The 114,432-nt window shown below is 47.1% G+C and carries 118 protein-coding genes and 3 tRNA genes (2 of these 121 cut by a window edge); 86 read left to right on the top strand and 35 right to left on the bottom strand.

Going from position 1 to position 114,432, the window contains the following annotated elements; genetic code table 11:
• Positions 1-165, bottom strand: partial view of a hypothetical protein gene (locus tag MHM89_RS10510; protein WP_022943747.1) — the 5' end (the start) only. The gene continues 177 nt to the left of window position 1, outside the view; the window shows 165 of its 342 coding nt (coding positions 1-165); its start codon is at positions 163-165; the stop codon falls past the left edge of the window.
• A 187-nt stretch (positions 166-352) separates the two neighbouring features.
• On the opposite strand from MHM89_RS10510, the gene ccoG reads away from it, so the two are divergent.
• Genes ccoG through MHM89_RS10530 form a run of 4 tightly spaced genes read left to right on the top strand, consistent with a single transcriptional unit; the run spans position 353 to position 4,071 of the window.
• On the top strand, positions 353-1,786 hold the full coding sequence (gene ccoG, locus MHM89_RS10515; RefSeq protein WP_239408752.1) for a cytochrome c oxidase accessory protein CcoG: 1,434 nt from the start codon (positions 353-355) through the stop codon (positions 1,784-1,786).
• A 1-nt stretch (position 1,787) separates the two neighbouring features.
• Complete coding sequence (locus tag MHM89_RS10520; protein ID WP_239408753.1) at positions 1,788-2,765, top strand: serine/threonine protein kinase; 978 nt, start codon at positions 1,788-1,790, stop codon at positions 2,763-2,765.
• Between the two features lie 40 nt (positions 2,766-2,805).
• A complete protein-coding gene (locus MHM89_RS10525; RefSeq protein ID WP_026110942.1) occupies positions 2,806-3,426 on the top strand; it encodes a thiol:disulfide interchange protein DsbA/DsbL in 621 nt (206 codons plus the stop codon).
• Between the two features lie 12 nt (positions 3,427-3,438).
• The gene (locus tag MHM89_RS10530; protein ID WP_239408754.1) at positions 3,439-4,071 is read left to right on the top strand and encodes a thiol:disulfide interchange protein DsbA/DsbL; all 633 of its coding nucleotides are present in this window, start codon (positions 3,439-3,441) and stop codon (positions 4,069-4,071) included.
• 65 nt (positions 4,072-4,136) lie between these two features.
• Here the strand turns inward: MHM89_RS10530 and trmA are convergent, their stop codons facing one another.
• Positions 4,137-5,234: a tRNA (uridine(54)-C5)-methyltransferase TrmA gene (trmA, locus tag MHM89_RS10535; RefSeq protein WP_239408755.1), complete on the bottom strand. Its 1,098-nt coding sequence runs from the start codon at positions 5,232-5,234 to the stop codon at positions 4,137-4,139.
• Positions 5,235-5,429: 195 nt separating this feature from the next.
• Between trmA and MHM89_RS10540 the strand changes: the two genes are divergently transcribed.
• The 5 genes from MHM89_RS10540 to MHM89_RS10560 all read left to right on the top strand — a co-directional run bounded on the left by MHM89_RS10540 (position 5,430) and on the right by MHM89_RS10560 (position 12,982).
• Positions 5,430-6,581 carry a DUF5610 domain-containing protein gene (locus MHM89_RS10540; protein ID WP_239408756.1) on the top strand — a complete coding sequence of 384 codons (1,152 nt, stop codon included), beginning with the start codon at positions 5,430-5,432 and terminating at the stop codon, positions 6,579-6,581.
• A 371-nt stretch (positions 6,582-6,952) separates the two neighbouring features.
• A complete protein-coding gene (locus tag MHM89_RS10545) occupies positions 6,953-8,014 on the top strand; it encodes an OmpA family protein (protein ID WP_045979110.1) in 1,062 nt (353 codons plus the stop codon).
• A gap of 257 nt (positions 8,015-8,271) precedes the next feature.
• On the top strand, positions 8,272-10,869 hold the full coding sequence (acnB, locus tag MHM89_RS10550) for a bifunctional aconitate hydratase 2/2-methylisocitrate dehydratase (protein WP_022945501.1): 2,598 nt from the start codon (positions 8,272-8,274) through the stop codon (positions 10,867-10,869).
• A gap of 229 nt (positions 10,870-11,098) precedes the next feature.
• Positions 11,099-11,731, top strand: a complete 633-nt coding sequence (locus tag MHM89_RS10555) for a 2OG-Fe dioxygenase family protein (RefSeq protein WP_022945502.1) — start codon at positions 11,099-11,101, stop codon at positions 11,729-11,731.
• A gap of 9 nt (positions 11,732-11,740) precedes the next feature.
• A complete protein-coding gene (locus MHM89_RS10560) occupies positions 11,741-12,982 on the top strand; it encodes a cysteine desulfurase-like protein (RefSeq protein WP_239408757.1) in 1,242 nt (413 codons plus the stop codon).
• Positions 12,983-13,022: 40 nt separating this feature from the next.
• On the opposite strand, the gene MHM89_RS10565 is transcribed toward MHM89_RS10560, so the two are convergent.
• Complete coding sequence (locus tag MHM89_RS10565) at positions 13,023-13,727, bottom strand: 2OG-Fe(II) oxygenase (RefSeq protein WP_022945504.1); 705 nt, start codon at positions 13,725-13,727, stop codon at positions 13,023-13,025.
• 27 nt (positions 13,728-13,754) lie between these two features.
• On the opposite strand from MHM89_RS10565, the gene MHM89_RS10570 reads away from it, so the two are divergent.
• Positions 13,755-14,147: a thioesterase family protein gene (locus tag MHM89_RS10570; protein ID WP_022945505.1), complete on the top strand. Its 393-nt coding sequence runs from the start codon at positions 13,755-13,757 to the stop codon at positions 14,145-14,147.
• Between the two features lie 137 nt (positions 14,148-14,284).
• Here the strand turns inward: MHM89_RS10570 and MHM89_RS10575 are convergent, their stop codons facing one another.
• From MHM89_RS10575 to MHM89_RS10585, 3 genes are read right to left on the bottom strand one after another with little or no spacing between them, the layout of a single operon-like run.
• Positions 14,285-14,512, bottom strand: a complete 228-nt coding sequence (locus MHM89_RS10575; protein WP_151173531.1) for a hypothetical protein — start codon at positions 14,510-14,512, stop codon at positions 14,285-14,287.
• Positions 14,509-14,778, bottom strand: a complete 270-nt coding sequence (locus tag MHM89_RS10580) for a hypothetical protein (protein WP_235419472.1) — start codon at positions 14,776-14,778, stop codon at positions 14,509-14,511. Before MHM89_RS10580 ends, MHM89_RS10575 begins: the two co-directional genes overlap by 4 nt.
• Positions 14,779-14,789: 11 nt before the next feature.
• Positions 14,790-15,017 carry a hypothetical protein gene (locus MHM89_RS10585; protein WP_022945508.1) on the bottom strand — a complete coding sequence of 76 codons (228 nt, stop codon included), beginning with the start codon at positions 15,015-15,017 and terminating at the stop codon, positions 14,790-14,792.
• A 266-nt stretch (positions 15,018-15,283) separates the two neighbouring features.
• On the opposite strand from MHM89_RS10585, the gene MHM89_RS10590 reads away from it, so the two are divergent.
• On the top strand, positions 15,284-17,419 hold the full coding sequence (locus tag MHM89_RS10590; RefSeq protein ID WP_239408758.1) for a winged helix-turn-helix domain-containing protein: 2,136 nt from the start codon (positions 15,284-15,286) through the stop codon (positions 17,417-17,419).
• 45 nt (positions 17,420-17,464) lie between these two features.
• Here the strand turns inward: MHM89_RS10590 and uvrA are convergent, their stop codons facing one another.
• Positions 17,465-20,287 carry an excinuclease ABC subunit UvrA gene (gene uvrA, locus MHM89_RS10595; RefSeq protein WP_151173528.1) on the bottom strand — a complete coding sequence of 941 codons (2,823 nt, stop codon included), beginning with the start codon at positions 20,285-20,287 and terminating at the stop codon, positions 17,465-17,467.
• A gap of 242 nt (positions 20,288-20,529) precedes the next feature.
• Here uvrA and MHM89_RS10600 point away from each other — a divergent pair, with 242 nt between their 5' ends.
• The 3 genes from MHM89_RS10600 (at position 20,530) to MHM89_RS10610 (ending at position 24,358) form a co-directional block, all read left to right on the top strand.
• The gene (locus MHM89_RS10600) at positions 20,530-21,897 is read left to right on the top strand and encodes an MFS transporter (RefSeq protein ID WP_239408759.1); all 1,368 of its coding nucleotides are present in this window, start codon (positions 20,530-20,532) and stop codon (positions 21,895-21,897) included.
• A 19-nt stretch (positions 21,898-21,916) separates the two neighbouring features.
• Complete coding sequence (ssb, locus tag MHM89_RS10605; protein ID WP_239408760.1) at positions 21,917-22,609, top strand: single-stranded DNA-binding protein; 693 nt, start codon at positions 21,917-21,919, stop codon at positions 22,607-22,609.
• Between the two features lie 153 nt (positions 22,610-22,762).
• Positions 22,763-24,358 carry an EAL domain-containing protein gene (locus MHM89_RS10610; RefSeq protein ID WP_239408761.1) on the top strand — a complete coding sequence of 532 codons (1,596 nt, stop codon included), beginning with the start codon at positions 22,763-22,765 and terminating at the stop codon, positions 24,356-24,358.
• On the opposite strand, the gene MHM89_RS10615 is transcribed toward MHM89_RS10610, so the two are convergent.
• Positions 24,345-25,253 (bottom strand): pyridoxal-phosphate dependent enzyme, encoded by a 909-nt coding sequence (locus MHM89_RS10615; protein WP_239408762.1) that lies wholly within the window; start codon positions 25,251-25,253, stop codon positions 24,345-24,347. The two genes, MHM89_RS10610 and MHM89_RS10615, sit on opposite strands and share 14 nt — an antisense overlap.
• A 91-nt stretch (positions 25,254-25,344) precedes the next feature.
• Between MHM89_RS10615 and MHM89_RS10620 the strand changes: the two genes are divergently transcribed.
• From MHM89_RS10620 to tldD, 26 genes are all read left to right on the top strand, one after another.
• Positions 25,345-26,280 carry a hypothetical protein gene (locus MHM89_RS10620; RefSeq protein ID WP_022945515.1) on the top strand — a complete coding sequence of 312 codons (936 nt, stop codon included), beginning with the start codon at positions 25,345-25,347 and terminating at the stop codon, positions 26,278-26,280.
• Entirely contained in the window at positions 26,277-26,870 is a 594-nt protein-coding gene (locus MHM89_RS10625; RefSeq protein WP_239408763.1) for a PilN domain-containing protein, read from the top strand. The genes MHM89_RS10620 and MHM89_RS10625 overlap by 4 nt, the downstream gene beginning before the upstream one ends.
• Complete coding sequence (locus MHM89_RS10630) at positions 26,867-27,523, top strand: agglutinin biogenesis protein MshJ (RefSeq protein WP_239408764.1); 657 nt, start codon at positions 26,867-26,869, stop codon at positions 27,521-27,523. The genes MHM89_RS10625 and MHM89_RS10630 overlap by 4 nt, the downstream gene beginning before the upstream one ends.
• Positions 27,501-27,818, top strand: a complete 318-nt coding sequence (locus MHM89_RS10635) for a hypothetical protein (protein WP_239408765.1) — start codon at positions 27,501-27,503, stop codon at positions 27,816-27,818. Before MHM89_RS10630 ends, MHM89_RS10635 begins: the two co-directional genes overlap by 23 nt.
• Complete coding sequence (mshL, locus tag MHM89_RS10640) at positions 27,802-29,493, top strand: pilus (MSHA type) biogenesis protein MshL (RefSeq protein WP_239408766.1); 1,692 nt, start codon at positions 27,802-27,804, stop codon at positions 29,491-29,493. The genes MHM89_RS10635 and mshL overlap by 17 nt, the downstream gene beginning before the upstream one ends.
• On the top strand, positions 29,493-30,395 hold the full coding sequence (locus MHM89_RS10645; protein ID WP_239408767.1) for an AAA family ATPase: 903 nt from the start codon (positions 29,493-29,495) through the stop codon (positions 30,393-30,395). The genes mshL and MHM89_RS10645 overlap by 1 nt, the downstream gene beginning before the upstream one ends.
• Positions 30,392-31,612 carry a hypothetical protein gene (locus MHM89_RS10650; protein WP_239408768.1) on the top strand — a complete coding sequence of 407 codons (1,221 nt, stop codon included), beginning with the start codon at positions 30,392-30,394 and terminating at the stop codon, positions 31,610-31,612. The genes MHM89_RS10645 and MHM89_RS10650 overlap by 4 nt, the downstream gene beginning before the upstream one ends.
• Positions 31,612-33,324, top strand: coding sequence for an ATPase, T2SS/T4P/T4SS family (locus MHM89_RS10655; protein WP_328283339.1), 1,713 nt, complete (start codon positions 31,612-31,614; stop codon positions 33,322-33,324). The genes MHM89_RS10650 and MHM89_RS10655 overlap by 1 nt, the downstream gene beginning before the upstream one ends.
• A complete protein-coding gene (locus tag MHM89_RS10660; RefSeq protein WP_239408769.1) occupies positions 33,324-34,550 on the top strand; it encodes a type II secretion system F family protein in 1,227 nt (408 codons plus the stop codon). Before MHM89_RS10655 ends, MHM89_RS10660 begins: the two co-directional genes overlap by 1 nt.
• Position 34,551: 1 nt before the next feature.
• Positions 34,552-35,040, top strand: a complete 489-nt coding sequence (locus MHM89_RS10665) for a hypothetical protein (protein WP_138508089.1) — start codon at positions 34,552-34,554, stop codon at positions 35,038-35,040.
• Between the two features lie 77 nt (positions 35,041-35,117).
• Positions 35,118-35,696, top strand: a complete 579-nt coding sequence (locus MHM89_RS10670) for a prepilin-type N-terminal cleavage/methylation domain-containing protein (RefSeq protein ID WP_239408770.1) — start codon at positions 35,118-35,120, stop codon at positions 35,694-35,696.
• A gap of 21 nt (positions 35,697-35,717) precedes the next feature.
• Positions 35,718-36,263 carry a prepilin-type N-terminal cleavage/methylation domain-containing protein gene (locus tag MHM89_RS18840; protein ID WP_275441815.1) on the top strand — a complete coding sequence of 182 codons (546 nt, stop codon included), beginning with the start codon at positions 35,718-35,720 and terminating at the stop codon, positions 36,261-36,263.
• Between the two features lie 3 nt (positions 36,264-36,266).
• Positions 36,267-36,725: a type II secretion system protein gene (locus tag MHM89_RS10680; RefSeq protein ID WP_239408771.1), complete on the top strand. Its 459-nt coding sequence runs from the start codon at positions 36,267-36,269 to the stop codon at positions 36,723-36,725.
• Entirely contained in the window at positions 36,715-37,275 is a 561-nt protein-coding gene (locus tag MHM89_RS10685) for a prepilin-type N-terminal cleavage/methylation domain-containing protein (protein WP_239408772.1), read from the top strand. The genes MHM89_RS10680 and MHM89_RS10685 overlap by 11 nt, the downstream gene beginning before the upstream one ends.
• The gene (locus MHM89_RS10690; protein WP_152441281.1) at positions 37,275-37,976 is read left to right on the top strand and encodes a type II secretion system protein; all 702 of its coding nucleotides are present in this window, start codon (positions 37,275-37,277) and stop codon (positions 37,974-37,976) included. Before MHM89_RS10685 ends, MHM89_RS10690 begins: the two co-directional genes overlap by 1 nt.
• A gap of 34 nt (positions 37,977-38,010) precedes the next feature.
• Positions 38,011-38,451: a hypothetical protein gene (locus tag MHM89_RS10695; RefSeq protein WP_138508084.1), complete on the top strand. Its 441-nt coding sequence runs from the start codon at positions 38,011-38,013 to the stop codon at positions 38,449-38,451.
• Between the two features lie 68 nt (positions 38,452-38,519).
• Entirely contained in the window at positions 38,520-42,098 is a 3,579-nt protein-coding gene (locus MHM89_RS10700; RefSeq protein WP_239408773.1) for an H-type lectin domain-containing protein, read from the top strand.
• Positions 42,099-42,207: 109 nt separating this feature from the next.
• Positions 42,208-43,425 carry a PEGA domain-containing protein gene (locus MHM89_RS10705; RefSeq protein WP_239408774.1) on the top strand — a complete coding sequence of 406 codons (1,218 nt, stop codon included), beginning with the start codon at positions 42,208-42,210 and terminating at the stop codon, positions 43,423-43,425.
• 148 nt (positions 43,426-43,573) lie between these two features.
• Positions 43,574-44,617 carry a rod shape-determining protein gene (locus MHM89_RS10710; protein WP_022945533.1) on the top strand — a complete coding sequence of 348 codons (1,044 nt, stop codon included), beginning with the start codon at positions 43,574-43,576 and terminating at the stop codon, positions 44,615-44,617.
• On the top strand, positions 44,617-45,462 hold the full coding sequence (gene mreC, locus MHM89_RS10715; protein ID WP_022945534.1) for a rod shape-determining protein MreC: 846 nt from the start codon (positions 44,617-44,619) through the stop codon (positions 45,460-45,462). Before MHM89_RS10710 ends, mreC begins: the two co-directional genes overlap by 1 nt.
• Positions 45,455-45,934 carry a rod shape-determining protein MreD gene (gene mreD, locus MHM89_RS10720; protein ID WP_022945535.1) on the top strand — a complete coding sequence of 160 codons (480 nt, stop codon included), beginning with the start codon at positions 45,455-45,457 and terminating at the stop codon, positions 45,932-45,934. Before mreC ends, mreD begins: the two co-directional genes overlap by 8 nt.
• A gap of 2 nt (positions 45,935-45,936) precedes the next feature.
• Positions 45,937-46,494 (top strand): Maf family protein, encoded by a 558-nt coding sequence (locus MHM89_RS10725; protein WP_045979151.1) that lies wholly within the window; start codon positions 45,937-45,939, stop codon positions 46,492-46,494.
• A 2-nt stretch (positions 46,495-46,496) separates the two neighbouring features.
• Positions 46,497-47,969: a ribonuclease G gene (gene rng, locus MHM89_RS10730; protein WP_022945537.1), complete on the top strand. Its 1,473-nt coding sequence runs from the start codon at positions 46,497-46,499 to the stop codon at positions 47,967-47,969.
• Positions 47,970-47,998: 29 nt separating this feature from the next.
• The gene (locus MHM89_RS10735; RefSeq protein ID WP_239408775.1) at positions 47,999-51,808 is read left to right on the top strand and encodes a YhdP family protein; all 3,810 of its coding nucleotides are present in this window, start codon (positions 47,999-48,001) and stop codon (positions 51,806-51,808) included.
• Positions 51,805-52,635, top strand: coding sequence for a carbon-nitrogen hydrolase family protein (locus MHM89_RS10740; RefSeq protein WP_239408776.1), 831 nt, complete (start codon positions 51,805-51,807; stop codon positions 52,633-52,635). The genes MHM89_RS10735 and MHM89_RS10740 overlap by 4 nt, the downstream gene beginning before the upstream one ends.
• Positions 52,632-54,071, top strand: a complete 1,440-nt coding sequence (gene tldD / locus MHM89_RS10745; RefSeq protein ID WP_239408777.1) for a metalloprotease TldD — start codon at positions 52,632-52,634, stop codon at positions 54,069-54,071. Before MHM89_RS10740 ends, tldD begins: the two co-directional genes overlap by 4 nt.
• 69 nt (positions 54,072-54,140) lie before the next feature.
• On the opposite strand, the gene yjgA is transcribed toward tldD, so the two are convergent.
• On the bottom strand, positions 54,141-54,653 hold the full coding sequence (yjgA, locus tag MHM89_RS10750) for a ribosome biogenesis factor YjgA (RefSeq protein WP_022945541.1): 513 nt from the start codon (positions 54,651-54,653) through the stop codon (positions 54,141-54,143).
• Positions 54,654-54,753: 100 nt separating this feature from the next.
• On the opposite strand from yjgA, the gene pmbA reads away from it, so the two are divergent.
• The 4 genes from pmbA (at position 54,754) to MHM89_RS10770 (ending at position 57,681) form a co-directional block, all read left to right on the top strand.
• Complete coding sequence (pmbA, locus tag MHM89_RS10755; RefSeq protein ID WP_239408778.1) at positions 54,754-56,103, top strand: metalloprotease PmbA; 1,350 nt, start codon at positions 54,754-54,756, stop codon at positions 56,101-56,103.
• 133 nt (positions 56,104-56,236) lie between these two features.
• Positions 56,237-56,653, top strand: coding sequence for a VOC family protein (locus MHM89_RS10760; RefSeq protein ID WP_022945543.1), 417 nt, complete (start codon positions 56,237-56,239; stop codon positions 56,651-56,653).
• Between the two features lie 224 nt (positions 56,654-56,877).
• Complete coding sequence (locus MHM89_RS10765; protein ID WP_045979157.1) at positions 56,878-57,441, top strand: BON domain-containing protein; 564 nt, start codon at positions 56,878-56,880, stop codon at positions 57,439-57,441.
• A gap of 81 nt (positions 57,442-57,522) precedes the next feature.
• Positions 57,523-57,681 (top strand): YqaE/Pmp3 family membrane protein, encoded by a 159-nt coding sequence (locus tag MHM89_RS10770; protein WP_022945545.1) that lies wholly within the window; start codon positions 57,523-57,525, stop codon positions 57,679-57,681.
• On the opposite strand, the gene mgtE is transcribed toward MHM89_RS10770, so the two are convergent.
• From mgtE to MHM89_RS10830, 12 genes are all read right to left on the bottom strand, one after another.
• Complete coding sequence (gene mgtE / locus MHM89_RS10775) at positions 57,678-59,036, bottom strand: magnesium transporter (protein ID WP_022945546.1); 1,359 nt, start codon at positions 59,034-59,036, stop codon at positions 57,678-57,680. The two genes, MHM89_RS10770 and mgtE, sit on opposite strands and share 4 nt — an antisense overlap.
• Positions 59,037-59,152: 116 nt before the next feature.
• Positions 59,153-59,425, bottom strand: coding sequence for an HPr family phosphocarrier protein (locus MHM89_RS10780; RefSeq protein ID WP_239408779.1), 273 nt, complete (start codon positions 59,423-59,425; stop codon positions 59,153-59,155).
• Complete coding sequence (gene rapZ / locus MHM89_RS10785; RefSeq protein WP_022945548.1) at positions 59,425-60,270, bottom strand: RNase adapter RapZ; 846 nt, start codon at positions 60,268-60,270, stop codon at positions 59,425-59,427. Before rapZ ends, MHM89_RS10780 begins: the two co-directional genes overlap by 1 nt.
• A 66-nt stretch (positions 60,271-60,336) precedes the next feature.
• The gene (gene ptsN / locus MHM89_RS10790; protein WP_022945549.1) at positions 60,337-60,783 is read right to left on the bottom strand and encodes a PTS IIA-like nitrogen regulatory protein PtsN; all 447 of its coding nucleotides are present in this window, start codon (positions 60,781-60,783) and stop codon (positions 60,337-60,339) included.
• 1 nt (position 60,784) lies between these two features.
• Entirely contained in the window at positions 60,785-61,072 is a 288-nt protein-coding gene (hpf, locus tag MHM89_RS10795; protein WP_022945550.1) for a ribosome hibernation promoting factor, read from the bottom strand.
• A gap of 25 nt (positions 61,073-61,097) precedes the next feature.
• Complete coding sequence (locus tag MHM89_RS10800) at positions 61,098-62,594, bottom strand: RNA polymerase factor sigma-54 (protein WP_022945551.1); 1,497 nt, start codon at positions 62,592-62,594, stop codon at positions 61,098-61,100.
• A gap of 24 nt (positions 62,595-62,618) precedes the next feature.
• Entirely contained in the window at positions 62,619-63,344 is a 726-nt protein-coding gene (gene lptB, locus MHM89_RS10805; protein WP_022945552.1) for an LPS export ABC transporter ATP-binding protein, read from the bottom strand.
• Entirely contained in the window at positions 63,344-63,868 is a 525-nt protein-coding gene (gene lptA, locus MHM89_RS10810; protein WP_022945553.1) for a lipopolysaccharide transport periplasmic protein LptA, read from the bottom strand. Before lptA ends, lptB begins: the two co-directional genes overlap by 1 nt.
• Complete coding sequence (lptC, locus tag MHM89_RS10815; RefSeq protein WP_022945554.1) at positions 63,858-64,412, bottom strand: LPS export ABC transporter periplasmic protein LptC; 555 nt, start codon at positions 64,410-64,412, stop codon at positions 63,858-63,860. Before lptC ends, lptA begins: the two co-directional genes overlap by 11 nt.
• A complete protein-coding gene (gene kdsC, locus MHM89_RS10820; RefSeq protein WP_239408780.1) occupies positions 64,409-64,960 on the bottom strand; it encodes a 3-deoxy-manno-octulosonate-8-phosphatase KdsC in 552 nt (183 codons plus the stop codon). The genes lptC and kdsC overlap by 4 nt, the downstream gene beginning before the upstream one ends.
• Positions 64,960-65,928: a KpsF/GutQ family sugar-phosphate isomerase gene (locus MHM89_RS10825; RefSeq protein WP_022945556.1), complete on the bottom strand. Its 969-nt coding sequence runs from the start codon at positions 65,926-65,928 to the stop codon at positions 64,960-64,962. Before MHM89_RS10825 ends, kdsC begins: the two co-directional genes overlap by 1 nt.
• A gap of 9 nt (positions 65,929-65,937) precedes the next feature.
• Complete coding sequence (locus MHM89_RS10830) at positions 65,938-66,909, bottom strand: calcium/sodium antiporter (RefSeq protein WP_045979160.1); 972 nt, start codon at positions 66,907-66,909, stop codon at positions 65,938-65,940.
• A 204-nt stretch (positions 66,910-67,113) separates the two neighbouring features.
• Between MHM89_RS10830 and MHM89_RS10835 the strand changes: the two genes are divergently transcribed.
• From MHM89_RS10835 to murA, 7 genes are read left to right on the top strand one after another with little or no spacing between them, the layout of a single operon-like run.
• Positions 67,114-67,908, top strand: coding sequence for an ATP-binding cassette domain-containing protein (locus MHM89_RS10835; protein ID WP_081604435.1), 795 nt, complete (start codon positions 67,114-67,116; stop codon positions 67,906-67,908).
• An 8-nt stretch (positions 67,909-67,916) separates the two neighbouring features.
• Complete coding sequence (gene mlaE, locus MHM89_RS10840; RefSeq protein ID WP_239408955.1) at positions 67,917-68,696, top strand: lipid asymmetry maintenance ABC transporter permease subunit MlaE; 780 nt, start codon at positions 67,917-67,919, stop codon at positions 68,694-68,696.
• A gap of 12 nt (positions 68,697-68,708) precedes the next feature.
• Positions 68,709-69,263: an outer membrane lipid asymmetry maintenance protein MlaD gene (gene mlaD, locus MHM89_RS10845; RefSeq protein ID WP_022945560.1), complete on the top strand. Its 555-nt coding sequence runs from the start codon at positions 68,709-68,711 to the stop codon at positions 69,261-69,263.
• Positions 69,264-69,268: 5 nt separating this feature from the next.
• The gene (locus MHM89_RS10850; RefSeq protein ID WP_026111195.1) at positions 69,269-69,946 is read left to right on the top strand and encodes an ABC transporter substrate-binding protein; all 678 of its coding nucleotides are present in this window, start codon (positions 69,269-69,271) and stop codon (positions 69,944-69,946) included.
• Positions 69,939-70,229, top strand: coding sequence for an STAS domain-containing protein (locus MHM89_RS10855; RefSeq protein ID WP_022945562.1), 291 nt, complete (start codon positions 69,939-69,941; stop codon positions 70,227-70,229). Before MHM89_RS10850 ends, MHM89_RS10855 begins: the two co-directional genes overlap by 8 nt.
• A gap of 5 nt (positions 70,230-70,234) precedes the next feature.
• Positions 70,235-70,492: a BolA family protein gene (locus tag MHM89_RS10860; RefSeq protein WP_026111196.1), complete on the top strand. Its 258-nt coding sequence runs from the start codon at positions 70,235-70,237 to the stop codon at positions 70,490-70,492.
• 12 nt (positions 70,493-70,504) lie between these two features.
• Positions 70,505-71,764, top strand: a complete 1,260-nt coding sequence (gene murA, locus MHM89_RS10865; RefSeq protein ID WP_022945564.1) for a UDP-N-acetylglucosamine 1-carboxyvinyltransferase — start codon at positions 70,505-70,507, stop codon at positions 71,762-71,764.
• 74 nt (positions 71,765-71,838) lie between these two features.
• On the opposite strand, the gene MHM89_RS10870 is transcribed toward murA, so the two are convergent.
• The 3 genes from MHM89_RS10870 to MHM89_RS10880 all read right to left on the bottom strand — a co-directional run bounded on the left by MHM89_RS10870 (position 71,839) and on the right by MHM89_RS10880 (position 74,949).
• A complete protein-coding gene (locus MHM89_RS10870; protein ID WP_022945565.1) occupies positions 71,839-72,921 on the bottom strand; it encodes a trypsin-like peptidase domain-containing protein in 1,083 nt (360 codons plus the stop codon).
• A 104-nt stretch (positions 72,922-73,025) separates the two neighbouring features.
• Positions 73,026-74,378, bottom strand: coding sequence for a DegQ family serine endoprotease (locus MHM89_RS10875; RefSeq protein WP_022945566.1), 1,353 nt, complete (start codon positions 74,376-74,378; stop codon positions 73,026-73,028).
• 121 nt (positions 74,379-74,499) lie between these two features.
• The gene (locus MHM89_RS10880; protein WP_045979162.1) at positions 74,500-74,949 is read right to left on the bottom strand and encodes a YhcB family protein; all 450 of its coding nucleotides are present in this window, start codon (positions 74,947-74,949) and stop codon (positions 74,500-74,502) included.
• A 101-nt stretch (positions 74,950-75,050) separates the two neighbouring features.
• On the opposite strand from MHM89_RS10880, the gene zapE reads away from it, so the two are divergent.
• From zapE to MHM89_RS10940, 12 genes are all read left to right on the top strand, one after another.
• Positions 75,051-76,139 carry a cell division protein ZapE gene (gene zapE, locus MHM89_RS10885; RefSeq protein WP_239408781.1) on the top strand — a complete coding sequence of 363 codons (1,089 nt, stop codon included), beginning with the start codon at positions 75,051-75,053 and terminating at the stop codon, positions 76,137-76,139.
• Between the two features lie 230 nt (positions 76,140-76,369).
• The gene (gene rplM, locus MHM89_RS10890; RefSeq protein WP_022945569.1) at positions 76,370-76,798 is read left to right on the top strand and encodes a 50S ribosomal protein L13; all 429 of its coding nucleotides are present in this window, start codon (positions 76,370-76,372) and stop codon (positions 76,796-76,798) included.
• An 11-nt stretch (positions 76,799-76,809) separates the two neighbouring features.
• Positions 76,810-77,199, top strand: coding sequence for a 30S ribosomal protein S9 (rpsI, locus tag MHM89_RS10895; protein WP_022945570.1), 390 nt, complete (start codon positions 76,810-76,812; stop codon positions 77,197-77,199).
• A gap of 467 nt (positions 77,200-77,666) precedes the next feature.
• Positions 77,667-78,263, top strand: coding sequence for a ubiquinol-cytochrome c reductase iron-sulfur subunit (petA, locus tag MHM89_RS10900; protein ID WP_022945572.1), 597 nt, complete (start codon positions 77,667-77,669; stop codon positions 78,261-78,263).
• On the top strand, positions 78,263-79,528 hold the full coding sequence (locus tag MHM89_RS10905; RefSeq protein ID WP_045979164.1) for a cytochrome b N-terminal domain-containing protein: 1,266 nt from the start codon (positions 78,263-78,265) through the stop codon (positions 79,526-79,528). Before petA ends, MHM89_RS10905 begins: the two co-directional genes overlap by 1 nt.
• Positions 79,525-80,262 carry a cytochrome c1 gene (locus MHM89_RS10910; RefSeq protein ID WP_239408782.1) on the top strand — a complete coding sequence of 246 codons (738 nt, stop codon included), beginning with the start codon at positions 79,525-79,527 and terminating at the stop codon, positions 80,260-80,262. The genes MHM89_RS10905 and MHM89_RS10910 overlap by 4 nt, the downstream gene beginning before the upstream one ends.
• Positions 80,263-80,389: 127 nt before the next feature.
• On the top strand, positions 80,390-81,016 hold the full coding sequence (sspA, locus tag MHM89_RS10915; RefSeq protein ID WP_022945575.1) for a stringent starvation protein SspA: 627 nt from the start codon (positions 80,390-80,392) through the stop codon (positions 81,014-81,016).
• Positions 81,016-81,504, top strand: a complete 489-nt coding sequence (locus tag MHM89_RS10920) for a ClpXP protease specificity-enhancing factor (RefSeq protein WP_022945576.1) — start codon at positions 81,016-81,018, stop codon at positions 81,502-81,504. Before sspA ends, MHM89_RS10920 begins: the two co-directional genes overlap by 1 nt.
• 219 nt (positions 81,505-81,723) lie before the next feature.
• Positions 81,724-82,242, top strand: a complete 519-nt coding sequence (aroK, locus tag MHM89_RS10925) for a shikimate kinase AroK (RefSeq protein ID WP_022945577.1) — start codon at positions 81,724-81,726, stop codon at positions 82,240-82,242.
• Between the two features lie 21 nt (positions 82,243-82,263).
• Positions 82,264-83,334: a 3-dehydroquinate synthase gene (aroB, locus tag MHM89_RS10930; protein ID WP_130147173.1), complete on the top strand. Its 1,071-nt coding sequence runs from the start codon at positions 82,264-82,266 to the stop codon at positions 83,332-83,334.
• Complete coding sequence (locus tag MHM89_RS10935; protein WP_239408783.1) at positions 83,334-84,635, top strand: AAA family ATPase; 1,302 nt, start codon at positions 83,334-83,336, stop codon at positions 84,633-84,635. Before aroB ends, MHM89_RS10935 begins: the two co-directional genes overlap by 1 nt.
• A 69-nt stretch (positions 84,636-84,704) precedes the next feature.
• Positions 84,705-85,583 carry a Dam family site-specific DNA-(adenine-N6)-methyltransferase gene (locus MHM89_RS10940; RefSeq protein ID WP_022945580.1) on the top strand — a complete coding sequence of 293 codons (879 nt, stop codon included), beginning with the start codon at positions 84,705-84,707 and terminating at the stop codon, positions 85,581-85,583.
• Here MHM89_RS10940 and MHM89_RS10945 read toward each other — a convergent pair.
• Both MHM89_RS10945 and MHM89_RS10950 read right to left on the bottom strand, forming a co-directional pair.
• Positions 85,539-85,718, bottom strand: a complete 180-nt coding sequence (locus tag MHM89_RS10945) for a DUF2970 domain-containing protein (RefSeq protein ID WP_022945581.1) — start codon at positions 85,716-85,718, stop codon at positions 85,539-85,541. The two genes, MHM89_RS10940 and MHM89_RS10945, sit on opposite strands and share 45 nt — an antisense overlap.
• 15 nt (positions 85,719-85,733) lie before the next feature.
• Positions 85,734-86,039 carry a hypothetical protein gene (locus tag MHM89_RS10950; RefSeq protein ID WP_026111197.1) on the bottom strand — a complete coding sequence of 102 codons (306 nt, stop codon included), beginning with the start codon at positions 86,037-86,039 and terminating at the stop codon, positions 85,734-85,736.
• 253 nt (positions 86,040-86,292) lie between these two features.
• On the opposite strand from MHM89_RS10950, the gene rpe reads away from it, so the two are divergent.
• The 11 genes from rpe (at position 86,293) to speD (ending at position 96,581) form a co-directional block, all read left to right on the top strand.
• Entirely contained in the window at positions 86,293-86,967 is a 675-nt protein-coding gene (rpe, locus tag MHM89_RS10955; RefSeq protein WP_022945583.1) for a ribulose-phosphate 3-epimerase, read from the top strand.
• On the top strand, positions 86,964-87,623 hold the full coding sequence (locus MHM89_RS10960) for an HAD-IA family hydrolase (protein WP_151173504.1): 660 nt from the start codon (positions 86,964-86,966) through the stop codon (positions 87,621-87,623). Before rpe ends, MHM89_RS10960 begins: the two co-directional genes overlap by 4 nt.
• A 19-nt stretch (positions 87,624-87,642) precedes the next feature.
• Complete coding sequence (trpS, locus tag MHM89_RS10965; protein WP_022945585.1) at positions 87,643-88,647, top strand: tryptophan--tRNA ligase; 1,005 nt, start codon at positions 87,643-87,645, stop codon at positions 88,645-88,647.
• Positions 88,648-88,714: 67 nt separating this feature from the next.
• Positions 88,715-89,296 (top strand): aminodeoxychorismate/anthranilate synthase component II, encoded by a 582-nt coding sequence (locus MHM89_RS10970; protein WP_239408784.1) that lies wholly within the window; start codon positions 88,715-88,717, stop codon positions 89,294-89,296.
• Between the two features lie 62 nt (positions 89,297-89,358).
• The gene (locus tag MHM89_RS10975; RefSeq protein ID WP_022945587.1) at positions 89,359-90,516 is read left to right on the top strand and encodes an HDOD domain-containing protein; all 1,158 of its coding nucleotides are present in this window, start codon (positions 89,359-89,361) and stop codon (positions 90,514-90,516) included.
• Between the two features lie 329 nt (positions 90,517-90,845).
• Positions 90,846-92,045 carry an aspartate aminotransferase family protein gene (locus MHM89_RS10980; protein WP_045979171.1) on the top strand — a complete coding sequence of 400 codons (1,200 nt, stop codon included), beginning with the start codon at positions 90,846-90,848 and terminating at the stop codon, positions 92,043-92,045.
• 118 nt (positions 92,046-92,163) lie between these two features.
• The gene (gene astA, locus MHM89_RS10985; RefSeq protein WP_022945589.1) at positions 92,164-93,180 is read left to right on the top strand and encodes an arginine N-succinyltransferase; all 1,017 of its coding nucleotides are present in this window, start codon (positions 92,164-92,166) and stop codon (positions 93,178-93,180) included.
• Positions 93,181-93,190: 10 nt separating this feature from the next.
• Positions 93,191-94,660: a succinylglutamate-semialdehyde dehydrogenase gene (astD, locus tag MHM89_RS10990; RefSeq protein ID WP_045979172.1), complete on the top strand. Its 1,470-nt coding sequence runs from the start codon at positions 93,191-93,193 to the stop codon at positions 94,658-94,660.
• A gap of 158 nt (positions 94,661-94,818) precedes the next feature.
• Positions 94,819-95,169 (top strand): DUF3802 family protein, encoded by a 351-nt coding sequence (locus tag MHM89_RS10995; protein ID WP_022945591.1) that lies wholly within the window; start codon positions 94,819-94,821, stop codon positions 95,167-95,169.
• A gap of 101 nt (positions 95,170-95,270) precedes the next feature.
• A complete protein-coding gene (locus MHM89_RS11000; RefSeq protein WP_022945592.1) occupies positions 95,271-95,678 on the top strand; it encodes an OsmC family protein in 408 nt (135 codons plus the stop codon).
• Positions 95,679-95,774: 96 nt separating this feature from the next.
• Positions 95,775-96,581, top strand: a complete 807-nt coding sequence (speD, locus tag MHM89_RS11005; protein WP_022945593.1) for an adenosylmethionine decarboxylase — start codon at positions 95,775-95,777, stop codon at positions 96,579-96,581.
• Positions 96,582-96,588: 7 nt separating this feature from the next.
• On the opposite strand, the gene MHM89_RS11010 is transcribed toward speD, so the two are convergent.
• Complete coding sequence (locus MHM89_RS11010; protein ID WP_022945594.1) at positions 96,589-97,488, bottom strand: phosphoribulokinase; 900 nt, start codon at positions 97,486-97,488, stop codon at positions 96,589-96,591.
• A gap of 126 nt (positions 97,489-97,614) precedes the next feature.
• Here MHM89_RS11010 and MHM89_RS11015 point away from each other — a divergent pair, with 126 nt between their 5' ends.
• Positions 97,615-98,499 carry a hypothetical protein gene (locus MHM89_RS11015; RefSeq protein WP_239408785.1) on the top strand — a complete coding sequence of 295 codons (885 nt, stop codon included), beginning with the start codon at positions 97,615-97,617 and terminating at the stop codon, positions 98,497-98,499.
• Here MHM89_RS11015 and MHM89_RS11020 read toward each other — a convergent pair.
• From MHM89_RS11020 to MHM89_RS11040, 5 genes are all read right to left on the bottom strand, one after another.
• Positions 98,496-99,170, bottom strand: a complete 675-nt coding sequence (locus tag MHM89_RS11020) for a hypothetical protein (RefSeq protein ID WP_026111199.1) — start codon at positions 99,168-99,170, stop codon at positions 98,496-98,498. The two genes, MHM89_RS11015 and MHM89_RS11020, sit on opposite strands and share 4 nt — an antisense overlap.
• Before the next feature lie 3 nt (positions 99,171-99,173).
• Positions 99,174-99,530 carry a DUF2750 domain-containing protein gene (locus MHM89_RS11025; RefSeq protein WP_239408786.1) on the bottom strand — a complete coding sequence of 119 codons (357 nt, stop codon included), beginning with the start codon at positions 99,528-99,530 and terminating at the stop codon, positions 99,174-99,176.
• Positions 99,530-100,111, bottom strand: a complete 582-nt coding sequence (locus MHM89_RS11030) for a glutathione S-transferase family protein (protein ID WP_239408787.1) — start codon at positions 100,109-100,111, stop codon at positions 99,530-99,532. The genes MHM89_RS11025 and MHM89_RS11030 overlap by 1 nt, the downstream gene beginning before the upstream one ends.
• A gap of 88 nt (positions 100,112-100,199) precedes the next feature.
• The gene (locus MHM89_RS11035) at positions 100,200-100,481 is read right to left on the bottom strand and encodes a peptidylprolyl isomerase (protein WP_022945599.1); all 282 of its coding nucleotides are present in this window, start codon (positions 100,479-100,481) and stop codon (positions 100,200-100,202) included.
• 105 nt (positions 100,482-100,586) lie between these two features.
• Complete coding sequence (locus MHM89_RS11040) at positions 100,587-101,126, bottom strand: glutathione peroxidase (RefSeq protein WP_130147203.1); 540 nt, start codon at positions 101,124-101,126, stop codon at positions 100,587-100,589.
• A 78-nt stretch (positions 101,127-101,204) separates the two neighbouring features.
• Here MHM89_RS11040 and MHM89_RS11045 point away from each other — a divergent pair, with 78 nt between their 5' ends.
• On the top strand, positions 101,205-101,693 hold the full coding sequence (locus MHM89_RS11045; protein WP_239408788.1) for a GNAT family N-acetyltransferase: 489 nt from the start codon (positions 101,205-101,207) through the stop codon (positions 101,691-101,693).
• On the opposite strand, the gene asd is transcribed toward MHM89_RS11045, so the two are convergent.
• Together asd and rsgA are read right to left on the bottom strand one after the other, a co-directional pair.
• On the bottom strand, positions 101,682-102,548 hold the full coding sequence (asd, locus tag MHM89_RS11050; protein WP_045979179.1) for an archaetidylserine decarboxylase: 867 nt from the start codon (positions 102,546-102,548) through the stop codon (positions 101,682-101,684). The genes MHM89_RS11045 and asd overlap by 12 nt on opposite strands.
• A 74-nt stretch (positions 102,549-102,622) precedes the next feature.
• Positions 102,623-103,681: a small ribosomal subunit biogenesis GTPase RsgA gene (gene rsgA / locus MHM89_RS11055; protein ID WP_239408789.1), complete on the bottom strand. Its 1,059-nt coding sequence runs from the start codon at positions 103,679-103,681 to the stop codon at positions 102,623-102,625.
• Between the two features lie 144 nt (positions 103,682-103,825).
• Between rsgA and orn the strand changes: the two genes are divergently transcribed.
• The 7 genes from orn (at position 103,826) to MHM89_RS11090 (ending at position 110,438) form a co-directional block, all read left to right on the top strand.
• Positions 103,826-104,371 carry an oligoribonuclease gene (orn, locus tag MHM89_RS11060; protein ID WP_022945604.1) on the top strand — a complete coding sequence of 182 codons (546 nt, stop codon included), beginning with the start codon at positions 103,826-103,828 and terminating at the stop codon, positions 104,369-104,371.
• 131 nt (positions 104,372-104,502) lie between these two features.
• Positions 104,503-104,578 (top strand) — tRNA-Gly (locus tag MHM89_RS11065).
• A gap of 68 nt (positions 104,579-104,646) precedes the next feature.
• Positions 104,647-104,722: transfer RNA gene (locus MHM89_RS11070), tRNA-Gly, on the top strand.
• A gap of 68 nt (positions 104,723-104,790) precedes the next feature.
• A tRNA-Gly gene (locus MHM89_RS11075) sits at positions 104,791-104,866 on the top strand.
• Between the two features lie 220 nt (positions 104,867-105,086).
• Positions 105,087-107,198: a methyl-accepting chemotaxis protein gene (locus tag MHM89_RS11080; RefSeq protein ID WP_022945605.1), complete on the top strand. Its 2,112-nt coding sequence runs from the start codon at positions 105,087-105,089 to the stop codon at positions 107,196-107,198.
• A 101-nt stretch (positions 107,199-107,299) separates the two neighbouring features.
• Positions 107,300-109,285 carry an ATP-binding protein gene (locus MHM89_RS11085; protein WP_239408790.1) on the top strand — a complete coding sequence of 662 codons (1,986 nt, stop codon included), beginning with the start codon at positions 107,300-107,302 and terminating at the stop codon, positions 109,283-109,285.
• A gap of 28 nt (positions 109,286-109,313) precedes the next feature.
• Positions 109,314-110,438, top strand: a complete 1,125-nt coding sequence (locus MHM89_RS11090) for a response regulator (RefSeq protein ID WP_022945607.1) — start codon at positions 109,314-109,316, stop codon at positions 110,436-110,438.
• 26 nt (positions 110,439-110,464) lie between these two features.
• Here the strand turns inward: MHM89_RS11090 and queG are convergent, their stop codons facing one another.
• A complete protein-coding gene (gene queG / locus MHM89_RS11095; RefSeq protein WP_239408791.1) occupies positions 110,465-111,634 on the bottom strand; it encodes a tRNA epoxyqueuosine(34) reductase QueG in 1,170 nt (389 codons plus the stop codon).
• A gap of 11 nt (positions 111,635-111,645) precedes the next feature.
• Here queG and MHM89_RS11100 point away from each other — a divergent pair, with 11 nt between their 5' ends.
• The 3 genes in view from MHM89_RS11100 to MHM89_RS11110 are tightly spaced (at most 6 nt apart) and all read left to right on the top strand, a layout consistent with a single transcriptional unit that may run on beyond the window.
• Complete coding sequence (locus MHM89_RS11100; protein WP_239408792.1) at positions 111,646-113,133, top strand: NAD(P)H-hydrate dehydratase; 1,488 nt, start codon at positions 111,646-111,648, stop codon at positions 113,131-113,133.
• A 6-nt stretch (positions 113,134-113,139) separates the two neighbouring features.
• A complete protein-coding gene (gene tsaE / locus MHM89_RS11105) occupies positions 113,140-113,610 on the top strand; it encodes a tRNA (adenosine(37)-N6)-threonylcarbamoyltransferase complex ATPase subunit type 1 TsaE (protein WP_239408793.1) in 471 nt (156 codons plus the stop codon).
• Positions 113,603-114,432, top strand: the 5' portion of a protein-coding gene (locus MHM89_RS11110; protein WP_239408794.1) for an N-acetylmuramoyl-L-alanine amidase. 511 nt of this gene lie beyond the right edge of the window; the window shows 830 of its 1,341 coding nt (coding positions 1-830); its start codon is at positions 113,603-113,605; its stop codon lies off the right edge, out of view. The genes tsaE and MHM89_RS11110 overlap by 8 nt, the downstream gene beginning before the upstream one ends.

Here is a 114,432-nt window from a genome sequence, read left to right on the forward strand (position 1 = left end):
TTGCTCTAGGGCTCGTTTGGCTTTGACTTCTTTGTTTACTTTACTGGCCGCGCTCAAATCGGACATGGTCTGATTAAACAGCTTGTCGCGGGGGCCTTTTACTATCGGGTGGTCTATGGTGAAAAAAGCCAACACCAAAAAAATAATAACCAATAACTTCTTCATAACTAAACCTTGATCTAGGTAACTGCGAGCGCAGCCCTAGTTTAGTAAACTCTGTGTTTTAAAAGCAAGCAAAAGCCATGATATATGCCTGCAAAGGCATCATTTTTGTCGCTAAATTGATATACTTGCACTCTAAGCAGTTAAACTAACTGTCCCCTTCCTAAAAACGTGGCGTTGAGGAAAGACAATGGATAAAGAGCAGCGGATCAAGGTAAAAAATATCCCTACTGACGTGAAGATAGAAAAGCCCAGTGCGGCGCAAAGCGATCGATTTAATCCCCGTAACCGCATTTACGTTCGCGCTGTAACAGGCCTCCATCAATTGTTACGTCAACGTATTGGTCTGGTAGGAATGTTGGTCTTTATGTTACTTCCTTGGATTAATTACAATGGCCAGCAAGCAGTGTTGTTCGATTTAATGAACCAGCACTTCACCATTTTTGGGCTGACGTTTTTACCGCAAGACCTCACCATTCTCGCGTTTATTTTTATGATTGCTGCCTTTGCGCTGTTTTTGGTGACTACCTTTTACGGCCGAGTATGGTGTGGTTATACCTGCCCGCAAACCGTGTGGACGTTTATTTTTATTTGGTTCGAAGAGAAGATAGAGGGCACTGCAAACCAGCGTAAAAAGTTGGATCAACGCCCCATGGACTTTGATAAGTTTTGGCGTAAAACAGCCAAGCATGGTAGCTGGCTTCTTTTTTCTCTCTATACCGCTATTACCTTCGTTGGCTACTTCACTCCGATTCGTGAGTTGTTGCCCGACTTTTTTACCTTTTCAGCCGGTGGTTATGCGGTATTAAGTATTGCTGTCTTTACGCTATGCACCTACGGTAATGCTGGGTGGATGCGCGAAATCATGTGTTTGCATATTTGTCCTTACTCACGTTTCCAATCAGCCATGTTTGATAAAGATACCTTCACAGTCAGTTACGATGCTAAGCGCGGTGAGAAACGTGGTCCACGTGGGCGCAAACAAGATCCAAAGGAACTGGGTTTGGGCGATTGCATCGACTGTAACTTGTGTGTGCAAGTGTGCCCGACCGGCATCGATATTCGTAACGGCCTACAGTATGAGTGTATAAACTGTGGCGCCTGTATTGATGCCTGCGATGGCGTGATGGATAAAATGAATTATCCACGCGGGCTCATCTCCTACACCACCGAGCGCAATCTTGAAGCGTCGGCAGAGAAAACTAAACCCGTTCGTGGCAAGCTGATTGGCTATTCAGTCATTCTATTTATTCTTATTGGTGCGCTGGCGGCCAATATTATGATGCGCGTGCCGATGGACTTAGACATTATCCGCGATCGTAATCAGCTGTATCGGGTCAATATGGAAGGCTTGGTAGAGAACACCTATACCTTAAAGATTCTTAATAAAGCCCAGCAGGAACAGCGCTTTAGAGTCGAAGTACAGGGGCTGGAGCATTATCAAGTGATTGGTGAGCAGGAGTTCACCGTGCAGCCGGGGCGCTCCCACAATGCACCGTTGTCGGTGATCATTGACCCTTATGACTTACGTAAGCCAATGACCGAATTTGAGTTTGTGCTTTATCCAGTGGATAGCCCTGACACTCAGCTTAAGCAATCCAGCAACTTCTTTAAAGGGCGCTAATGTGAGCGAGTTTAGTTTTGCATCTTTGACACCTGACACCATTTTAGATGCCCTTGATTCGGTTGAGGTGTATGCCGAGTCGGGGTTATTAGCACTCAACAGCTATGAGAATCGGGTGTATCAATTTTTGGCAGAGGATAAGCGCCGCTATGTTGTAAAGTTCTATCGCCCAGAGCGTTGGAGCGATGCACAAATTTTGGAAGAGCACCGCTTCACCCAAGAATTAATGGATGCAGAGGTGCCAGTAGTGGCACCTCTGACAATCAACGGCAAAACCCTGTTTAAGCATCAAGGTTATCGTTTTACCCTGTTCCCAAGTGTGGGGGGTCGGCAGTTTGAAATGGACAATCTGGATCAGTTGGAGCAACTCGGGCGTTTAATCGGGCGGATGCATCAAACAGCTAAAGCGTCTGCTTTTGAGCAGCGACCAACGCTTGGGTGCGACGAGTATTTGCATCAAGCTAAGGTTCATTTGCAGCAAAGTAACTTGGTGAGCAAAGCCATGTCGCTGCCATTTTATACTGTACTGCAACAGGTTATTGATAAAACGGTACAACTTTATGATTGTTCGCAGAGTATTCGCTTGCATGGTGACTGTCACGCTGGCAACATTCTATGGTCTGCGGACAACACCCTGACATTCGTTGACCTTGATGACAGCCGACAAGGCCCTGCGATTCAAGATTTATGGATGATGCTCAGTGGTGACAGGCAAAATCAGTTATTGCAGCTTGATACCTTGGTTCTGGCATATGAAGAGTTTGCCGACTTCGACCATTCTCAGTTGCGATTGATTGAGCCATTGCGAGCCATGCGCATGGTGCATTATATGGGCTGGATAGCAAAACGTTGGTCAGATCCGGCGTTTGAACGGAACTTTTCTTGGTTTGCTGAAGACAAATACTGGGAACAGCAAACTCTGGCTTTAAAAGAGCAGTTGGCGGCGTTAGATGAGCCACCATTAAAACTTTTACCTTAAGCACCTGCTTTTGATGTTTAATGTATACATTGAGATGACTATGATAAAAACTTTAAAATATTCACTACTACTACTTTGCCTACCTGTTGCCGCTTGGGCAGCTGACTTTAAAGCGGGCGAGCACTATCAAGTACTTGAAGCTGAAGCGTCTGAAGCTGATAAAGTAACCGAATTTTTCTCTTTCTACTGCCCTCATTGCTTCAAGCTTGAGCCCATTGTTGGGGCGCTTGAAGAGTCACTGCCTGAAGGCGTGCCTTTAGTTAAGAGCCATGTAAACTTCTTACGTATTGATAAAGATGCGCAAAACCGCCTAACTCGGGCTTACCTCGTTGCCAAAGAAGAAGGTAAAGATGCCGAAGTAGCGCAGGCGATTTTCGATAGCATTCACCGTCAACGCGAGCCATTACAAACGCAAGAGTCTGTGGAAGCATTGCTCGCAGAGCAAGGCATTGATGCCCAACGTTTCGCTATGCTTGCTGCGAGCGAGCCTGTTGTAAATGGCGAGAAAGAAGCCGTGGATGACCAAACAACTTACTCAAAGCTAGGTGCTTTGACCGGTGTGCCAACACTCATCGTTAACGATAAGTACAAAGTGCATGTGCATAAAGTGGCATCGCAACAAGAGCTAAACGAGCTCGTAAACTATTTATTAGAAAAATAATCGGAGTACTCGATGAAGAAGTTCATTGCTTTAGCCATGATGGCATTGGCGCTGCCCATCAGTTCGATTGCGGCACAGTTTGAAGAAGGCACGCACTATGAAGTGGTTTCGGACAGAGCTAGCCGTAAGCCGGAAGTGAAAGAGTTTTTCTCTTTCTATTGCCCCGCATGTAACGCCTATGAAGGCTTGCTTATGGATGTAAAACCTAAGCTCAGCAAAGATGTTGATTTTAAGAAAAGCCACGTTAACTTCATGGGCGGCCGCAGCACCGAGAATCAAGATATGCTGTCACAAGCACTCGCGACTGCTGAAGTGCTGCCGCAAAAAGATAAGCTGATTGCAGCCATCTTCAGTCATATCCACACTAAGCGCGCTAAGTTTAACGAAGTCGCTGATGTGAAAGATATTTTTGTTGCCAACGGCGTAGATGGCGACAAGTTTGACAAGCTATTTAAAGGCTTTGCTATTCGCACCAAAGCCTCGAAGATGCAGCGCGATCAAGAATACTTTAAAGAAAAAGGGGCCCTACGCGGTGTTCCTACCTTTATTGTTAATGGTAAATATCGCCTACTATTAGGTCGTGAGTCAGGTGTTACCGACCCCGAAGATATTGCCGCACTGATTAACTTTCTTGCGAAAAAATAAGTTAAGAAAGGCACAAAAAAACCGCATTTAATGATGCGGTTTTTTTATTCTGCAAATAGTGTCAGCTACTTGCGAGTGAGAAACACACCGGATTCAATATGATGGGTGTAAGGGAACTGATCAAAAATCGCGAATCGCGTTACCTTATGAGTACTTGCTAGCCTATCTAAGTCGCGCTCTAATGTGTCTGGGTTACAGGAGATGTAGATAATATTGTCATACTCACTCACCAACTTACAGGTTAACTCATCCATACCAGCACGCGGCGGATCAACCAAGATGGTCTGGCAGTTATACTCTTGTAAGTCGATGTCTTTTAAGCGGCTAAAGCTACGTTCTTGACGCATAGCTTGGGTAAACTCCTCGCTACTCATACGAATAATATCGAGGTTAGTCACCTTATTAGCAGCGATATTGTACTGTGCCGATTTAACCGATGACTTCGAAATTTCTGTGGCCAATACGCGATTGAAAGACCCTGCTAAGGCGACTGAGAAGTTACCATTACCGCAATAAAGCTCGAGCAAATCATTATTCAAAGGGGCGCACACATCTTGAGCCCAGCCCAGCATTAGCTCGTTCACCTTGGCATTGGGTTGGGTAAAGCTGTTTTCTACTTGCTGATAAACGTACTGCAGGCCATTTACCTGCAAGCGCTCGATAACATAGTCATTTCCTAACACTTCTTTTTGTTTGCGAGCACGGCCAATGAGCTCAACATTAAAGCGTTGTTGTAATCTTGCTTGTAATTCCTTGGCACCAGCTAGCCATTGCTCGTTGAGTGGCTTGTGGTAAAGCAGGCTCACCAACGCCTCACCGCTTAGCGTCGTGAGGTAATCGATTTGAAACAGTTTACGGCGCATCAACTCATCATCTTTGAGCTCGTTGATAAGCGCGCTCATAAGGTCATTGATTAGCGGCGCACCCGGGTCAAACTGATCAACGCGGATCTTCTCTTTGCTTACAGGGTCAAACATAATGTGGTAGAGCTCGTCCTGATCATGCCATACTCTAAACTCAGCGCGTTGACGGTAATGCTTCGGCGGCGAAGCAAACACTTCAAGCTGTTGCACACCAAAGCGCGAAAACTGTGTCGTGATTCGTTGTTGTTTTTCTGTTAGCTGCGCGTCATAGGTGCTGGTATCGATATCAATTACTGGCATGCAAACCTCTCGTTATTAAGTGCGCCGCTATTGTAGGCAGTTGCCACGGTTTGTCCAGTATCGGCCATTACAAAGTGCACAAAATTTCTACAGTTTCTGTGCGTGCTGCCGATAACAGCGGTAGTAGTATATTAATTGACTCATGAATGTGTGCTGCCAAGGCTTGGCAACCACTGCAGAGGAGGGCCTTAGCTCATGAAAATTAGCGATTTAAATCATATCTTTAACCAAAGCAATCGTTCTGGTTTAAAAAATAAAGGTGATGCGCCGGCACAGCCCGCGATTAACTCTCCGAGGTTTGATAGTTACTCATCGGGTTATGGCCAAGTGGGTGCCAAGGTATTGAATGACAAATTGGCGCAAGCGTTAGGTCTCGAACAGCCAAAACAGCAAAGCAAGCCGTTATTTGACTTCGAAGAGGTAGTGAAAAATGTGCTGCAGTTTGTCACTGGTGCGGTGAAAAAAGCGAAAGCCGATGGCGCCAATGACGACAAGTTACAAGAAATGCTGGCGCAAGCGCGCGAAGGCGTGCAAACCGGTATTGATGATGCCTACGGTGAGCTTGAAGATGCTGGGCTACTCAACGACGAAATTAAAACCGGCATTGAGCAGTCACAAAAAGGTATTGAAGAAGGGCTCAATGAGTTTGAGCAATCGCTTTTTGGCGAGCAAAGTATTGGTAATGGCGTAGCGGTAAGCCAAGCCCAGTATATGCAGCTACAAAATAATGCCGAGTATCGTTTTACTACCGCTGAAGGCGATGAAGTGGTCGTTAGTTTAGCGCAAAACTACCAAGCTGGTGCGGCAGCCAGTTTATTTGCCCCCGGCGAAAAGCAAGGGTCTGGCTATGCATCTGAACAGTTTGAGAAGCAGGAATTAAACTTCACGTTATCGGTTAATGGCGAATTAAATGAAGACGAGCAGCAAGCTGTAAATGATTTCATGGCACTACTGCAAGGCGTAAGTGAAGACTTCTTTAGCGGCCAATATGATGAGGCGTTCAATAAAGCCAGTGAGTTGCAGCTAGATAACCCAGAGCTAGTCGCCTTCTCTATGGATCTGACACAAACTAAAACTCGTGCTGCAATAAGAGAGTATGAGCGCACGGCTCCAGGTAAGGAAGTTGCCAAAGAGCTGCAACCTTTCAATGAGTCGCTGAAAGAGGCATACAAGCAGGCCGGTGACTTAGGGCTGCAAAATGAGCTATCGGGGTTGATGCTTTGGCTCAATCAAGATAAAGAGCAAGAGAAAGTGCAGGAGTTTATTGACTACAGCAAAGCGATGTTCTCGCAGCTGGAGCAGCTGTTAAAAGACTCACCATCGACCCCCAGCGACGACAGCGAGTAATAGACAAAAAGCACCATTCGGTGCTTTTTTAATGCCTTGGTTACATTCAGTTCATAGTACTTTAATATGATGCTCAGCAGCTATTCAGCAAACCTGTGTTTAAATTTGAAGTACAAGGTGGGGCTAAGCTTTTGTTTTTGCTTCACTGCGGTCTACACTTTGGGTGTGGAAATGAACTGTTGGCTTGGACCACGACGTAAACCACATTGATTAATGTGGCTACGATAAGAGCAAGAAATGCCAGCTAATAAAGTCAATAACAATCGAACGAGCTCAGATTTATGAAGCAGTATTAGCCGCTTTTTCAATCTGGTGTGTGATGCACAAATGCTAAGCGCGTGCTCGATAATCGTTAACATGGGATGGATACAATGAAAATCAAATCACTCTCTGCAGCTATTGTACTGGCTTTCGCAACTCAAGGCGTTATGGCTGACGAACAAACAAACCCGCAAGAAGGCCTCCATATTGGTGTTTTTGGGGATTATTTCTGGGCCGATTGGGATCGCATCGATGGTGCGCCTGTAGGCACTGAAATTGGCGAATCTTTTGGCTCAGGTGTTGAAGTGGGTTATCGCTTTAACGAATATTGGACTGCACGCCTAGAGTTCGCTGCACTCGAGCTTGATATTGAAAATACCGACAATCATAAAACCGGCGAGCGTTATGGTGCGGACGTACTATACCACTTTAACGATACCGTTTATGGTGTGTTGGGTGCTAAGAAGTTTGATGTTTATAACGACTTCAATGCGGCAAATCTAGGTGTAGGTTTTCGCCATCACCTAACTTATAACTGGGCTGCCTATGGTGAAGCAAATTACTACGAAGGCTTGAACCAAAATCACTCAGACTTCGGCCTTAAACTAGGTCTTAGCTATCACTTTGGCGATAAGCCGCAGCCGAAAAAAGTAGAGCCGGCGCCAGAGCCTGTTGTTGCTCCAGTAGTGAAAGAAGAGCCGAAAGACAGCGATAAAGACGGTGTTATTGACGCGCGAGATAATTGCGCAAATACACCTATGACCGATGCGGTGGATGAGAACGGCTGTACTCGTTACATGGAAAAAGGCGATAAAGTGAGCTTGTTAGTGCGCTTCCCACATGATAACTCAGACGTAAACCAGCGTTACTTTGATGATATTCAAGAAGTGGCTGACTTTATGAAAGAGTACCCAAAAACCACAGTGCTATTGGAAGGTCACGCCTCTGCAGTGGGTGATGCCGCTTACAACAAAACGCTCTCTAAAAAGCGTGCCGATCATGTAGCGAACCAGCTTATCGACGACGGCATTGCCGAGTCGCGCATCAATACGGTGGGCTTCGGTGAAGAGCGCTTGTTAAACGATGCAAACACTGCACAAGCACATGCGCAAAACCGTCGCGTTGAAGCACATATCTCTGTAACTGAACGCGTAAAAGTAAATCGCAACTAAGTATTATCTGATGAAAAAGCCCAGCGCGATGCTGGGCTTTTTTGTTGCAAATAATTATTACTCAACATTCACCACTTTATATCTTCTCTCAATTGATATTCATCAAATTTATAGTGACTATTTCCTTACTGGGCAATGGCAGCAATTTTCTTCTATCTTTAAAGCCTTTATAATTGTATTCGTGTCAAAATTTTATAAATAGCACGTAAGCGCTTTGGCGATACGCGCTGTTTTCACGTCACCAAGAGGGCAAAATTGTGCTTCAAGAATATCGTAAACATGTTGAAGAGCGTGCAGCCCAAGGTATTGTGCCTGCACCACTAGATGCTCAGCAAACAGCTGACTTAATCGAACTTATTAAGAACCCACCAGCCGGTGAAGAAGAATTCATTTTAGACTTACTTGTAAACCGTGTACCACCTGGTGTGGATGACGCGGCTTACGTAAAAGCAGGTTTCCTTGCTGCAGTTGCTAAAGGCGAAACGCAAACGCCACTTATTGATAAAGAAAAAGCAGCAGAGCTACTAGGTACTATGCTTGGCGGTTACAATATTGCGCCAATGGTAGACCTTCTTGATGACGACGCTTTAGCACCGATTGCCGTAAAGGGCTTGTCACACACTTTACTTATGTTCGACGCGTTTTATGACGTGGAAGAAAAAGCTAAAGCAGGTAATAAGTACGCGCAGCAAGTTATCGAATCATGGGCAAATGCTGAGTGGTTTGAGAAAAAGCCAGCAGTACCAGAGAAAATCTCTGTTACCGTGTTCAAGGTAACCGGTGAGACTAACACCGATGACCTTTCTCCAGCCCCTGATGCGTGGTCACGTCCTGATATTCCATTGCATGCTTTGGCAATGCTGAAAAATGAGCGTGATGGCATTAACCCTGATAAAAACGGTGAAGTAGGTCCTATTTCACAGCTAGAAGAGCTAAAAACAAAAGGCTTACCACTTGCCTATGTAGGTGATGTTGTAGGTACTGGTTCTTCACGTAAATCAGCGACTAACTCAGTACTTTGGTTTATGGGTGAAGACATTCCTCACGTACCGAATAAGCGTGTTGGTGGTGTTTGTCTTGGCGGTAAAATTGCCCCTATTTTCTTCAACACCATGGAAGATTCGGGCGCGCTACCAATCGAGTTAAATGTTGATGACATGAATATGGGCGATCAAATTGATATCTACCCATATGAAGGTGTGGTGAAGCGCCACGGTACCGATGACGTGATCAGCACTTTCGAACTTAAATCTGACGTGATTCTTGACGAAGTGCGTGCTGGCGGTCGTATCCCACTGATTGTGGGTCGTGGCCTTACCGATAAAGCGCGTGCCTCATTGGGTATGGAACCGGAAGATATTTTCCGTAAGCCGAAGATCATCACCGACTCAGGTAAGGGCTTTACCCTAGCGCAGAAGATGGTTGGTCGCGCTTGTAACATGCCAGGTGTTCGCCCAGGGCAATACTGCGAGCCGAAGATGACTACCGTGGGTTCACAAGACACCACCGGTCCAATGACGCGTGATGAGCTTAAAGACTTAGCTTGCCTTGGTTTCTCTGCTGATTTAACCATGCAGTCTTTCTGCCACACTTCTGCCTACCCGAAACCAATCGATGTGAAAACGCACCACACGCTGCCTGATTTCATCATGAACCGTGGCGGTGTATCACTGCGCCCAGGCGATGGTGTTATTCACTCTTGGCTTAACCGTATGCTACTTCCAGATACAGTCGGTACGGGTGGTGACTCACACACTCGTTTCCCTCTAGGTATTTCATTCCCAGCGGGTTCTGGTGCGGTTGCGTTTGCAGCGGCGACTGGGGTTATGCCACTGGATATGCCTGAGTCTGTATTGGTGCGCTTTAAAGGTGAAATGCAGCCAGGTATCACGCTACGTGACCTTGTCCATGCTATTCCTTATTACGGCATCAAAGAGGGTCTGCTTACCGTTGAGAAGAAAGGTAAGATCAACGAATTCTCTGGCCGCATTCTTGAAATTGAAGGTGTTGAGCACCTTACTGTTGAGCAAGCATTCGAGCTCTCTGATGCATCAGCGGAGCGTAGTGCCGCTGGTTGTACCGTGAAGCTTAGCCGTGAATCAATCGCTGAATACCTAGAATCAAACATTGTCATGTTGAAGTGGATGATCTCTGAAGGTTACGGCGATGTACGTACTATTGAGCGTCGTATTAAAGCGATGGAAGAGTGGCTTGCCAACCCAGAGCTAATGGAAGCGGACAAAGACGCAGACTATAAGCACGTGATTGAAATTGATCTTGCAGAGATCAAAGAGCCAATCCTGTGTGCGCCAAACGATCCAGATGATGCACGTTTACTTTCTGACGTAACCGGTGAGAAAATCGACGAAGTATTCATCGGTTCATGTATGACTAACATCGGTCACTTCCGTGCCGCTGGTAAGCTTCTTGATAACTACGGCGGTCGTTTGCCAACTCAACTTTGGGTTGCGCCACCAACGAAGATGGACCGTGACCAGCTAACAGATGAAGGTTACTACGGTATCTTTGGCCGTGTCGGCGCTCGTATTGAAACACCAGGGTGTTCACTGTGTATGGGTAACCAAGCTCGTGTTGCTGATAAAGCGACTGTGGTGTCTACTTCAACGCGTAACTTCCCGAACCGTTTAGGTACTGGTGCTAATGTATTCTTGGCTTCTGCTGAACTTGCAGCGGTAGCGGCGATTTTGGGTAAACTACCTACGCCTCAGGAATACCAAGAGTATGCCGAGAAGATCAATGCGACAGCGGCTGATACGTATCGCTACTTGAACTTCCATAAAATGCCTCAGTACACCAAAAAAGCGGATGAGGTCATCATCCAGCAAGCGGTGTAATGCAGCGTTAAATAAAAAAGCCCACGCAAGTGGGCTTTTTTATGCTCAAAACAAAGTTGATTAGGTGTTTATTTTTTCACTGCATAAAAATATTAGATTATTTACCTATTATATTCATATGTATGCATTTTTGATGCAAAAACACATAAACTAACTGGGTAAATAAAATCAAACCACCACCGAAAATAGCTTAAGATCCCCGCAAATTTGCATAAAAGGCAGGATCTTTATGACAACGTTAAATAATCAGAACCTTCTCCAGCTTCGTTTTATCGACCAAGCTCATATCGACGCAGTAAAGCCTTCGTTTGATAATCTTCCCGACAACCCGTATGCCGATGGTGCATTTCGTAAGCGTCGCTACTCAGTGGTTAAAATGCAGCAAGGCGAGCTTACGCTACAGCCGACTAAAGCCTTTGTTCAGGATGACTCCATCAATAACTTCCAAGGCAATATTGAGCGTACCTACGAGAATCTAGAACAGTCGCTGTTGGCCAGTGCAGGCATGAAGCGCATTGTGGAAGAGTTTCGCACCATGACCGGCATCAGTGATGACCGTGATATTGAAATTCACCAGTTCCGCATGCTGGCAATTGAAAGTGACACGCCGCCGGCACCTGAAGGTGTGCATCAAGATGGCTTTGACCATGTCTGTGTATGTGGCGTATCGCACGAAAACCTAGAAGGCGGAGAGCTGCTGGTGTATGAGCATAAAGAAGCGAAACCGTGTTTTAAAATGGAGATCAAAGACGGCATGTTTGCGCTAATTGATGACCGCCAAGTTTGGCACAACGCCACGCCGATGAATAAAATTGATGATAGCAAGCCAGGTTACTTGGATTGCTTCGTGCTGACAGCTTAAGGGACAGCCATGAACTTAACCGAATTACGCCAGCAGTTTCCGGCGTTAATGCAGCAGGTGGATGGTCAATCTCCGATCTTTTTTGATGGTCCAGGTGGGGCGCAGGTTCCGCAGTCTGTTTTAGACGCGATGAGCAGTTACCTTGGCCACTACAATGCTAATTTGGGCGGCGCGTTTTTCTCCAGTGACAAAACCGTGGCGGTGATGAGCGCAGCGCGTCAAGCAGTGGCTGATTTACTTAATAGCCCAAGCCCTGAGCAAATTGTCTTTGGCGCCAACATGACCAGCCTGACATTCAGTTTCAGCCGCGCTTTGTCTAGAGACTGGCAAGCGAGCGATGAGATCATTGTCACCAATGCCGACCATTATTCAAATGTATCATCTTGGGTGCAGGCCGCTGAAGACAAGGGGGCGCGAGTGCATGCACTACGCGTCAACGAGCAGGACTGCACCTTGGATATGGCTCATTTCGAGCAGCTTCTTAATGACAATACTAAGCTGGTGGCAGTGACCTATGCTTCCAATACCACAGGCTCTATCAATGATATTAAGCGCATTATTGAGCTTGCTCACCAGCACGGTGCGTTAGTCTATGTGGATGCCGTGCACTACGCACCACATGAGCTTATCGATGTACAAGCCTTAGACTGTGACTTCCTTGCTTGCTCAGCTTATAAGTTCTTTGGTCCGCACGTGGGCATCGTTTACGGTAAGCGCGCTCATTTAGAGCACTTTACTCCTTACAAGGTCGCGCCGGCGAAAGATGTGGTTCCGGGGCGCTGGGAAACGGGCACACAAAGCTTCGAGGGGTTGGCCGGAGTCACCGCCGCAATAGAATATATCGCCAGTTTAAGCGGTCTTGATGCCAGCAGGCCACGTCGTCAGCGTTTGCAAGTCGCCTTTGCCAATAGCAAAGAGCATGAAATGGCGCTCAGTCGCCACTTCTTAACGCGTTTGGCGGAGTTTCCACAGATCACTCTGTATGGCATTAGCGATGTTGAACGAGTGCAACAGCGTACACCCACCTTTGCACTGACCATTGCCGGCTTCGAACCGCGCCAAATTTCGGAGTTTTTAGGCCAGCACCACCTCTGTGTATGGGATGGTAACTTTTATGCGCAAGGCCTGTGTGAGCAGCTCGGCGTGATGGATAAAGGCGGAGTCGTGCGTATCGGTTGCATGCACTATAACAGCATCGCCGAAATAGACCGCTTATTCGAGCTCTTGGCAACGCTCATTAACAACGCGTAATGATGTAGGTTAAAAGGCGGCGTAGCAGCCGCCTTTTTTGTTAGCTACTAGGCTGTCCGTAAATTTGCTCGGCACGGTTAAACAGCACCCAGGAAGTGAGAATGTATTTGTCATTGGATATTGGCTTATTGCCTCGGTGGGTGTGGGTGAAGTAACCCGGAGCAACCACCATGGTGCCACGTTTGGGTGCTATCTTACGGTTCTGATAATAAAACTCGGTTTCTCCCCCTTCGCTGACATCATTGAGATAAAACATAAACAGCAATACCCGATGCAGCGCTTCGTTGTGGCCTTGTTGGGGATATACTTCGCTGTGCCAATAGGGGTAACCGCCCTTATTCACTTCATACTTTTGCGCTTGGATATTCCCCAAACGAAACAATTGCTGTAGTAAGGTGCCCATCTGCGGCTTTGCCACTTCATCAAAGTTTTCCACCGTAACATCAACTGGCTGTCCGGTTTTGGGGTGATAAACTTTAAGGCCAAAGGCACCAATCATCATAAAAAAGTGTTCTTGCACGTAGTCCATCACGTGTCGCGCTGTTACCTGCTGGATATGTTGTAGCGCTTGAGCATACTCGGGGTGGGCATTGAGGTATAAATCGCGGCTATCTTTTTTCGCTAAATCAATACCGCCAGAGGTGCGCCCTGGCTGGGTATGCGGGCTTTGCTCAAAAAGGTCGATAAACTGACTACAAAACTCGTCACTAAGCGCGTTATCATAAACGCCAATAAAGTCTGACATGACTCAACCTTACCTTTTGGAATTATTATGCTTATTGAGAAGGTTCAGCCCCGTTTTAGCGAAACTGATGTCCTTGGACACATTAACAATACCGTACTCCCTGTATGGTTTGAAGCCGCCCGTACCCCTATTTTTAAAATCTTTACCCCCGATCTCAATCCCCACCAATGGCGGTTAATCGTCGCTAAAGTGGAAGTGACTTTTATGGGAGAGCTATTTTACGGCCAAGAGGTCGAGGTTAAGACCATGATAGAGCGTATCGGGTCAAGCTCCTTCGTCATTAAACAACAAGCTTGGCAGCATGGTGAATGTTGCGCCGAGGGAAAAACGGTGATGGTGCGCTACAATTTCAGTGATAAGACCTCTCAGCCCCTGAGCGATGATGAGCGCACTGCGCTCAGTGAGTATCTATCAGACTAACTACGCAGGCCGACATAAAGGGCCGCAGAGGCGGCGGCTGATACGATGGCAATGGCCTCTTGATGGTTTTAGTTAGCGTGCCATTGCTTATGCTTCAGCGCTCGCCCCTGCGGTCGCCCCTGCAGTCGTTCCAATATTTAGTCGATGGATTGTGGTTGCTGCTGAGGGGTGGTCGCGACCACGTAATTATAAGCATTGGCACTGTCCTGCTCGTGCCACCATGACAATTGCAACTGCTTACTATGGCGCTGTACCAGCGCGCTGCTCTCTCGCAATTGTTGCCAGTCAATGCTGCTCAATTGTGCCAACGCCAAAGTGCCAAAGAGCAACAGGTAAGGAAGTGCTTGCTTGGTTGTTTTGGTCATCTTTCTTTTTGCTCCAATTGCTGCTCAATACGTGCTCTCAGCGCGCGTTCTAATGCTTTGTCATTAACCTCAATCACTAAGCCCTGCTCTAAGCGGCGCTGCATCTTGCGCTCAAGTGTAGCCAGCGAGCGCTGCTGTTGTGTATGCGCTGGGTTTTCAGTCACCGCCGTTGCTGTATTAAGGCTCATAAGTACTTGAGCTCCGCCGGCATGCGCCGAGCTCAACGTCAGCGCTAATAGGGGGACGGATAAACTGCTGGCTCTCATCACCGTGCTCCTTAGTTGCCTTGCTGCTCGATAATGCGTTTGGCGACATCTTGGTTAATACGGCCAATAGACTCATGTAACTGCATATCAAGTTGTTGTTCTAATTTATTGTTTAATTGCGTCAAACTGGTACTTGGCAGAGTCGCTTTGGGCTGTGTATTAACTTGCGGTTCGCCAGCCTGTGTTGCTGTCGCGAGAAGAGTGCTTATTAGTAATACTGCTTGTAGTGGCTTGTTCATAATTTAATCCTCGTTATGGGTGTTGTTTGCAAAGCCGCTTGGCTGTGCCGTTTTGTTGTTATCCATATTAGGTCGAGGTTTTCGCCGCGTCGCTTATCTACATCTTACGGATTTTTCATAACTTCACATTATTTAAAATAAATATTTTAAATCATAAAGATAACCTCAAATATTATATTTAAATATAACCTTTTATAAGGTTTTGATTCACTTTTTGTTCACCTGTGTTAGCATTGCGTTGGCTTTAATCAAGGGACTTTTTTCGAGTGCAGTACAGAGTTGGACCATGGACATTACTTGAGCAGCGAGGAGTGTTGCTTAGCGGGGATATTGAGCGAGAATTAGACCCGCTGCTGATTAAGTTGATCACTTTTTTTCTCCAACGGCCGCAGCAGATTGTTACCCGTGAACAATTAATTGAGCATGTTTGGCAGCAAGGCTATGTTGATAATAATGCCATAAATCGCGCCATTTCTGAGTTGCGGAAAAAGTTAAAACACCCTGACGATCCAGCCATTTTTATAAAAACCCACTACCGCCAAGGCTATAGTTTGGTCCGTGAAGTGGCGACATTGGATAACGCTGCCAGTGCAGCTGCGCCACAAACTGCGGCGCCAGAGCTGCTTGCGCACACTCAAGTTAACACCCACGAGGACAAGCAGCCGATAACACCTACGCGCTCAAAGCCCAGTTATGCTTGGTGGAAGTATGTGGCTGCGGTGGTGTTTATCGCTGTGCTTGCTAGTGCCGCTTACACGCTGAACGGGTCTGAGTTCTTTGCATCGTCACAAACAACCGCTGTTATCGCTGAGCAAAAGCCAATGAGTCGCCACAAAGTGACCTGGAAAGTGGGCAGTGAATATGTGCCTCTTATCAACGATAGCGGACGCTTACTGGCTTACAGCAATGAAAAAGACGCATCAGGGAAAGAAGGCGCCTTTGTTCTCGATGTGATCACTCGGGACGAAGTCGCCATAACCTATAAAGATGCTGAAGTGGCCGCCCTGTCTTGGCAACATAATAGTGATACCTTGGTGATACGCGCCAGAAACGCGACTGATAGCAGTTGCCAATATTTAGCCATAGATTTCAAAAACTTCCCTGAATTAGGCGAACCTAAGCCGCTCATGGAGTGTGATCATCGTTTTGATTACAGTGGCCAATTAAGTAATGATGGTCGCTATTTTTATTTTATCCGTGGCGAGTTGTACTCGCATTATATTGGGTTATTTAGGTACGATGTATACTCGGGCACGACTTCTCAGCTGATTGCGCCTATGGCGGACAAGGTCGGTCCAGGGTCCTTGTCGTTATCTCCAGATGGAAAGCACATCGCCTATTTACAGCTGGATCTCGACTTTCAGGTAGAGGTTTATGTATACAGCTTGGATACCGGTGAAATAAAACGCATGAACTCACCGCCCGCTAGTTTTTACAGAAACTCGGCATTGGATTGGTATAACAATGAGACCTTGCTCTATGGTGATGAAAAAGGGCGGCTATTATTTATAGACATTCACAGCGCTGAAATCGCCGAGGCCTATGCCTTACCTGATGATATCAAGATGTCAGATATCAGCTATTACGACAACTCGGTGTATTACTCACCGCTTAGTCGCATAACCTATCAAGTGGTCGCTTTGGAAAGTTTTACCGAGGCGGCTCAATATCAGCAGCTTTATGCCTCCGATAGCAGTGAATATGGGTTAGTCGCTCATAGCACCGGGCACTACTTTATTTCACTACGCTCTGGCCGTCCTCAGGTATGGCACGCCAGTGACGGGCAGGTTAAGCAGATATCATTTTTAGACCACCCAGACCATGCTCTTTTGGACAACTTAAGGGTATCGCCTAGTGGCGAAAACATCGTGCTGACAGAGCAGAAAAAACCTTTCTTACTCGATGTTGAAACCGCAAAGGCAACGGCTATTAGTGAGCTTGCACACATTCCGATAATGGATTGGGCGTGGCATGAAAGTGGCCAATCGTTGTATGTGTTAAGCAAATCATCGTCACCACGGACTCTTTATCAGTTTGATTTTATCACTCGGGAGCTTAACAAGGTGCGCGAGACGGATGCCTTACAGCTAGTCACCGGTGCTAACGGCGAGGTCTTTTTGTTCAAAGATAAGACCTTAATATCATTAACGGATAATGCCCAGTACAGTGTGCCCTGTGAGCTATCAATGTCTTCTCATGTGCCTATCCATGTGCGCGATGGCTACGCCTATTCCATGGACTATACATACAACGTGTATCGTTGGGCTTTGACTGGAGAGCGGTGTGAGCAGGTGCAGCTGCCATTTGAGATACTAAGCGCGGTCCCCGATGCTGATGGGCGGATCATTATCACTCGCAAAATGAGTGAAGATAGCTCAATCAACCGCCTTATGTGGGAATAATAAGGCCTGAGTTTAAACGATTAAACTCAGGCCCGAGAGTGGGTGCTACTTGAGCATAGGTTTTAAGTATTTACCGGTATGCGAGCGCTGGCACTCGGCTACCTGTTCTGGCGTGCCAGCAACGAGAATTTCGCCCCCGCCGCTTCCTCCTTCAGGGCCTAAATCAACGATCCAGTCTGCGGTTTTGATGACATCCAGGTTATGCTCAATCACTACTATGGTATTACCGTGGTCGCGCAAACGGTGTAATACCGCCAGCAGCTGCTGAATATCATGGAAGTGCAGACCAGTCGTTGGCTCATCAAGAATGTACAAGGTTTTGCCGGTATCACGCTTGGATAATTCACGAGCGAGTTTTACCCGTTGCGCCTCACCACCGGAGAGAGTGGTTGCGGCTTGGCCAAGTCGAATATAGGACAAACCGACATCCATCAGCGTTTGCAGCTTGCGTTTTATCGCGGGGATGGCATCAAAGAACTGTCGCGCATCCTCTACCGTCATCTCTAACACTTGGTGAATATTCATGCCCTTGTAAAGCACTTCTAGGGTTTCGCGGTTATAGCGTTTGCCCTGGCAGACGTCACATGGCACGTATACATCAGGTAAAAAGTGCATTTCTACTTTAATTACGCCATCGCCTTGGCATGCCTCACACCGGCCGCCTTTAACATTGAAGCTAAAGCGGCCCACTTTGTAACCCCGTGAACGCGCCTCTTGCGTGCCTGCAAACAGCTCGCGAATTGCGGTAAAAATACCGGTGTAAGTGGCGGGGTTGGAGCGTGGCGTGCGCCCGATTGGGCTTTGATCAATATCGATAACCTTATCGAAATGATCTAAACCCTGAATATCCTTGTACGGCGCAGGTTCAACAGCGGTTGCGCCGTTCAGTTCGGTGTGCGCCACCTTAAACAAGGTATCGTTAATAAGGGTCGATTTTCCGGAACCGGAGACCCCGGTGATACAGGTCATCAAGCCAAAAGGAATACGCACATCGACGGCTTTAAGGTTATTGCCGGTGGCACCGAATAGCTCCAGCCATTTATCAGAGGCTGCATGGCGCTCTTTGGGCACGGCGATTTCTTTGCTGCCACTGAGATACTGCCCGGTTAATGAATCAGGGTTAGCCATGATTTCATCTCGGGTGCCCTCAGCAACTACATAACCACCATGTACTCCAGCGCCGGGGCCGATATCAATAACATAGTCGGCGGCGCGAATAGCATCTTCATCGTGTTCCACCACGAGAACGGTGTTGCCTAAGTCGCGCAGACGAGTCAGCGTTTGTAGCAGGCGATCGTTATCGCGTTGATGCAGGCCAATCGAGGGCTCATCAAGCACATACATCACCCCCACCAGTCCCGCTCCTATTTGGCTGGCGAGACGAATACGCTGTGCTTCCCCCCCGGAAAGGGTATCGGCGCTGCGCTCAAGCGATAGATAATTTAGACCCACATTGACGAGAAAAGACAAGCGGTCGCGAATTTCTTTGAGGATCTTATCGGCAATTTGCGCTTTTTGGCCGCTAAAATCGAGCTGCTCAAAATAGTCATAGGCTTGACCGATACTCATCAGGGTGACGGCAGGTAAGTTGGTGTCACCGATAAATACATTACGAGCCTCTTGGCGCAGTCGTGAGCCATGACAGCTCGGACAGGCTTGTGAGGTTTGGTACTTAGCCAGCTCTTCACGTACCGAGTTTGACTCGGTCTCATGGTAGCGGCGCTGCATATTGTTAAGAACGCCTTCAAACTCATGATTGCGGGTAATTAAATCGCCACGGTCATTACGGTAGCTAAAGGCTATTTTCTCCCCTCCTGAACCTTCTAGAACTACTTTTTGTGCTTGCTCATCAAGGTCTTGAAAGGGGGTGTTAAGATCAAATTGATAGTGCTCGGCGACCGATTGCAGCATTTGGAAATAGTAGAAGCTGCGTTTATCCCAGCCTTTGATAGCGCCGCCAGCAAGGCTGAGCTCACTGTTGTGAACAACGCGGTTGGGATCAAAGTACTGGCGTACCCCTAAGCCATCACAGCTTTGACAAGCACCTGCGGGGTTGTTGAAGGAAAATAACCGTGGCTCCAGCTCGCTCATGGCATAGCCACAGGTCGGGCAAGCAAAATTGGCGGAAAACACCATCTCTTCCTGTAAGGAGTCATCCATAGCGGCAACCTGAGCAACGCCCCCTGAAAGCTCAAGGGCGGTTTCAAAGGATTCGGCTAAGCGCTGTTGCTGACCCTCTTTCACCTTAAGGCGATCGACAACCACTTCAATGGTGTGTTTTTTATGTAACTCAAGCGGCGGTGGATCGGACAAGTCACAGACTTCGCCATCAATACGGGCGCGGATATAGCCTTGGGCGGCGAGTTGCTCGAGCAGCTTTACATGCTCCCCTTTACGGTTTTTCACCACTGGGGCGAGCAACATCAACTTGCTGCCCTCAGGTAACGCCAAGACTTGATCCACCATTTGGCTAATGGTTTGCGCCGCTAAGGGTAAATTATGGGTTGGACAACGTGGCTCACCAACACGGGCAAACAGCAATCGCAGGTAGTCGTATATTTCAGTGATGGTGCCCACCGTCGAGCGCGGGTTGTGTGATGTCGACTTTTGCTCAATGGAAATGGCGGGGGAGAGGCCTTCAATATGATCGACATCGGGCTTTTCCATAAGTGATAAAAACTGTCTGGCGTATGCGGAAAGCGACTCAACATAACGGCGCTGACCCTCAGCATATAACGTATCAAAAGCGAGGGAAGATTTGCCGGAGCCTGATAAGCCGGTGATGACAATCAGCTTATCGCGAGGGATTGTGAGGTTGATGTCTTTGAGGTTGTGGGTGCGTGCACCGCGAACTTCGATATTTTCCATTCTTCGCCTTTTACCCGTGCAATTTAATAGCCCGTAAGTATCGCATATTTGTACAGGATTTAGCGATGCCTTATTGACCTAAAGAGTGAATACTGTAACAACGAAAAACTCATTACGAAGCACAGCAGGGCAGGCGATCAGTGTAATATTAATGCCGCTGGGCATGTCATATTGGCGCGTGGATATGCTATCATCGCCGGCCAATAAATTTAATTTGCTTTATGGCTGCTTAGTACTTCGTCATGTCCGCATCTCAACTTAATACTGTCGAAAAACGTGCAGCGGTATCGCTAGCCAGTGTCTTTGCATTTCGTATGCTTGGGCTGTTTATGCTGATGCCGGTGTTGGCTGTCTATGGACAAAGCCTCAGTGGCTTTTCTCCGTTATGGATCGGCCTCGCGATTGGCGCTTATGGCCTTACCCAAGCGCTGTTGCAAATTCCTATGGGGTGGTTATCTGACCGCATTGGTCGCAAGCGGGTGATCATCGGTGGGTTGGTATTGTTTACCTTAGGCTCGGTGGTCGCCGCGTGTGCCGAATCCATGTATACCCTGACATTAGGGCGGGCGTTACAAGGGATGGGGGCGATTGCCAGTGCACTGTTGGCGCTTGCTGCCGACCTCAGTCGTGATGAGCAGCGTCCTAAGGTGATGGCCGTGATCGGCATGTGTATCGGCATGAGTTTTGCCGTCGCCATGCTGTTAGGGCCCATGGTTGCCGCGAGCTTCGGTGTTTCCGGGATTTTCTGGCTGACCGCTGCGCTGGCGGTGTTAGGCATGGCCATTGTTACTTGGATGGTGCCTACGGCGGTTAATCGTGCGCCCAAGGGCGAAACCAGTGTTACCCTTGCTGATGTGGGTAAGTTAGTGCGTCACCCAGACTTAGCTCGCTTAGATTTAGGGGTGCTGTTTTTGCACCTGTCACTGACGACCGTATTCGTGTCACTACCGACGCAACTGATTGCCGATGGGCTTGAAGCCGGCAAACACTGGCAATTATATATCCCCGTATTTGTGCTTTCTTTTGTGCTTATGGTGCCGATGATGATCGTTGCCGTTGCCAAGCAAAAAGAAAAACCCTTGTTTTTAGTCGCTATCGTGATGCTCATTGTGAGTATGCTTGGGCTGGTTGCGGGGGCGCATTCAGTGTATGTCATCGCGGTATGTATGATGCTGTACTTCGTGGCTTTTAACTTTCTTGAAGCCACTATGCCGGCCTTGGTATCGCGACTGTCTCCGGCGAATCAAAAAGGCTCAGCGATGGGCGTTTTTTCCTCATCGCAATTCTTGGGCGCGTTTTTAGGAGGCATTTTAGGCGGTTATGTGGCCCAAGCCGGCAGCCCTGAGATGGTGTTTGCGGCGGCTGCTGTGGTTGGGGTAATATGGCTTGTCATAGCCGCGAAAATGCGAGTGCCGCCGCGTAGCAAAATTATTAGTTTGCTTAGTGCTGTTGATTCAGAGCAGGATGCACAGCAGTTGGCGGGTCGTTTAGTGGCATTACCTGGGGTGTTAGAGGCCACGGTGGTGTGTGATGAAAATCGCAGCTATCTTAAAGTAGACGACAAAAAATTTGATTTAGAGGCGGCGCAAAGACTCGTCGCCGCAGTGTAATTTATAGGAGTAAAAATCCATGGCGCGCGGTGTTAATAAAGTAATTTTGGTGGGTAATCTGGGTCAAGATCCAGAAGTTCGCTATATGCCAAACGGCAATGGCGTAGCAAATATCAGCATTGCTACCACAGATAGCTGGAAAGATAAAAATACTGGGCAAATGCAAGAGCGTACGGAATGGCACCGCGTGGTGCTATTTGGCAAGCTGGCAGAAGTGGCGGGTGAATACCTGCGTAAGGGCTCACAGGTTTATATTGAAGGTCGCCTACAGACCCGTAAATGGACCGACCAAAGCGGTCAAGATAAATACACCACTGAGATCGTTGTCGATATGGGCGGGCAAATGCAAATGCTTGGTGGTCGTGGCGATAACCAGGGTGCTGCTTCAGGCGGTTATCAAGGTGCTCAGCAACAAGGCGGTTTTGGTGGCAATAACCAAGCACAAAGTAACCCACAGCAGGGTGCTGCGCAGCAAGGTGGTTACGGGCAGCAGCAAAGCAATAACTATGGCCAGCAACAAAGCAACCAAGGTATGCAGCAAGGCAATCAACAGCAAGGTGGCTTTGGCTCTCAGCAGAATCATCAGAGCAATCAGCATGGTGGCGGCCAGCAAGGTGGTGGCTTTGCCCCTAAACCACAAAATGCTCCCCAGGGTGGTGCTTCAAACCCTATGGAACCCCCCATTGATTTTGACGACGATATCCCGTTCTAACAACTAAAAAGTTGTGCGAAAAGCTTATTGATATCTCGCTATTTTATTCCACAAGCCCCATTCTATGGGGCTTTTTTATGGGTTCTTGCTTGAGCTTCCCCCTTTCATGGACAACACTTTAGGCATGAGAATGATTATTCGTCGGCCTGTATTTTGTCTTTATTTCGTCCATACCGTACATGGATCACTGTTGGTTTAGCGGCTATTACACTCGCTATATTGTGTAATGCTGTACTTGCGTATGCCTTGCATATGCAGCGCCAAGCCGATATCCATCAGCTATCACATCAACTAGATCGGGTTACTGATGTGGATGATGCGTTATTAACGACCTTACTCGAACCTTATGGCTTTTTCCTTGAGCCTCCTCAGCATGCTTATGTTGACCCTGTGTCTGTGGTTATCTCCACCGGGAATGAACATCAGGAGATATTTGGCTCGCCATTGTGGTTGTCGAAAAGTCACTGGTTTATCATCGGCAATGCGCTGCTGGCGTACATGTGTTGGCAGGTGGTCAACCTTCTTAGGCGAAAGCGTGTATCGCAAAAGAGCAAAGTACCATCGTTAGAAAAAACAGAACAAGCACCGATGAGTGCGAGTATTTTAGGCTTAAACCACTTGTATCAGAGTGTGTTTGCAATCGCCCATTGCACTAAACTGAGTGTTGCTGCAAACGGGGTCGCGAGTTTGCTCGAGGCTTTGTTGCAAGAAAGCTTAAGCTACCAGCAACAGCTGTCGGTGAAGGTGCTTAACACCGGCAGCTTCGCTATTACCATCCACGATATTCATTACCAACACCTCGATAAGCAACTTGAGGCACTCAGTGACACCATTTTACAAAGTTGCCGAGCTTTACTCCCTGAATTGCGGGCTGCAGAGGTTAAGGTGGGCATTTGTAACTACCGAAGCGGTGCTGACCAAGCCATTGTGTATCAATTAACGCAATCGGCGTTGGCATTGGCAAAGCAAAGTAAAGACAAACATTGCTACCGTATCCCCTTTAGCCATAACCACTCTATGTTGTTGGCAGCGAAGTCCTGCTCGCTGAGTGAAAGTGTACAAAAAGATCACTTTATTTGCTTTTTCCAGCCCGTATTTGATTTGCATAGCGAGCAAATACTGCATCACGAAACCTTGCTACGTGTTCGCCACCAGCAGTTGGGCCTGATTTCACCAGAGTACCTCGAAGAGCCGCAAACACGCAAAGCAGAAAGCAGTGTGGATAGTGCCGTTTTAGCCCGATTGGATAAAATGCTTGCCACCGAGGTGCAACAAGGTGATGTCAGCATCAACTTGCAACAATCAAGCTGGTTCGATGGTGAATTTTGGCAACGTCTTAAGCTCTTTCTCGAGCAACATCGCAATGTTCTTATCGAATGTAAGGCCGAACTTTTAGAGCAGCATCAATATATCGTGCGTAGGCGGGTGCGCCGAACTAAGGCATGCCAACGCGGAATTATTATTGACCAATTACGAACATGGCCGAATGTGGATCTCGATAAATTGGCGGTGCCTGTACAAGCGATAAAACTGGCACCCGAACTTATTGCCCACATTGAAGTGGATAAAAATGTGCAAAAGCGTGTGTTGGCTTACGTTGCAAAGGCCCAACAGCACAGTATTCCAATAATTGCTGTAGGCGTTGAAAGGCAACAACAAGTTTTGGTGTTACAGCAGCTCGGGGTTAGGGCTGCACAAGGTGCATACTTCTCTGGTGCACTGCAACTGTCAACCTTCAAGTCGCTTTGAGTAGGCCGCGATAACGCAAGCCATTGAGCCCTTGCAAGCCCCCGGTATGTACGGCAATGATGCGACTGCCGGCAGGAAAATACCCTTGTGCAATCAGTTGCCACAGGGCGTACATCATTTTCCCCGTGTAAATAGGCTCCAGTGGCACTTGATAGGTGGCTCTGAAATCTTGGCAAAAGCGCCATTGTTTGTCACTAAAGCGGCCATAACCGCCATCATGAAAGTGCTGCATTAATTGCCAGTCACAGTGGTGTGTAGAAGTTAGTTGGCTTATTTCATGATTCAGGTAATCTGCATTTTTGAGCACGGCAATACCAAGTACTTTTCGCTGCGTATGGCCTGCGCATAACCCTGCTAAGGTACCGCCACTTCCTGTAGCGCACACTAGATAATCGTGTTCTGGTAAGGTTTGGGCTAGCTCCGCTACACCGCGTAGCGCCGCGTGGTTGGTTCCGCCTTCAGGGAGAATGTAGACATTACCAAAGCGTTGCTTAAGCTCATTGAGGTAATCTTTTTGCTGGCGCAAGCGGTAGTCTTTACGCGTGACCGCCACTAACTTCATACCGCAGGCGTGGGCAAAGCGCAGTGTGGGGTTGTGCATATCAAGTTCAGGGCCGCGCACGATGCCAATGGTGCTTAGACCAAATAGTTTTCCAGCGGCGGCCGTTGCATATAAATGATTGGAGAAAGGACCGCCAAAAGTGAGCAACTGCCTACATTCAGAAGCCTGAAAAGCCGCTAAGTTGTACTTTAATTTTCGCCATTTATTACCTTGGATCAGAGGGTGATACAAATCGTCGCGTTTGATGCTTAGTTGCACGTTGTGATGCCGCAGCAGCGGATGGTGAATTTGCTGCATGGGCGACTCTTTAATGGATGTGATCACTGAGTTCATAGTTTTGCCCTAGTTTTCCCCCTAATTAACTTGCTAAATTCCGCAAATTATTGATACTTTGTATATTCTTATAGGTGATACTGCAGACTATATGGCATCTAAACTCTTGGCCCGTGTTCCTTGGCTAAATACAAAGAAAAAGTCCGAAGCAATAGTGGGCGTTGCCTTGTACGCAGACGTGTTACGCGCGGTGCAGTTAAAGCAAAAAAAGCAACAGTGGTTTGTCAGTGATACCGAAGAGCTGCCGCTCAACGATTCAGCTAACTATTCGAAAGCTTTACTTAAATTGCTGCGCAAGATTTCTTCTGACGCTTGCGACTTGTACGTGGTGTTACCACAATCCTATTATCAGATAGTACAGGCCGAGAAGCCAGAGCTGAGCGAGCAAGAAATCACTCAGTCACTGCCGTGGACACTAAAAGACTTGGTGAGCATAAGCGCCGAGAATATCATTGCTGATTATATCGATTACCCGATTCAAAGCACCGGTCAAAAGGCCAAGATTAATGTGTTTGCTACCGACAAGCAGCAATTGCGGCCACTGGTCTCTGAGCTCGATAAGCTCAATGACTGCCACCTTCAGCAGTTATCGGTGAAAGAAACCACCCTCGCAGCGATGACCGCCAAAGATAACTATGCCCGCTTGGTGGTGTACCAGGAGCCTGGTGATGAACCCAGTGTGTTAATCATTCGCGACCAACAATTGCTGCTTAATCGCAGGCTACGAGGGTTCAGCGCGTTACAGCAACAGCCCGATGAGACCACTTTGTCGCACTTAAGTGATTCGTTAGGGCTTGAGATTCAGCGCTCTATGGACTTTTATGAGAGCCAGCTCAAGCAGCCACCAATAAAGGAAATTCTTATTCAAGGCATTGATGATGCTCAGGCGGTGATCTCGCGTTTGCAAGCGTTTCAAACTACCCCTATTGTGGAGTTTAAACCGGTTATGGATTTGGCTGATGTGATTGACCCTAAATTCCATATGGCTTTGGCGGGCGCCTATTTTCCGATGTTGGAGCAGGCATGAAGAGCAGCATAAATTTTTACCAAGAAAGCTTGAAGCCGCGTCATGATCCGCTGCCGCTGGCTCTAGTCGTAAAAATATTCATCGCTGCATTTGTCGTGTTGGCTGTGGTTATCGCCCTGCAAGTGTGGCGTAACAACCATCAGCAACAGCAGCTGCAGGAGCTTACACAGCAACATAGCCACCTAAAAGCTGAAGTGGCAGAGCTTAACAAGCAATTAGCGCAGCGGCGCGATACCAAGAACTTGCAGCAGCAATTAGAACAGCAGCAGCGTGCAGAGCAGCATCGCCTTAGTTTGATTGCATATTTACAAGGGAAGGGCAGCGGTGTACCACTTAGTTACAGCGCCTTGATGAATGACTTGGCGCGCTATCACAACCCACAAGTGTGGCTGACAGAAATTAATATTAGCCAGCGTCATGTGCAGTTACAGGGCAAAACGGCGGTACCTAGTGAAATAGCTCCATGGCTTAAACAATTAAGAAATTCCAACTACTTTTTAGGTAAAGAGTTTTCGGTTTTGGAGTTCGATGAAAGTGATGAGCTAAGACAGTTTAATGTGTCTACTCGCATTGATGGGGAGCAGCTATGAAGCGTTGGCAACATATAAGTAACCAGTTTAGCCAGCTGCAACAGCGTGAAAAGATGCTGGTGCTGACAGTGGGGCTGTTCTGTATTCTGTACTTAGGTGGGTGGTTTATAAGCATGCCATTGATGGAAAATCACGACCAAGCAGCCACGCAAATTGCCGGTTACCAAAGTGAGAATGCATCACTTCGCACACAGCGACAGGCACTCACTCAAGCTTTGGCTATTGATTATAAAGCTAATCTCAAGTTGCAGCTTCAAGAGCTGCACCAGCGTAACCGCGATTTAGACCAACAATTACAACAGCTCAGTGATGGTTTTGTGTCCGGCGACCGTATGCCCGATGTTCTCGGCGATTTGCTAGCTCAGCAACAAGGGGTGCAGTTACTGGGTTTTAAAGTGATGGGTGTGGAAGCGGTGCAAACAGGCGAGCAAAGTGAGCCAGCGTCACCACAATTACAGTTTTATCAGCACAATATGCAGATGACCTTGCAAGGTAATTACTTTGCTTTGCGAGATTATATGGCACGAATTGAGCAAGCAGCCACTCGGGTACTCATCACAGGCTTTCATTATCAGGTGCAGGAGCATCCGAGAGCGCAACTCACCTTGAACTTAGCAACGGTAAGTAACAATGAAACATTTATTAGCCTGTAGCCTGTTCATGATCGTAAGCGTGCCAATAGCGGCACAAGTTTTACAAGACCCAACACGCCCCGCTGTGCAGGCACAGACCTCACGTAGTACTGAATCGGTACAGCAGCAATGGGTATTGGAGTCGGTAGTGAGTAAAAAAGGTCAACATAAGGCCATTATTTCTGGGCAGTTATACGCTCAGGGGGATAAGTTAGCCGATTACACTGTCACCAATATTAGCGCCCATGCTGTGCTCCTTGTTCAAGGTGCAAAGCAATTGAAGTTAGAGTTATATAGCAATGAAATTAAACAATAAGTTATTAGTCCACTGGTTTATAGTTGGTACCTCTTCGTTGCTGGCTAGCGCCTGTGCGACCTTCGGCACCGGAGAACGAGTGCAACCTCATATTGCCAAGGAACTAGAACCCGCAAAACAGTCGCAGGTTAGTGAGGCACCGCAACCCCCGAAAGATTTTGAGCAAGAATTGCTGAGCTCGGTATCAGCACACACTAAGGTGCAGCCCAGCACGGCTATTGAGCGCTTCGATGTGGTCGCTAATGAAGTAGCACTGCGGCCATTTTTTAACGCTCTGGTAGACGATACCCCTTTCAGTGTCGCTATTCATCCTGAGGTATCCGGCGCCATTAGTTTGAACCTTAAGCAGGTCAGTATGGATGAAGTGCTTAAGATCATCACCCGCATGTATCCACTTGATGTGTTTCTTGAAGGCCAGGTAGTGCAAGTCTTACCAGCCAAAATGCGCACCGAATCTATAGCGGTAAACTATCTGATGATGCGTCGCTTTGGTGTATCGAATGTCAGTGTCATCTCTGGCGGTGTGAGCGATTACGATCAGAATAATAACGGCAACAGTGGCAACGGAAATAACAACTTTAGTGGCAATAATGGCGGTAATAACAACGCCATTAATAACAATAATGGCAACAACAGTGGCTTTGGAAATATTCAACAGCTTAACGGCTCAAATATTCAAACCAGTAGCGAGAGTGATTTTTGGGCTGACTTAAAAGAGGCATTGCAATCGCTGGTGGGCACACACGGTGGTCGTTATGTCATTGTTAGCCCACAGGCAAGCTTGGTAACAGTGCATGCACTACCGAGTGAAATTGCTGCCATGAAAGAGTTCTTGCGCCACAGTGAGGAAAGCTTGCAGCGGCAAGTGATTTTAGAAGCGCGCATCATCGAGGTGACACTCAAAGATGAGTATCAGCAGGGAGTCAATTGGTCTGAAATAGCGGCAAATATTGGCAGTACATCACTGTCATTCTCCTCGACAGCAGCGCAGCTCGGTAATCAAATTTCTGCGGAATTAGGGGGGGCTGCTAGTTTGGTTTTCTCTAATCCCGATTTTGCTGGGGTGATCAATTTATTGCAAACGCAAGGTGATGTTCAAATGCTCTCAAACCCTAGAGTGACTGCAACTAATAACCAAAAAGCGGTGATTAAAGTAGGGGAAGATGAATACTTTGTAACCGATGTGTCCAGCAGCGAAGACATTGGCAGTGTCACTCAACAAAATAACAATGACATTGAGCTTACGCCCTTTTTCTCTGGCATAGCCTTGGATGTAACACCTCAAATAGACAAATATGGCTCGGTGATTTTGCACGTACACCCGTCAGTGACGCAAACCGAGGAGCAAACCAAGTCAATTAAATTAGGGAGCGAAAGTATCGAACTGCCTTTGGCCCAAAGCAATATTCGTGAGTCTGATACGGTAATCAGGGCATCGAGCGGCGAAATCGTGGTTATCGGAGGCCTAATGCAAACCATTACCTCTGACGAGGTTTCGAAAACGCCGGTGTTAGGCGATATTCCTCTTGTTGGTAACCTATTTAAAAGTATTCGTAAGAAGCAGAATAAAAAAGAGTTGGTTATCTTACTGCGCCCGACCGTGGTTATGCCGGACACGTGGAAGAAACAACAACAACGCTCACGTAAATTGTTAGAGACCTGGTACCGCAATTAATGTATCTCAGCTTTTTTAACCTAACGGAAATGCCGTTTTCGCTCACCCCGAACACGCAGTTCTACTGTGCTCTTGAGCCTCATAACGAAGCGCTGAAAGTGCTGCTCAGTGCACTGAGTATGTCCGAAGGGTTTATAAAAGTTACCGGGGAAGTAGGTACAGGCAAAACGCTGATTTGTCGGAAGTTGATAAACCACCTTGAGGATAATTATGTGGTTGTCTATTTGCCCAACCCTTATTTGACCCCAGATGAATTGCGATGGGCGGTGGCGGCTGAACTGGGGCTGGAACTTGCGCCCGAACAAGATCAACAAACATTGAGCCAATCCATAGAGAAGCGGCTGTTAACCCTGAGTCAAGAAGGGAAAAAGGTGGTTATGATTGTTGATGAGGCACAATGTTTTAGTTGGGAAGCGCTGGAGGCGTTGCGGTTATTAACCAACTTAGAAACGGAGCAAAAAAAACTGCTCCAAGTAGTCCTCTTTGGTCAACCAGAACTGGATACTAAGTTAGCCAACCCGCAAGTAAGGCAACTGCGCCAACGTATCGGTTTCTCCTACCAACTTAGGCCGATGACAGCAGCGGAAGTGGACTACTACATTAATCATCGCCTTAGCCGCGCAGGCGCGCAGTCCCCCCTCTTTTCACCGCGTCTGAACCACCATATAGCACGGGCTTGTCGCGGCATTCCTCGGTTAGTAAATACGGTATGCCACAAAGCGCTATTATTGGCTTATGGGGAAGGGAAAACTGAACTCAATAAGCGCTATATTCGCGCGGCAATTGCCGATACCGAGGATTGCTACGCGCCAACATCTATGCGGCGCTGGTGGTTGTTTGCAGTGCTCAGTGCGACAGTGTTAGGCGTGGTGGGTATTTGGTTGTGGAGACAAGTGTTGTGAGTCTACTAAACAAGGCCCTCAAAGACATTGAGCAGCGCGATGGCGAACATGAACTGGCGTTAGAGCCGACCGTGCAACTGCCGCAGGCGCGGCCTTGGCGAAATGTCATCACCATTGTTGCGGTGTTAGTGAGCGCCATGGTCGTCATAGCCCTTGCTTATTTATTAATTCCTCAAGCACCTGAAGAGTCAGAGGCTGCTCATTCAGCACCTGAAGCAAAAGGTTTAGTCACTAAACCGCTCGAAAAGCAACCTATAACATTTAAACAATCAGTTGCGAGTCAAGTCATTCAGCCACAATTGAATGAGGCTGATGATGAGGCTGAGCTACGTCGGCAAAGTAACCGTGAAACACGTGTTACTAATGAAAGTACTTACAACGGCAATAAAAACGGTAAACAACGAGTATCGCCATCACAAGACTCATCTTTGAGCCAGTCACGGCACTTACCCGATACTAAAGAGCCCGTCGCTGAAATTTCCCAAGATAAGATGCTTGAGTCGGCGCCAAAACCAATAATAAAGCAGCCAAGAACGTCTAAGACCGAGCCTCCAGCAAGTGCAGCCAACGCCACGCAGCCAGTAACGTCATCCAGTGATACCGCCGTGAAGGTCGTCAAGGCGTTAAGTGTTCAGCAGCGCGCGCAGCGCTGGTTTGAGCAAGGACAACAGTCGCTGCGCTTTGCAATGACGAACGAGGCCATAAAGCAGTTTGAACAAGCCGTTATCCTAGTTCCCGAACATGAACAAGCCCGGTCATCACTCGCTGCGACCTTATATGGACAACAGCGTTTAGAAGAAGCATACAGTGTTCTAATTAATGGCTTAAAAGTGGCGCCAGAAACCCTTTCGTGGCGTGTCATGATTGCCAAAATGGCCATTGAACAACAGCAATATCAGCGCGTGCTAGAGGTGTTAGGAGATGGGCAGGATGCGCGCGCAACGCAACTGGGTAACAACGACTATTGGATTTTAAAAGGATCGGCAGCGCGGCAGCTAAAGCAGCACGATATTGCCAAGGTATGCTTTACTGAATTAGTAAGGCGTCAACCCAATGTAGCTAAATGGTGGTTGGCGTTGGCCACATCAGAAGACGCACTAGGCCAATACCATAGCGCTCGAGGGCATTATGCTACCGCCTTACAATTAGGTGGCTTATCAGGGCCGTCACAACAATACGCTCGGGCTCGCTATGATAGTTTACAGGACACGCCATGATTAGACCTCGCTTAAAAATGCGCTTAGGGGACCTCTTAGTCCACGAGCAAATAATTACCGAAGAACAGCTTGAGCAAGCGCTGGCGGCGCAAAAAAGCTCAGGGCGGAAACTTGGCGCGACCCTAGTTGATTTAGGCGTGATTGCCGAGCCACAGTTACTGCGCTTTTTAGCTCAGCAACTGAATGTTCCCTTTTTAGATATTTCGCAACGTCGCATCGCGCCAGAAACCGCCACCCTCTTACCTGAGGTTTATGCGCGCCGTTACCGTGCGCTAGTTATTGAGGATAACGGCGACAGCGTGTTATTGGGTATGAGTGACCCTGCTGATTTAAGTGGTCTCGACCAGTTAGGGCCTATTCTGGGTTCGAAGCGCATTGACCTTGCGGTGGTGCAAGAGTCACAAATGTTAGAGGCGTTCGATACCGTATACCGACGCACCCAAGATATTGCTAACTTTGCTGAACAACTTGATGAGGAATATCAAGAAGGGGAAGAGTTCGAACTCAACGCCCTCGATGACAGCACCTCAGACGCAACGGTTGTTAAGCTACTGCAATCCATTTTTGAGGATGCGGTACAGGTTCGTGCCTCGGATATCCATATTGAGCCCGATGAAAAGATGCTGCGCATTCGTCAGCGGGTGGATGGTGTGTTGCAAGAGAATATCTTAGATCATGTTAAGATTGCCTCAGCCTTAGTGCTACGCCTTAAGTTAATGTCTGGCTTGGATATATCAGAAAAGCGCATTCCCCAAGACGGGCGCTTTAATATCAAAGTAAAAGGCCACAGCATAGATGTGCGGCTCTCGACCATGCCGGTGCAAAATGGTGAATCGGTGGTGATGCGTTTGCTGGATCAATCCGCCGGGCTGCTCACCTTAGATCAAACCGGTATGCCAGCACCTTTGCTACGTAAGTTACGGGAAACGCTGAAGCGTCCGCACGGCATGATCCTTGTTACTGGCCCCACCGGCTCGGGTAAAACGACGACCCTGTATGGGGCCTTGAGCGAACTTAATCAGGCTCAGAATAAAATAATCACTGTGGAAGATCCTGTTGAATACCGTATCAGCCGTATAAATCAGGTCCAGGTGAACAGTAAAATAGGCTTGAGCTTTGCGAATGTGTTACGTACAACCTTGCGCCAAGACCCTGATATAATCATGGTCGGCGAGATGCGAGACCAAGAAACCGTGGAAATAGGGCTGCGAGGTGCACTAACGGGACACTTGGTATTGAGTACTTTGCACACCAATGATGCCATCACCAGCGCCATGCGTCTTATCGATATGGGTGCGCCACCTTATCTGGTTGCCAGCTCCTTGCGAGCGATTATCGCTCAGCGCTTAGTGCGTCGTATTTGTCAAAACTGTCAGCAACCCTATGAAGCCGACGAGCAAGAACGTGCCTGGGTACGTTATTTACAGCCTCACCTAGCGGATGCGCAATTCTACCAAGGGCGAGGCTGCAACAGCTGCAATCACACCGGTTATAAAGGCCGTATCGGGGTGTTTGAGCTACTAGAAATGAACGAAGATATGATGGATGCGCTGCGCCAAAGTGATACCCAAGCCTTTGCACAAGCAGCGAAGAATAACCCAGATTTCTCACCTTTATCACATATGGCAATGGACTACGCTCAGCAAGGGATCACCACTTTGGATGAAGTATTCAAAGTAGCTGAATATGTACCTGAGGTGGTAAACAGCTAGTGGCGCATTTTCGTTATCAGGCCAAAGATAGCCAGGGCAAACTAATTAAAGGCGTGGTTGAGGCTAATAACGCACAAGCGGCTGCGGATCAGTTATTGGCGCGTCAAAGTGTGCCCATTAAGATAGATGAAACACAGGTGGTAAAAAGCGCCGATAACAAACCGTTTATGGCTTGGCTTCAGCCCAAGGTCGGCCTTGATGAGATGATTATCTTTTCACGGCAAATGTATTCACTGCTCAAAGCGGGGATCCCGATTATCCGCGCTATTAACGGCCTGGCTGAAACCACCACAAATCCGCGTTTTCGCGAGGTATTAAAAGAAATTACTACTCAGCTTGAGCAGGGGCGCAATTTATCCGCTGCTATGGCGAGCCACAAGGAGGTTTTTCATCGTTTAATGATCTCTATCGTGGTGGTGGGTGAAAACACCGGTAAGCTTGAGGATGCCTTTTTACAGTTGGCTGAATATTTTGAACGCGAGCAAGAAACGCGAAAACGAATAAAAGCGGCATTGCGCTATCCTACGTTTGTGATCATCGCTCTCATCGCGGCCATGTTTATCTTAAATATTTTTGTGATCCCCGTGTTCGCGCAAATGTTCTCTAAATTCGATGCTGAGTTGCCGCTGATGACGCGCATTCTCATTGGCACTTCTAATTTCTTTGTTCATTACTGGTGGTTGTTGCTAGCACTGATGGCGGCAAGCTATTACGGGATACGGCGTTACTTAGGTACCGAGCTAGGACGATTGAAATGGGATCGCGTGAAATTACGTTTACCCATTATTGGCAGTATCATTGAACGCTCTTTGTTATCTCGATACAGCCGCAGTTTTGCCATGGTGTTACGTTCTGGTGTACCAATGACCACCGGGCTATCCCTTACGGCTGATGCTGTTGATAATGCCCATATGCATCAGCGTATTGTCGAGATGCGACGCGGCATAGAAAAAGGCGACAGCCTATTGCGGGTTTCCCGACAGAGTGAGCTCTTCTCGCAGTTGGTGTTGCAAATGGTTGCAGTCGGGGAGGAAACCGGTCGCGTTGATGAACTGTTGCAAGAAAGTGCCGACTACTATGAACGCGAAGTGGATTTTGATTTAAAGAGCCTGACCGCGAAGATAGAGCCCATTTTAATTGCTTTAGTGGCGGTAATGGTGCTAATACTAGCATTGGGTATTTTTACTCCTATGTGGAACCTGATGTCTGCGATTAAAGGGGGCTAAAGTGCGTAATCAGCAGCAGGTGAGCCGGCGTTTGAGCCGGGTTTATCAACTGCTTATTAGTGGGTTGCTGATTTGTGTGTTTATTGGCTTTTTTATTTACTATATCAGCCAGTTATTTAATACTGTCAATGACGTGAATTTGCATAAAGCGGTGGCGGAGTTCCATCACAGTGCCGTTGCTATTCATGGTAAGTGGCTAGCCCATAAACAAGATACCATTCTCTTAGAGCAGGTGAGCGCGCAAATGCAGGTGGTGGGTCAACAACAGTTTGTGGTTAATCGCTTTGGTTGGCCGACAGGCCTTGAAGGCGATGGGGCTCCCTGTCAGGGCTTATTTGCCCGCATGCAAGGGCAGGGCAACCTAGCTGGGGTCAGTGTTAAGCCGATATGGGCAGGGCAAGCCTTAGTCGGGTGTGAGTTTCTTTTTAATGAGCGAACCTGGTTTCGCTTTGATGTACACACGGGCCAAGTGGCTGTTACACTCAAATAAAAAAATATAATGATTTTTGAGTAATTTAGCCTTTGGTCTAGAATGAATTTAGGTACTTAACTCTGTTGGAGTAGGCAATGAAACGCAAACAACAAAGTGGCTTTACACTTATAGAGCTTATTATAGTAGTCATTATTTTAGGGCTTTTGGCTGCAACCGCATTGCCGCGCTTTATCGATGTTACCGATGATGCCCGCGAAGCATCGGTTGAAGGCGTGGCTGGTGGATTTGCAGCGGCGATAGGGTTAGTGCGCTCACAATGGGAAGTTGACGGTCGCGTAGTCGATAATGGTGGCGCTGATATTACCACTGTGGTGTACGACCAAGTTACCTTAGGTGTTGATGGCGATATTGGCTACCCCACCAACGATGGCGGCTCCGACACCACTGTTGGCGCTATGGCGCGCCAAGATTGCAAAGATGTGTTTGATCTTATTTTACAATCAGCCCCTATTAATACTATTGACCCAAATCAGGCCGCGCAAAGCCGTTATTACGTACAATTTAACGCGGCCAATTCGCAGTGTATTTACTATCTTGTGGATTCACTCGACACCACCAATGTCGCGAATTTGCCTGATGATTCTGTGCCTGATGGTGCAGCTACTGATGGTTTTACTTACTTCCCCGCAACTGGGCAAGTAACCGTATTTTAAGTTTGCTATAACGAGGTACAGATGATGAAAGCAACAAAACAGCAAGGTTTCACTTTAATCGAATTGATTATTGTGATTGTTATTCTAGGGATTCTTGCAGTCACAGCAGCGCCACGCTTTTTAAACTTGCAAGGTGATGCCAATGCGGCAACGGTACAAGGTGTTAGAGGCGCGATGAACTCTGCCAAAGATATCGTTTACGGAAAGGCTATTATTGAAGGTATTCAGGGCGATGCAGGTGATGGCACCATAGGGGTTGACTTAGGCACTGATGGAACCGTTGATGTAACGACTTCCTTTGGCTACCCACAAGCCGCAGCTACTGGTATTGCCGCAGCGATGGATATTGATTTAACCAATGACTTTGCAAGCAATGTGATTGCCGCTGCAGGCGGGACACCCGCTATCTTTGTGGTAAGAGCTACAGGTAGTGCAGCACCGACTGCGGTAGTGGCAGGCAATGGCACCGGCGGTGAAGCTAATGATGGCTGCTATGTGGCCTATACCGAAGCAGCTGATGCTAATACACCGCCAGTGATCACCTTAAATCTTGACGACTGTCAGTAAGCAATGAACAACCGTGGTTTTACGCTCGTTGAGCTCATAATCACGATTATCCTTATTGGGGTATTGGCGGTGACTGCCATACCCCGCTTTCTCGGCTCCAACAACGAAGATGCCTATACTTTAAGAGATCGCACGCTGGCGATGATCCGCAGTATCCAGTTGCAGGCGATGCACAATCTTAATAGTAATAATTGCGTTAAAATTACCACCACGTTAATTGCCCCCCCCGCTAATCAAAATTGCGCAAATCCTATTTCTACAGCCTTTGACGACTACCTCGTTGTGGATAGCACCGGCACTGATATCACTTTTACCACCACCGATAACAACGGTGGCAGCTTTAATTCATTGTCTTTTAACCATCTAGGGCAACCAGATCTTAATTGCGCCAATACCTGCCGTGTACAGGTGGGGAATCAAGCCGTGTGCATTAGCGGCGAAGGGGCTGTGTATGGCTGTTAAGCGCCCGCGAGCGAGAGGCTTTACGCTAGTCGAATTGATTCTGGGCATTGTAATTTTTGCCATCGCGATGGTCATTGTATTCACCTTGATTGCTCCGCAAGCAAGGCAAAGCGCTGAACCGCTGGTGCAAGTAAAAGCAGCCAAGCTCGGGCAGTCATTGATGAATGAAATTCTGGGTAAAGCCTATGATGAAAACAGCGATCGCAGTCCGCCCTTTCAGCGCTGCGATGAGAAGCCCGTCGGTTGTACGCTGGCAGCTAATCTTGGTGAAGATACAGGCGAGAGTGACAGTGGTAATGTCTGTGGTGGTCGTGTTAACTACGACGATGTCGATGATTATATTGATATGCCGCAACAACCAGTTTGTGACGCGCAGGGCTCGCCCCTTTTAGACTATGGCCAGTACAGAGCAAATGTTTCGGTTGTTTATGATCAGGATTATACTCAAAGTACGTCAGATACAGGAGATAGTGCCAAACGCGTTGATATAAGTGTTTTTGCTCCGAACGGAGAAGTGTACCGCTTTCAAATTTATCGAGGGAACTATTAATGAGAGGTGTTAGCGGGTTTACCCTAGTTGAACTAATAATAGTGATAGTCCTCCTTGCTATTGTCGCTATTGGCACTACCCAGTTTATTAGTCTTGGTGCGCAAATTTATACCGAAGGTCAACAACGTTCAGAGCTGGTTTCTCAGGCACGTTTTCTCATACTGCGGTTAGAGAAAGAGTTACGCAATGCACTACCCAATGCAACAAATTTTGATACATCCACTGGGTGCTTAAATTTCATACCAATCGTAAGTAGTGGTACTTACTTAGATGAAGCGACTGACAATCCATTGAGAATCGTGGATTTTCAAGATGCAGTTAAAGCGGGGAACTCAATATCAATTTTCCCCGTTGGTCCATCAAATTTACGTAAAGAGACTGTGAGTAGCGTGGTAGTAGAAAACACCGGAAAATTGACTAAAAAGGTTACCTTCAATACCGCTTTTGAAGTGGAATCTCCGGCAAAACGTTATTTCATTATAGACGAGCCAGTTAGTATTTGCGCTAAAAGCGAGGGTGGCAGAACGGTGTTAGAACGCCGGGTAGACAGTTCAGGCTCTTGGCTGGCAGTTGACATTAGGGATTGGGTGGCAAGCTATGACCCACAAACAGCCAACGTACATTTTGCACTTGAATTACGTTCCGCAAGGGGGGAATCTCTTCAAATTAGCCACGAGGTTCATATAGCCAATGCGCCATAGAACTTGCGTTAACATACACAGTCAAAGGGGCTCAATGCTTGTTATTGCTGTCGTGGTGTCGGTGTTGTTATTAACGCTGGGGTTAGCTATGAGTAATATATTGACAGCAGAAACAAAGAGGAACGCGGTGGAATACTATGGTGTTATGGCTTATGGTGCCGCGCAAAGTGGTGTCGAGCGTACGCTCGTGCGCTTATACACTCATGATCATAGCGTATCCGAGCTGGAATGTTCTGACTTAGAAGTTGGAACTTTAGCCACCCCAGGTGACGGTATGACTTTTGATAGTGGGCAGTTGAATAGCTGTGAAATAGATATCATAGATTGCAAAAAGGCTGACGATGTAGCAGAGCGAATGGCCAGTTCTGGCTTTGTGGATGTTTACCGTTTTACAAGTTATGCGCAATGTGGCGCTAGCAACCTTGATACTAGCCGTAGCATCGTAGTTGAAGTGAAAAGAGAAGATAAGCTATGAGGAAGTTTACTTGGCTATGGTTATGTTTACTTCTTGTGAGTAGCTTCTTTGCGAACGCAGTTCCTAAAGTGGAAGGGCGTTTTATTGAACTGCAAAATACCTACGATAACCCTATTTGGACAACCATCAACTTTTCACAAGCGTATGATGAACCTCCAGCGGTTTTTATGCTCTCGACGAATCAAGGGAGTAACCCAGCGATTGTAAAAATTCGCAATGTGACAAGAACTGGATTTGAAGCCTTACCTTTGGAGCCACCGGGTGAAGATGGTGAACATATTACTATGGGGGCACATTACTTAGCTATTGAATACGGTGTACATGAGTTTGAAGATGGCTTGTTTATGGAAGTAGGTAAAACTATTTTGGATCAATCCAGCTTGCAATATGGGAGCGGCTCTACTTTTACTTTACCCCAAAGCTACAAGCGAGTTAATTTTGACTATGAATTTAGTGAGCGTCCGGTTTTAGTACATTCCATCCAAACTTTAAATAGCAACGATACTAACCCGCCAAGAGATGCCTTAAGACCGTTTTTGACTGTGGCTATCGAATCGGGAAGCTTAGATACTCAGGGGGTTAATATGGCGCTGGAAGCGTCTGAAACTCAAGCGGGTAATATTGTCCCAGAGACGATTGCTTATTTGGCCGTTATCGAGGGGAGCAACCGATTATTTAATGATGATGATGACAAAGAAATTTATTGGGAGGCGCTATTCAGTGGTGAACGGATAGATGGTTGGGACGATGGCTGTGACGATACTTTTTTTAATAATAACTATAGCTCTTCTCCCTTAGTGGCTGCTAGTAAGATTAGCCGCAATGGTGCCGATGGAGGCTGGCTACGTAGCTGTCGATTAAATAGCTCGCGATTAGGGTTGACGGTCGATGAAGACCGATACAATGACTCTGAACGTAACCATACCGTTGAAGAAGCAGGTATTATTGCGATGACATCGAATTTTGTTTTTAGTGGCAACTCCCCCTCTTGCGAGATTGTTTTTCCGGGCGCGTTAGCTACTTTCAACAGTGCTCCAATTCGGTTGGTAGATGGTGTTATAGTCGATGATCCCAATGGGGGGGTTGTGCAAACAGAGATTTTGGAAGATACATCAACGGAACCAAACAAAGCACGCTGTGATGGTGTTCAATGTATCGCAAGCGGCGTGAATGCAATCACCACTGCACAAGCTGAAGGCATCCCGACAATTGATAATGATGGCTCAAGCTCACCAAATTTACCCAGTGAGTTGATCGGTGACTACTTTATCGATGCTAGCCTGGTACAAATGGTCAACACCACATACGAAGTACTAGGTAAAACGCGTATATTTATAAAAAGCTCTTCCGCAATGGCGCCGTTATTGCAAATTAGTAATACGCAGTTAAATATTTCAGGCTCACCAAGTGATCTAACAATTTATGTTGACGGGAATATAAGCATAGCAAATTCCAATGTTACAGCTTATATGATGTCTACAGGCACGGCTATTGTTGGAGCTGCCTCGAAGGTTAGAGGTGCGCTTACAGCTGGGGGAGACATAGACACGGGGGCGCAGAGCGAATACCTTTACGTAAGACCAAATAACCTCGCCGGTATCTGCGGTAAAGAAGTTATTGAAACTGTGAACCATTACCGCTTTGAGCTCGCAGACAACAAGGGCTCTACTTGTGCAGCTAAGCCGGTAACCTTGAAGGCATGTGCAAATGTTAGCTGTAGCCAATTATATTCACAACCAACAAGCGTGGACTTATTGCCCGCAACCGGTGGCAACAATACCTGGTTACCGAGTGATAGTGTTACTTTTACTGGGCAGACAGATCTACAGTACGCACGTTCGGGAGGGGGCAATGTGAAGTTGGCGATTACGAATCCTATGCCTTCATCGCAGTTTAGGTGTTTTATTGGGGGGAGTGAAGTAGGAATCGAAAGTTGCAAAGTGAAGTTCGAAAAAGAAGGAATGGTATTTCGCAATCTTACTGATGGTGACGAAACCATTGTCACTCAGTTTGCAGGTAAACCCTCAGATGCTGGAGTTAACGCCAAAACCTACGCGGTAGAAGCGTGTGGTAACGGTAACCAGCTGGCCAACAAAACGCTAGACTCTCGTTTGAAGTTTAACTGTGGCGCGGGCCAAAGTTGCACGAATAGTTTGCTATTTAACCATCAAGGTGACAGTTACAATTTAAGTACTTTGAGCTTTTCGGACATACCTTTGAGGTTTGATGCTGACTCTAGAGCAGAGTTTACAATAGCTTATCCCGATGCTGGACAATTAAGCATAAGTGGTGAGCTGGATGTGCCTATTAACCCGAATTCGAAAAAGACGACTACGTTGAGTGGGGCGAGTAATCAGTTTGTGGTGCGCCCCTTTGGGTTTGATGTCACTGCCAGTGGAGCTAATAGTCAAGCACTCGATGCCAATGGATCACTCTATCGACTTACGGGTGAAAGGTTTCCAGTTACTGTTCGCCCTGTGCAGTGGCAAAGTGGTGATGATACTAATAACGATGGTGTTCCTGATAACTACCAAAATTTGCGCGATAACTTAGTTGCAAAACATTATGTTGGTATGGTTGGTGTCACAGCTGAAAATGTCATACCTGCAGGTGGGAAGGATGGTGTATTTGATTTCGATGACGAATCCGCGTTCAAGTTCGAGGGTAATGATACCCAAGTAATTAGTAACATCAGCTATGACCAAGTGGGTGTGATAAATGTCATCGTAGAATCTGAAAACAGCTATCTGGGCTCGGGTAAAGTTCGTGGTCAAGCCAATAACGTTGGTCGCTTTGCGCCATCTGATTTCAGTATGAAAAGTGCAAGTATTGAGCCGGCGTGCCCAAGTGGAGACTTTACTTATTTTAACCAACCTTTTAACACCGTTACTTATACGCTAGTTGCTGAGAACCATAAAAACGAAGTTATGCGTAATTACCGTGCTGGGTTCGATAAACTCTATACACCTAGTTTAATTGCAGTGCACGGGGGGGAAGAGCTAGAAAATCGTATTATCAACGTGGATTCTCTAAGTTGGCCACAAAATGCACTTCAAGCTGGGGAAATCAAAGTAACTGAAAGTGATGTGACTTTTATACGCCAAACTAATGCTTCTCAAATAGATGGCCCTTACGACAATACTAACATCAATTTGCTATTAAAAGCTGAGCAACTTGAGGGAGCGGTGTTGAATGGACTGCCTTGTGGAGGAGACTGCTCGCAAACAATAGCATCGCCAGTGAAGTTAAGATATGGCCGCCTAGCTCTACAAGATAATTACGGCCCTGCGAATGAGGAGTTACTGGTTCCCATGACGGCTCAGTTTTGGAACGGTCAGGGTTGGGCGATCAATAACCTAGATAATTGTAGTCAATATAAGTATCAAAGTTTGTCGTATCCTAGTGATTTAACAGTGGCAGGGAATAATGGGCAATTGAACTCTGGGGGCTACAAAAGCGGAGAAGGTATAGAAGTGGATGCGAATGGAAATACAGGCTCGTATTCAGTGAGCTACCCTGCGCCTGATTGGCTGCTCTGGGATTGGAGCGGCAATAATGCGGCTGATGAAAACCCCAGTGCGACACTCAAGTTTGGTACTTTCCGTGGTAATGACCGTATTATTTATTGGCGCGAGCAGCTCAACTAACTGACCTTTTTTAGGTAATGTGCTGGTTTTTATTCATTTTCTAGTAGAAATGGTTTTTTAGACTACCCTTAACAAAACAAGATGATGCTTATTTGTTAGGAAGGAAACCATGCGACTAGCTCTGTCATCACTACTACTATGCGCCCTTGCAGTATTCAGTATGGCGACTAACGCACAAGATACCTCAAAAGTAGCGGAAATCGCCGCGCAGCTCAGTCAGAATCAACAGCAATTCGAGCGCGATCAGCTGCAGATAAAAGCACACCAAGATGAGCTTACTTTATTGCACACTCAGTTACAGCGTATGCAAGCGCAGGTCAAGCAGGCTGAACGTCAACAACAGCTCGCCAAGCAGGCGTTAGATGAGGGATATCAGGCTTTTCTGAAAGACCCAAACACGCCTTTGAATAGCTTACAAAAAGACTATCAACAGGCAACTCAAACTCTGCATGATAAGCAAGCGCAAATTCACGCTCAACAAGCGGCAATCAATGGTCAGCGTGAAAGTATTAGCGCACTGAATACTGCTGTGGCGCAAAACCGAAAAAGTAAACTGGCATTGCAGCAATCGCTTGACCAAGCTCGCGTTGAACGTTTACGCACCGAATTTGCCCGCAAAGGAACCTTGGAAGTGGTGCATACTATCAACTGCCAGCGCGATGAAACCTTAGGGCAATGCGAGCGCCGTGGGCAGCAACAAGGGCTTAGCAAAGCGACCTCTCGCTTTTTAGATCAAGTGTACAACAATTTATCCGAGTACCGTTTAGTCAGTGCCAAGCGTGATTTGGCCAACGCTCGGGTCAAAGTGGTATCCAGCCATGTAGTTGACAGCGCCTTTAGCGGCCAAGGTAATTTTAATGTCAATTTGAGTGTGGCCATGGCTGGCGAAATTGATAATTCGCAATTGTGTTCGTTGCTCGAAGTTGACCCAGGTTATTGCCAAAGTCGCACAATCACAGTGAACCGATTACAAAATCACAACATCAATAATAAGGTGAGTCAGGGGCAGTTAAGTGAGCAAAGCGATAATACCGGCTCGGCAATCGAGGTTGGTCGCATAGCCGCTTTAGGAGACTTCCAAGAACACGCTAAAGACGCTAATCCGGTAACGTTAACGGTACGCTCTAACGTTGTTGATGACACCGTATTTATCAATGGTGAACCATACGGGCAAACTAAATTGGATGTCACATTGCCACTGGGTGAGTATCAAGTGGAAGTGCGCAAGCCGGGGTACAAGAGTTACCAAGTAAAGGTGGTGCTCGAAAAGCCCCAAGTGGTGTATGCTCAACTCAGCAAAAACGCCGTAAAATTAGCCAGTAAATAAGCGTTATTGTGGCCGTTTGTTAAACAGTTTTGCCCTTGGCGCTGTTTTTTCGTGCTAGCGCAAGCTTTATGTTGCCGCGAGGGGGATGCATTGGTAAAGTGTCTCAAGCTTTCAGATAATAAGAATTTTTCAAAGGTCAACCAGTTCCATGTTTAAGAAACTCCGTGGTCTCTTCTCCAACGATCTTTCGATCGATTTGGGTACTGCCAATACCCTAATTTATGTAAAAGAAGAAGGTATCGTGCTTAACGAGCCTTCGGTTGTAGCTATTCGACAAGAACGTGCTGGTGGACCAAAGAGTGTGGCCTCGGTAGGTACAGAAGCAAAGCAAATGCTGGGCCGTACGCCAGGCAATATAAAAGCGATTCGGCCGATGAAGGACGGCGTAATTGCTGATTTCTATGTTACCGAAAAAATGCTGCAGCACTTCATTAAGCAAGTCCATAACAACAATTTCTTGCGCCCGAGTCCGCGCGTGTTGATTTGTGTTCCTTGTGGTGCAACTCAAGTTGAGAAGCGTGCTATTCGTGAGTCAGCAATGGGTGCGGGAGCTCGCGAAGTGTACCTTATTGAAGAGCCTATGGCGGCCGCAATTGGTGCCGGCTTACCCGTGTCTGAAGCAACGGGTTCAATGGTTGTTGATATTGGTGGCGGTACCACTGAAGTGGCCATCATTTCACTTAACGGAGTCGTATACTCTTCTTCTGTTCGTATTGGTGGTGATAAGTTCGATGAAGCCATTATTAACTATGTACGCCGTAACTTTGGTAGCTTGATTGGTGAAGCCACGGCTGAGCAAATTAAACATGAAATCGGTTCGGCATTTAAAACCGATGATGCAAAAGAAATTGAGGTCCGTGGTCGTAACCTAGCTGAAGGGGTGCCGCGCTCGTTCACTCTAAACTCACATGAAATTTTAGAGGCGCTACAAGAGCCACTTATGGGTATTGTTAGCGCAGTCATGGTCGCTCTAGAGCAATCTCCTCCCGAGTTAGCCTCTGATATCTCTGCTCACGGTATGGTATTAACCGGTGGCGGAGCACTATTAAAAGATTTAGACCGCTTGTTAATGGAAGAAACGGGTATCCCCGTCGTGGTTGCTGATGACCCATTAACTTGTGTTGCTCGAGGCGGCGGTAAAGCCTTAGAAATGATAGACATGCACGGCGGTGATGTATTTAGCTACGACTAATGAAGCTATTATTTGGTCGTACTGTCTCAATGCAACTGCGGTTGACCATCGCAGTTGTGCTGAGTGTTATCTTGATTGTTGGCGATCGCTACACCAGCGGTGGCACTGCTGTTCGTACTTCGCTTAATACGCTAGTAAGCCCTTTACTTTACCTAGCAAACCTTCCTTATGAGCTGATCTCCACCAGTGCCAAAAATCTCACCTCTCGAGAGCAATTACTGCGAGAGAACCAAGCGCTGAAGACCAAGCAATTATTGCAAAGTGAACAGCTGCAGCAATTTGAATTCTTAGCTCGTGAGAATGACAAGTTACGGGCGCTATTGGGTTCGGACCCGAGGCAACAGAATAACAAGCTAGTTGCGCAAGTGCTGTCGGTGCACTCTAACCCCTATAGTCATCAAGTGGTTATCAATAAGGGCACCTCCGATGGTCTAAAAGAAGGCTTGGCGGTCATTGATGAGCTCGGCGTGGTGGGGCAAGTGGTGCAGGTGGGCGCGAATACCAGTCGTGTCTTGTTGATCACAGACACAACTCATGCCACCCCCGTGCGCGTATTGCGCAACGATGTGCGAACTGTGGTTGAAGGCATCGGTAAAATTACCCGAGTTAAACTCTCGCATGTGCCACACAGTTTAGATATTCGTATTGGCGATGTGTTGCTAAGTTCAGGTTTAGGGGAGCGCTTTCCAGAGGGTTACCCGGTGGCGGTAGTTACGGAAATTAATCGTGATGAAGGACGACCGTTCGCGCAGATTTATGCGGAGCCCGTAGCGCAACTTGATCGCATTCGTTTGTTAGTGGTCTTGAACAGTGCAGCGGCGACGCCTGAGGTAAATAATGATTAATCGTCAATTTTGGCTCATTATCGTTACCATCTTTTTTGCATTGGTGCTGGCGCTGATGCCATTGCCTATCTCTTTTGAACCCTTTCGCCCTGACTGGGTGTTATTGGTACTTATGTATTGGTCCCTTGCGGTCCCTCATCGTCTTAATATTGGCAGTGCATGGTTAACAGGGCTCGTAATAGACCTTGCAACGGGTTCACCTCTGGGGGTGCATTCGTTGACTTATGCCATTACTATTTACATTACTGCGAGTAATTACCAAAAGCTGCGTAATTTCTCTATTTGGCAACAAGGGTTGCTTGTGGCAGTGTTTTTGGCTCTGCATCATTTATTGCAATTCTGGCTGCACCACTTCTTGCTTGAAGTCTATTTTGCACCGCAATTTTTATGGCCGGCAGCGACCGGTGCTATTTGTTGGCCATGGCTATTTTTATTATTACGTAAATATCGCCGCCATTTTCGGATCCGTTAGTTATGTCTGCTATATATCTTGCTTCGCAATCGCCGCGTCGGCGTGAGCTATTGCAGCAATTGGGCATTGAATTTGAGCAATTTGCTGTTGATGCCGATGAAACGCCACTCGCACAGGAAACACCAAGACAGTTGGTAGAACGTCTCGCACGCTTAAAGGCTGAATCGGCTGTGGCTATGGGCTATACCGACCGCCCTGTTTTAGGTAGCGATACGGTGGTGGTATACGACCACCAAGCTTTAGGTAAACCTAAAGACTATGACGATTTTGTCGCTACTATGAACAAACTCAGTGGCCGCACGCATCAAGTGATGACAGCAGTCGCTTTGGCTAACGAGACTAAAACCAGCTCCTTAGTCGTCACCACTGACGTACAGTTTAAAACCTTGACCGCGTCAGAAATTGAGGCTTATTGGCTCACCGGTGAGCCACTCGATAAAGCCGGCGGCTACGGAATTCAAGGACGCGCTGGTGCCTTTGTCACCCACCTCAGCGGTAGCTATTTCGCCGTGATGGGGTTACCTTTGTATGAAACACAGAAACTAATAGCTGAATTTTAGCCATGAGCTCAGAATTACTTATTAATGTAACGCCCAGTGAAAGCCGTGTAGCACTGATTGAAAACGGCGTATTGCAAGAGGTGCAGGTTGAGCGCATAGGCAACCTAGGCATCGTCGGCAATATTTATTTAGGCAAAGTAAGCCGGGTATTACCGGGTATGCAGGCCGCTTTTGTTGATATTGGCCTAGAGAAGGCAGCGTTTCTACATGCCTCAGACATCGTCAATAGTGCGTCTTTTGAAGAAGGGGTGGACGACCAGCATATCAAAAAGGTGCAGGATATACGTGAATTGGTGCGCCAAGGTCAGCACATTATGGTGCAGGTGGTCAAAGATCCCATCGGCACTAAAGGAGCGCGCTTAACCACGGATATTACGATTCCATCACGTTATTTGGTGTTTATGCCAGATGCCACTCATGTAGGGGTTAGTCAGCGTATAGAAGGCGACGAAGAGCGTCAGCGCCTGAAGGATATTGTTGCCCAGTACAACGACGAAAACGGCGGCTTTATAGTTCGTACTGCAGCGGAAGGAGCCAGCGAGCATGAACTTAAACATGATGCAGAATTTCTTAAGAAACTGTGGTTGAAAATTGTCGACAGGCGGAAGAAAACCCGCAAAGAAAACATCCTCCACGAGGATTTAAAGCTTGCTTTTCGTACTTTGCGTGATTACGTAGGCGAAGACATGGAACGCATTCGCGTGGACTCTAAGCTTACCTACCAAGAGCTGACAACCTTTACAGAAGAGTTCGTACCACACCTTGCGAAGGTATTAGAATATTACCCGGGCGAGCGCCCTATTTTTGATTTATTCGATGTAGAGAACGAAATACAAAAAGCACTGCATCGTAAAGTAGAGCTCAAATCCGGCGGTTATTTGATCATCGATCAAACCGAGGCCATGACCACGGTGGATGTTAATACCGGTGCCTTTGTTGGCCACCGTAATCTAGAAGAGACAATTTTTAATACCAATATTGAAGCCACCAGTGCCATCGCCCGGCAACTAAGACTGCGTAATTTAGGCGGTATTATCATTATCGACTTTATCGATATGGTGTCTGAAGAACATAAACGCCGAGTATTGCACTCTTTGGAACAAGCGTTGTCCAAAGACAGAGCGAAAGCGAATATTAACAGCCTTTCTGCACTCGGGCTTGTGGAAATGACGCGCAAGCGTACCCGGGAGAGCTTAGAGCATATTCTCTGTGGGGTGTGTCCGTCTTGTGCAGGTCGTGGTTCGTTGAAAACGGTTGAGACCGTGTGTTACGAGATTCTGCGAGAGATTGTTCGAGTTAATCGAGCCTATGATGCAGATAAATTTATGGTGTATGCTTCTGCAGCGGTTAGCGAAGCGCTAATTAATGATGAATATCATAACCTTGCAGAGCTAGAGCTCTTTATTGGTAAACAGGTCATGATTCAAACAGAAAACCTATATAGCCAAGAGCAGTTCGATGTGGTGATGATGTAGTGAACGCCAAGTCGGTTTGCTTTTTTTGTTTGCGGAAAATTTGGCAAATCAGCGCAGTTACCCTAGTGTTGCTTGCTGTGCTGGTGTCGCTGGTCAAATACAGCTTACCTTATGCCAATGATTATCGTGCTGAGGTCGAGCAGTTCCTCGGTGAGCAGTTAAATGCCGATATCTCCATTGGCTCATTAAGTGCAAGCTGGCAGGGTAATGGCCCAGCGCTTGTCATAAACCAAGTAGGGTTCGCCGACAATGCTAAGGCCCCTATTAGCGTCAGCATTGAACAAACCCGGTTGCATATTAATTTATGGCAATCATTACTGGATAGACAGCTGCACTCCAATTACTTTGTACTGCAAGGGTTTGACGCTGAAATCGATGCTCGCGCCCTACTTAGCAGTGAGTCAAAAACCAGCAGTTCGCAGCAGCAAGCCTTAATCGAAAGCCTGTTTTTGGGTGACCAAGGGCATTTTGCTATCGAAGACAGCGAACTTAACATCATTAGCCTCGATAACCGCCATCACCGTATTTTTTTAGAAAACTTGGTGTGGCAAAACCGTGCTAAAGATCATTTTGCCGAAGGTCAGGTGAGCCTCCCGGGCATTGAGCAAAACACTCTTGAAGCTCGCCTTAAACTCTCCGGCGCGCGCTTAAATAATATTTATGGCGATTTATATCTGCAGGCACAGAGTTTGAACATCTCTGGTTGGTTACAAGAGTTTGTTCGCCCGGAATTAACCCAATTACAATCCAACCTCAATTTTGAATCTTGGCTGCACTTTGCTGAAGGTCGCCTAACCGATGTGCAATTGGCGATGCAACCGAGCCAACTCAATTGGCAATACCAGCAACAACCTCAATACCTCGAGTTGCAACAGGGTATGGTGCGTATTCATCCTCAAGCAAAAGGCTGGCGAGTGCGTACATCTGGGCTGCAGTTTAGCGATGAACAATACCAGTGGGCACCGATTATTTTTGATGCACTCATCAGCGAACAGCAACAAGTGTGGGTGCAAGACTTAGATATTTCCATGTTCTCCACCTTTGCACGGTTAGGAAAATCGCAGTTATTACAAGAGTTGCTGACGGTGCAACCGCAAGGGTTTATCAACGAGGGCTATTTTCACTGGCAAGGCGATAAGCAATGGCGAGTATGGTTTGAAGCCGAACACTTAGGGTGGTCGGGGTTTCATGGTATTCCTGGTGCGCAAGACCTCAGTGCCAGCGCGCATATTAACAACCGTAAAGGTTTACTTAGTATTGCTGGTAGCGACAACCACCTATTGACCGGCAAGACGTTTAGCGAGCCGCTCGCTTATCAACAACTTGCCGCAGAAGTCGCATTCTTTAATGATGGCGAGCATTGGTCCATCGAAAGTGATGAAGTTACTTTAAGCAATGATGATTTAGACTTAGTTGCCGAATTTGCGCTGACTCTGGATTCGCAGCCAGATATGAACCTATACGCAGAAATCAGCGGCGGCAGTGCAGCCAATGCCGGGCGTTACTTCCCTGAACCTTATATGCATAAAAACCTGATTGACTACCTCAATGGGGCAATAAAAAGTGGCGATATGCATTTTGCTCAGGTGTTGTTACAGGGACCGCTCGATCAGTTTCCCTTTACCGAACAGCAGGGGCGGTTCGCGGTCAATGCCCAAATAGAAGATACCGAGTTCGCTTTTGCCCCTGACTGGCCGACGATAAAAAATGCCGCTGTTGACTTAGCATTTAACAATCAGCGCATGGATATTTATAGCCGCAGTGGCGAGTTACTCAATTTAGCGCTGGGTGACAGTGTCCATGTGTATTTGCAGGACTTGCTCAATGCTGACACTTTAGCCATTGATATTACAGCTAATATTGAAGCGCCTAAGCTACAGCCTTTTTTTGCGCAAACACCATTAGCTGAGCCGCTTGCCACCGTCTTTGATGTGATACAGGCACAAGACCGCCTAGATGGCGAGCTGCAGCTGCTTATCGACCTCAAAGACAGTGGAGTGCGTGCTTCAGGCGAGGTGTTATTCGCTGGCAATGCCGTTCACCTAGCGCAGCCCGGCATCGACTTAAGTGAACTGCGGGGCAGGTTGTCGTTTGTAAACGATCGTATTGAGATAAATGAAGCCCAGGCCTATTGGCAAGGGATGCCGCTCACTGTGAGCTTACTAGGTGAAAGCCAAGGCGAAAACTATCACGCTGACGTTAACATTGGTTTGCAAGCTGATGTGGCGCAGTTACAAAAGCGGCTGAATGGCTTGTTAGATGCGCAGTTGAGTGGTACCACTGCGCTCAATGCGCAGTTGGCTCTAAACTTTGATAACCAAGGGTTTAGTTACGAGGCGCATGTGCAAAGTGATATGCTCGGGGTAACCAGTACTCTGCCGACGCCGTATAACAAAGCCGCAGACGATGCGTGGCCGCTTAATGCCTTAATTCAGGGGGATGACATTTCTAACCTGATCATGGTCGAGTTGGACGAGCAATTATACTTTAACGGCATTCTCAACAACGGCGAGCAGCAAATGAGTAATGCTCACCTTATTGTCGGCAAGCAAAATTTAGGGCTTAACAAGCAAGGGTTTGAGGTGAGCGTTAATCTCCCAGAAGCCGATATCCTCGCTTGGCAGCCTGTACTTAAAAACATTATTGATGTGGCTGCACGCAGCAGTGGCGAGCCTTCGGTAATGCCACCGTTAACCAAGGTGGTGGGGCAAGTACGCACAGCTTATGTTGATGTGGTGCCCTTTAATGAGCTGGAATTTACGTTAATTAATCAACCCGCAGCAATGGATTTAAAATTGCTAGCCAAAGAGCTGCGAGCCCGAGTAGACATTCCCACCGGTAGCCAAGCACAGCGCCGCGATATTCGCGCCCATGCTGACTATCTACGCGTGAACATCCCCACTAATGATAGTGGCGGTGATGACGTTACACACAGCAGCGAAACGGATTTAAATTGGTTAACGCAGCTACCGAGTGTAGCGTTTACCTGCAGTGATTGTCGCATTAACCATTATCAACTTGATCAGGTCGAGCTTCATTTTGCGGGTGCTGGCGAGCAACTGACTATTAGTGAGTTGGTGGTCGATAAACGCGAACATGTGCTGCGTGCCGATGGCTATTGGCGTGATGGGCAAACCCATGTCAAAGGCCAATTTAATAGTGATGATATTGGTTCGCTGTTTGATGAGTTTGACATCACTTCAACGGTTCAAGACTCTGAAGCAAATATGGATTTTGCGCTGCATTGGCAGGCAGCCCCTTACGATATTGATATCGCCAGCTTGGGCGGTGAAATTAGTTGGCAACTCGGTGAGGGGCACCTAAGTGAAATTAGCGATGGCGGAGCGCGGGTCTTCTCGTTACTGAGCCTGGACTCTCTGGTGCGCAAGCTCAAGTTGGATTTTCGCGATGTGTTTGCGAAAGGCTTTTTCTACAACAGTATGCAAGGCAGTATGCAGTTGGCCCAAGGGATTGCTTACACTAAAGATACGAAAATGGATGGCGTGCCTGCTGATCTTACTATCAAGGGTTATGCCGATTTAAATACGCAAACGATTAACTATGATTTAGCCGTGGCACCACAGGTTACTTCTAGCTTACCCGTGATTGTTGCTTGGATGGTCAACCCAGTAACAGGGTTAGCTGCACTGGCCTTGGATAAAGTCATCCACTCAGCGCGAGTTATTTCTGAGATTAAATTTAAGGTCAGTGGGGCAATGGATAACCCTGAGGTGGTTGAACTCGATCGTAGCAGCCGAGAAGTCACCTTGCCGCAAGCTGCGCAAAATCAACCACCGGCATCGCAACCCGAACAACCACTGGAGAAACCTTTACTATGATGTTGTATGCGTTACAGTTTTGCGCCCAGCAAGACAGTGAGTATAACTTTCAGCGTGTGCAGCAATTTTTATCTCAGTTACAGCCACAGCGGCCTTGCTTAGTGTGTTTGCCGGAAAGCTGGCTATGCTTTGCAAAAAGCAGTGAGCAGGTATTGGCTGTGGCCGAAAAACACTTATATTGGCGCCAGCGTTTAGCTGCGCTGTGCACGCGTTACGGTATATGGCTTGCGGCAGGGACTCTGCCGGTCGCCACCTCAGAAGGGCGTTACCTCGCGGCATCTTTTGTTTTTGATGACCAAGGTCAAGAGCGAGCGCAATACAATAAAATTCACCTGTTTGATGTGACCGTAGCGGATGGCACAGGCACTTATCACGAGTCCAAACATACCGAAGCCGGTGAGCAGGTGGTGGTACTCGACTCGCCCTTTGGACGGCTGGGGTTAAGTGTGTGTTATGATATGCGCTTTAGCGAACTCTATCGTCAGCAAGTGCAACTGGGGGCTGATATACTGCTTGTTCCTAGTGCTTTTACAGTACCCACCGGTCGAGCGCATTGGTACACCTTGTTGCGTGCACGAGCGATAGAAAGTCAATGTTATGTGGTCGCTGCTGGGCTGTACGGTCGTAATAATAGTGACTGCGCTCATAACAATGGCCGTGAGACCTATGGCCATAGCCTAATTGTTTCGCCATGGGGTGAAGTGCAAGCTGAACTGAGCCAAGGCGAGGGCTGGATAGCCCAACCAGTAAACAGTGAAGAATTAAATCAACGCCGTGAGTCCATGCCCATGCATGCTCACCGCCAAGCGAGAAAAGTAAGTTTATGAGTCAAGTTGAGCACAACCTTCTAACGCAAAGCCGATTGGACCGCGATGATCTCGCCAACGCCTTGCAATACATCCATCAGCATAAGGTGGACTATGCGGACTTATACTTCCAATCGAGCTACAACGAGTCGTGGGTGTTAGAGGACGGTTTAGTCAAAGAAGGGAGCTATAACATCGAGCGCGGCGTCGGTGTGCGCGCGATCAGTGGCGAGAAAACCGGTTTTTCCTATTCTGATGCGATTAATCTCGAAGCGATTAATAATGCCGCGATGGCCGCACGCAGTATCGCTGATGCGGATCAACATGGTCAGGTTAAAATATTCAGTGAGCAAGATGTGAAACGTCAATTTGCGCCGCTGCAACCGATTCAGAGCATGAGTGATGACGATAAGGTGGCGCTTCTGCGTGAAGTTGAAGAGTATATCCGTCAATTGGCGCCTGAAGCTGAGCAGGTGGTAAGCTCGATGTCCGCCGTCTATGAAGAAGTGCTCGTGGCGGCGAGTGATGGTACCTTTGCAACCGATATTCGCCCGCTAGTGAGATTGAACTGCTCAGTGCTGTTGAAAAAGGGTGATCGTCGCGAGCGTGGGGGGGCCGGTGGCGGAGCCAGACTCGATTTTAACTATTTCAAAGAATTAGTCGACGGTAAGCCGCGTTGGATGCACTACGCTGAAGATGCTGTACGTATGGCTAAGGTCAACTTAGAAGCTATTGACGCTCCAGCGGGAACCATGCCTGTGGTGCTGGGTGCGGGTTGGCCTGGGGTGTTGCTGCATGAGGCTGTAGGTCATGGTCTTGAAGGCGACTTTAATCGAAAAGGCGCTTCTGCGTTTAGTGGCAAAATTGGTCAGCAGGTGGCGTCAGAGCTGTGTACTGTGGTTGATGATGGCACCATGGCGAACCGTCGTGGGTCATTAAATATCGATGATGAAGGCACTCCGGGTGGTTACAACGTACTTATTGAGCAGGGTATTCTAAAGGGCTATATGCAAGATAAGCACAACGCTAAATTGATGGGAGTAGAGCCTACTGGAAACGGTCGTCGCGAATCTTATGCACACTTGCCTATGCCACGTATGACTAATACCTATATGCTCGGTGGCGAGCATAGCCAAGAAGAGATCATCGGCTCAGTAGACAAAGGCATTTACGCGCCAAACTTTGGCGGTGGCCAAGTGGATATCACCTCTGGCAAATTTGTGTTCTCAGCCTCGGAAGCCTACTTAATTGAAAATGGCAAAATCACCACGCCTATCAAAGGCGCCACGCTGATTGGTAATGGCCCAGAGGTAATGAAGCAAATATCTATGGTTGGCAATGATCTAGCGCTAGATAAAGGCGTGGGCATTTGCGGTAAGGACGGACAGAGTGTTCCGGTAGGAGTGGGGCAGCCCTCTTTGAAAATCGACCAACTCACCGTCGGTGGTACCGCTTAAACATCCCCAAAAGAAAAACAGCGCAAGAGCGCTGTTTTTTCTAACTTAAAGCTGGTAACCGAAACCCTGCTAAAGCATTAACTCTTTGAGGATTTGAAATAGCTCTTTGTGAGACTTTCCGGGTTTCTCTTGCTTTACCTCTTTGCCTGCTTGGCGAATAATTTGTCGCATGCGCTGGCGGTCAAGCTGTGGATATTGCTCAAGCAGTGGGTTTAAGCGGCTATCACCTTCAGCGATTAGCTCATCTCGAATTTGCTCTATTTGGTTTATCACCACATCTTTTTGATTGTTCTTATTGGTGATAATGGCCATAGCTTGATGAATGTCTTCGACATTATCGGTGCCGCGCAAGGTTTTGGCGATGTAATTGAGATGGCGACGATAGGCGTCTTTTTTCTCTTTCAGGCGGTCGGCTAAGTTCATCGCCTCCACAAGCTCGTTACTCAATGGTAGTTTTTCACGTGCTTTTTTTGAGAGGTTGGCGATTTCTACACCCAGCTCATGAAACTCCATGGCATCGCGTTTTAGCTCGCTTTTGGAAACGTAAATAATCTCTTCTTCAGGTTGTTTGCTCTTAGCCATAACATGCTCGATTAATGCTCTTTGCAGCCATTATATCACTAAAATGCGCAGATGCTTTGTGGTACGCTTAGATCAATATTCACCAACTGTGAAAGCCATTATGCAAGAAAATGAATCGGCAGCGATTTATAGCCAAATCGATGAAGTCAAAGAGGCCGTAAGCGAGGTGCTTGCTCAAGCTAAGAAGCTCGGTGCAACGGCTGCGGAAGCCGCTATGTCACGTACTTCTGGACTCTCTGTAGGCACTCGTCTCGGTGAGGTAGAAACCATCGAGTTTAACCAAGACGGTGGTTTGGGTGTGAGCATTTATGTAGGTAATAAAAAAGGCTCAGCATCAACCACAGACTTAAGCCCCAGTGCGCTGCGTTCGGTGGTGGAAAAAGCCATTGAAATCGCCAAGTACACTTCAGAAGACCCATGTAATGGCCTTGCTGATGCTGAGTTATTAGAGCAAAGCCCGCCGGATTTAGACTTGTACCACCCGTGGCAGGTGACCCCAGAGCAGGGCATTGAAATTTGCCAAGAGGCAGAGCAGGCGGCGTTGAACCTTGATGAACGCATCGTCAACTCTGATGGTGCCAGCTTTAGTAGCCACCAAGGGCTGCGTGTGTACGGTAACAGTCACGGTATGTTGGCAGGCTACCCCCGCACTCGCCATAGCATCAGCACTATGGTCATTGGCCAACAAGGTGAGCAGATGCAGCGCGATGCTGCCTATACCGTATCGCGTGAGCAAGCAGGCTTAAAAGCGGCGAAAGACGTCGGCCTGGAAGCGGCGCAAGAAACGCTTGCACGGCTTAATAGCCAAAAACTAGGAACCATGAAGGTGCCGGTGATCTTTCGCGCCGATGTGGCTAATTCCCTGTTTGGGCATTTAGTGTCGGCCATTGGCGGCGGTGCGCTTTATCGTAAGTCGAGCTTCTTGCTCGATAGCCTTAATACCCAAGTTTTCAGTGATATTGTTAATATCAGTGAGCGTCCGCATCTAGCCAAAGGTTTTGCTTCTTCACCCTTTGATGCAGAGGGCGTTAAAACGCAAGATTGTGAGATTATTCACGGTGGCGAACTGCAGACCTATTTATTAGCCAGTTATGCCGCTCGCAAAATGGGTATGACCGCCACAGGCCACGCCGGCGGTATTCATAACTGGTTGGTACAGCAAACCCATGATGATTTGCACGCTTTGCTTAAACAAATGGGTAAAGGGCTGCTAGTGACCGAGTTGATGGGGCAAGGCGTCAATACTGTCACCGGCGATTACTCGCGCGGGGCGGCCGGATTTTGGGTTGAAAATGGTGAGATCCAATACCCAGTCAGTGAGATTACCATTGCTGGCAACCTTAGCTCGATGTTTAAAGGCGTTGCTGGCATTGGCGGTGATGTCGACCCTCGCGGCGGGGTGTTAACCGGTTCGGTGTTAATTGAACAAATGCAAGTTGCGGGGCAGTAGCTCAAGTAACACGATAAAGCCTAGAGCCCCTCTCTAGGCTTTTTTAAATAAATTCTAAAAAGTGCTTTACCTCAACTTAAGTTGAGGAAATACCTTAGTCCCTGAAATAATAAATCATCTTCGGGAGAACGTTATGTATTTAGAGCATGTAAACCTAGTCGTGAATGACATCAACCAAGCCCTCAACTTTTATCGTGCCGCTTTTCCACATTGGCGGGTGCGAAGTCAAGGCGAGGGGTTATGGTCGGGGAAGCCGCGTACTTGGGTGCATTTTGGCGATGATTACCACTACCTTGCTTTTAGTGACAATGGCATTGGTGACAACCGTGATCTCAGCGGCCATCAAGTTGGTTTAGCACACTTTGCTTATGTCACAGAAGATCTTGATGGCGTCATTCAACGACTCCAAGACGCGGGCTTCGAAGTTGATAAAGTGGGCCCTGAAAATCCTTATCGTCGTAACGTGTATTTTAAAGACCCAGCAGGTTTTGAAGTGGAGTTTGTTGAATACGGATCGGATATTCCAGCACAGAGAAATAACGACCTATAGACTTAAATGCTGCTAAAAGTTGCAAAATAAACACTAAATGAACGTAAATCTCTTGATTGTTCGCTTTTCGGAAATTTTTTCACTGAGGTGTGTAACTTAGGTAAGGTTGTACCTAAATGCTTGCTGAACAAACGCCTTATATTATTGATTTTACTTATAAAATAAAGTTGGCAAGGGATTCGCAACACTTAAAGCGTCACAAGCAATAGTAAGGAGACGACATTATGAAAACGTTCACTAAGACAATCGTAGCTGCAGCTGTACTTGGTTCTACTGCCTTCACTGCCCAAGCAAATGATTGGCAGAACGAGAGTAAAGATGCATGGATTGATGGTAAAGCTGAAACTGTGCTGCTACTGAATGGCAACCTGAACAACTTTGACATCAACACTGATGTGAAAAATGGCAAGGTTATGCTCACAGGTAAAGTAGACAGCGAGGTCGATAAAGAGTTGGCCGAAGAGCTGGTAGTTAGCCTAGATGGTGTAAACGATGTAGAAAACCAGCTAACGGTTATGAACAACGAAGAAGGTATGAGCCACAATGATGATGCAGGGGATACTGGCAGCGATTTAACCGACGCTAAGATCTCGACGGTAATCACTACTCGTCTACTGTTTGATTCAGAAGTCGCTGGCACTGACATTGATGTTGATACCGACCAAGGTGTCGTTACGCTTAAAGGCAATGTTGATAGCGAAGCCGAGCGTGACCTTGCGATTAAAATCGCTGAAAACACAGAAGATGTTCGTGAAGTAAACGATGAACTGCGAGTAATGGCTGAATAATTAGTTGTAAGTTCTCGGTAGAAGGCCCAGCGTTGCTGGGCTTTCCTTTATCTACAAGCAGGTGTAACTAGCGGAGCAATCATGGACATTATTAGAATCATTTTCTCAATTCTTATTCCCCCACTAGGTGTATTTTTGCAGGTGGGCTTAGGAATGCACTTTTGGCTTAATATTTTACTAACCCTATTGGGCTACTTCCCTGGCCTTATTCACGCTATCTACATTATTGGGCGGCGTTAAATAAGGAACCAAGTCGCGGTTCCAAGGAATGCGAAGATACCTACGATGTCGGTAACTGTGGTCAGCACTACATTACCGGCGAGCGCCGGGTCGATATTCATTCTTTTCAGAATTAGGGGAATAACCGCACCAGCAATACCCGCAGCGAGGAGATTCATAAACATCGCAAAGGCGATCACTAAACCGATTGTTAAATCCCATTTCCAAAGCGCGATGGCGCTACCGATAAGCAAAGCCCACAGCACCCCATTCAAGGCCCCGATGGCCAGCTCTTTGGTCAGTATAAATTTCTGGTTGGTGGCGTTAATATGGCCAAGTGCGAGGCCTCGAATAACCAAGGTCAGCGTTTGTGAGCCGGCCACGCCCCCCATTGACGGCACAATACCATTGAGCACGGCTAAAAATGGCAAGATACCTAAGGTGGTTTCGAAAAAGCTCGCCACAAATGCGGCCAGCATAGCGGTCAATAAATTCACTCCAAGCCAAACGGAGCGCCGCTGAGTACTTTTAAATACCGGTGCAAAGGTATCTTCTTCATCATCTAGACCGGCTAAGCTCAGTAAACTGTGTTCAGCGTCTTCACGGATAACATCGACGATATCATCAATGGTAATACGCCCAAGTAAGTGCGCTTGATCGTCGACCACAGGGGCCGAAATCCAGTTGTGACGCTCGAACAGCTGTGCCACTTCAGACTCATCCATGGTGATTGGAATAGATTCACACTCTTCATCCATGATATCGCGCACGATGGCATCTGGCATGGTGGTTAGCAAAGAGCTCAATGGCATTGAGCCTAAAAAGCAGTTATTTTTATCGACTACGTAGAGCTCATCGGTGCCTTCAGGTAACTCGCCTTTGAGGCGTAAGTAGCGCAGCACCACATCAACAGAGACATCGGGACGGATAGTCACTGTATCGGTATTCATCAGCGCCCCAGCTGAGCGCTCCTGGTAAGACAGAGCCGTAGTTGCACGGTCTCTATCTTGGATATCCATCGCCTCAATAACGTCTTTATAAACGGGCTCTGGTAAGCTTCGTAATACTTCCCCTAAGTCATCATCGTCCATGTCCTCTGTCGCTGCGGCGATATGCTCAGGCTCCATGCGTGAGATAATGCTCAGGCGTACATCTTCAGAGAGCTCTTCAAGTACATCACCTTGGACATCAGGGTCGACGAGCGCCCATAGTTTAGAACGTGTCTTATGGGGCGATGATTCTAATAATAATGCGGTATCACAGGGCGCAGTTTTGGCGAGAAGCCTGCGTACATGAACAAACTGGCCGCTATTAAGAGCTTCGGTGACTTCTTGAAGTTGTTGCAGCGGGTAATCTTGTTCATAGGCTTCTGGCATAGGCATCCCTTAAATACAAAAAATGGGGTGGGAAATAGCGTGCAAGCAAGCGCTTACAAGCCGTTGATTAGTTTAACCTAACTAAATCAATGATAGCAAAAGTAAATGCTTAAGGGTTATTCTTGTTCGTGGAACTTTTCTGCAATGAGCGCCCCGATAGCTGCCAACGCGGCGTCGGCATCAGGGCCTTCACACCGCACGCGCACTTCCTTACCTTTGCCGCTCTCAAGGAGCAGTAAAGCCAAGACACTGTCGGCCTGTGCGCTCTTATCGCCTTGATATAGCATTATTTCGGCATCAAAATTCATCGCCAGTTGCGCCAATTGTGAGGCTGCACGAGCATGTAGGCCTAACTTGTTTTGAATAATAAAAGTACCTTCAACCATCACTATTTTTCCTGCTCTCGATGGCGAATTTTCACGTTCGGATAAGTATCTAAAAAGCGCTCTCCCAAAGTTTGGGCAAGGTACACTGAGCGGTGTTGACCCCCAGTGCAGCCAATAGCAATGGTTAAATAACTACGGTTATTACGCTCTAGGTGGGGTAACCAAGTTTGAACAAAAGTTTGGATCTGCCAAGTGAACTTTTGCACGATTGAGTGACTGGCTAGATAATCTTGAACGGGTTGGTCTAACCCTGTGAGCGCCTTTAGTTCAGGTTCCCAATGGGGATTGGGGAGAAACCGCACATCAAACACATAATCAGCATTTTTTGGAATGCCATGTTTAAACCCAAAAGACTCAAAAGTGATCAGTAATTGCTTGTCTTTTTTACCCAGCACTTTTTCACGGATCATCTCCGCCAACTGGTGAACACTGAGCTCAGTTGTATCAATAATAAAGTCGGCGTGGGAGATGAGTACATCAAGAAGCTGCTTCTCTTCACGAATAGCGACATCCAACGTCATATTTTGCATGGATAAGGGGTGTAGTCGACGAGTTTCAGAGAAACGCTTAATCAACGTTTGTTCGTCACTATCAAGGTAAAACAGCGAAGGCTTAGCAAACTCAGGCAGGTAAGCGAGAATGTCGTTAAATTCATGCTGTTCTTTGGGCAAATTGCGCACGTCGATACTGACGGCAATTTTGTCATAATTTGCTGAAACACTGCGCACCAAGGAGGGGAGTAAAATAACTGGGATGTTATCTACGCAATAGTACCCAAGGTCTTCGAGCACCCGTAACGCGACTGATTTTCCAGAACCCGAGCGACCACTGACAATGATAAGTTCCATCCGACAACTCCTTGTTTTACCCCAAGACGCACATTTAAACCACACCATGAACCAATACGGCGCGCATTAGTCGGCGATCAATTGATAAAGCTCTTGATCGCTGCTGGCTGAGCGCAGTTGTTTACACAGTTGTTTGTCTTTTAGTTTATCAGCAATTGTCGCTAAGGTCTTCAGGTGTTGTTCAGTCTCATTAGCCGGCACTAAAAGTGCGACAAAGATATCCACTGGACGGTTATCAATGGCATCAAAGTTAATGGCTTCGCGATTGGTTACAACAATGGCAATCGTACTGTCGATACCATCGAGACGGCCATGTGGAATAGCAACGCCTTTGCCGATGCCAGTACTGCCCAGCTTTTCGCGGGTTAGCAAAGCATCAAGTACCGATTGCTCGCTGAGGTGAGGACTGTGCTGATGAGCCACCTGAGAGAGGTACTCCAGCATTCTTTTTTTGCTATTAAAAAGGACCGCAGCTTTGCTGCAGTCCTTGGTAAAGAGTGAATCTAGGTTCATGTTAGTGACGAGATAATTTCTCTTTATGTTTAATCACTTGACGGTCGAGCTTATCAATTAAGCCGTCGATCGCCGCATACATATCCTGGTGCTCTGCGGTTGCGAACAGTTCACCACCGTTAACGTGAAGAGTAGCTTCTGCTTTTTGTGTTAGTTTTTCAATATCAAGAATGACATGCACATTATTTATATGGTCAAAGTGACGCTCTAATTTTGCAAATTTGCTATTCACATAGTTGCGAAGAGAATCAGTGATTTCTACGTGACGACCGGTAAGATTTAATTGCATAAGCATTTTCCTTCTTGTCTAACGTCTATATCAAACTTTTACGCTGATTTGACGGTGGAATGGCTAGCGATTCACGATATTTAGCAATCGTGCGCCGAGCCACTTTAATTCCTTGCTCGGCTAGTACGTCGGCAATCTTGCTATCACTCAACGGTTTAGCAGGATTCTCCGCAGCTACTAGCTTTTTGATCAATGCTCGAATCGCTGTAGACGAGCATTCACCTCCGTTTTCGGTTGTAACATGGCTGGAGAAAAAGTACTTCAGCTCAAAAATACCCCGTGGTGTATGCATATACTTTTGGGTGGTCACACGGGAAATCGTTGACTCATGCATTTCCACCATTTCGGCAACGTCATTAAGCACCATTGGCTTCATTGCCTCTTCACCATGTTCAAAGAATGCCTGTTGTTGTTGAACAATGCAATTAGTTACTTTAAGTAGCGTATCATTGCGTTGTTCCAAGCTCTTTATAAACCATTTCGCTTCTTGTAAATGCGAGCGAATAAATTGACTATCACTTTGCGACTTACAGCTTCGCGACATTGATGCATAGTGATCGTTAACGCGGATCTTAGGCATACTATCTGGGTTTAATTCAACCACCCAGCGGCCTTTAACTTTCTTCACCGATACGTCTGGAATCACATACTCTGACTGCTCTCGCACAATCGTGGCTGCAGGAGTCGGATTTAAACTGTGTATCAGTGTCATCACCTCTTTTAACTGCGCTTCTTTAAGCTTAGTCTTTTTCATCAAGGTGCGATAGTCACGACTACCAAGCAAATCAATATAGTTACAAACTACCTCTTTGGTCTCTTCAAGCCAAGGGGTTTGTGGGTCAAATTGCTTGAGCTGGATCAACAAGCACTCTTGTAAAGAACGCGCACCAATTCCTACTGGATCAAAGAGTTGGATACGCTTAAGAACGGCTTCAATTTCATCGAGCTCGATACCATCGTCTTGTTCATCATGATTCAAGCTTTCCAGCAGATCTTCACAGCTGACCGTTAAAATGCCGTTGTCATTGATGGCTTCAATGATAGCTGTGGCGATGGCCTCGTCGGTGGCACTAAAAGGTGTTAATTGCAGCTGCCACATTAAATAATCATGTAACGACTCGGTGGTTTCGCCTTGGTAGATAGACTCATCTTCTGGCATAGGCCCAGAGGAGGCAACGGGAGCCGCACTAATATACTCATCCCAAGACACATCCATGGGCAAGTCTTCACTGATGGACTCGTTGTTCATGGCATCAGCACTTTCAACTTCATCCTTACTGGCGCTGGCCGTCTCGGCGGTATCGTTATTTTGGTTGTCGGACGTCGACTCTTTTTGCTCTTGGTTGTCGTTATTGTCGGCGTAATTGTCTTCTTCAACTTCAAGTAATGGGTTGGCGTCCAACGCCTCTTGAATTTCTTGTTGGAGATCCAAAGTACTGAGCTGCAACAGGCGAATCGCTTGCTGCAATTGTGGGGTCATTGTTAATTGCTGGCCTAGGCGCAGCTGTAATGATTGCCTCATGTATCTCTAACAATCCTTTAATCGTTATAATCTAAACTGCTCACCCAAATAGACGTCGCGAACCGTTTGATCGGCAAGAACTTGCTCTGGAGTGCCAGAAGCAATGAGCTCGCCATGGGAAACAATGTATGCGGTTTCACATACGTCTAGGGTCTCTCGCACATTGTGGTCGGTGATTAATACACCAATACCACGATTGCGCAGATGCTCTATGATTTTCTTTATATCTAACACTGAAATAGGGTCGACACCAGCAAAAGGTTCATCCAACAAGATAAACTTTGGGTTTGCCGCTAATGCTCGCGCTATTTCTACCCGGCGACGTTCGCCACCAGATAACGCCATTCCTTGTGAGTCTCGAATGTGCTGTATATTAAACTCATCAAGCAGGCCCTCAAGCTCGCTTTCACGCTCTGCTTTGCTTAAGCCCTTGCGGGTTTCTAGGATGGCCATCAAATTTTGAAAAACTGTCAGCTTTCGAAAAATAGATGATTCCTGCGGTAAATAACCAATACCTAAGCGCGCACGAGAGTGCATCGGCATTAAGGTGATATCCTCATCATCAATACTGATGGTGCCTTTATCACTGGGTACTAAGCCAACTATCATGTAAAAAGTAGTTGTCTTACCGGCTCCATTAGGGCCGAGCAAGCCGACGATACTACCTGCTTGCACCTCTAAGCCCACACTTTTGACGACCTCCCGGCCTTTATAGCTTTTCGCTAATTTTTGTGCTTTAAGAGTCGCCATTATTGCTCTTTCTCCGGCGTATCGTCACTTTGTGGTGTTAATGTTGTGCGCACTCGTGTGCTGGAGTTTTCATCTTTTTCGGCGGTGATCAGCTGTTTGGCAATATCATAGCTTATGGTTTCGGCAACGATATGCTGGTCGGCCATGGCAATCTTAGCATCACCTTGAATTTTAAGGGTCTCAGAGGCGACGTCATAACGAATTTCCAGCGCCTGTGCAGAAATCTCGGTGCCATCTTCCATCACTTCGGTGTACACAGCTGGTGAGCCGGTGGCTACGAGCAATTGCTTGTTATCACCCAATTCTGGACGACGGTGAGCCTCAAGGCGGTCAGCTTTTATTTCCCGTTTGCCGTGAACAATATGCACGTTCTTATCAAAAATAGTGATATTTTCTTTGATCAGTGCTTGTTGTTTGTCGGCATCAATTAACACTTCCTTGGCGGTAATTTGCTCAGCAGTAGCGCTGGCAGAGCATAAGCCAATTGCGATGGATGTAATTAATGCACTGATTTTATTGGTCATAATATATTGTTCGCGTATGTTCTGTTAATTCAACTATCTCTGTATTGAGGTCTGCTTTCAAGCCTTGCCCGGTGATCTTCATATTCGGGCCACTTAATACTACAGCTTGCTCGGACTCCATGCGCTGGCTATCTATATCAACTTGAATGGCCTCAGCGCTGACCTTCTCAATCATCGCCCCTTCTTTTAAGTTGGTGGCGGTGACGTTATTTTCCAAGATCAAAATGTTGTTGTTGTATAAAGTCGCTTCATCGGCGTTTACCTGCCAATTTTCTGTTTCACCATATAAGGTAAATACCGGCTTGGTGAAATGCGTAAACCCGAGCTCTTGATACAGCTCCATTTCCTCAGCATAAACGGTGTGGCTTAACTCACCCTGATCGTTATAACTAGTCTGACTTAGCCCAGTTGCGATATAGTCGGGTGTGGCAATATGGTCTTGCTGAGCGACACCATCATCTGTCGACTTCATAAAATAAGGGTACCAAAGCCACGCCATCGCGACGATAAATAGCAGTGATATGAGCGCTCTCGCTGCGTTCATGTGCTACTTCCCTGTGTTCCCAGGCTGTGTCCTTGGGCCAGCATCAGCAAATCTGTGAGCTCACGCACAGCACCAAAACCCCCTGGTAGCAAGGTACTGTAATGGGCTATTCGCTTAACCAGTGGGTGAGCGTCGTTAACCGCTACGGCGAACCCGACTTGCTCCATCACCGGTAAATCAGGGCCATCATCACCAATGTAGGCTATTTGCTCATCGCTTAGGTTTAATGTGCGTTTTAACTGTGCATAGGCTTCGAGCTTATTCTCTTTACCTTGATAAATGTGGGGGACACCCAAGCTTTGCATTCGCGTTTTTACTATCTGTGATTGTCGCCCGGTGATAACAGCAACTTCAACACCCGCATTGAGCAACGCTTTAATGCCGAACCCGTCTTTGGTATTAAAGGCCTTTAATTCCTCGCCTTGATTGCCTAAATAAATACGGCCATCTGAAAACACGCCATCAATGTCGCAAATTAACAATCGAGTGCGCTGTGCACGTTGCCATGCGTCTTCGTCTATGGCTTGGTATAATTCTGAAAACAACACTAAATCACCCCCGCGCGCAATAAGTCTTGCGTATTCAGCGCGCCAATGGGACGTTGCTCGTGATCGGTCACAATGAGTCCATTAATGCGTTTTTGCTCCATAATTTTCAGTGCTTCCGCCGCCAGCATATGAGCATCGGCTGTGGTGCAGTTTGGAGTCATTACCTCAATCAGCGCGGTGTTGTGAATATCCACTCGCTGCTCCAATACACGGCGTAAATCGCCATCGGTAAATAACCCTACCAGTCGCTCATTATCATCGACAACAGCGGTCATTCCTAAGCCTTTGCTTGAGATTTCTAACAAGGCTTCTTTAATGCTTTGTGATTGGTGACTGCGTGGCACGTCATCGCCGCTATGCATAACATCATTCAAGGTCAGTAATAAACGTTTACCTAAGCTACCGCCGGGGTGGGAGAGGGCAAAGTCATCGGCGGTAAAGCCTTTGGCTTCTAATAAAGCAACAGCGAGTGCATCGCCCATTGCCAAGGTTGCGGTAGTGCTTGCGGTGGGGGCTAAACCCAGTGGGCAAGCTTCTTGCGATACTTTAATGCAAATATGGGCATCCGCTAAGGTCGCCATACTTGATTGAGGATTGCCGGTCATGGCAATCATGGGCGCGCCAATACGTTTAATTACTGGAATAATGCTCACAATTTCGTGCGTTTCGCCAGAGTTAGAAATGAGCATAACGATGTCATTTTCAGTGATCATGCCTAAATCACCATGGCTGGCCTCACCTGGGTGCACGAAAAAAGCTGGAGTGCCGGTACTTGCTAGGGTCGCGGCAATTTTATTACCAACATGTCCTGATTTACCCATGCCAATAACGATGACTCGGCCGCTACAAGCCATGATCATCTCGCACGCTTGAATAAATTGTGCGTCTAAATACTGATGTAACTCCTGCAAAGCGGTTTGTTCTATTTCTAAAACCCGTTGTGCGGTGGCAATAAAGCTTTGGCTCATACTATTACTCTAGGCTAACTGACTAAAAATATATCCTTGGTAGGCAAAAAATGCGACTAGTAAAAAGCCGCCCTCGATTCTGTTGATACGCCGCGCGCCACGAAAGTTCAAACTCATGGCAATAAGTACCACCGTTGCCGCAATCATAATTAATGCATCACGGTTAGCGGCGGAGGGGTCGATAACCGATGGGTTTAAAATACCGGCGATGGATAGAACAGCGAGAATATTAAATAGATTCGAGCCGACAATGTTGCCCAGTGCTAAGTCGTCTTCATTTTTCAGCACCCCAGCCACACAAGCAGCAAGTTCCGGTAAACTAGTGCCAATGGCAATGATGGTAAGCCCAATGACTAAATCAGAAAGGCCAAAATACTGGGCTATATCCACTGCTGAGTCGACAATAAAATGCGAACTGATGGGTAGCATCGCCATCCCGATAATTAACCAAATCAGTGCGGACTTGGTGCTCACCCCACTGGGTATTTCATCACAGACTTCACTTACCAAGGGATCGTCATCATTACTTTTTTGATTGCGTGAAATAACAATCAAAAAAACGATAAAGGTGACAAAACCGCCCGCCAATAACCACCCCTCGAGCTGAGAAAAATAATTATCGGTAAACATATACCACGCAATCAGTGACACCACGAGCACAATGGGCATTTCGCGCTTTAGTGTAATGGAGGACACTGAAAGTGGGCGTAGCAAAGCAGTAATACCTAACACCAAGAGAATATTGGTAATGTTTGAGCCAACAGCGTTGCCGACAGCGGTATCGGTTTTATCTGCCAGTGCCGCAGAAGCTGATACCATCATCTCTGGTGCCGACGACCCCATTGCGACCACAGTCAAACCGATGATTAGGGCTGGCACCCCTAAGTTGCGTGCCAGCGCAGCTGCGCCATAAACAAAACGATCCGCACTCCATACTAGGGCGACAAAACCAGCGACTAGAATGGCGAAAGAGGTGAGCATGATTAATGAGCCATTGATGTAAGTGAAACCTTGGCGCAGATAGTAACAAACTGGGCTGTGTTTGTGTAAGAAAACCGTGTGTTTAGGTGTTCCACTGAGCAGGAATTTGAACGGGCTTACAAAAATTTACAGAATCTTTTTTCCCTCAGCGTAAAAAAACTTTAAAATACGAGGTCTAATGATAGAAATGAGCGGGAGAGCGACTTGTCGCAACCAATAGTAGAAATCAAGGATGTTACCTTCTCGCGCGGAGAGCGTGTTATCTATCAAAATATGGACTTTACCATTCCGAAAGGGAAGATCACTGCTGTTATGGGCCCAAGTGGTATAGGTAAAACCACTTTGCTCAGGCTGATTGGTGGGCAATTAAAGCCCGATTCGGGCGATATTTTATTTCAAGGCAATAGCATTCCAAGCATGTCACGTTCGGCGCTTTATCAAGCGCGAACAAAAATGAGCATGTTGTTTCAAAGTGGTGCGCTGTTTACCGATATGTCGGTGTATGACAATATCGCCTTTCCTCTTAGAGAGCACACTGAACTCAGTGAGGAGTTAATTCGCTTGGTGGTGTTAATGAAACTACAAGCGGTTGGCTTACGTGGCGCAAAAGATTTAATGCCTGCTGAATTGTCCGGGGGGATGGCACGCCGCGCTGCTTTGGCTCGCGCGATAGCCCTAGACCCTGAGTTTATCATGTATGATGAGCCTTTTGCCGGACAAGACCCTATCTCTATGGGCGTGTTAGTGCGCCTAATTAAATCACTCAACGAAGTGTTGGGGTTGTCTTCTTTGATTGTTACCCACGATGTGCAAGAGGTGTTGAGTATCGCCGACCACGTGATTATTCTCGCCGACAAAGGGGTGATTGGCAGTGGCAGCCCGGCACAAATGCGTGAACATGAATCGCCCTTAGTGCAGCAATTTTTGCAAGGGCTGTCTGATGGGCCAGTGCCTTTTCACTTTGATGCTGAGCCTTATGAACAGGAGTTGTTGTCATGATGCAGTCGCTGCTTAATTTGTGGCAACGCCTTGGACATAAAAGTCTAAGCCGTTTCGCGTCGATGGGGCGCGCTACACAGATGTTGCTGGGTGCCTTAATTAGTGTTCCTGATGTGCGCAAAGGCACGCCCTTATTAATTCGACAGCTGTATATGGTGGGTTTTCAGTCACTGATTATTATTTTGGTGTCAGGGCTGTTTATTGGCATGGTCTTAGCTCTGCAAGGCTATACCGTATTAGTTGATTATGGCGCTGAAGATAGCTTGGGCCCCCTGGTTGCTTTGAGCTTATTACGCGAACTAGGGCCGGTGGTGACGGCGCTGTTATTTGCTGGTCGCGCTGGTAGTGCGTTAACCGCCGAAATTGGTTTAATGAAAGCCACCGAGCAGTTAACGAGTTTAGAAATGATGGCTGTAGACCCGCTGAAGCGCGTCATTTCACCACGCTTTTGGGCCGGCATGATTAGTATGCCGCTGCTTGCGCTGATCTTCTCTGCTATTGCCATCATCGGCGCACATTTAGTGGGCGTAGATTGGCTTGGTGTAGATAGAGGCAGCTTCTGGTCTATTATGCAAGCGCAAGTGTCGTTCGAAAAAGACGTTCTCAACGGCCTGATTAAAAGCTTTGTCTTCGCCTTGTTGGTAACCTGGATAGCCCTATACAAAGGCTATGACTGTATCCCGACCTCTGAGGGGATCAGTAAAGCGACCACAGAAACCGTTGTGCATTCATCATTAGCCGTTCTTGGCTTCGATTTTATTTTGACCGCCGTAATGTTTGGCGGCTAAAGGATTAACACCATGAATTCGAGAAAAATTGAAATTTTAGTCGGCTTCTTTGTCACTCTTGGTGTGGCGGCGCTGGCAATTCTGGCTTTAAAGGTCGCCAATGCAGGATTAGCTGGTAGTAATGGCACTTATTCATTGCAGGCTAAGTTTGAAAATATAGGATCGTTGAAAACACGCGCTCCGATTAAAGTCGGTGGCGTTGTGGTTGGCCGTGTTGAGGGCATCCAAGTGCACCCCAGTGAATTTGTTCCTGTGGTTGAAATGGCCATCGACAACCAATATGAGTGTAAGTTTTCCGATGCCACATCGGTATCGATATTAACCTCGGGCATACTCGGCGAGCAGTATTTGGGTATTTCCCCGGTCATAGCGAGTGACTCGGCACAGCAAAGTTGTTTAGGCAATGAAGTGGCGCAGGCACAAAGCGAGGATGAGCTTTCGATAGATGCCGTATTTGGCGTACAAACGAAAGCGCTCAAGGATGGCGATATGATCACTGACACCAAATCAGCCTTGGTTTTAGAAGAGCTTATCGGCCAGTTTTTATTTAATCAAAGTAGCGAGTAATGATTATGCGTAAGCTGTTCATTGTTTTAACTGCCGTACTCTTGGCCGCCACTTCTAGCTTACAGGCACAAGAGGTGGATTTAAGTGAACCTTATAAAATGGTGCGTCAGGTTGCTGATAACACCTTTAAACGTGTTGAGCGCGATCAACAGAAAATTCAAGCCGATAAAGAATACCTAAAGGTCATTGTCGAAGAAGAGCTGTTGCCCTATATCGACTATAAGTATGCGTCTTATCGTATGCTCGCAAGCTATATTCAAAAGGCGCGCAGTATCGAAGACCCCGAAGAGAAGAAGCAGGCGATAGCCCATATAAAGCGCTTTATTGATGTCTTCAGAAACTACCTGGTAACTACCTATGCTGGGGTGTTTACGCAGTACACGAACCAAAAGGTTGAGTTTGCCGCGCCTCGCGATGTTGGTGATGCGAATGTGGTTGTGGTAAAGACAACCATTAAGGACCCAGGGAAACCAGACATTGATATTGGCTTCAAAGTGCGTAAGGATAACGACAACCAATGGCGTGCTTATGACATGATCGCCGAAGGCATCAGTTTGCTTGATGCCAAGCAAAGCGAAATACACGGTATTTTGCGCCAAGAAGGTATTGAGCACGTGATTGATTTACTAGATAAGAAAAGCCAGTTACCTGTGCAATTTCGAGGTGATGGTGTCGATGAGTAAGCTGTCGCTGCAACAAATAAAGCCACAGCACTTTGCCATTGCCGGTGAGCTAACTCGCTACAGCGTTGCGGATAAACGCTTAAGTGAGCAGCTTGTGCAAGGCCAAGAGCAAGTGGAAATCGATTTGAGCGAAGTGACGCGAGTCGATACTGCAGGCTTAGCGTGGCTTATTCAGGCATCGTCGCAACTGCAACGCCAAGGGCGCCAGTTACAACTAAACCATATACCTGAGCAGTTGCATAAACTTATGCAGTTGGGACAGGTCGAAAGTATTTTTGAGTGAGAGTGATGCAAAGCAGTCAAGTAGAAGCTTTATTAAAACAAGAGCTAGGTCTTGAAGAGATAATCGTAAAAGTAGAAGGGACCCATTACCAAGTAATTGCCGTGGGTGACTGCTTCGATGGGCTCACACCAGTGAAAAAGCAACAGCTTGTTTATAAACCACTGATGGAAAAAATCTCAGACGGCACTATTCATGCGGTTTCTATTCGCGCTTTTACGCCAGAGCAATGGCAACGCGAACGTAAGTTTATCCTTCCGCAGTAATTAGGAATCAGCATGGACCATTTTATTATTCAAGGCGGCACACCGCTCAGCGGTGAGCTCACCATTTCTGGTGCTAAAAATGCAGCATTGCCAATTTTATTCGCAGCGCTGCTGGCTGATTCACAAAGCACGTTTAGCAATGTTCCTAAGCTTCGGGATATCAATACCACCGAAGCGCTGTTGAAAGAATTAGGCGCAGGAGTTCGTTGGCAAGACGAGCAATTACTGATCGATGGTGGTTCTGTCGATAAGGTGCTTGCTCCTTACGACTTAGTAAAACAAATGCGCGCATCGGTGTTGGCCTTAGGCCCCTTGCTTGCACGCTTTGGCCAAGCTCAAGTTTCTCTGCCCGGTGGCTGTGCCATTGGGGCACGACCTGTGGATATTCATATTCAAGGTATGCGCCGTATGGGAGCAACCATTGAGGTTGAAAATGGGTACATTAATGCCCATGTCGAAGGTCGGCTGCAAGGTGCGGAAATCTTTATGGATACCGTCAGTGTGGGCGCAACCGAAAACCTGTTGATGGCGGCAACCTTAGCACAAGGTAAGACGGTACTCGAAAACGCGGCGCGTGAGCCGGAGATTAGCGATTTAGCCAAGTACTTGAATAACATGGGCGCTAAAATCAGCGGAGCAGGGACCAGTCGCATCGAAGTGCAAGGCGTAGAGCGTTTGCAAGGGTGTGAGCATGCGATTTTACCGGATCGTATAGAAACCGGAACATTCCTAGTTGCAGCGGCCATGGCAAAAGGCGATGTGTTATGCAAAAACACAGATTATCATAGCCTTGAGCCAGTTATTGAAAAACTGCGCGAGGCGAATGCACTTGTTGAAGTGACCGACAACAGCATCTACCTAGATATGCGTGGTCGTGAGCTCAAAGCTGTGAATATTAAAACCGCACCTCACCCAGGGTTTCCTACGGATATGCAAGCGCAGTTTACGGCGCTAAATGTGGTTGCTAATGGCAGCGCCACAATTACCGAAACTATTTTTGAAAACCGGTTTATGCATGTACCTGAACTTCAGCGCATGGGAGCCAATATTCGCCTTGAAGGGAATACCGCAATTTGTGGCGACAGTCCTAAATTGACTGGCGCACGGGTTATGGCGACCGATTTGCGGGCCTCTGCAAGTTTGATCTTAACCGGAATCATTGCCAGTGGTGAAACCCGTGTTGACCGCATTTATCATGTTGACCGTGGTTATGAGCATATTGAAGACAAACTCAGCGCGCTTGGTGCCAATATTAAACGTGTGAGTGAGTAGTCTCGCTATTAACTTGGTAATAGAAAAAGGCCGCTGATAGCGGCCTTTTTAGATGGTAATGTGGGTGTGTTCGATTATAACCGGGTTTCTAGTTCAGCGACGGTGACCGTCAAGGTGTGCGGCTCACCATCACGGTAGAGTTCCACCTCAAGTTCAGTCCCCGGTTCGGTATTGGCAATGCGCTCCAGAGTCTGTTGGATATTACTCACCGAATGCCCGCCCATGCTGACGACAATATCGCCTTCTTTGATACCAGCTCGCCACGCCGGCCCGAGTGGATCCATTTTATTAATACGCATACCGGCGATGGCCATATGGTTATTAGTGACTTCCCGACCTTGCTGATCGACAGCGGTTACATCCATGCCCATGTAGCCACGCACAACCCGACCATAGCGAATAAGCTTATCCATAACATCCTTAGCGAGAGAGTAGGGAACAGCAAAGAAGATCCCTTGAATATCGAGGTTCGCTCGGGTTTTAAACTGTGCTGAGGTAATGCCAACCAAGTCGCCATGAGAATTCACTAAGGCACCGCCTGAGTTACCGACATTTATCGCGGCATCCATTTGTAGCAAGCTACTGTGGGAGCTGTCGGTTACTCGTTGCTTTCCGGTGGCACTAATAATCCCCTGAGTAATGGTTTGCCCTAAGTTAAGGGGGTTACCAATAGCCAGCACCACATCGCCAACCTGAGGTTTGAAATCATTATCAACCGGGATAGCTGGTAGATTCTCTCCCGCGACTTTCAATAATGCCAAATCAGTAACGGTATCGAACCCTACTAACTGCACCTCACTAAAACGGCGTCCGTCAGCAAGAATGACCTCGACTAAATCAGCATTATTAATGACATGGTAGTTAGTCAAAATGTAGCCGTCTGGACTCATTAGTACGCCTGAGCCGAGTTCAGATACGGTGTTCTGTCTTTGCATGTAACGTGGCTGAGTCGAGATGCGCTCTGAATACACTGTGACCACTGCGGGCGCGGCGCGACGTACCGCTTTGGCGTAGCTCATATGGGAGCCAGTAAAGCCATCGGCGGAGAGAATGGGGAGCAAAGCATCACGCAAAGACGGAGTGGCGAGCACAATAATAAAGGCGATACCCAGACCACTTAATAGCGGCAGCAAGGCGAACTTAATCTTTTTCAGCACGAGATAATAATTATTATTTATTTATAAGCTTAGGCAATGATGGCACATAAACGACAACAGCGGCAAGGGCGCCGCTGTTGAATGTTGTTAAAGCACAACAGGGGTTACTGTATAGGCGCGAAGAAGGTGCTATTGCCACGGCGTACTACCAGCACAATATTACCTTGAATATCTTTGATTAGATTAGCAAGTTCACGCACGGTTTCTACCCGCTCACGGTTGACCTGAGTAATAATGTCTCCCTCTTCCAAGCCTAGTCGGGCAGCAACGGAACGGGGGTCTACCGAATTGATAATAACCCCTTTGATACCGTTACGTTTGCCGGACTCAAGCTCAGCACCGGCTAAGGCGCGATGAATTTCGGCGGCTTCCTCTGTAACGTTGTCCGCTGCGGCTAAGGTCACGTCTAACTCGATTTCTTCATCATCACGGAAAATACCGATTTCCACTTCCTTGCCCTCACCTAGGGTAGCAATTTTGCCGGCTAATTCAGCAAAGCTCTTAATGTCGTCACCGTTGACGCTGATGATAACATCGCCAGCTTTGATGCCTGCTTTCTCGGCAGCCGAGTCTTCAACGACGCGCTCAACCATTGCACCTTGTTTAACATCGAGATCCAAGGCTTCGGCATAGCCTGCATCTAATGTGCGCCCGGCAACACCCAATGAACCACGGCGCACTTGTCCGTACTCAACAATCTGATCGACTAAGTTTTTCATCATATTAGAGGGGATGGCAAAGCCGATACCAACGTTACCACCGGAAGCACCTAAAATAGCGGTGTTAATACCGATTAGTTCACCTTTGAGGTTAACTAGCGCTCCCCCTGAGTTACCTTGGTTGATAGCCGCATCGGTTTGAATAAAGTCCTCATAGCCTTCGATATTAAGCCCACTACGCCCTAGGGCACTCACGATACCTGAGGTGACCGTGTGGCTTAAACCAAATGGGTTACCGATAGCGACAGAAAAGTCACCAACACGGAGCTTATCAGAGTCAGCGAGCTTGACTTCAGTAAGGTCTTCGCCATCGACTTGTAACAGCGCGATATCTGATTCTTTATCAGCGCCGACGAGCGTCGCTTCGAATTCACGACCATCTTCTAAGGTCACCACCATTTCCTCGGCATCGGCGATAACATGGTTATTCGTCACTACATAACCTTCATCGGCGTCGATGATGACACCGGAGCCTAGGCCACTAAATGGACGCTTTTGTGAACGAGGTTGAGGACGCCCAAAGAAGAAGTCAAACGGGTCGACACGGCGACGCACTTCTTTTGAGCCGGATACACGAATACTCACTACGCCAGGAGTGACGCGCTCGAGCATAGGTGCAAGCGTAGGTAACTGCTGTCCATCTACCGCGACGGGCAGCTTGGCATGAGAGATACTAGGTTGAGCAAGTAAAGTGGCCGATAAAATAGCGGCACTGATGATTGATAACTTCATTTTCATAGTCTGGGCAAACTCCACAATACAGGGGCTGCTATGCAGCCCGATACCTATAAAGCTATTTCCTATACAGACTATGGGGTCGTTAATTTAGTTCCTCAAGAGATAAATAACTGCCTATTTATCAGGCAGGTTGCTTATCGTTAGACTTTTGCTCACCACTAAATAACCCTGATTCGCCGCTGGCATAATCGGTTGGCTGACTGTCGTGCACGCTGCGAGTGGGTTGGCGCTCGGGACGCTGATTTAAAGACGCATGCAGTTGCTCAGTGGTTTCTTTTGAGAAAAAAGGCTGGCTTAAATCAACATCTTGTTTTGCAGTTAATAAGTGGTCGCTTTGCTGTACATGGTTAACTAACTGTTCGTAGTTTTCCTTGAGCTTAGCGATTAATTTATTGGTGTTATCTAAATGATCAGCGACATCTTGACGGTAACGCTCAAGGTCATTTTGCGCTTGTTGCGCTTGCTCTTCTAATTCGCCCTGTTTGAAGCGGCGTTTAGTCATCCAGCTGCCAACAAAAAAGCTGCATGCAGCAACAATAATTACGATACCTAGCCAAGTAGTGGTATACATAAATTTCCCCTTTTGAAAACTTTACTGAGTCAAATATACGCTTTGTTGTCAGCCGTGTTAAGATAGCGCGAAAATTAATCCCTAGTATTGCTCCTATCACCATGACACCTTGGCAAAAATATCAACAAGATTTACAGCGCGATGACTTCCTTCATGATGAAGCACAAGAAAACGCGGTGCGCCACCTGCAACGCCTGTATGATGACATTGTTGCTCAGCCTGAAAAGCCGCGCGGTTTTTTCTCTAAGCTGTTTGCCAAGGATAGCACGAAGGCCATCAAAGGGCTTTACTTTTGGGGCGGGGTAGGGCGTGGTAAGACCTATCTGGTCGATACCTTTTACGAGGCTCTGCCGACTGAGCGTAAAATGCGGGTGCATTTTCACCGCTTTATGCACCGTGTGCATCAGGAACTAAAACAATTACAAGATGTTAAAAACCCGCTGTTGGTGGTGGCCGATAAACTTAAAGCCGAAACCGACATCATCTGCTTTGATGAGTTCTTTGTTCAGGACATCACCGATGCCATGCTATTAGGTGGCCTGATGGAAGCGCTGTTTGCGAGAGGGATTGTATTAGTTGCGACGTCTAATATTGTGCCTGATGAGCTGTATAAAAATGGCTTGCAGCGGGCACGTTTCCTGCCCGCAATTGAGCTGGTAAAGGCTAATACCGAGATAGTGAATGTCGATTCCGGCGTTGATTATCGCTTACGCACCTTAGAGCAAGCGGAAATTTATCACAGTCCGCTTGATGAGCAAGCGGATCAAAACCTATTTGCTTATTTCGAGCAACTATCCCCCGAGCCGGGCAGAGCAAACGAGGCCATTGAAATTGAAGGACGGATGATTCAAACACGCATGGTTAGTGACTGCATTGTGATGTTTGATTTTGCCGAACTGTGTGAAAGTGCGCGCTCACAAGTGGATTATATGGAAATCTCCCGCCTTTATAACACCGTGCTACTGGCCAATGTGAAACAAATGGGGCAACACAATGATGACGCTGCGCGTCGTTTTATTGCGTTAGTCGATGAGTTTTATGAGCGTAATGTGACGCTGATTATCTCCGCACAAGCGCCCATTGAAGCGCTCTATACTCAAGGGAACTTAAACTTTGAGTTCAAACGCTGTGTCAGCCGATTGCAAGAGATGCAATCACGCGAATATCTAGAACGCCCTCATTTAGCTTAGTCGGTTCGTTTTTACAGCTCCTATCACTGCATAAAAAATCAGCGCGGCGGTAGCCAAGGGATTTTCAAACTGCTATACTCCCGCGCCTGCCACGTTGCGTTCTATCACTGTATTTAGCTTAGCCACTATTTACAGTATCAAGTCTTAAACTCGAAGGGGTTAAAGCATTAGTAGAGCGGCAGTTAATAAACTGCCTGTGGTTTTAAAATTGAAAACATTGGATTTTTAGAATGAAAACGTTTGTTGCTAAACCAGAATCAGTAAAACGTGACTGGTACGTAGTTGACGCCGAAGGTAAAACTTTAGGTCGCATCGCTACTGAAATCGCTCGTCGTCTTCGCGGTAAGCATAAAGCAGAGTACACTCCACACGTTGACACTGGTGACTACATCATCGTAATCAACGCTGACAAAGTTACTGTAACTGGTAACAAAGCTCAGAACAAAATGTACTATGCGCACACTGGTTACCCAGGTGGCCTGAAGTCTACTAACTTTGAGAAACTTCAAGCTAGCAAGCCTGAGATGATCATTGAAAAAGCGGTTAAAGGCATGTTGCCACGTGGTCCTCTAGGCCGTGCAATGTTCCGTAAGCTTAAAGTTTACGCAGGTACTGAGCACAATCACGCTGCACAGCAGCCTCAGGTTCTAGACATTTAAGGAGCACAGTCATGGCAAATCAATACTACGGTACAGGTCGTCGTAAAAGTTCAAGTGCTCGCGTATTCCTACGCCCAGGCACTGGCAACATCGTAATTAATCAACGTTCTATCGAAGAATACTTCAGTCGTGAAACGTCTCGCATGGTTGTTCGTCAGCCATTAGAGCTTGTTGAAATGACTGAAAAGTTTGACCTATACATCACTGTTGAAGGTGGTGGTTCTACTGGTCAAGCTGGTGCAATCCGTCACGGTATTACCCGTGCGCTTATGGAGTTCGACGAGTCACTTCGTTCAGACCTTCGTAAAGCTGGCTTTGTTACTCGCGATGCTCGTAAAGTTGAGCGTAAGAAAGTGGGTCTTAAGAAAGCACGTAAGAACACTCAATTCTCGAAGCGTTAATTTTTTACGTATCCAGAATTTCAAAACCCGGCTTTGCTTTGGCAAACCGGGTTTTTTACTTTAGGCAATGATAAAGTGCCATCTCCCCCGTTACTGCCTTAAAGTTTGATATTTTTCTATTATTTCCCTCATTTAATGCCCATCGCGCCACTATTTTTGATAAAATTTTGCTACAATTGCGTGGCAAATAAACCGATGAAGTGATTTTTAATACTTTGCTGAACCGATATTGATCTTTGTCACCGTCACCAGCAAGTAACCGCGATATGATCGTTCACGCTGATCTATGCCGTAAAAAGTTGCATGGCAATAATGGCGGTGTTTATTGGCGGTGAGACAATGAATAACCTTGTTTTAATCAAGGCTTTTATTTATGATCGCTTCTATTTTGTAACTTCAAAAATTAACCTGCTGTAACTGATGTTCTCAATATAGCAAGTGTTGAGAATCATAGTGGAGATAAGTGGATGAGCAATGCGCCTGTAGACAACAGCCGACGCCGCTTTTTAACCATAGCTACCTCTGTTGTAGGTGGTGTTGGTGCGGTTGGAGCTGCTGTTCCTTTTATCGCGTCTTGGAACCCAAGTGAGAGAGCTAAATCTGCGGGTGCTCCCGTAGAAGTTGATATCTCGAAGATTGAGCCAGGACAACTAATCCGTGTTGAGTGGCGAGGCAAACCTGTATGGGTTATCTCGCGTACGCCTGACATGTTAAAACAACTTAAAGAGCACGAAGATCAGCTGCGTGATCCTCAATCTGAGGAACCACAACAGCCTGAATTTGCTAAGAACCCAATGCGTTCTCGCAAAGACGATATCTTTGTCGCTGTGGGTATCTGTACTCACTTAGGTTGCTCTCCTAGCTTCTTACAAGGTGGCTTTGGCGAGAAAGTGGAAGGTACTGATGATGGTTTCTTCTGTCCATGTCACGGTTCTAAGTTTGATATGGCAGGTCGAGTATTCCAATCGGTTCCCGCTCCACTGAACCTTGAGATCCCTCCTTATTACTTCATTGATGACACCACGATTTTGGTCGGTGGTGAAAAAGGCGAAGGGGCAGCATAATGTTTGGTAATATTATCAATTGGATTGATGAACGTATTCCCATGACTCGCGTCTGGAATATGCACATCGCACAATATCCAGCACCGAAAAACTTTAACTTCTGGTACTTCTTTGGCTCATTGGCCATGCTCGTGCTAGTAAACCAAATCGTCACGGGCATTTGGTTGACCATGAACTTTGTACCTTCTGCTGAAGGTGCTTTTGCTTCCGTTGAATATATCATGCGTGATGTTGAATACGGCTGGCTACTGCGTTATCTCCACTCTACAGGGGCATCTGCCTTCTTCGTGGTGGTTTATTTGCACATGTTCCGTGGCATGATCTACGGTTCATATCAAAAACCGCGTGAGCTATTGTGGTTGTTTGGTATGTTTATCTTCCTAGCATTAATGGCTGAAGCCTTCATGGGCTACCTATTACCATGGGGTCAGATGTCATTCTGGGGTGCTCAGGTTATTATCTCACTGTTTGGTGCGATTCCGGTTATTGGTGATGATCTAACACTGTGGATCCGTGGTGACTATGTTATCTCTGGTGCCACTTTGAACCGTTTCTTTGCATTGCACGTTATCGCGCTGCCATTAGTGCTCGTTATTCTCGTGTTCTTACACATTGTTGCGCTGCACGAAGTGGGCTCTAACAACCCTGACGGTATCGATATTAAACGTAAAAAAGGCACTGTTGCGGAAGAAGACAAAGCGAAATTCAAATTCCACGAGTATTACACCGATAAGAAAGATATTGTCGATGCAATACCGTTCCACCCTTACTACACAGTGAAAGACATTGTTGGTGTGGTTGGCTTCTTGATTATTTTCTCTTACATCGTGTTCTTTACGCCAGAGATGGGCGGCTTCTTCCTGGAAGCACCAAACTTTGAAGCGGCGAACCCGCTGAAAACGCCTGAGCATATTTTCCCGGTATGGTACTTCACACCGTTCTACGCAATCTTGCGTGCAATTCCAGATAAACTACTGGGTGTTGTAGCTATGGGTGCGTCTATTGTGGTGTTAGCTTTACTACCTTGGATTGACCGTGGTCGAGTACGCTCTATTCGCTATCGTTGTGGTTTCCACAAATTGAATATTGCGCAGTTCGTTGTGACCTTTGTTATTCTTGGTTGGGTTGGTGCAACACCGCAAACTGATTTCAAAACAATTCTGTCGCAGATTTGTACGGTGACCTATTTCATGTTCTTTGTGTTACTGTTCTTCTACAGTAAAAACGAGAAAACCAAGCCATTGCCAGAGAGGTTGACGAAATGATGAAGAAACTAGTTATCGGTTTATTCGCATTGCTGCCTACTTTGTCGATGGCAGCAGGTCCTTCAATGCCGCTGCAAGACGCGAACATTGACCTAAAGGACCAGGCATCATTACAGCGTGGTGCCAAGTTATTTATGAACTACTGCTTAGGTTGTCACCAAATGCAGTATCAGCGCTACCAGCGTACTTTCCGCGATATTGGTATTCCTACTGAAATCGGCGAAGAGACGCTTATTTTTGATGGTTCAAAAGTAGGTAGCCATATTAAAAATTCGATGGGTGAAGAAGATGCAGCGAAATGGTTTGGTGCGGCTCCGCCGGATTTAACCTTAATCGCACGTGTTAAGTCACCTGACTACATCTATACGTACTTAAAGTCGTTTTATAAAGATGAGTCGCGTCCTTTTGGTGTGAACAATGTAGTGTTCCCATCAGTAGGTATGCCGCACGTGTTGCAAGAGTTGCAAGGTCTACCAACGCCAATTTACGAAGAAGTTGAGCAAAATGGTAAAACAGTACAAAAAGTAGTGGGTACTGAGACTGATGGGACCGGGGAAATGAGTGTCGATGAATACGACCAAGCAGCCCGCGACCTAGCAAACTTCATGGCGTATGTAGGTGAGCCTTCGCGCTTAGATTCAGAGGCGCTGGGTATTAAGGTCATCGGCTTTTTGGTGATTCTGTTTATCCTCGCTTTCTTTTTGAAGAAAGAATACTGGCGAGATGTTCATTAATTAGAATATTCAACCAGTTAACTCAATAGGGGCAACATGCCCCTATTGCCGTTTAAAGTCATTGCTCAAATTTTGGGCCATGACGCAAAAGTATTTTGTACTTTGTGATTTTTTGATGGAGGTAGGCATGGCCGTTGCTGCCAATAAACGCCCTGTAATGACGCTGTTTTCCGGTGCTAATTGTATGTACAGCCACCAAGTTCGTATTGTCTTGGCGGAAAAAGGAGTTAGCGTGGATATCCACTTGGCGGAGAAGGATAACTTGCCAGAAGCGTTACACGAGATTAACCCATATGGCACTGTACCCACTCTGATTGATCGTGAACTTGGTTTATACCAAGCGAACATCATTATGGAATATCTGGATGAGCGTTTTCCACATCCTCCATTAATGCCTGTTTACCCAGTCATGCGTGGTCGTAGTCGCTTGATGATGCACCGTATCGAAACAGACTGGTACTCACTGGCAGCGAAAATTTATGCCGGTGGCAGTGATGCTGAACAAGCGCGTAAAGAATTGACCGAAGCATTACTTGCTGTGGCTCCTATCTTTAACGAAGCGCCTTATTTTATGAGCGAAGAGTTTAGTCTTGTTGATTGTTACCTAGCGCCACTATTGTGGCGTTTACCTGAACTAGGCATTAGCTTAGAAGGTGCTGGTAGCAAAGAGCTAAAAGAATACATGATTCGTTTGTTTGAGCGTGAGTCATTCCAAGCATCACTAACCGAAGCCGAACGTGAGATTCGTCTATAATGACGCCTAACAGACCTTATCTGCTACGCGCCTTTTACGATTGGATTGTTGACAACCAGTGCACACCGCACTTGGTTGTTAACGCCGATTTTCCCAACGTGCAAGTGCCTACTCAGTTTGTTCAAGATGGACAAATTGTGTTGAATATAAGCCCAAGCGCGGTTACTCAGTTCTCAATGGACAACGCTCTGCTGACATTTAATGCTCGATTCGGCGGTCAGCCGATGCAGGTCTATGTGCCAATGGGCGCTGTGTTAGCGATATATGCACGGGAAAACGGTGAAGGGACGGTGTTTACTCAGGATGAAACCTACGAAGAGCAAGAACGCTCAGGTGTAACGCCTTCACAGCCACAGTCTGAAGAGTTGCCTGAACCGCAGCCTGGACTAGAGGCCATTGACAATCCAAACCCACAAGCTAGCCGTGAAACCAGTCAGGAAGACAAGAGTAAGGGCAAAAAAGGCAGTCACTTAAAAGTGATCAAATAGCCTAGCTACACCTTTGGCTAAAACAGCTCACTCTCGGTGAAGGTCATCTACACTACTTCCCGAGGGCTGTTTCCGTGACCGACCGCCTACTGTAATTATTTACTGTATTATGCTTGAAAACAGGCATAAATTACTGAGATAATCTCCCCCTTGATTTTGGGGCCAGTCGCGAGGCGGGGTTTTTAATTCAAATTTTAGAGTTCGTTTGTACTAAAAAATATGGCTGAGAAACGTAATATATTTCTAGTAGGCCCAATGGGGGCCGGCAAGAGCACAATTGGTCGTCACATCGCAGATCAACTACACCTTGAGTTTTATGACTCAGATAACGAAATTGAGCGCCGCACTGGTGCCGATATTGCGTGGGTGTTCGATATTGAGGGCGAAGAAGGTTTTCGTCGTCGCGAAGAGACTGTGATCACTGATTTAACCGAGCTTCAAGGTATTGTACTTGCAACGGGTGGTGGCTCTGTAGTCAGTAAAGAAGTACGCAACAAACTGTCTGCACGTGGTATCGTAGTGTACCTAGAAACCCCAATCGAAAAGCAAGTGGCTCGCACCCAGCGCGACAAACGTCGTCCGCTACTGCAAACTAAAGAAGATCCACAAGACGTGTTAGAGCGTCTAGCTGAGGAGCGTAACCCGCTCTATCAAGAAGTGGCTGACTTCACGGTTCGCACCGACGAGCAAAGCGCTAAAGTGGTCGCTAACCAAATCATTGAGAAGCTTGATTTCTAAATAAACCAGGGAGAATTGCGCATGCTGGAACTTAATGTTGAACTAGGTGAGCGCAGTTACCCCATTTTCATTGGTGATAATTTACTGCGCGATTCTGAGCGTCTAGGGTCATTCTTAGGTCAAAATCGACCAGTTATTGTCACCAATGAAACCATCGCCCCGCTGTATCTAGATATCCTCATAAATACCTTGCATGAACACCAACCATTAGTGTTCGTGATGCCTGATGGTGAGCAATTTAAAACGCTGCAATGGTTCGAGCGCTTAAATGCGTTTTTGCTTGAGCATAATTGTGGACGTGACACTTGCCTGCTAGCGCTAGGCGGAGGTGTCATTGGCGACCTTACCGGCTTTGTTGCGGCGTGTTATCAGCGCGGCATCGACTTTATACAAATTCCAACGACTCTGTTATCGCAAGTCGACTCGTCTGTTGGTGGTAAAACAGCCGTTAATCACCCCCTTGGGAAAAATATGATTGGCGCTTTTTACCAGCCGCAAGCGGTATTTATTGATAATCGTGTGCTCAACACTTTGCCGAGCAAGGAATTTGCTGCGGGAATGGCGGAAGTGGTCAAATATGGGCTAATTTATGATGCCGATTTATTTGCACAACTAGAACAGCACAGTGATGAAATCAAGGCACAGCACCCGCAGTTGTTACCGCAAGTTATCCATCGTTGCTGTGAAATTAAAGCACAAATTGTTGCCCAAGATGAGAAAGAAGCGGGCCTGCGTGCTCTGCTCAATCTCGGTCATACCTTTGGCCATGCTATCGAGGCACACATGGGCTATGGCCAGTGGTTACATGGTGAGGCCGTAGCCGCCGGGATGGTATTAGCCGCGAAGTTAGCCGTGATGCGTGGTTGGCTTAGTGAACAAGAATTAACGCGCATTGTGACTTTATTAGCGAATTATGACTTACCAACCAGCGCGCCAGAGCAAATGAGCTGCCAAGACTTTATCGCGCATATGAGAAAAGATAAAAAGAATAAGGCGGGCCGCATACGCTTTATCCTTCCTACGGCTTTTGGTCGCTGTGAACTTATTGATGATGTATCAGAGGCCGAGTTAGATACTTTGTTTTCACGCTAATGCAATCGCAAATACTTCCCTCGCGAGCAGCCTTAGCCAAGCGCATCGCGCTGCAATTTAGCTATGGGCAAAACCTTATTCATTTGGTTGCCGCTCCAGGATTCGGTAAGAGCTATCTTTTAGAGCACTTTGTAACCGACCACTACGAACCCTTTAGTAAGGCCTATATTGAAGTTGGCGCTAAGACGCGGGATGAAGATGTGGTGACTCACCTGTTGGAGCATAGCTTTTCTTATCCTTTGGTGGATGTAAACGAGACCCTCAGTGATAACTTCTATCGGTTAGTAAAGGAGCAGGGGGAGCGACAGTTACTTTGGGTTATAGATAACGCCAAACAGCTATCGCAGGAACTGATCATTGAGTTAGAAAAGCTTGCGAAAACAGCGCCAGGCGTTCTGTATATCCTCTGTGCATCTTCTCGCGCGGAACTATTTGAAAACGCCGTAGATATTCATCTAGAGCCGCTGTCCGACTCGGAAAGCATACGTCTTATGCAAAGCTTTTATAAGACCTTACCACCGGCAGAAGACCCCGTTTTTTCTGAATTCGTGCGTCAATGCCACGGCAATCCAGCTTTGTTGTTACAGTGGCACCAAGAACAGCAGATGCCAAAACACACGGCAAAGCCAACCCGGCGATGGTGGCTCGTGCCGACCATGATTGTTGTTATTTTGATTGTTATTGGCTTGGTTTATCAACGTGATGAACTAACGGTCATGCTGCCACAAAGCGAGAATGCGCCGGTGGTTGCTAACGATGCGGTCTTTGCAAAGCAGCAACAACCCTCGCAGGGCGCACATGAGGGCAACATGCCGCAGCCTGAGCAAGCGAGTGACGACAACCTCATCACTGAAAAGCTAGAAAATGATACTCAAGCTGTGGTTGCAGCACTGCAACAGCCAGCCACGCAGGCGGCTACAGAGCAGGCACAGCCAGTAGAGGAAGCAGAGCCTGAACAGCGACAGAGCGTACCGACCAGTAGCAACATGCTGCCATATGATCATCACTGGTATAATCGCCAAGATGATAGTTTATGGTTATGGCAACTAACTGTGATGTCTAACGAGCAGCAGGTGGAGGCGTATATTGCCCGCCATAATCTCGAGAAAAAAGTACGTCATTATCAACGCGCTGATAAAGGATGGCATATTCTGACTTGGGCACAGCCCGCTAGTCGTAACGCAATTGATGCACAGCTTATAGAAATTGCAGAGCTACTGCCTAGTTTAGAGCCCTACGCAAAGCAAATCAGTAAGATAAAAGCAGAGATAGACTCGCAACCTAACCCTGAGTTGCGGTAGAATCTTGCGTTAACATCGCCCGCCGCGATGCTGTGATATTTAATTCATAACCGATGAGCAAGTGATTTAATGCAAAAGAAAACCCGTGCTTTCCTGAAGTGGGCGGGCGGCAAATATAGCTTGGTAGATGATATTGCCAAGCGCTTAGATACCGCACAGGCGCTGACGGGCAATCGCGCTACGACACTGGTCGAGCCCTTTGTCGGCGCAGGCTCGGTGTTTCTTAATACGCACTTTGATCATTATGTGCTCAATGATATCAACGCTGATCTTATTAACCTTTACCGTGAATTAACCCACGCCCCTGATGAGTTTATCAGTGACGCTCGTAAGTTATTCAGTGCGGTCAATAATGATGCTGATATTTACTATGGTTTGCGCAAACAGTTTAATGCCAGTCGCGATGCCTACGAGCGTGCCATATTATTTTTGTACATGAATCGTCATGGTTACAATGGCCTGTGCCGCTATAACCTAAAAGGTATTTTTAACGTCCCATTTGGCAAATACAAAAAGCCCTACTTTCCAGAGAAGGAAATGTACTTCTTTGCTGAAAAGGCGCAGCGAGCGACATTTACTTGTTTGAGCTATAAAGATGTTTTTGCCCAGTTGCCAAAAAATGCAGTGGTGTACTGCGATCCCCCTTATGTGCCATTAAGTAAAACCGCATCGTTCACCTCTTATGCAAAAGGTGGTTTTAATCTTGATGATCAGGCTAACCTTGCCAATTTAGCGGAGCAAGCAGCGGGAGTAAGTAATACTTCGGTGTTGATCTCTAACCATGATACCCTTTGGACGCGCAAAATATATGAGCAAGCGAGTATTGATGTGCTGAATGTAAAGCGCACAATTAGCCCCAAGGGACATGCTCGCAATAAGGTAAGTGAGTTGATGGCGATGTATTTATCTGGCCGGCAATACCAATTGAACCAAACCAAGCACGCCTAAAATAAACGCGATAAATAATACGATAGCGATAGCAATAAGCACCTTTGGATTATGGTGCTTAAAGTCATGCTCACGCTTGGCATTACTTTGAACCCCAAAAAATGCGGCGATAACGCTTTGCAGTTGCGACCACATAAGTAGAGTCGTGACTTAGTAAGATTTGCTTGAGAATTGGCGAGACTTGTTGTCGTCGCGGGTCAATAGTTCGAGTAAATCGAGGTAGTGAAATTGTGCGCTGCGGCTGTCGCCAGTTAACCATGCGAACCAAGACTGTTGGGCTTGGTGGTTACAGGCTTGCTTCATATCGATGTCGTAGGTAGAGGCGGAGCCATTACATTGGCATTGTTCTAACGCCACTTGTTGCGCTTGTACTGAGCTGTTTATGCTGAAGGCAGCGACTGTAACACCCAATGCAGCGGCTGCTACAAGCAGTGTACGAGTTTTAAGGCCAAACATATCCATCTCCAGTCCATTAGTATTAACCAGAGCTTACTCAATATTGATTAAAAAAACAACTGAATATTAACTGAAAAACAAAACTTTTTCTTTAAAAATAAGGGTCTTATGTTTAATTAATGTTAATTTTTGTTTTTAAATTATTGTTTCTTTTCACTTATCTGTGCAGCAAAGTTCGCAAACTTAATTTACTAAGCTGACACGCTCGTCTGTTTTCCGTTAAAGTAACGGCTAAGTTCAAAGGAGCCGTAATATGAAAGATTACCTGATAGCGCCGTCTATTTTAGCAGCCGACTTTGCTCGCCTCGGTGATGAAGTAGAACGCGTATTGGCGGGTGGAGCCGATGTGATTCATTTCGATGTAATGGATAACCATTATGTTCCCAACCTTACTTTTGGCCCTATGGTGTGCAAAGCGATACGGGACTTTGGTATTAGTGCACCGATTGATGTGCACCTAATGGTTAAGCCTGTTGATAGTTTAATTCCGCAGTTTGCACAAGCCGGTGCCAGTATTATTACTTTCCACCCCGAAGCCAGTGAGCACATTGATAGAAGCTTAGCGCTAATCAAAGAGCAGGGGTGTAAAGCCGGGCTGGTCCTCAATCCTGCAACACCTTTGCATATTTTAGAGCATGTGATGGATAAACTGGACGTTATTCTTCTGATGTCGGTGAATCCAGGTTTTGGTGGCCAAAGCTTTATTCCCCATACACTAGAAAAGCTGCGCCAGACCCGTGCATTGATTGACGCCAGCGGCCGTGATATTCGCTTAGAGGTGGATGGTGGCATAAAAGTAGATAACATTGCTGAAGTTGCAGCAGCCGGCGCCGATATGTTTGTGGCTGGTTCGGCGATTTTCAACCAACCCGATTATAAAGCGGTGATTACGCAAATGCGCGACCAATTGGCAAAGGTGCAGGCGTGAAGTATCAAGCGCTGCTATTTGACTTAGACGGCACCTTAGTGGATAGCGCTGAGGATATGTATATTGCTAGCAACTTGATGCTAACTGATTTAGCACGGCCCATCGTCTCGCAAACTATGGTGCGTCAGTTTGTAGGTAATGGTATTGAGATGCTAGTGAAACGACTCCTGAGCGGTGACATGGCGGTGAATCCTTATCTAAGCGCCGCAGATATAGAGCGAGCGACCTCGCTGTTTTTCAGCCATTATGAAGCGGTAGTCGCTGAGCATAGCGCGCTCTATCCCCATGTAGAAACGGTACTTGCAGCATTTGCACATATTCCCAAAGCTGTGGTGACTAATAAAGCGCGTCGCTTTACCTTGCCGCTGTTAGAGAAAATGGCCATTGCCCGCCATTTCGATGTTGTTGTATGTGGCGATGACGGCGACAAGAAACCGGCCCCGGCACCGCTTTTGAGTGCGAGCGAACAATTAGCCGTTGCACCTAAGGACTGCCTTATGATCGGAGACTCCAAGTCTGACCTATTGGCTGCGCAGGCAGCCGCAATGGATTGCCTTGCACTTACCTATGGCTACCATCAAGGCGAAGATTTAAGGCAATACAATCCACAGTACCTCTGTGACCAATTCTTAGATATAATCACGACCATTAATTGATCAGTAATAAAGGAACATCATGAGTAAACCCGTAGTGTTAAGTGGCATTCAGCCAACCGGTGGTATGACAATAGGCAATTACGTTGGCGCCATTAACCAGTGGCTTAGCTTGCAAGAGCATCATGAAAGTTACTTTATGCTTGTTGATTTGCACGCCATCACCATTCGCCAAGAGCCAGAGGTGTTAAAATCGCGAGTATTAGATGGCATTGCTCTGTACACCGCATGCGGTATCGACCCACAGAAGTCAGCGTTATTCGTGCAATCGCAAGTGCCAGAGCATGCCCAATTGGCATGGGTGCTAAATTGCTACGCACAAATGGGTGAGCTTAACCGCATGACCCAATTTAAAGATAAATCATCCAAGCATGCTAACAATGTCAATGTTGGCTTGTTTTCTTACCCGGTATTACAAGCGGCTGATATTCTTTTATATCAGGCTGACCAAGTGCCTGTTGGCGAAGACCAAAAGCAACACTTAGAGTTAACCCGTGATATCGCGACCCGCTTTAACAACCTATATGGTGAGGTCTTTAAAATTCCTGAGCCATATATCCCAGAATTTGGGGCTCGGGTAATGAGCTTGCAAGATCCACTGAAAAAGATGTCAAAGTCGGATGATAACCCTAATGGTTACATCATGTTGTTGGATGAACCCAAGAAAATAGAGAAGAAGCTCAAAAAAGCGGTGACCGATTCCGATGAACAGGCGCGTATCTATTTCGATCGTGAAGAAAAGCCCGGGGTGTCTAACTTGTTGACCTTACTGTCAGTGGCGACCAAGCGTAGCATTGATGAGTTAGTCCCTGAATATGAAGATAAAATGTATGGGCATTTGAAGAAAGATACTGCTGAAGCGGTGGTTGGTATGATTGAGCCAATCCAACAGCGCTTCAAGGAGATCCGTGAAGATCAGCCTCTGCTTGAAAAAATCATGAAAGAGGGGGCCGAGAAGGCCAGTGCTAAAGCCGCCCCCACTTTGAAAGCGGTGTATGACGCATTAGGGTTTATCCCACGCCCATAGATGGCTTGCCAGTGTAAATGACCACAAAAGCCAAGCGCGAAAGCTTGGCTTTTTAATGGAAGATTCCATGTTATTGATGATAGATAATTACGACTCCTTCACCTTTAACCTGGTGCAGTATTTCCAGCGCCTTGACCAAGAAGTGCTGGTAAAGCGCAATGATGAACTCACGTTAGCTGATATCCGTGCGTTAAACCCAGCACATATCGTGCTTTCACCGGGCCCTTGTAGTCCCAATGAGGCGGGGGTATGTGTGGATGTGGTGCGTCGCTTTGCCGGACATATTCCTATTTTAGGAGTTTGCTTGGGGCATCAAAGTATCGCCCAAGCTATGGGGGCGCAGGTGGTGCGTGCCAAGCAAGTTATGCATGGAAAAACGTCAACCATCTATACTAAGCAACAAGGCGTATTTGCGGGGTTGCCGCAGCATTTCGAAGTATGTCGTTACCACTCTTTAGTGGTGGCCCCAGCGTCTCTGCCAGAATCCTTAGAAATCACGGCGTGGACACAAGATGAGCACGAAAACATGGATGAAATCATGGGTTTGGTTCATACTTCTAAGGCATTGGAGGGCATTCAATTTCATCCTGAGGCCGTTCTAACTGAACATGGGCTCACGATGTTGCAGCACTTCATTCACAGGTACTAGGGCTTATAAGCGTTAGCAGCCTCAACGCAGCAAAAATATAGAAGCGGTATAACTTAGTAATTATGGTGACTAAAACAGAGCAAATTCGCCAACGTGTGGATGCCCTAGAACAGCGTTTTAATGACTTGCTGTTAGGGCATAGCTTTGCGCAGCAACAAATAGGTTTTATTAAAACCTTTGATATCCAATATGGTAAACCTCTTAAGCAGCGGACCTTATTGGAGGTCGAGCAGGCGGCGCACAGTCAACGGCAAAAACAAAGCTCAGAAAAGCTGCAGTTCACCGCCAAAGTCAGTACCAAATTACACGCGATCATTGAGAATGCAATCAATGAGCAGCTCCACAATGCTGATAACCTATATTCCGAAGTGTTGGGTATCCAAGATGCGGTCCCCACTATTTTAGATATCCTAGGCGCAAAAGCGGCGAGCGTTGGCCGCTTAGAGCCGCTCGTGAATGATTTGAGTTGGCTCGGGCGAGAACTCGTTACCTTAGTGAACTTACCTCAGTATCGCCAAGAGCGAGCCAATCGTGGTGTGAAGATTGACACCCCCGCGTTGGCGATTCGCTATTTGGGTTTAGATAACCTCCGCCTAACCATTCCTACTTACGCTATGCGCCATTGGTTGCCACACAGCACTGAGCCTTTTAGTTTATTGAAGCGTAAGTTACGCGAATCAGCAATGAGTCGAGCGATAGCGGCGTATGAGCTGGCTCAACTACAGGGTCTTAATCCATACAGTGCGTATATCGCTGCGTTGTTCTTGGATTTAGGCCGGGTCGCGCTAACACGACTGTATTTACGTTTGTTCCAACAGATTTGGCAACGTAAGGTGACGTTGGCACGAGATGAAGGCAACAAACGCCTCCATGATGCGCTCATTGCTATCGAGCCTGATCCACTGTATTTACGTAACCTTTTCGTTGAGCGCTCGTTGGAGATCACTCGCTCATTGGTCGAGAAAATGGGCTTTCGCTATATTGGCCTTAACGCACTGCTGGATGATTTTGCTTTGGTTGAAGCCAGTGAGCAGTCTGGCTTGGCGCAGGTTTTAGTGCATGCCAGCTGCTACAGTCAATATTTGATGCTGCACGAGCATCAACTTATTGAAGATGACGAGCGCACCCTGTGGTTCAACTATGTGGGTCTGCAAAGTGATCATGTCCAACACCTAGAAAAGACCAATTTGCACAATTTAGCACTGCAAATTGACGGCTAACTGAAAATTTTTTGTAAATTTTTTTTGCGTATATTCATTCATTATTCACTCCTTGGGCTCTTTCGGTGCTGCGCATAAGCTATAGTTCAATTTCCTAAAAGAATACCAAGATAGTTATTCACTGATCATGAAAAACTATCCTCAAAGCCTTTGTTTTCAAGGGCTGCATGAAAGCTTTGCATGAGACTTTAAGGTCTTTTTCTGAAATAATGGGATATCAACTAGTGTACTGCGCTACTTAAAAGTAGGCCGTATTTATCGCTTTTCGTGTCCCGCCTGTCGGCGTGCTTTAGATGCGACACAAAAGTAATACTCAGTGAGGAAATGAAATGACAGTTAATCGCGCTTTATTCGACGAGGTAATGGTACCTAATTACAACCCTTCAGCGGTTATCCCTGTACGCGGCGAAGGTTCGCGGGTGTGGGACCAGCAAGGCAAAGAGTTTATCGACTTCGCTGGTGGTATTGCGGTTAACTGTTTGGGCCATTGTCACCCTGCCTTAGTCAACGCATTGAAAGAGCAAGGTGAAAAAATTTGGCACCTGTCGAACATCTGGACCAATGAACCAGCCTTGCGTTTAGCAAAGAAAATGACCGACAACACCTTTGCTGACAAAGTGTATTTTGCTAACTCTGGCGCTGAAGCCAATGAAGCCGCACTAAAGCTGGCACGTCGCTGGGCAATCGATGTGCACGGTGAGCACAAATCGAAAATTATCTCCTTCAACAAAGGTTTCCATGGGCGCACCTTCTTTACCGTGACCGTAGGCGGTCAGGCTGCGTATTCTGACGGCTTTGGCCCGAAACCGGGTGACGTCGTTCACTGCGACTATAACGACCTGGAAAGCTTCAAAGCGCTGATTGACGATAATACCTGTGCGGTGATGATGGAGCCGTTGCAAGGTGAAGGCGGTATTATCGCGCCGGAGCAAGCATTTGTTGAGGGTGTGCGTGAACTGTGTGACCAGCACAATGCTTTACTTATTTTTGATGAAGTACAAACAGGTGTAGGTCGTACCGGCGAGCTTTACGCTTACCAAGGTCTTGGTGTGACGCCAGACATTCTAAGCTCAGCAAAAGCGCTCGGTGGTGGTTTTCCTATCGGCGCAATGTTAACCACGGCAGAGATTGCACAGCACCTTAAGCCGGGTACACATGGCTCTACCTATGGTGGTAACCCACTTGCTTGTGCGGTAGCCGAAGCGGCATTTGATACAGTAAACGATGCCACGGTACTGGCCGGTGTTAAAGAAAAAGAAGCGTTATTCAAATCGCTACTTAACGACATCAATGCTAAATACGACGTATTTTCTGAAATTCGTGGTAAGGGCTTGCTGTTAGGTGCAGTTGTTAACGATAAATTCAAAGGTCGTGCACGCGAATTCTTAGTTGCGAGTATGGAGCAGGGGTTGATGTCGCTTGTTGCGGGTGCCGATGTAGTACGCTTCACTCCGTCTTTAGTGATCCCTGAAGCCGATATCCGTGAAGGCATGGCGCGCTTTGAAAAAGCGGTAGCAAGCCTAGTCTAACCTGCCTGGGGCTGCAAAGCCCCATCCTGTAGTAAGTAAATTGCTGGAGTTCCACTTTGCCTTCTCGGTGAGGTTGCGGGCTCCTTTGGTATTTAACCTTTAGGGAGTAAGCGAGTCGATGATGATTCTTCGCCCAATCCAACAAGATGATTATCAGGATTTATTGATCATGGCCGAAGAGTCGGGCCATGGTTTTACATCCTTGCCGTTAAATGAAGAGTTGCTGCAGAATAAAATCGCACGCTCCGTACAGTCATTCGCGAAGCCGACTGAAAAGGCTGGAGACGAGGGCTATTTATTCGTATTGGAAGACAGTGAAACCGGTGAAATTGCGGGAACCTGTGGCATTGAAGCTGCAGTGGGCCTAGACGATGCATTTTACCACTACCATCTCAGCAAAGTGATTCATTCTTCACGCACTTTGGGAGTGTATAAAGCCGTTGATATTCTTACTTTATGTAATGACTATACCGGTGCAACAGAGCTGTGTACGCTGTTCTTGAAGGAAAAATACCGACAAAAATACAACGGCAAACTATTATCGAAGTCACGTATGCTGTTTATTAATCAGCACCGACAACGTTTTGCCGATACCGTTATTGCAGAAATGCGCGGCGTGTCTGATGAAAATGGCGATAGCCCATTTTGGCAGTGGTTAGAAGAGCACTTTTTCTCAATGGATTTTCCGACGGCTGATTACCTCACCGGCATTGGCCAGAAAGTATTCATCGCTGAGTTGATGCCAAAATATCCGATTTACGTCAACTTATTGAGTAAAGAAGCACAACAGGTGGTAGGGGAAGTGCACAGCAATACTCGCCCTGCCATTGAGTTGTTAAAAAGTGAAGGTTTCACTTTTAATGGTTATGTCGATATTTTCGATGCCGGACCGACGGTTGAAGCGAAAGTTGATAACATTCGTACTATCGCAAACAGCTCGTTACGTGAAGTGGTTATTGCAGATAACCCAGGTGAGCAAGCGGTATTAGTAGCGAACCAAGGCCTGCAAGACTATCGTGCTGTGGTTATTGAATGCGAATACAACGACGGCGAACAACATATCACACTAAGCCAAGCAACGGCGGATGCTTTAAAGGTTAAAGCAGGCGAGCGCGTTAGCGTGGCAGCATTATAAGGAGCAAGCAATGTCTCATTTAGCTCAATTCATTAATGGTCAATGGACAGCAGGTGAAGGCCAGGCCTTCAATTCCATTAACCCAGCGAATAACGACGTGATTTGGCAAGCAAACAGTGCCACACCACAGCAAGTTGATGCAGCGGTAAAGGCAGCGCGAGAAGCGTTTATTCCTTGGACAGATAAAACCGTAGAGCAGCGCTTAGAGGTGGTTAAAGCCTTCGTTGAGCAACTTAAAGAAAACAGCGAAGAGCTGGCATTGATTATTGCTCAAGAAACCGGAAAACCATTGTGGGAAACGCGCACAGAAGCCGCCGCGATGATTGGCAAAGCAGGCATCTCAGAGCGTGCTTATCATGAGCGCACTGGCACAGTAGAAAACCCAATGCCAGTAGGTAAGGCTGTTATTCGCCACCGTGCACATGGCGTGGTTGCTGTATTTGGTCCATATAACTTCCCGGGTCACCTACCAAATGGGCATATCATCCCAGCGCTGTTAGCGGGTAACACGGTGATCTTTAAACCGTCAGAGCTGACCCCAGCAGTGGCGGAATTCACCTTAAAGTTATGGCAGCAAGCTGGGTTACCACAAGGGGTGATTAACCTCGTTCAGGGTGAAGTTGAAACGGGCAAAGCCTTAGCATCTCACCCAGGTATCGACGGTCTATTCTTCACCGGTTCATCGCGCACAGGCCACGTGTTACATGAGCAATTCGCAGGTCAGCCAGGTAAAATCTTAGCGTTAGAGATGGGTGGTAATAACCCTCTCATTGTTAAGGATGTAAGCGATGAAAAAGCAGCAGTACATGATATTTTGCAATCAGCCTATATCTCTGCTGGACAGCGTTGTACGTGTGCCCGTAAGTTATTCTTGCCTGCGGGTGAGCAAGGCGATGCGATTCTTGCTCAGTTAATTACGGCGACTAAGAACATTAAAGTGGACGTCTATGACGCACCAGAACAGCCGTTCATGGGGTCCATGATTTCTGAAGCAGCGGCAAAGGGCCTGGTTGCGGCGCAGCAACAACTGGTTGAGCTCGGTGCAGAAGTGTTAGTAGAGCTTAAACATACAGCGGGCACGGGCTTTGTGACTCCTGGAATCTTGGAATGTAGCAATGTTAGTGATTTCCCTGATGACGAGCATTTCGGACCACTTTTGAAAGTATTCCGTTACACGGAGTTTGATGACGCCATTAACAAAGCAAATGATACTGCCTATGGCTTATCTGCTGGCCTGTTAAGCGACAGTGAGCAAGACTATGAATACTTCTTGCGTCGCATTCGTGCCGGTATTGTTAACTGGAACCGCCCAATTACGGGCGCATCGAGCGCAGCACCTTTCGGTGGTATTGGTGCTTCAGGCAATCACCGAGCAAGTGCTTACTATGCAGCAGATTACTGTGCCTACCCAGTTGCTTCTGTGGAACTTGAGAAAGTAACGCTTCCTGAAAAGTTGAGCCCGGGACTGAGCCTCGACTAATAGCGACTTTATTTGGGTCATAAAAAAGCAGCTTCGGCTGCTTTTTTTTAGTGCTAAGCAAGCACTTCAAAGTGGCTATAAAAGCATCGTAAGTCCTAGCTTTTCGGCTAAGTTTCTGCTTAAATCTAGAAAGATTTATAAGAAGTTAATGGTGTTTAATGGTTCTCGACAGACAAGGCTATGATGATCTCATCATGTACCTCACGCAAAACCTCTCGTTGTTTGAGAAGTCCGGTGAGGTCGCTCCTGATGCGCCGACGGTCATGGAGCTTATAGAAGATGTGATCGCCGAGCATGTAATGCTCATCTGTCAGCAGCACACCGAGCTCGATACCGAGCAGCGCAGTCAAATCGTACGTGAAGTCGACGGCATTGTGTACGACCTTCAAGAAGTTCTCAGTAGTGTCACTAATCAACCTGTAACCAAAGAGCAGCGCGAGTTTATTGACGAGTTTGCCGGGTTGATTAAAAACTTATTTGATAACGCCGTCGCTCGCGTATCGGCCTAAGCCGTCACTTTTGCATACCAATGGTAAGCATCGTTTAAACTTTGCATTGCCGGTAGCCTCATTTACAATCGCTGTAAACTTATTACCAATAAGAGGTTTACATGCAAGCGAAAGTAAAATGGGTAGAGGGTGATACCTTCATCGGCACATCTGACTCTGGCCACAATGTAGTATTCGATACTGGCAGTGATAGCCATGCCCCTTCACCGATGGAAATGGTTCTTATGTCAGCTGGAGCTTGCTCTTCGGTTGATGTGGTGAGCATTCTAAAGAAAGCTCGACAGCAAGTGAGTGACGTACAAGTTCAGCTCAGTGCCGAGCGCGCGCCATCAGCCCCAAAAGTGTTCACTAAGCTTAACCTGCATTTTGTTGTAAGTGGCAAAGAGGTCAGTGAGAAGCATGTTGAGCGCGCTGTTTCACTGTCTGCGGAAAAGTATTGCTCGGTGGCATTGATGCTGGAAAAATCAGTGCAAATCACGCATAGTTTTGAAGTACAAGAAATCGCTTAAAAAGTGCTTTTTCAAGGGGCCAAATTGGGCTAAAATCCGCGCTCTTTTATGGCCCCGATGCGGCTTTTAGCGACTAGGTTTTAAGGTTGGTTTATAGTGAACAAACCCTTCGATAAAATTAAACTTCATGGTTTCAATAACTTAACCAAAAGTTTAAGCTTCAGCATATACGATATCTGCTATGCCAAAACAGAGCAGCAGCGTAAAGAGTACATTGAGTACATTGACGAGCAATACAGTGCTGACCGCCTCACTGATATTTTAGGTGAAGTCGTAGACATAATCGGCGCCAATATTCTTAACGTGGCGCGTCAGGATTATGACCCACAGGGCGCGAGTGTGACTATCTTGGTTTCTGAAGAGCCAGTGCATGAACAAAGCTTTGATAGCGAGGAAACACCGGGCCCGTTACCGGACTCTGTCGTGGCGCACTTGGATAAAAGCCATATATGTGTACACACTTATCCGGAAGCTCATCCTCATGATGGGATTTGCACTTTTAGGGCCGATATTGAAGTATCGACCTGTGGCGTGATCTCGCCATTAAAAGCGCTCAACTTCTTGATCCATTCGTTAGAATCCGATGTTGTGACCATAGACTATCGCGTCCGAGGCTTTACTCGCGACGTTAATGGTGTGAAGCATTATATCGACCATGCCATTAATTCTATCCAAAATTACATGACAGAGGATACCAAAGAGCTCTATCAGATGATGGATGTGAATGTGTATCAAGAAAACTTGTTTCACACCAAAATGATGCTTAAAGAGACAGACCTGAATACCTATTTATTCGGCGTTACCACCGATGAGTTAGAGCAACAAGAGACTGAAGAGATCCGCACGCGTCTTAACCGTGAGATTCAAGAAATCTTTTACGGTCGTAACCTGCCTGACGCGTAGCGATAACTCAGATAGGCAAATCCACCGGCGCTAAATGTTCAAGGGCCCGCTTTTTCACTAGCAGGTCCTTGATCAGGGGCGTTAACAGTAACTCCATGGCCAAGCCCATTTTGCCACCAGGAACGACCAGCGTGTTCATGCGTGACATAAAGCTTCCTTCAATCATTTGCAGAAAATAAGGAAAGTCGACATCGTCTATGCCGCGAAAACGGATCACCACAAAACTCTCATCTAAAGATGGAATATCTTTAGCGCTAAAGGGGTTAGAGGTATCTACCGTTGGTACTCGTTGAAAATTGATATGGGTGCGGGAAAACTGCGGGGTGATGTGGTTAATGTAATCATCCATGCTGCGAATAATCGAGCCCATAACCGCTTCGCGAGAATGACCGCGCTCTGATGTGTCTCGGATCAGCTTTTGGATCCACTCTAAGTTAATGATTGGTACCATGCCAATGAGTAAATCCACATGCTTGGCAACGTCGTAGTCTTCATCAGCAACCCCGCCGTGCAAGCCTTCGTAGAACATCAGATCTGTGCCTTGCTCAAGTTCTTGCCAAGGGGTGAATGTGCCTGGTAACTGATTATAGGGAACGGCTTCGTCAAAGGTGTGAAGGTAGCGACGGACCTTACCATTACCAGTCTCGCCGTAATTGGCAAACAGCGACTCTAGCGCCTCAAAGTCATTGGCCTCACGACCAAAGTAGCTAATATGGCGTCCTTGTTGCTCTGCTTCACGAATCTTCTTGTCCATTTCTGGGCGGGTATAGCGATGAAAGCTATCACCCTCAATAAACGCGGCATTTATGTCTAGTGCACGGAAAATGTGCTTGATTGCATTGGTTGTTGTGGTTGTGCCTGCGCCTGAAGAGCCAGTAATTGCCACAATAGGGTGTTTCGCCGACATAAGATTAACCGTTTGTTAATTAGAATACCCTTTATAAAGGTGCAGTGCAGTGAAATCAAGCCTAGTTACTTGCGAGACGGTGAATTCACGTTAGTATAGGGAGATTGCCAATAACAATAAAAAATTATGCGTAAATTCAAAAATCTACTGCTTGGTAGTGCCGCTCTTATCGTCACTGCCTCGGCGCCAGCTTGGGCGTTAGATAGCCAAGTATTGCTTTTGCGGGAGCATTCGCAAGGTATCGATGTTTCCGCCATCAGTGATAAAGCAGGGTACAGCAATCAACCTTGGCTTACCGCCAAGGGGGTGTATTACACCCAAGCGGTGACTCAAGCACAGCAATCACAAACAGATATCTTCTTTTACGACTTCGCTACCAACAACCGAGTGAACGTTACACAAAGCAAAAACAGTAGTGAGTATTCACCAACGATGATGCTTGATGGCGATGCAATCTCTGCCGTGGTAGTCGAACCGAATGCGGCACAAAAGTTATGGCGTTTTCCGTTAGATGGCACGGCGCCGCAGCGAATTTTTGACAACGGCATGACCATAGGTTATCACGCTTGGGGGCCGCAAGGCGTGATGGTTTTTGCCTTAGGCGAGCCACATAGCATTCATTATCTGCCTCTTAAAAACCCCAAAAAGGGCAAGCACATCGTTGATAACCCCGGTCGCACACTGAGCTATAACTCGGCACTGCGGGTTTACACTTATACCTTTGAGGAACAAGGGCAGAGTTGGTTCGCCACCTATGCAGTTGATGATGATGTATCGAGCAAAGCCTTTCGCCTGCCACAAGGTGTCCAAGATTACACCTGGTTTGACGCGCAGACGGTGATTTATGCAAATCAAAATCGATTATATAAGAAACAGTTGGGTAATGCTCAGCCAGCGCAGCTATGGCACGACTTAAGCGCCCATTGCCAAGGTACCATTACACGCGTGAGCTACTTAGCTACAGAGAAGACCTTAGCATGGGTATGTAATGCCAAAGCTAAAGAGAGTTAATGGCGATTGCAAAAGCGTTGCCAGTGGGTGTGGGCATTCACAACGCGCACCCCTCGGACTATCTTTTGCAATAAGCGCATATCGGCGAATTCTCGTTGTGGGTATTCCTTGAGGCCGAGCAGATAACAAAACCCAGCTTTACTGCCTAACTGCATGGCACTAATACGGACCTGCTGCTCGAAGTTTAGACGTAAACTACTCAAAGCGGTTTTATGGCCGTGCTGATCCACGGTGGGCAGAGCACATTTCTGTAGGTAGCCAGCGCGCTCTCCCTCGCCGGAAAACCAAATCCGTGCCTTTTCACTGTAACGACCAGATTTTGCAGGTAAATCAAACAGTAAGCGCTGATGTCCATGATCTGTCAACCATTGCACATATTCATGTAACCCACAGGAGAATAAGTGTGGATGGATGGGGATTTTACGCGCTTTGATTTTGCCATGAGTATGCACATGCAAGTAAGCGGTGCCAGTGCCTAAATGCACATCTTCCAAAGTGAGGCTGCCAAGTTCATCACTAAAGCCGCCGGTATAATAGGCCAGTAGAGGCAGCCAGAAATGCCAATGCTTGGCTTGCTCGCGTGGTTGTTTTTCGTCGCCGTACACATACCCTGAAAACAGGGTGTGTAATTCCATAGCAGAAAATGGCCGCCGTCCTAGATGGGTTTTCACAGCTTAGTCGGTCAGTGCATTCACTAATGATTGGGCACTTAACTCACTGCAAGCACCTTCAGCCCAATTAACACCTACCCACACGCTATCATCATGCAAAGCGGGAGCTAATTCATCAAGGTACTCACTAAGCGATATATCAATGGCTGTGTAGTCTTGCCACTCATTTACGCATTGTTGCTGCGCTAGCGCTTCGCTATGCCACAGTAGCAGCACATCTTTGTTATCATCGTATGCCGAGGTCACACTGGCTACACCGCCGTCTGGGGCGCTCAATAGCCATAATGTTTGCTGTTCACGGACCTGCTCACAAAAGCTATCAAGTTGTGATTCTATTTCTATATCGTTGCTATTATTCATTATTCGGCCTTTCTTGGATCGGTTTGTTGGGCCAGTTGTTCACGGCTGTACTGTTGCCAAAACGCATGTAATTGCGAATAAACGCTGAAATCGGTGAGTTGACGAAATGCCAACCAATCTAACAGGCAAAATAGGCTGGTTAGTACATAAGCATGCTTTATTTTACCACTGCTAAGTAATTCTTCTAACACCCCTAAGCATTGGCTAATGCGCTGATGTTGGAGGTTAAAAAATAACGTATCTTGTATGGTGTCAAACCCTGAACGCTGGCATAAAAGCAGCTCAACACCGGAATCATTAGCCGCGTTGATAGTTGTTAGTTGGTTACGCTCATCCCAATGTAATGGTTTGAGCTGATGGGCTTGGCTTAAGTATTCAAAAATTACAGTGGAGTCATATATACTCTGCTGCCCGTCGACCAGTACTGGAATTTTCGCTACCGGCGTGTGTTGTAATAGCAGTTTTCGCCCTGCGGGGGAGAAAATATCTATATGTTGGTAAGGAACATCAAGTGTGTGCTGGGCGCACCAAATGCGCAGGCGGCGTACATAGGGGGAGGTATCAGAGCCATACAATTGCATTGTAAAACCTGCCTTGTGAGCAACAATCTCAATAACTGAGCTCCAAAATAGCAGGCTTTACAAGCAATGCAATAGAAATTTGGCGAGCTTAATCGCTACGGCTAGTCACTTCGAGTAAATGATAACCAAACTGTGTTTGTACTGGACCTTGTACTTGGTTTAATGGGGCTGAAAACACTACTTTATCAAACTCTGGTACCATCATGCCTGGGCCAAACTCTCCAAGCGCTCCGCCGTCTTGTGAGCTCGGACACATGGAGTGTTGTTTTGCCAGTTCTGCGAAATCCTCTCCCTGTTCAATCTTATCTTTTAAATCTAGGCACAGGGCCTCGTTATCCACCAATATATGACGCGCACTTGCCAAAGCCATAAGTTACTCCATTTGTTAATATCATGATTCTGTTAGGCCCTTCGCCGTGGGTGAGCCGGACCTTTTTTACTGCCATTAAGTTTAGACAAACATAATGATTTGTCATTATAGCGCTTGCTCAACAGCTTGGGTAAGCGTTTCTGACATTGGTTTTGTGCGGCTGTTAAAGCGTTGCACCTGTTGTCTATCCTTTGACACTAAGTACTTGTAAAAATTCCAATTTGGAGAGCTGGTTTGCTCGTTCAAAAATTGAAATACCGGATGAGCATCGTCGCCCCTCACCGGTGTCGGCGCGAGCATAGTGAAGGTCACACCATAATTGATGTAGCACACTTCAGCAGTGTCTTTTTCGTCATCTTCCTCTTGGAAAAAATCGTCAGATGGAAACCCTAACACCACCAAGCCTTGATCTTTGTACTTTTGATGCAGCTGCTCAAGCTCTTTGAACTGCGGTGTAAAACCACAGTTGCTGGCCGTATTAACAATAAGCAAAGGCTTATCTTTAAATTGGCAAAGATTAATGCTTTGCTCTGAGCGTAGCTTACGCACTTCAACATCGGTGAAATCGCCACATTCGCTGGCTTCGACTGTAGAGCTAAGCAGTAATAACGCAGCGCTTAGGGTGCTGAGAGTGAATCGGATCATGACCGTCGCCTTTTCATTGTTTGTCTCGCAGAGTACGATACTATCAATGTAAATGATCATTTTTAGCAACCATTATTTATGTTTGAAACCGCTGAATTAAGTGATTTGCCTCGTATCGTAGATATTTATAACCAGACTATCGCCAGTCGCATGGTGACCGCAGACACTGAGACGGTCACTGTTGAAGAGCGTCGCTCGTGGTTTCTAGGTCATACGCCTGAGCGGCCCATTTTCGTTTACAAACAAGATGAGCGAGTTGTGGGTTGGTTGAGTTTCAAATCTTTTTATGGCCGCCCCGCTTACGACGGCACCGTAGAGGTTGCCATTTATTTATGTGAATCGGTAAGAGGACAGGGATTGGGGCGAAAAGCGCTTAACTTCGTTGAAGCTCATGCCCATACACTGGCAATTGAGAACCTCTTAGCTTTTATATTTAGTCATAATAAACCCAGTATCGGGCTTTTTACCTCGGCGGGGTTTTCGGTGTGGGGGCAACTGCCAGATGTAGCGAGAATGGATGGTCAATTATACAGCTTGACCATCCTTGGTAAGTCACTAGTCGCGTAGTTTTGCAAACGCTGTGCCCATGCGCGTGGTGGCCTCGGGAACTTGATCGTCAAGAAAGTCAGCCTGATTAGCTCCCCACGCTAGAATGACAGTGGAACCAAGCTTGAAGCGCCCCATTTCCTCACCTTTTTTCAGCTTCACTGCGCGGTTTCCTTCGCTTGGGTAATCCCAGCTAAATACATCTTTACCTGCTGGTGGCGTGACTGTCCCAGCCCACACAGTTTCGATGCTGGCAACAATGGTGGCGCCTACCAGTACCATCGCCAGCGGGCCAATGTCTGTATCAAATATCGCCACTACGCGCTCATTGCGAGCAAATAAGTTGGGCACGTTTTGCGCCGTTAATGGATTTACAGAGAATAAATCGCCAGGTACATAGATCATCCGTTTTAAGGTACCGTCTACTGGCATGTGAATACGGTGGTAATCTTTCGGTGCAAGGTAAATGGTGGCGAACTTCCCGCCTAAAAACGGCTCTGCATCGGCTTGGTTGCCGCCAAGTAACGTCTGCACACTATAATGATGGCCTTTGGCTTGCAGTAATTGACCCTCATTAATATCGCCGAGTTGGCTAATGGCCCCATCAACTGGGTGAGCGATAATATTGTCGTCTTCGCAAAGCGGGCGGATACCGGCTTTGAGTGGGCGAGTGAAAAACTCGTTAAAGCTTTGGTAGTGACTTGGGTCCTCGTGCTGCGCTTCGCTCATATCAATTTTATATTGCTTAATAAAAAGCTTAATGAGCGAGGTGGTAAGCTTGCCCGCCTTTGCTGCGGCTAATTTTCCAACTAAGCGTGATACGCCGTGTTTTGGTAGCGCATATTGAAAAGCGATTTTTACTTTGTCTAAATTCACTGTGTAGATTCCACTGTAATTTGTTAAATGGTAACGAAACCAAAGAGTAAAGGCCAGTTACCGGCCTTTGAGTGCTACACTCGTGGATTACGAGCGCCAGCACGGCCATCGGCCATTGATTCTATTATGCGGTGATAGTTCTCAAAGCGAAAATCGGCAATTTCGCCTTGTTCTACAGCCTCTCGCAGTAGACAGCCCGGATCATCTAAATGTTTACAATCACGGAACTTACAGCCGCCCAAATATTGACGAAACTCTTTAAAGCACCAAGCGACGCGCTCGGGCTCTAAATGCCATAGGCCAAATTCGCGGATCCCTGGGGAGTCGATTAAGTTGCCGCCACTGGGGAGGTGATGTAAACGAGACACGGTTGTGGTGTGTTGACCTAAGCCGCTATTGCTCGATACGGTCTTGGTAAGGATATCGGCATCAGGCAACAAGGCATTGACTAAGCTTGATTTGCCAACCCCACTTTGGCCAACAAAGATGCTGTTGTTATCCGCCAACATTGCCTTTAGTGTGTCCATGCCTTCACCGCTTTCGCTACTGACGATCATCACCTGATAGCCTAAATGAGCGTACTCAGCGAGGTAATCGGCAAATAGCTCACGGTCCTCATCGTCGAGTAGGTCCACTTTATTCAAAAGCAGCACAGGGGGAATACCCATGTCCTCACACGCGACGATATAACGGTCGATTATTTGTGTGCTAAATTCCGGCACCACCGCAGAGACCATTAGAATTTGATCGACATTGGCAGCCACCACTTTTACACCATCGTAAAAATCAGGGCGGGTTAGTTGCGAATGTCGCTCTTCAACTAACTCAACTACTCCGGCGATATCGCCCTCACTGACTTTTGCGCGGCGGAACATCACTTTGTCACCACAGACCAAGCTAGATATTGTGCGGCGAATATTACAGCGTAATACTTCGGCATCCGCTGTTTCCACATCGGCATGCTGACCGAAGCGGCTGACAACGAGAGCCGGTTCAGCCGCGCCTAAATTCTGGCTATCAAGCTCCAGCTCTGCCGCCTTGCTGGCATCGGACTTTACCCGCTGTAAGCGTTTCTGGTGATTAGCGCGTATACGTCGCGCTTGCCCTTTCGACAATTTCTGTTTTTTGGCCACGGAATCTCTTTCGTTCATGCCCATCTTGGCACTGTCCTATTTGGAGTAAATAAGGACGGTGTAAAAAAGGCTTTAGGTCTGCGTATGAAGCTAATATGATATAACTAATCGCAGCAAACCGAAAGAGAAGCAGGGCGCACGACTATGGCTGTAAGCAAAACAAACCTGGTCTGGTTAGACTTGGAAATGACCGGCTTGAATCCCGATCACGACCGCATTATGGAAATTGCCACCATTGTTACCGACAGCGAGTTAAACATCCTCGCCCAGGGCCCAGTGATTGCTATTCACCAAAGCGACGAATTACTCAACAATATGGACGCGTGGTGTACTAACCAACATGGTAAATCGGGACTGACTAAACGCTGCCAACAAAGCGAGGTTAGCGAGCATCAAGCCATGGCTGAAACATTGGCGTTTTTAGAGCAGTGGGTCCCCGCAGGCGCATCGCCTTTATGTGGGAACTCCATTGGTCAAGACCGTCGCTTTCTAGTGCGTTACATGCCTGAGCTCGATAACTTCTTCCATTACCGCAACATCGATGTCAGTACCATTAAAGAGTTGGCCCGACGTTGGCAGCCTGAGGTATTAGATAAAGTTGAGAAAAAGGGTTCGCACTTAGCATTGGACGATATCAAAGACTCAATTATGGAATTGCAGGTTTATCGTACAGAAGTGTTCAAAATTTAAAAAAACCGCAAAAAAGGGCTTGCAAAGACAAGGTATTCTTGTAAAATCCTGCCCCGCTTAAGACGAACACCCTGCATTAGTCGGTGTGCTTAAACTAAGCGCTATGTAGCAGTCTCGCTGTTACATATGAAGCGGCACTAGCTCAGCTGGTAGAGCGCAACCTTGCCAAGGTTGAGGTCACGAGTTCGAACCTCGTGTGCCGCTCCAAACTTTTACTGTTGTTGCTAACAGTTTGCAGCCCAAGCTCAGCTGCACAATCCAGAGCAAACAATGAAGCGGCACTAGCTCAGCTGGTAGAGCGCAACCTTGCCAAGGTTGAGGTCACGAGTTCGAACCTCGTGTGCCGCTCCAAACTTTTACTGTTGTTACTAACAGTTTGCAGCCCAAGCTCAGCTGCGCAACCCCGAGCAAATTATGAAGCGGCACTAGCTCAGCTGGTAGAGCGCAACCTTGCCAAGGTTGAGGTCACGAGTTCGAACCTCGTGTGCCGCTCCAATTCACTGAATACACTCAAAACTCAGTTCTGTTCCCACATGTATCGCGTATAAAGCATGCAGCCAAGCTGGCATTGTTGATGTATTAAAGATCTCCCCCGCAGTGGCTATGGCTGCATGTATTTTGGTGCTCTTTTGTGCTGATCCTCGTGATGGCGGTTTCCTATTCTGGCTGGCTCGACTAAGCTTTATCTCAGGTTCGTTCAAAAGGTAAAGAAGTAATGCGAAATCAGTCCCTTGCTAAAAAACTCTTACTTGCTAGTTGTGGTGCCTTATTGGTCACTGTGTTGCTGCTTATTGGTATTTTATGGTGGCAATTGGAGCAAAGTAATAGCGCCGTTTCCAGTGAATCCAGGGTGCTTGTGCGCCAAGAGGTTGAGGATAAACTGTTGGCTAAGGCCGGCTTAGATGGTGAGAAAATCCTCGGTTTTATCAATGAAGCCTATCGAATTCCTTATACCCTAGCTGGGATCCTTGGACGCACCAAAAATCAGCCTTTGGATCGAAGTGCGGTAGAGCAAATAGACCGGGCGGTATTGGCTCAAAATGAACTGGTATCGTCCATTTACACGCAGTTTGAAGACAACGCTTATGATGGTCTAGACAATCAATTTACCAGCGGCCACCAGCACTCCGTACCCGGACATGGCTCCTTAGAGATTTACATGATCCGTAATGAAGACGGCTCTATTGAACAACAAGTGGTGGAAGATGCGAGCGAAAAGCACGTCGATACCATCAATGATATGGGACTGCGCGAGGCCGAATGGTATCTGTGTGCGAAAGATACACTCAAACCTTGTTTAATGGAGCCCTATCTTTATGAGATTTCGCCAGGATATTCCGAGATGATGACCTCGCTGACCGCTCCCATCGTTCACCAAGGGCGTTTTTTAGGCGTGGCCGGGGTTGATTTAAACCTACCTATTTTTCAGAAAATCACTGAGCAGCTCTCGGCGAACCTCTATCAAGGCCAAAGCAAGGTGTCGCTCATCAGCTCAATGGGCTTGGTGGTGGGCAGTAGCCATTACACCGAGCAGTTAGGAAAACCATTTGCTGAGGTGGTGGATAAACCACTTATGGCGGCAATAAAGAGCAGTACAGCAAGCGTTGAGCTGGTGGATGACGCATTCGTTGTTAATTACCCACTGGATGTAAAACTAGCCGACTCTACTTGGCGTTTGGTTGTTGAAGTACCTGAGTCACTGGCCATGGCGGGCGCTCAAGAGTTACAGCAAAACTTGGAAGATAATGCTGATGCGCTGAAGTCAGTACTTATTATCGTTGCCATTGTGGTACTTGCAGGCGCTGCGACCATGATGTACTGGCTTACCCGAACCATTGTAGGCCCTATTGATGCCATTCGTATGCGTATGGAAAACTTGGCCAGCGCCGAGGGAGATTTAACACAGTCGCTGAATGTTGATACGCACGCCGAACTTATCGCTTTGGGGAGCGGTTTTAATGCCTTTATCGACAAATTACGTACTCTTATATCTCAGCTTAAGCAACTCTCATCACAAACCATGGAGCAGGCCGACAGTGCCTCGCAAGTGGCCACACAAACCCAAGAAAATGTAGAGAAACAGTTTGCTGAAATTGAGAGTGTAGTGACGGCAATGAACGAAATGAGCTCCACGGCGTTGGAAGTGGCCCGCGCCTCAGAGCAATCAGCACAGCAAACGGAAGAAATTAATAAATTAGTGCAAGCCAGTGAGCACAGTTTGTCGCAAGCTGTTGACCAAGTACAAACCATGTCTACGGAGATCAATGATGCCAATGTGGCGGTGGGTAAGGTCGCTTCACGCAGTAATGACATTAACCAGATACTCGATGTGATCCGCACCATTGCCGAGCAAACGAATCTGCTTGCACTGAATGCTGCTATCGAAGCGGCTCGAGCAGGTGAACAAGGACGAGGCTTTGCTGTGGTGGCTGACGAAGTTCGTGCACTGGCGTCGAAAACACGTGCTTCCACAGACGACATCAGTGAGCTTATTACCCGCTTGCAGCAAGAAGTGGGCAGTGCATCAACCATTATAGAGCAGGGTGTGTCACGCGCCGATACCGCTGTATCGCAAACGTCATCTGCGTTTGATGCGCTTCATGAAGTAGTAGAAAAAGTGAATGAAATTACCAATCAAGTGACTCACATAGCCACAGCTGCTGAGGAGCAAAGCTCGGTCACTGAAGAAATCAATCGTAATTTAACGCTCATTTCCGATGCTGCCTCGCACTTGGCCGACTTGGCCCAGCAAACAGGGTCTGGGTCGAAAGAGCTCATTGCCTTGGTTGAAGAGCAAGATTCGCAACTGAGTCGTTTGAAAACTTAAGCGTTTCCTCTTTAGGTTCAATGGCTTAAGTTGAATATAAAGTTGCCAACTAGGCAAAAGTACGTCTACGTTTAAACTAGAGTAGAGGGCTTGGTGAAAGCATGGTGAAGCGACGGATACTGATCATAGATGCAACAACAGTGCTTGCTATGCGCATTAAAGTACTGCTAGAGCTGCTCGATTGTGAGGTCGAGCTGCTGCACTTTGCTAATTTAGAAGTCATTGAGCCCAATGACTATGATATGTATATCCTTGCCCATGGCATTCCTATGGCGCTTGCTTGTGAGCTCAAACAAACCCTCAGCGGCTGTAATGTCGCGTTATTGGCGCCTAAGGCTGAACAAGGTGAAGTATTTGCAAGCTTCGCCGAGCTCAATAAGCTGTTTATACAAGCTCAAGTTATTTATCCTTTCTATGAAAACAAAGAAATCAGTGCGCTATTAGAAAGCATTTTAGAGATTGACGGACCGCAGTCGATAGCCTTGCCGCAAGTGCTTCATGTTAGTCCACAAGATAGCCAAGCACATATCCAGCAGTGGCTGACAGGCGCGCACATTAGCGTACTCGGTGCTCACTCTCTTACTCAGGCGTTGGAAATTGTCAACGGAACACATATCGATATTTTGCTCTGTCATTACCAAGTGCAAGGGGATAGCGGCAGTGATGTGTATTTACAGGTTAAAAGGATACAATCACATTGCCGTTGTATCTTGCTTATTAACCAAGGAGATAAAGCAAATTTACTGGAGGTGATCCGCAGCGGTGTGGATGATGTCATTGAGCTGCCAGCGGATCAAAGTATTGTCCTTAAATCGGTGCATAAAGCATGGCAGACGGAGCTCCTCAAACGTAACAACGCGCAGCTACTTGAGCGGTTACAAGACACCGTCGACGCGCTCATTGAAAAAGACAGTTTGTTACGCGTAGTATTCAAAAACACCCCTGATGCAGTCATTTTGTTTGCCCGTAATGGCAGCCTGATTGACGCCAATGATGCAGCGGCGAAGTTACTTAACCTAAATCAAACCGAGCTCGCAAAGCATACCCTGTTTCAATTTTTGAGCCCAAGCTCAGAGCAAACTTTACTGCAAACTATGCGTTCGACATCAAGCCTAAACCAGCATAGCTGTGAGCTTGAAGTGCAAACCTCGAAGCGCGGGCTGATCCCTATGGTCGGTTCCTTCAGTGAAATTGATTATCACGGTGCGATTGCCTACGCCGTAATCTTTAAAAATGTAACTAACCTAAAAGAGCGCCAAGTATTACTTGAAGAGGCGCGAGATGAGCTCGAAATCCGCGTCAAGGAGCGCACTCGGGAGCTGGAGTTAGCTAAGGACCAGGCGGAAGCCGCAAACCGCAGTAAATCAGAGTTCCTGGCCAATATGTCTCACGAACTGCGCACCCCGATGCACTCCATACTCAGCTTTTCGCGGTTTGGGCTCGACAAGTTGAGCAATGGTGAAACGCCCATTGATAAGTTAAGCAAGTATCTCAACCGTATTCATACCAGCGGCGAGCGCTTGTTGTCATTACTTAATAACTTACTTGATTTGTCGAAATTAGACGTTGGCAAATTTCCTTTTTGCCCGAGCCGAGCTGACGTTTGTAAGTTGATTGAATCGAGCATTACCGATGTGTCTGGCACGGCGATGGAAAAGCACATCAACATAAAACTCCATGATAACGGTGTGAATAGTCACATTGACTGCGATGGTGCGCAAATAACTCAAGTAATAACTAATCTATTGGGAAATGCGCTTAAATTTAGCACCGAAGGAAGTGAAATAGACATTTACTTACATGAGGATGGTGACAACTTGGGAGTTCAAGTGGTTGATCATGGAGTAGGTATCCCAGAAAACGAGCTAGAACATGTCTTTGATAAATTCTCCCAAAGTAGCCAAACCAATCGAGGGGCCGGGGGAACAGGTTTAGGATTGGCGATATGCCGAGAGTTTGTGGCGCTGCATCATGGCCGCATTCATGCTAAGCAAAATCCTAAAGGAGGCACTATTATAGAAATAAGCTTGCCAAAAGTTCAGCAAGCACAAGAAACTCAGGCGCCGCCGCATAAGCCGGTAGAATAACAAGCTTGAATAAGGGAAGGTCAATACGATGACAGTGCAACGGGTATTAGCAGTAGATGACGAAGAATATAATCTAGAAATCATTGAAGAAATTCTCGATGATCAGGGGTTTGAGCTGAAAATGGTCGACAGTGGGCCAGCCTGCCTTGCGGTGGTGGGGGAGTTTAAGCCAGATATTATTTTGCTTGATGTCAGCATGCCAGATATGAACGGCTATGATGTCTGTCGCCAACTTAAAGCGAACCCAGAAACCGAAGATATTGTGGTCATGTTTGTATCTGCGCGAGGCACGGTAGAAGAGCGCATGGAGGGTTACGCTGTAGGCGCAGAAGACTACATTGTTAAACCTTTCAGTCACGATGAACTCAAATCAAAGTTGATGAAGCTCAAAGGGTATCTTGACGAGCAAGAAGACTTACAAAAGCAAGTTGACGATGCCACATCAACGGCTTTTAATGCTATGGCTAATAGCAGCGAAATGGGCGAAATCGTCAACTTTGTTGAGCGTATTGGGCAAATTTGGGAGCCCCAAGAGTTAGGCAAAGAGCTTCTCAGCTGTTTAAACCGTTTTGGCTTACAAAGTAATGCTGAGTTGCGATTGGATGACGGCGTACAGCACTTTTCATTAAGTGGAGGGTGCTCCCCCATTGTCGTTGAGCTTTTCGATATGCTAAAAACCCGGGGGCGTTTACACGAGTTCTCGCAGCGATTGTTGGTTAACTACGAGAAAGTGAGCTTACTGATCCTGAATATGCCAGAGAAAGAACCCGAGAAGCATGGTCGCATTCGCGATCATGTGTGTTTTTTAGTCAGCGTGACCGAGCAGCAACTCACCGCCATTATGACCAAACAAGCGCTGCAAAAGCGCCAAGCGCAGTTGGGGGAGGCGGTATCGCGTATTGAAGCACAATTCCGTGAGCTCATCAGTGCGGTGAATCAAACGCGCAGCGATAATGAGAAAGTATTTCGCGCGTTACAAGAAGAGCTTGAGGAGCGTATTCCCACTATGGGCTTAGACGATGACCAAGAAGCCTTTATCTATCAAAAGGTAGACGACACCATCCAACGCTCGGTGGCCCGAGAGGAGTCAGTGGAGAACTTGCAGGCAGCATTTTCTCGCATTGAGCAAGATCTCGCTAAATTGCTCAACTAACGTGGTAAAAAGAGAGCGCTCTGAGATTACTCTGCGTCTCTGGGAAGCCCTTTTTGTACGGCGCGGATCAATCGCTGAGTTTTCTTTGTATGTGCCGTGACTGTCATGCTCAGTGCCTCACGCTTTTGTTGTTGCTGCGCGAGTGCCCAATAAATATGCTCTGCAACCAAGTCACTAGCCCCGTTTAACCTAGCCATTAACGCCTCTACAATAGCGCTATCGTAGGGCGCGTTACCCAAGGCAATGGCAATATTACGAAGCCAGCGTTGGTGGCCAATACGGCGGATGGGGCTGCCTTCGGTATTAGTTAAAAACGTCTCTTCATCCCAGCCAAATAGCGTCAATAGTGGCTGATCTTTAAGCTGGGCGCGGGCATGGAAGTCTGACTCTGCGGTGATCTCTCCATAACGGTTCCACGGGCAAATTAACTGGCAGTCGTCACAGCCATAAATACGATTGCCCATCGCTGTTCGGTATTGCTCAGGAATAGCGCCTTTAAGCTCAATGGTTAAATAGGAAATACATTTTCGCGCATCAATCACATAGGGCTCAACGATAGCCCCTGTGGGGCACATGGTCATGCACGCTACGCAACTGCCGCACTCTCCTTGGGAGGCTTGTCGGATGTCAGGGTCATCAACTGGCAGTGGAATATCCACAAACAGCTCCCCGAGGAAAAACCATGACCCCGCTTGTTTGTCTATCAATAAGCTATGCTTTCCGGTAAAGCCTAAGCCAGCCTTAGCCGCAAGTTGGCGCTCAAGCACCGGCGCGGAGTCAACAAAAGGACGAAACCCCAAACCTTCAGCAACTTGTGCAATACGCTGGCCGAGCTTTTTTATACGGTTACGCATCAGCTTGTGATAATCGCGGCCCAGAGCATAACGGCTGATATAGGCCAACTGAGGATTTTTCAGGGTGCGGGCAAAGCCCGCGTCTGGGGGTAAATAGTGCATCTTTAACGCGATGACACGCTGGGTACCCGGTACCAGTTCGTCTGGCCGGGAGCGCTTGGTGCCATGCTCGGCCATAAAGTTCATTTCGCCATGATAGCCAAGCTCAAGCCAACGTTGTAATTGTGCTTCATGAGCACTGAGATCTATGTCACAAATAGCCGCATCGGCAAAGCCAAGCTCGCTCGCCCATTGCTTAATTTGCTGTGCTAGTTCAGGATAATTAATGGTGTTATTCGGCAAAAGTGAAAACCATGGATAGTCATTACAGTACTAATTTACCACAGCTGGTATTTACTCCCCAACAATTGCAGCAATATGAAGCTGCGGCTGCCAAGCACAGCGGAGTGAGTATGCAGGAGCTAATGCACCGAGCGGGTAGCACCGTGGCTCATTGGATACAACAACACTACGACGAAAAAAAACGCGTTATTGTGCTTAGTGGAGGCGGTAACAACGCCGGTGATGGCTTTGTGGTCGCCACTGAATTACGCCAACAAGGGTACGATGTTAAGGTATGGCCGTTGGTCGCTGTGCATACTCTTAAGGGAGATGCCGCAACCATGTATGAGCGCTTTAAACAAAGCGGTGGGGAGTGTGTTCAAGACGCAAGTCTACATCATTATCATATAGTGGTGGATGCTATCTTTGGCATTGGCCTTAATCGTGCTTTGCCGGAACCTATTGCTGATGTATTGGCAAAAGTAAATGCCGCTAAGGTGATGCGTATCGCCATTGACGTCCCCAGCGGGGTCGATGCCCACAGTGCGCAGGTACATAATAATGCCTTTAATGCCCACCATACACTGACGTTTATTGCCCTAAAGCAGGGTCTATTGAGCGGTCGTGCTAAAACTCAATGTGGTCACTTATGGTTTGCGCCATTGGCAATAGAGCAGGCTTTTTACCGCCAATGTAGTGCAGTGGCTTGCTTGAATGATCATGCATCAATGATGCGCAAGCGGCCAGTTCGAGACCAAGGCAGTCACAAGAATAATGCCGGTCATGTCTTAGTTGTCGCGGGGGGGCTAGGAATGGCGGGTGCAGCGCGATTAGCCAGTGAAGCGGCACTACGAACAGGGGCCGGTTTGGTGAGTGTGGCTACCCATCCAGATAATGTGCAAACCATAAGCCAAGGTTGCTATGAGCTTATGGTTCACGGGGTAACAACTGTTCAGCAACTCACAGCATTATTGGAAAAAGCCAACGTCGTCGTTATTGGGCCTGGATTAGGGCAATGTCAGTGGGCGCAACAGATGCTCAGCACGGTTCTTGGCTATGAACACAAACGATTAAAAGTGCTGGATGCGGATGCATTAAACCTATTGGCACAGCATCCACAGCGACTCACTGATTGTGTTTTGACGCCGCACCCCAAAGAGGCTGCGCGATTATTGCAAAGCTCCGTTACTGAGGTGGAAGCCAATCGCTTTGCCAAGGTGCAGGAGTTGGCGCGTTCATTCCAAGCAACAGTGCTGTTGAAAGGTCCGGGTACACTCATTTGTAGCGCTGATAAATTAACAATTAACAGCAGTGGCAGTAACGCACTAGCGAGTGGCGGCATGGGTGATGTATTATCTGGTATAATTGGCGCGTTGCTAGCGCAGGGCGTTAGCCCACATGACAGTGCCTGTGTGGGAGCTTATGTACACGGCTTAGCGGCCCAGCAAGCAAGCAGTGAGGGCAGCAAAGGGTTGCTCGCCAGTGATTTATTTCCAGTAATACGAGCTTTAATAGGGTAAGCAATAATGACCATGCGGTTTGACCAATATTTAGCGGATGAGCAAGCAACCGTCGCATTCGGAGCACAACTAGCTCCACTTATCGTAAACGGTGCGGTGATCTATATGTACGGTGACTTAGGGGCGGGGAAAACCACGCTCACTCGTGGAATCGTGCAAGGGCTGGGTCATAAAGGTAAGGTTAAGAGTCCAACTTATACCTTAGTTGAACCTTATGAGCTAGCGCAGGTCAAAGTATATCATTTTGATTTATATCGATTAGCTGACCCAGAAGAGCTCGAATTCATGGGCATTCGGGATTATTTCGATAACCGCGCGGTGTGTATTTTGGAGTGGCCTAGTAAAGGTGAGGGGGTAATTCCTCGCGCTGATTTAGAAATCACGCTAGAGTATACAGGGGAAGCGCGTGAGATCAGTATCGACGCAAAATCTGAGCGTGGCGCTGATGTAGTAACAAAGTTAAAAGGCAATGCTTAAAATAATCATAACCGCAAGCAAGGCAACCTTGTGCGCCATGTTGCTCGTATGGGCAACAGTGGCGGCAGCTAAAAACACCATAGAAAACGTGCGTGTATGGCCATCACCCGATAGCACGCGGGTGGTGTTTGATATGCAAGAAAAGCCAGACTTCAGCTATTTCATGCTGAAGAATCCATTACGCCTAGTCGTTGATATCAATAATACTGCGCACCGTAAAGACTACCCAGCAATTGAAAAGAAGCACCAAATTGTTGATAAAATCCGTCCTAGCACGCCGAAAAAGTCGGGTTCTACTCGAGTGGTGTTTGAGTTACTCAAAGCCACTAAGCCGGTTATTTTTTCTTTGGCTCCTACTGGGCCGTATAAAGACCGATTAGTCATTGACCTTTACGATAAAAGTGACGGTCAACAAGCCCAAAACATACCAAAAAATAGAGTATTAGAAACCAATCGTGACATTGTTATCGCGATCGATGCGGGTCACGGCGGTGAAGACCCCGGCTCTATTGGCCCAAGCGGCACCTATGAGAAAGACATCACTTTGGAAGTAGCTAAACGCTTAGAGCGATTGATTAATGCCGAACGGGGCATGCAAGCCTACATGGTGCGCAGCGGAGATTATTACGTCAAACTCAATAACCGCAGCACCAAAGCGCGCAAACGCAAAGCTGACTTTTTAGTGTCAATCCACGCTGATGCCTTTACCAGCCCGCAGCCGCGAGGAGCGTCGGTGTGGGTGTTGTCTCTGCGCCGGGCTAATTCAGAAATAGGTAAATGGATTGAGGATAGGGAAAAACACTCTGAATTACTTGGGGGTGC

This window comes from Pseudoalteromonas sp. CNC9-20 (assembly GCF_022347875.1).
GTDB classification, from domain to species: Bacteria; Pseudomonadota; Gammaproteobacteria; order Enterobacterales; family Alteromonadaceae; genus Pseudoalteromonas; species Pseudoalteromonas ruthenica.

What these genes read in the sequence shown, in the direction of transcription:
- ccoG (WP_239408752.1), top strand. Translation starts at nt 353, where the DNA reads ATGGATAAAGAGCAGCGGATCAAGGTAAAAAATATCCCTACTGACGTG.
- MHM89_RS11080 (WP_022945605.1), top strand. Translation starts at nt 105,087, where the DNA reads ATGCGAAATCAGTCCCTTGCTAAAAAACTCTTACTTGCTAGTTGTGGT.
- MHM89_RS10580 (WP_235419472.1), bottom strand. Translation starts at nt 14,778, where the DNA reads ATGAGAGCCAGCAGTTTATCCGTCCCCCTATTAGCGCTGACGTTGAGC.
- trpS (WP_022945585.1), top strand. Translation starts at nt 87,643, where the DNA reads ATGAGTAAACCCGTAGTGTTAAGTGGCATTCAGCCAACCGGTGGTATG.
- astA (WP_022945589.1), top strand. Translation starts at nt 92,164, where the DNA reads ATGATGATTCTTCGCCCAATCCAACAAGATGATTATCAGGATTTATTG.
- MHM89_RS10585 (WP_022945508.1), bottom strand. Translation starts at nt 15,017, where the DNA reads ATGAACAAGCCACTACAAGCAGTATTACTAATAAGCACTCTTCTCGCG.
- lptA (WP_022945553.1), bottom strand. Translation starts at nt 63,868, where the DNA reads ATGACCAATAAAATCAGTGCATTAATTACATCCATCGCAATTGGCTTA.
- MHM89_RS10600 (WP_239408759.1), top strand. Translation starts at nt 20,530, where the DNA reads ATGTCCGCATCTCAACTTAATACTGTCGAAAAACGTGCAGCGGTATCG.
- MHM89_RS10705 (WP_239408774.1), top strand. Translation starts at nt 42,208, where the DNA reads ATGCGACTAGCTCTGTCATCACTACTACTATGCGCCCTTGCAGTATTC.
- MHM89_RS10575 (WP_151173531.1), bottom strand. Translation starts at nt 14,512, where the DNA reads ATGACCAAAACAACCAAGCAAGCACTTCCTTACCTGTTGCTCTTTGGC.
- MHM89_RS10950 (WP_026111197.1), bottom strand. Translation starts at nt 86,039, where the DNA reads ATGTTTGGCCTTAAAACTCGTACACTGCTTGTAGCAGCCGCTGCATTG.
- MHM89_RS10540 (WP_239408756.1), top strand. Translation starts at nt 5,430, where the DNA reads ATGAAAATTAGCGATTTAAATCATATCTTTAACCAAAGCAATCGTTCT.
- MHM89_RS10685 (WP_239408772.1), top strand. Translation starts at nt 36,715, where the DNA reads ATGGCTGTTAAGCGCCCGCGAGCGAGAGGCTTTACGCTAGTCGAATTG.
- aroB (WP_130147173.1), top strand. Translation starts at nt 82,264, where the DNA reads ATGCTGGAACTTAATGTTGAACTAGGTGAGCGCAGTTACCCCATTTTC.
- tldD (WP_239408777.1), top strand. Translation starts at nt 52,632, where the DNA reads ATGAGTCAAGTTGAGCACAACCTTCTAACGCAAAGCCGATTGGACCGC.
- MHM89_RS10995 (WP_022945591.1), top strand. Translation starts at nt 94,819, where the DNA reads ATGGTTCTCGACAGACAAGGCTATGATGATCTCATCATGTACCTCACG.
- lptB (WP_022945552.1), bottom strand. Translation starts at nt 63,344, where the DNA reads ATGGCGACTCTTAAAGCACAAAAATTAGCGAAAAGCTATAAAGGCCGG.
- MHM89_RS10970 (WP_239408784.1), top strand. Translation starts at nt 88,715, where the DNA reads ATGTTATTGATGATAGATAATTACGACTCCTTCACCTTTAACCTGGTG.
- MHM89_RS11045 (WP_239408788.1), top strand. Translation starts at nt 101,205, where the DNA reads ATGTTTGAAACCGCTGAATTAAGTGATTTGCCTCGTATCGTAGATATT.
- MHM89_RS11010 (WP_022945594.1), bottom strand. Translation starts at nt 97,488, where the DNA reads ATGTCGGCGAAACACCCTATTGTGGCAATTACTGGCTCTTCAGGCGCA.
- mshL (WP_239408766.1), top strand. Translation starts at nt 27,802, where the DNA reads ATGAAATTAAACAATAAGTTATTAGTCCACTGGTTTATAGTTGGTACC.
- MHM89_RS10710 (WP_022945533.1), top strand. Translation starts at nt 43,574, where the DNA reads ATGTTTAAGAAACTCCGTGGTCTCTTCTCCAACGATCTTTCGATCGAT.
- MHM89_RS10545 (WP_045979110.1), top strand. Translation starts at nt 6,953, where the DNA reads ATGAAAATCAAATCACTCTCTGCAGCTATTGTACTGGCTTTCGCAACT.
- ptsN (WP_022945549.1), bottom strand. Translation starts at nt 60,783, where the DNA reads ATGAACCTAGATTCACTCTTTACCAAGGACTGCAGCAAAGCTGCGGTC.
- MHM89_RS10975 (WP_022945587.1), top strand. Translation starts at nt 89,359, where the DNA reads ATGGTGACTAAAACAGAGCAAATTCGCCAACGTGTGGATGCCCTAGAA.
- MHM89_RS10570 (WP_022945505.1), top strand. Translation starts at nt 13,755, where the DNA reads ATGCTTATTGAGAAGGTTCAGCCCCGTTTTAGCGAAACTGATGTCCTT.
- MHM89_RS11100 (WP_239408792.1), top strand. Translation starts at nt 111,646, where the DNA reads ATGGATAGTCATTACAGTACTAATTTACCACAGCTGGTATTTACTCCC.
- MHM89_RS10670 (WP_239408770.1), top strand. Translation starts at nt 35,118, where the DNA reads ATGAAACGCAAACAACAAAGTGGCTTTACACTTATAGAGCTTATTATA.
- MHM89_RS10560 (WP_239408757.1), top strand. Translation starts at nt 11,741, where the DNA reads ATGAACTTAACCGAATTACGCCAGCAGTTTCCGGCGTTAATGCAGCAG.
- MHM89_RS10860 (WP_026111196.1), top strand. Translation starts at nt 70,235, where the DNA reads ATGCAAAGCAGTCAAGTAGAAGCTTTATTAAAACAAGAGCTAGGTCTT.
- MHM89_RS10525 (WP_026110942.1), top strand. Translation starts at nt 2,806, where the DNA reads ATGATAAAAACTTTAAAATATTCACTACTACTACTTTGCCTACCTGTT.
- MHM89_RS10940 (WP_022945580.1), top strand. Translation starts at nt 84,705, where the DNA reads ATGCAAAAGAAAACCCGTGCTTTCCTGAAGTGGGCGGGCGGCAAATAT.
- MHM89_RS10945 (WP_022945581.1), bottom strand. Translation starts at nt 85,718, where the DNA reads ATGTGGTCGCAACTGCAAAGCGTTATCGCCGCATTTTTTGGGGTTCAA.
- MHM89_RS10625 (WP_239408763.1), top strand. Translation starts at nt 26,277, where the DNA reads ATGAAGAGCAGCATAAATTTTTACCAAGAAAGCTTGAAGCCGCGTCAT.
- mgtE (WP_022945546.1), bottom strand. Translation starts at nt 59,036, where the DNA reads ATGCCAGAAGCCTATGAACAAGATTACCCGCTGCAACAACTTCAAGAA.
- MHM89_RS10800 (WP_022945551.1), bottom strand. Translation starts at nt 62,594, where the DNA reads ATGAGGCAATCATTACAGCTGCGCCTAGGCCAGCAATTAACAATGACC.
- MHM89_RS10530 (WP_239408754.1), top strand. Translation starts at nt 3,439, where the DNA reads ATGAAGAAGTTCATTGCTTTAGCCATGATGGCATTGGCGCTGCCCATC.
- MHM89_RS11040 (WP_130147203.1), bottom strand. Translation starts at nt 101,126, where the DNA reads ATGATCCGATTCACTCTCAGCACCCTAAGCGCTGCGTTATTACTGCTT.
- lptC (WP_022945554.1), bottom strand. Translation starts at nt 64,412, where the DNA reads ATGAACGCAGCGAGAGCGCTCATATCACTGCTATTTATCGTCGCGATG.
- mreC (WP_022945534.1), top strand. Translation starts at nt 44,617, where the DNA reads ATGAAGCTATTATTTGGTCGTACTGTCTCAATGCAACTGCGGTTGACC.
- MHM89_RS11090 (WP_022945607.1), top strand. Translation starts at nt 109,314, where the DNA reads ATGACAGTGCAACGGGTATTAGCAGTAGATGACGAAGAATATAATCTA.
- rpsI (WP_022945570.1), top strand. Translation starts at nt 76,810, where the DNA reads ATGGCAAATCAATACTACGGTACAGGTCGTCGTAAAAGTTCAAGTGCT.
- MHM89_RS10555 (WP_022945502.1), top strand. Translation starts at nt 11,099, where the DNA reads ATGACAACGTTAAATAATCAGAACCTTCTCCAGCTTCGTTTTATCGAC.
- MHM89_RS11035 (WP_022945599.1), bottom strand. Translation starts at nt 100,481, where the DNA reads ATGGCTTTGGCAAGTGCGCGTCATATATTGGTGGATAACGAGGCCCTG.
- MHM89_RS10855 (WP_022945562.1), top strand. Translation starts at nt 69,939, where the DNA reads ATGAGTAAGCTGTCGCTGCAACAAATAAAGCCACAGCACTTTGCCATT.
- MHM89_RS10690 (WP_152441281.1), top strand. Translation starts at nt 37,275, where the DNA reads ATGAGAGGTGTTAGCGGGTTTACCCTAGTTGAACTAATAATAGTGATA.
- rng (WP_022945537.1), top strand. Translation starts at nt 46,497, where the DNA reads ATGAGCTCAGAATTACTTATTAATGTAACGCCCAGTGAAAGCCGTGTA.
- MHM89_RS10765 (WP_045979157.1), top strand. Translation starts at nt 56,878, where the DNA reads ATGAAAACGTTCACTAAGACAATCGTAGCTGCAGCTGTACTTGGTTCT.
- zapE (WP_239408781.1), top strand. Translation starts at nt 75,051, where the DNA reads ATGACACCTTGGCAAAAATATCAACAAGATTTACAGCGCGATGACTTC.
- MHM89_RS10620 (WP_022945515.1), top strand. Translation starts at nt 25,345, where the DNA reads ATGGCATCTAAACTCTTGGCCCGTGTTCCTTGGCTAAATACAAAGAAA.
- MHM89_RS10680 (WP_239408771.1), top strand. Translation starts at nt 36,267, where the DNA reads ATGAACAACCGTGGTTTTACGCTCGTTGAGCTCATAATCACGATTATC.
- sspA (WP_022945575.1), top strand. Translation starts at nt 80,390, where the DNA reads ATGGCCGTTGCTGCCAATAAACGCCCTGTAATGACGCTGTTTTCCGGT.
- MHM89_RS10905 (WP_045979164.1), top strand. Translation starts at nt 78,263, where the DNA reads ATGTTTGGTAATATTATCAATTGGATTGATGAACGTATTCCCATGACT.
- MHM89_RS10875 (WP_022945566.1), bottom strand. Translation starts at nt 74,378, where the DNA reads ATGAAAATGAAGTTATCAATCATCAGTGCCGCTATTTTATCGGCCACT.
- MHM89_RS10565 (WP_022945504.1), bottom strand. Translation starts at nt 13,727, where the DNA reads ATGTCAGACTTTATTGGCGTTTATGATAACGCGCTTAGTGACGAGTTT.
- mlaD (WP_022945560.1), top strand. Translation starts at nt 68,709, where the DNA reads ATGAATTCGAGAAAAATTGAAATTTTAGTCGGCTTCTTTGTCACTCTT.
- pmbA (WP_239408778.1), top strand. Translation starts at nt 54,754, where the DNA reads ATGCAAGAAAATGAATCGGCAGCGATTTATAGCCAAATCGATGAAGTC.
- MHM89_RS11030 (WP_239408787.1), bottom strand. Translation starts at nt 100,111, where the DNA reads ATGCAATTGTATGGCTCTGATACCTCCCCCTATGTACGCCGCCTGCGC.
- MHM89_RS10615 (WP_239408762.1), bottom strand. Translation starts at nt 25,253, where the DNA reads ATGAACTCAGTGATCACATCCATTAAAGAGTCGCCCATGCAGCAAATT.
- MHM89_RS10910 (WP_239408782.1), top strand. Translation starts at nt 79,525, where the DNA reads ATGATGAAGAAACTAGTTATCGGTTTATTCGCATTGCTGCCTACTTTG.
- MHM89_RS11015 (WP_239408785.1), top strand. Translation starts at nt 97,615, where the DNA reads ATGCGTAAATTCAAAAATCTACTGCTTGGTAGTGCCGCTCTTATCGTC.
- MHM89_RS10850 (WP_026111195.1), top strand. Translation starts at nt 69,269, where the DNA reads ATGCGTAAGCTGTTCATTGTTTTAACTGCCGTACTCTTGGCCGCCACT.
- rplM (WP_022945569.1), top strand. Translation starts at nt 76,370, where the DNA reads ATGAAAACGTTTGTTGCTAAACCAGAATCAGTAAAACGTGACTGGTAC.
- MHM89_RS11000 (WP_022945592.1), top strand. Translation starts at nt 95,271, where the DNA reads ATGCAAGCGAAAGTAAAATGGGTAGAGGGTGATACCTTCATCGGCACA.
- tsaE (WP_239408793.1), top strand. Translation starts at nt 113,140, where the DNA reads ATGACCATGCGGTTTGACCAATATTTAGCGGATGAGCAAGCAACCGTC.
- MHM89_RS11025 (WP_239408786.1), bottom strand. Translation starts at nt 99,530, where the DNA reads ATGAATAATAGCAACGATATAGAAATAGAATCACAACTTGATAGCTTT.
- rpe (WP_022945583.1), top strand. Translation starts at nt 86,293, where the DNA reads ATGAAAGATTACCTGATAGCGCCGTCTATTTTAGCAGCCGACTTTGCT.
- petA (WP_022945572.1), top strand. Translation starts at nt 77,667, where the DNA reads ATGAGCAATGCGCCTGTAGACAACAGCCGACGCCGCTTTTTAACCATA.
- uvrA (WP_151173528.1), bottom strand. Translation starts at nt 20,287, where the DNA reads ATGGAAAATATCGAAGTTCGCGGTGCACGCACCCACAACCTCAAAGAC.
- MHM89_RS10830 (WP_045979160.1), bottom strand. Translation starts at nt 66,909, where the DNA reads ATGCTCACCTCTTTCGCCATTCTAGTCGCTGGTTTTGTCGCCCTAGTA.
- MHM89_RS11085 (WP_239408790.1), top strand. Translation starts at nt 107,300, where the DNA reads ATGGTGAAGCGACGGATACTGATCATAGATGCAACAACAGTGCTTGCT.
- MHM89_RS10630 (WP_239408764.1), top strand. Translation starts at nt 26,867, where the DNA reads ATGAAGCGTTGGCAACATATAAGTAACCAGTTTAGCCAGCTGCAACAG.
- yjgA (WP_022945541.1), bottom strand. Translation starts at nt 54,653, where the DNA reads ATGGCTAAGAGCAAACAACCTGAAGAAGAGATTATTTACGTTTCCAAA.
- astD (WP_045979172.1), top strand. Translation starts at nt 93,191, where the DNA reads ATGTCTCATTTAGCTCAATTCATTAATGGTCAATGGACAGCAGGTGAA.
- MHM89_RS10770 (WP_022945545.1), top strand. Translation starts at nt 57,523, where the DNA reads ATGGACATTATTAGAATCATTTTCTCAATTCTTATTCCCCCACTAGGT.
- MHM89_RS10880 (WP_045979162.1), bottom strand. Translation starts at nt 74,949, where the DNA reads ATGTATACCACTACTTGGCTAGGTATCGTAATTATTGTTGCTGCATGC.
- aroK (WP_022945577.1), top strand. Translation starts at nt 81,724, where the DNA reads ATGGCTGAGAAACGTAATATATTTCTAGTAGGCCCAATGGGGGCCGGC.
- hpf (WP_022945550.1), bottom strand. Translation starts at nt 61,072, where the DNA reads ATGCAATTAAATCTTACCGGTCGTCACGTAGAAATCACTGATTCTCTT.
- MHM89_RS10740 (WP_239408776.1), top strand. Translation starts at nt 51,805, where the DNA reads ATGATGTTGTATGCGTTACAGTTTTGCGCCCAGCAAGACAGTGAGTAT.
- MHM89_RS18840 (WP_275441815.1), top strand. Translation starts at nt 35,718, where the DNA reads ATGATGAAAGCAACAAAACAGCAAGGTTTCACTTTAATCGAATTGATT.
- MHM89_RS10725 (WP_045979151.1), top strand. Translation starts at nt 45,937, where the DNA reads ATGTCTGCTATATATCTTGCTTCGCAATCGCCGCGTCGGCGTGAGCTA.
- MHM89_RS10695 (WP_138508084.1), top strand. Translation starts at nt 38,011, where the DNA reads ATGCTTGTTATTGCTGTCGTGGTGTCGGTGTTGTTATTAACGCTGGGG.
- MHM89_RS10635 (WP_239408765.1), top strand. Translation starts at nt 27,501, where the DNA reads ATGAAACATTTATTAGCCTGTAGCCTGTTCATGATCGTAAGCGTGCCA.
- ssb (WP_239408760.1), top strand. Translation starts at nt 21,917, where the DNA reads ATGGCGCGCGGTGTTAATAAAGTAATTTTGGTGGGTAATCTGGGTCAA.
- MHM89_RS10760 (WP_022945543.1), top strand. Translation starts at nt 56,237, where the DNA reads ATGTATTTAGAGCATGTAAACCTAGTCGTGAATGACATCAACCAAGCC.
- MHM89_RS10935 (WP_239408783.1), top strand. Translation starts at nt 83,334, where the DNA reads ATGCAATCGCAAATACTTCCCTCGCGAGCAGCCTTAGCCAAGCGCATC.
- rapZ (WP_022945548.1), bottom strand. Translation starts at nt 60,270, where the DNA reads ATGGAACTTATCATTGTCAGTGGTCGCTCGGGTTCTGGAAAATCAGTC.
- MHM89_RS10980 (WP_045979171.1), top strand. Translation starts at nt 90,846, where the DNA reads ATGACAGTTAATCGCGCTTTATTCGACGAGGTAATGGTACCTAATTAC.
- orn (WP_022945604.1), top strand. Translation starts at nt 103,826, where the DNA reads ATGGCTGTAAGCAAAACAAACCTGGTCTGGTTAGACTTGGAAATGACC.
- MHM89_RS10920 (WP_022945576.1), top strand. Translation starts at nt 81,016, where the DNA reads ATGACGCCTAACAGACCTTATCTGCTACGCGCCTTTTACGATTGGATT.
- trmA (WP_239408755.1), bottom strand. Translation starts at nt 5,234, where the DNA reads ATGCCAGTAATTGATATCGATACCAGCACCTATGACGCGCAGCTAACA.
- murA (WP_022945564.1), top strand. Translation starts at nt 70,505, where the DNA reads ATGGACCATTTTATTATTCAAGGCGGCACACCGCTCAGCGGTGAGCTC.
- MHM89_RS10825 (WP_022945556.1), bottom strand. Translation starts at nt 65,928, where the DNA reads ATGAGCCAAAGCTTTATTGCCACCGCACAACGGGTTTTAGAAATAGAA.
- mreD (WP_022945535.1), top strand. Translation starts at nt 45,455, where the DNA reads ATGATTAATCGTCAATTTTGGCTCATTATCGTTACCATCTTTTTTGCA.
- MHM89_RS10645 (WP_239408767.1), top strand. Translation starts at nt 29,493, where the DNA reads ATGTATCTCAGCTTTTTTAACCTAACGGAAATGCCGTTTTCGCTCACC.